General features: G+C 38.1%; 93 protein-coding genes, 1 tRNA gene and 3 pseudogenes (1 of these 97 running past the window's edge). 70 read left to right on the top strand and 27 right to left on the bottom strand.

From position 1 onward, the window contains the following. Positions 1-240 precede the first annotated feature (240 nt). The 4 genes from ACSU6B_RS15240 (at position 241) to ACSU6B_RS15225 (ending at position 2,573) form a co-directional block, all read left to right on the top strand. Positions 241-720, top strand: coding sequence for a PaaI family thioesterase (locus ACSU6B_RS15240; protein WP_215004433.1), 480 nt, complete (start codon positions 241-243; stop codon positions 718-720). Between the two features lie 253 nt (positions 721-973). After that, positions 974-1,354, top strand: a complete 381-nt coding sequence (locus ACSU6B_RS15235; RefSeq protein ID WP_410886418.1) for a CidA/LrgA family protein — start codon at positions 974-976, stop codon at positions 1,352-1,354. Next, positions 1,335-2,030: an LrgB family protein gene (locus tag ACSU6B_RS15230; protein WP_410886416.1), complete on the top strand. Its 696-nt coding sequence runs from the start codon at positions 1,335-1,337 to the stop codon at positions 2,028-2,030. The genes ACSU6B_RS15235 and ACSU6B_RS15230 overlap by 20 nt, the downstream gene beginning before the upstream one ends. A gap of 141 nt (positions 2,031-2,171) precedes the next feature. Then, a complete protein-coding gene (locus ACSU6B_RS15225) occupies positions 2,172-2,573 on the top strand; it encodes a hypothetical protein (protein ID WP_410886414.1) in 402 nt (133 codons plus the stop codon). Between the two features lie 25 nt (positions 2,574-2,598). Here the strand turns inward: ACSU6B_RS15225 and ACSU6B_RS15220 are convergent, their stop codons facing one another. Continuing rightward, a complete protein-coding gene (locus ACSU6B_RS15220; protein WP_410886412.1) occupies positions 2,599-3,519 on the bottom strand; it encodes a TetR/AcrR family transcriptional regulator in 921 nt (306 codons plus the stop codon). 183 nt (positions 3,520-3,702) lie between these two features. Between ACSU6B_RS15220 and ACSU6B_RS15215 the strand changes: the two genes are divergently transcribed. The 3 genes from ACSU6B_RS15215 (at position 3,703) to ACSU6B_RS15205 (ending at position 6,827) form a co-directional block, all read left to right on the top strand. After that, a complete protein-coding gene (locus ACSU6B_RS15215) occupies positions 3,703-5,241 on the top strand; it encodes a DHA2 family efflux MFS transporter permease subunit (RefSeq protein ID WP_410886410.1) in 1,539 nt (512 codons plus the stop codon). A 130-nt stretch (positions 5,242-5,371) separates the two neighbouring features. Then, a complete protein-coding gene (locus ACSU6B_RS15210; RefSeq protein WP_410886408.1) occupies positions 5,372-5,974 on the top strand; it encodes a branched-chain amino acid aminotransferase in 603 nt (200 codons plus the stop codon). Between the two features lie 88 nt (positions 5,975-6,062). Continuing rightward, positions 6,063-6,827: a cobalamin-binding protein gene (locus tag ACSU6B_RS15205; protein WP_410886406.1), complete on the top strand. Its 765-nt coding sequence runs from the start codon at positions 6,063-6,065 to the stop codon at positions 6,825-6,827. A gap of 127 nt (positions 6,828-6,954) precedes the next feature. On the opposite strand, the gene ACSU6B_RS15200 is transcribed toward ACSU6B_RS15205, so the two are convergent. Continuing rightward, entirely contained in the window at positions 6,955-7,254 is a 300-nt protein-coding gene (locus ACSU6B_RS15200) for a hypothetical protein (protein WP_215004417.1), read from the bottom strand. 267 nt (positions 7,255-7,521) lie between these two features. Here ACSU6B_RS15200 and ACSU6B_RS15195 point away from each other — a divergent pair, with 267 nt between their 5' ends. The 10 genes from ACSU6B_RS15195 to ACSU6B_RS15150 all read left to right on the top strand — a co-directional run bounded on the left by ACSU6B_RS15195 (position 7,522) and on the right by ACSU6B_RS15150 (position 20,715). After that, positions 7,522-8,199: an NAD-dependent epimerase/dehydratase family protein gene (locus tag ACSU6B_RS15195; RefSeq protein ID WP_410886404.1), complete on the top strand. Its 678-nt coding sequence runs from the start codon at positions 7,522-7,524 to the stop codon at positions 8,197-8,199. A gap of 22 nt (positions 8,200-8,221) precedes the next feature. Next, positions 8,222-9,028 carry a uroporphyrinogen-III synthase gene (locus ACSU6B_RS15190; RefSeq protein WP_410886402.1) on the top strand — a complete coding sequence of 269 codons (807 nt, stop codon included), beginning with the start codon at positions 8,222-8,224 and terminating at the stop codon, positions 9,026-9,028. Between the two features lie 652 nt (positions 9,029-9,680). Then, positions 9,681-11,036 carry an NAD(P)-dependent oxidoreductase gene (locus ACSU6B_RS15185; protein WP_410886432.1) on the top strand — a complete coding sequence of 452 codons (1,356 nt, stop codon included), beginning with the start codon at positions 9,681-9,683 and terminating at the stop codon, positions 11,034-11,036. A 32-nt stretch (positions 11,037-11,068) separates the two neighbouring features. Then, positions 11,069-12,355: an NAD-dependent dihydropyrimidine dehydrogenase subunit PreA gene (gene preA, locus ACSU6B_RS15180; protein ID WP_410886400.1), complete on the top strand. Its 1,287-nt coding sequence runs from the start codon at positions 11,069-11,071 to the stop codon at positions 12,353-12,355. 21 nt (positions 12,356-12,376) lie between these two features. Then, positions 12,377-13,795, top strand: a complete 1,419-nt coding sequence (hydA, locus tag ACSU6B_RS15175; protein WP_410886398.1) for a dihydropyrimidinase — start codon at positions 12,377-12,379, stop codon at positions 13,793-13,795. A gap of 154 nt (positions 13,796-13,949) precedes the next feature. Further along, complete coding sequence (locus tag ACSU6B_RS15170; protein WP_410886396.1) at positions 13,950-15,422, top strand: NCS1 family transporter; 1,473 nt, start codon at positions 13,950-13,952, stop codon at positions 15,420-15,422. Positions 15,423-15,472: 50 nt separating this feature from the next. Continuing rightward, positions 15,473-15,691, top strand: coding sequence for a hypothetical protein (locus tag ACSU6B_RS15165; protein WP_410886394.1), 219 nt, complete (start codon positions 15,473-15,475; stop codon positions 15,689-15,691). 355 nt (positions 15,692-16,046) lie between these two features. Further along, entirely contained in the window at positions 16,047-17,675 is a 1,629-nt protein-coding gene (locus tag ACSU6B_RS15160; RefSeq protein WP_410886430.1) for a PucR family transcriptional regulator, read from the top strand. A gap of 157 nt (positions 17,676-17,832) precedes the next feature. Further along, positions 17,833-19,299, top strand: a complete 1,467-nt coding sequence (locus ACSU6B_RS15155; RefSeq protein ID WP_410886392.1) for a CoA-acylating methylmalonate-semialdehyde dehydrogenase — start codon at positions 17,833-17,835, stop codon at positions 19,297-19,299. Between the two features lie 60 nt (positions 19,300-19,359). Continuing rightward, positions 19,360-20,715, top strand: a complete 1,356-nt coding sequence (locus tag ACSU6B_RS15150) for an aspartate aminotransferase family protein (RefSeq protein ID WP_410886390.1) — start codon at positions 19,360-19,362, stop codon at positions 20,713-20,715. Positions 20,716-20,775: 60 nt separating this feature from the next. Here the strand turns inward: ACSU6B_RS15150 and ACSU6B_RS15145 are convergent, their stop codons facing one another. Further along, positions 20,776-21,702 (bottom strand): hypothetical protein, encoded by a 927-nt coding sequence (locus tag ACSU6B_RS15145; RefSeq protein ID WP_410886388.1) that lies wholly within the window; start codon positions 21,700-21,702, stop codon positions 20,776-20,778. 108 nt (positions 21,703-21,810) lie between these two features. Here ACSU6B_RS15145 and ACSU6B_RS15140 point away from each other — a divergent pair, with 108 nt between their 5' ends. From ACSU6B_RS15140 to ACSU6B_RS15095, 10 genes are all read left to right on the top strand, one after another. Further along, positions 21,811-24,054 carry an AAA domain-containing protein gene (locus ACSU6B_RS15140; protein WP_410886386.1) on the top strand — a complete coding sequence of 748 codons (2,244 nt, stop codon included), beginning with the start codon at positions 21,811-21,813 and terminating at the stop codon, positions 24,052-24,054. 160 nt (positions 24,055-24,214) lie between these two features. Next, the gene (locus tag ACSU6B_RS15135) at positions 24,215-25,012 is read left to right on the top strand and encodes a hypothetical protein (protein WP_215004396.1); all 798 of its coding nucleotides are present in this window, start codon (positions 24,215-24,217) and stop codon (positions 25,010-25,012) included. Between the two features lie 26 nt (positions 25,013-25,038). Continuing rightward, positions 25,039-25,887 carry a DUF3307 domain-containing protein gene (locus ACSU6B_RS15130; protein ID WP_410886384.1) on the top strand — a complete coding sequence of 283 codons (849 nt, stop codon included), beginning with the start codon at positions 25,039-25,041 and terminating at the stop codon, positions 25,885-25,887. A 191-nt stretch (positions 25,888-26,078) separates the two neighbouring features. After that, positions 26,079-26,693 (top strand): alpha/beta hydrolase, encoded by a 615-nt coding sequence (locus ACSU6B_RS15125; RefSeq protein ID WP_410886382.1) that lies wholly within the window; start codon positions 26,079-26,081, stop codon positions 26,691-26,693. 341 nt (positions 26,694-27,034) lie between these two features. After that, positions 27,035-28,147 (top strand): glutamate 5-kinase, encoded by a 1,113-nt coding sequence (gene proB, locus ACSU6B_RS15120; RefSeq protein ID WP_410886380.1) that lies wholly within the window; start codon positions 27,035-27,037, stop codon positions 28,145-28,147. 6 nt (positions 28,148-28,153) lie between these two features. Further along, on the top strand, positions 28,154-29,395 hold the full coding sequence (locus ACSU6B_RS15115) for a glutamate-5-semialdehyde dehydrogenase (RefSeq protein WP_410886378.1): 1,242 nt from the start codon (positions 28,154-28,156) through the stop codon (positions 29,393-29,395). 162 nt (positions 29,396-29,557) lie between these two features. Further along, the gene (locus tag ACSU6B_RS15110) at positions 29,558-31,864 is read left to right on the top strand and encodes an ATP-dependent DNA helicase (protein ID WP_410886376.1); all 2,307 of its coding nucleotides are present in this window, start codon (positions 29,558-29,560) and stop codon (positions 31,862-31,864) included. A gap of 173 nt (positions 31,865-32,037) precedes the next feature. Next, positions 32,038-32,289: a FeoA family protein gene (locus tag ACSU6B_RS15105; RefSeq protein WP_215004383.1), complete on the top strand. Its 252-nt coding sequence runs from the start codon at positions 32,038-32,040 to the stop codon at positions 32,287-32,289. Then, complete coding sequence (locus ACSU6B_RS15100; protein WP_410886374.1) at positions 32,282-33,001, top strand: FeoB small GTPase domain-containing protein; 720 nt, start codon at positions 32,282-32,284, stop codon at positions 32,999-33,001. The genes ACSU6B_RS15105 and ACSU6B_RS15100 overlap by 8 nt, the downstream gene beginning before the upstream one ends. Next, a complete protein-coding gene (locus tag ACSU6B_RS15095) occupies positions 32,976-34,349 on the top strand; it encodes a nucleoside recognition domain-containing protein (RefSeq protein ID WP_410886372.1) in 1,374 nt (457 codons plus the stop codon). Before ACSU6B_RS15100 ends, ACSU6B_RS15095 begins: the two co-directional genes overlap by 26 nt. A gap of 71 nt (positions 34,350-34,420) precedes the next feature. On the opposite strand, the gene ACSU6B_RS15090 is transcribed toward ACSU6B_RS15095, so the two are convergent. The 4 genes from ACSU6B_RS15090 to ACSU6B_RS15075 form a co-directional block, all read right to left on the bottom strand. Continuing rightward, positions 34,421-34,506, bottom strand: a tRNA-OTHER gene (locus tag ACSU6B_RS15090). Positions 34,507-34,558: 52 nt separating this feature from the next. Continuing rightward, entirely contained in the window at positions 34,559-35,644 is a 1,086-nt protein-coding gene (locus ACSU6B_RS15085; protein WP_410886370.1) for a Ger(x)C family spore germination protein, read from the bottom strand. Beyond that, positions 35,637-36,722, bottom strand: a complete 1,086-nt coding sequence (locus tag ACSU6B_RS15080) for a GerAB/ArcD/ProY family transporter (protein WP_410886368.1) — start codon at positions 36,720-36,722, stop codon at positions 35,637-35,639. The genes ACSU6B_RS15085 and ACSU6B_RS15080 overlap by 8 nt, the downstream gene beginning before the upstream one ends. A gap of 19 nt (positions 36,723-36,741) precedes the next feature. Continuing rightward, positions 36,742-38,238 (bottom strand): spore germination protein, encoded by a 1,497-nt coding sequence (locus ACSU6B_RS15075; RefSeq protein WP_410886366.1) that lies wholly within the window; start codon positions 38,236-38,238, stop codon positions 36,742-36,744. A gap of 203 nt (positions 38,239-38,441) precedes the next feature. On the opposite strand from ACSU6B_RS15075, the gene ACSU6B_RS15070 reads away from it, so the two are divergent. Beyond that, positions 38,442-39,353: an LCP family protein gene (locus tag ACSU6B_RS15070; protein ID WP_410886364.1), complete on the top strand. Its 912-nt coding sequence runs from the start codon at positions 38,442-38,444 to the stop codon at positions 39,351-39,353. Positions 39,354-39,444: 91 nt separating this feature from the next. Here ACSU6B_RS15070 and ACSU6B_RS15065 read toward each other — a convergent pair whose 3' ends face one another. After that, positions 39,445-39,744, bottom strand: coding sequence for a hypothetical protein (locus ACSU6B_RS15065; RefSeq protein ID WP_410886362.1), 300 nt, complete (start codon positions 39,742-39,744; stop codon positions 39,445-39,447). Positions 39,745-39,892: 148 nt separating this feature from the next. Here ACSU6B_RS15065 and ACSU6B_RS15060 point away from each other — a divergent pair, with 148 nt between their 5' ends. The 6 genes from ACSU6B_RS15060 to ACSU6B_RS15035 all read left to right on the top strand — a co-directional run bounded on the left by ACSU6B_RS15060 (position 39,893) and on the right by ACSU6B_RS15035 (position 43,458). Next, the gene (locus tag ACSU6B_RS15060) at positions 39,893-40,174 is read left to right on the top strand and encodes a DUF1292 domain-containing protein (protein WP_410886360.1); all 282 of its coding nucleotides are present in this window, start codon (positions 39,893-39,895) and stop codon (positions 40,172-40,174) included. A gap of 135 nt (positions 40,175-40,309) precedes the next feature. Further along, positions 40,310-40,558, top strand: a complete 249-nt coding sequence (locus tag ACSU6B_RS15055; RefSeq protein ID WP_214732686.1) for a hypothetical protein — start codon at positions 40,310-40,312, stop codon at positions 40,556-40,558. Positions 40,559-40,580: 22 nt separating this feature from the next. Then, the gene (locus ACSU6B_RS15050; RefSeq protein ID WP_410886358.1) at positions 40,581-41,366 is read left to right on the top strand and encodes an alpha/beta fold hydrolase; all 786 of its coding nucleotides are present in this window, start codon (positions 40,581-40,583) and stop codon (positions 41,364-41,366) included. 181 nt (positions 41,367-41,547) lie between these two features. After that, positions 41,548-42,201, top strand: a complete 654-nt coding sequence (locus ACSU6B_RS15045; RefSeq protein WP_410886356.1) for an alpha/beta hydrolase — start codon at positions 41,548-41,550, stop codon at positions 42,199-42,201. Positions 42,202-42,225: 24 nt separating this feature from the next. Then, the gene (locus ACSU6B_RS15040) at positions 42,226-42,666 is read left to right on the top strand and encodes a DoxX family protein (protein WP_410886354.1); all 441 of its coding nucleotides are present in this window, start codon (positions 42,226-42,228) and stop codon (positions 42,664-42,666) included. Positions 42,667-42,681: 15 nt separating this feature from the next. Next, positions 42,682-43,458, top strand: a complete 777-nt coding sequence (locus ACSU6B_RS15035; RefSeq protein WP_410886352.1) for a dioxygenase family protein — start codon at positions 42,682-42,684, stop codon at positions 43,456-43,458. Between the two features lie 254 nt (positions 43,459-43,712). Here ACSU6B_RS15035 and ACSU6B_RS15030 read toward each other — a convergent pair whose 3' ends face one another. Continuing rightward, complete coding sequence (locus ACSU6B_RS15030; protein ID WP_410886350.1) at positions 43,713-43,910, bottom strand: hypothetical protein; 198 nt, start codon at positions 43,908-43,910, stop codon at positions 43,713-43,715. A gap of 274 nt (positions 43,911-44,184) precedes the next feature. Beyond that, complete coding sequence (locus ACSU6B_RS15025; RefSeq protein ID WP_410886348.1) at positions 44,185-45,357, bottom strand: glycoside hydrolase family 18 protein; 1,173 nt, start codon at positions 45,355-45,357, stop codon at positions 44,185-44,187. 205 nt (positions 45,358-45,562) lie between these two features. On the opposite strand from ACSU6B_RS15025, the gene trhO reads away from it, so the two are divergent. Together trhO and pepF are read left to right on the top strand one after the other, a co-directional pair. Then, a complete protein-coding gene (trhO, locus tag ACSU6B_RS15020; protein ID WP_410886346.1) occupies positions 45,563-46,522 on the top strand; it encodes an oxygen-dependent tRNA uridine(34) hydroxylase TrhO in 960 nt (319 codons plus the stop codon). A 151-nt stretch (positions 46,523-46,673) separates the two neighbouring features. Continuing rightward, positions 46,674-48,461, top strand: coding sequence for an oligoendopeptidase F (gene pepF, locus ACSU6B_RS15015; protein WP_410886344.1), 1,788 nt, complete (start codon positions 46,674-46,676; stop codon positions 48,459-48,461). Positions 48,462-48,564: 103 nt separating this feature from the next. Here the strand turns inward: pepF and ACSU6B_RS15010 are convergent, their stop codons facing one another. Then, complete coding sequence (locus ACSU6B_RS15010; RefSeq protein ID WP_410886342.1) at positions 48,565-50,109, bottom strand: glycosyltransferase family 2 protein; 1,545 nt, start codon at positions 50,107-50,109, stop codon at positions 48,565-48,567. 236 nt (positions 50,110-50,345) lie between these two features. On the opposite strand from ACSU6B_RS15010, the gene ACSU6B_RS15005 reads away from it, so the two are divergent. The 5 genes from ACSU6B_RS15005 to ACSU6B_RS14985 are packed head-to-tail and all read left to right on the top strand — an operon-like array spanning position 50,346 to position 55,281. Next, positions 50,346-51,263, top strand: coding sequence for a hypothetical protein (locus ACSU6B_RS15005; protein ID WP_410886340.1), 918 nt, complete (start codon positions 50,346-50,348; stop codon positions 51,261-51,263). Positions 51,264-51,289: 26 nt separating this feature from the next. Beyond that, positions 51,290-51,928 carry a DUF4129 domain-containing protein gene (locus ACSU6B_RS15000; protein ID WP_410886338.1) on the top strand — a complete coding sequence of 213 codons (639 nt, stop codon included), beginning with the start codon at positions 51,290-51,292 and terminating at the stop codon, positions 51,926-51,928. Further along, entirely contained in the window at positions 51,925-53,046 is a 1,122-nt protein-coding gene (locus ACSU6B_RS14995; RefSeq protein WP_410886336.1) for a DUF4350 domain-containing protein, read from the top strand. Before ACSU6B_RS15000 ends, ACSU6B_RS14995 begins: the two co-directional genes overlap by 4 nt. Further along, positions 53,043-53,972 (top strand): AAA family ATPase, encoded by a 930-nt coding sequence (locus tag ACSU6B_RS14990; protein ID WP_410886334.1) that lies wholly within the window; start codon positions 53,043-53,045, stop codon positions 53,970-53,972. Before ACSU6B_RS14995 ends, ACSU6B_RS14990 begins: the two co-directional genes overlap by 4 nt. Continuing rightward, complete coding sequence (locus tag ACSU6B_RS14985) at positions 53,923-55,281, top strand: DUF58 domain-containing protein (protein ID WP_410886332.1); 1,359 nt, start codon at positions 53,923-53,925, stop codon at positions 55,279-55,281. Before ACSU6B_RS14990 ends, ACSU6B_RS14985 begins: the two co-directional genes overlap by 50 nt. Here the strand turns inward: ACSU6B_RS14985 and ACSU6B_RS14980 are convergent. Continuing rightward, positions 55,262-56,233, bottom strand: a complete 972-nt coding sequence (locus tag ACSU6B_RS14980) for a stage II sporulation protein M (protein ID WP_410886330.1) — start codon at positions 56,231-56,233, stop codon at positions 55,262-55,264. The two genes, ACSU6B_RS14985 and ACSU6B_RS14980, sit on opposite strands and share 20 nt — an antisense overlap. Before the next feature lie 115 nt (positions 56,234-56,348). On the opposite strand from ACSU6B_RS14980, the gene ACSU6B_RS14975 reads away from it, so the two are divergent. The 3 genes from ACSU6B_RS14975 (at position 56,349) to ACSU6B_RS14965 (ending at position 58,218) form a co-directional block, all read left to right on the top strand. Then, positions 56,349-57,152 (top strand): RDD family protein, encoded by an 804-nt coding sequence (locus tag ACSU6B_RS14975; RefSeq protein ID WP_410886328.1) that lies wholly within the window; start codon positions 56,349-56,351, stop codon positions 57,150-57,152. A gap of 201 nt (positions 57,153-57,353) precedes the next feature. Then, the gene (locus tag ACSU6B_RS14970) at positions 57,354-57,737 is read left to right on the top strand and encodes a hypothetical protein (RefSeq protein WP_410886326.1); all 384 of its coding nucleotides are present in this window, start codon (positions 57,354-57,356) and stop codon (positions 57,735-57,737) included. Beyond that, positions 57,727-58,218 (top strand): aminodeoxychorismate lyase, encoded by a 492-nt coding sequence (locus ACSU6B_RS14965; protein ID WP_410886324.1) that lies wholly within the window; start codon positions 57,727-57,729, stop codon positions 58,216-58,218. The genes ACSU6B_RS14970 and ACSU6B_RS14965 overlap by 11 nt, the downstream gene beginning before the upstream one ends. Positions 58,219-58,276: 58 nt before the next feature. Here the strand turns inward: ACSU6B_RS14965 and ACSU6B_RS14960 are convergent, their stop codons facing one another. Continuing rightward, entirely contained in the window at positions 58,277-58,528 is a 252-nt protein-coding gene (locus ACSU6B_RS14960; RefSeq protein ID WP_410886322.1) for a DUF2533 family protein, read from the bottom strand. A 265-nt stretch (positions 58,529-58,793) separates the two neighbouring features. On the opposite strand from ACSU6B_RS14960, the gene ACSU6B_RS14955 reads away from it, so the two are divergent. The 13 genes and pseudogenes from ACSU6B_RS14955 to ACSU6B_RS14895 all read left to right on the top strand — a co-directional run bounded on the left by ACSU6B_RS14955 (position 58,794) and on the right by ACSU6B_RS14895 (position 69,259). Continuing rightward, complete coding sequence (locus ACSU6B_RS14955) at positions 58,794-60,227, top strand: MDR family MFS transporter (protein WP_215004333.1); 1,434 nt, start codon at positions 58,794-58,796, stop codon at positions 60,225-60,227. A 186-nt stretch (positions 60,228-60,413) separates the two neighbouring features. Then, entirely contained in the window at positions 60,414-61,232 is an 819-nt protein-coding gene (locus ACSU6B_RS14950; protein ID WP_410886320.1) for a DUF4405 domain-containing protein, read from the top strand. A gap of 415 nt (positions 61,233-61,647) precedes the next feature. Continuing rightward, positions 61,648-61,791, top strand: a complete 144-nt coding sequence (locus tag ACSU6B_RS14945) for a BA3454 family stress response protein (RefSeq protein WP_410886318.1) — start codon at positions 61,648-61,650, stop codon at positions 61,789-61,791. A gap of 41 nt (positions 61,792-61,832) precedes the next feature. Continuing rightward, on the top strand, positions 61,833-62,501 hold the full coding sequence (gene rpiA / locus ACSU6B_RS14940) for a ribose-5-phosphate isomerase RpiA (RefSeq protein ID WP_410886316.1): 669 nt from the start codon (positions 61,833-61,835) through the stop codon (positions 62,499-62,501). A gap of 180 nt (positions 62,502-62,681) precedes the next feature. Next, positions 62,682-63,137, top strand: a pseudogene (locus ACSU6B_RS14935) (transketolase-like TK C-terminal-containing protein); the annotation flags it as partial. 55 nt (positions 63,138-63,192) lie between these two features. Then, positions 63,193-64,086: a phosphogluconate dehydrogenase (NAD(+)-dependent, decarboxylating) gene (gene gnd, locus ACSU6B_RS14930; RefSeq protein ID WP_410886314.1), complete on the top strand. Its 894-nt coding sequence runs from the start codon at positions 63,193-63,195 to the stop codon at positions 64,084-64,086. Positions 64,087-64,119: 33 nt separating this feature from the next. Beyond that, entirely contained in the window at positions 64,120-64,779 is a 660-nt protein-coding gene (fsa, locus tag ACSU6B_RS14925) for a fructose-6-phosphate aldolase (RefSeq protein WP_410886312.1), read from the top strand. Positions 64,780-64,976: 197 nt separating this feature from the next. Beyond that, positions 64,977-65,237, top strand: a pseudogene (locus ACSU6B_RS14920) (glucose-6-phosphate isomerase); the annotation flags it as partial. Positions 65,238-65,406: 169 nt separating this feature from the next. Then, positions 65,407-65,529, top strand: coding sequence for a hypothetical protein (locus ACSU6B_RS14915; RefSeq protein WP_410886310.1), 123 nt, complete (start codon positions 65,407-65,409; stop codon positions 65,527-65,529). A gap of 64 nt (positions 65,530-65,593) precedes the next feature. Continuing rightward, complete coding sequence (locus ACSU6B_RS14910) at positions 65,594-65,992, top strand: DoxX family protein (protein ID WP_410886308.1); 399 nt, start codon at positions 65,594-65,596, stop codon at positions 65,990-65,992. Positions 65,993-66,088: 96 nt separating this feature from the next. Continuing rightward, positions 66,089-67,057, top strand: coding sequence for a ring-cleaving dioxygenase (locus ACSU6B_RS14905; protein WP_410886306.1), 969 nt, complete (start codon positions 66,089-66,091; stop codon positions 67,055-67,057). Between the two features lie 18 nt (positions 67,058-67,075). Then, positions 67,076-68,053 (top strand): ring-cleaving dioxygenase, encoded by a 978-nt coding sequence (locus tag ACSU6B_RS14900; RefSeq protein WP_410886304.1) that lies wholly within the window; start codon positions 67,076-67,078, stop codon positions 68,051-68,053. 192 nt (positions 68,054-68,245) lie between these two features. Beyond that, positions 68,246-69,259, top strand: a complete 1,014-nt coding sequence (locus ACSU6B_RS14895; RefSeq protein ID WP_410886302.1) for a pirin family protein — start codon at positions 68,246-68,248, stop codon at positions 69,257-69,259. 472 nt (positions 69,260-69,731) lie between these two features. On the opposite strand, the gene ACSU6B_RS14890 is transcribed toward ACSU6B_RS14895, so the two are convergent. Together ACSU6B_RS14890 and ACSU6B_RS14885 are read right to left on the bottom strand one after the other, a co-directional pair. Further along, positions 69,732-70,226 (bottom strand): hypothetical protein, encoded by a 495-nt coding sequence (locus ACSU6B_RS14890; RefSeq protein WP_215004307.1) that lies wholly within the window; start codon positions 70,224-70,226, stop codon positions 69,732-69,734. 364 nt (positions 70,227-70,590) lie between these two features. Next, the gene (locus ACSU6B_RS14885) at positions 70,591-72,777 is read right to left on the bottom strand and encodes a glycoside hydrolase family 3 protein (protein WP_410886300.1); all 2,187 of its coding nucleotides are present in this window, start codon (positions 72,775-72,777) and stop codon (positions 70,591-70,593) included. 275 nt (positions 72,778-73,052) lie between these two features. On the opposite strand from ACSU6B_RS14885, the gene ACSU6B_RS14880 reads away from it, so the two are divergent. The 7 genes and pseudogenes from ACSU6B_RS14880 (at position 73,053) to ACSU6B_RS14850 (ending at position 77,461) form a co-directional block, all read left to right on the top strand. Beyond that, complete coding sequence (locus ACSU6B_RS14880) at positions 73,053-73,685, top strand: FMN-dependent NADH-azoreductase (protein ID WP_410886298.1); 633 nt, start codon at positions 73,053-73,055, stop codon at positions 73,683-73,685. Between the two features lie 358 nt (positions 73,686-74,043). Further along, a complete protein-coding gene (locus ACSU6B_RS14875) occupies positions 74,044-74,316 on the top strand; it encodes a hypothetical protein (RefSeq protein WP_439277180.1) in 273 nt (90 codons plus the stop codon). Then, positions 74,313-74,444, top strand: coding sequence for a Gfo/Idh/MocA family oxidoreductase (locus ACSU6B_RS14870; RefSeq protein WP_410886294.1), 132 nt, complete (start codon positions 74,313-74,315; stop codon positions 74,442-74,444). The genes ACSU6B_RS14875 and ACSU6B_RS14870 overlap by 4 nt, the downstream gene beginning before the upstream one ends. Before the next feature lie 613 nt (positions 74,445-75,057). Next, positions 75,058-75,635 (top strand): annotated as a pseudogene (locus ACSU6B_RS14865) (Gfo/Idh/MocA family protein). A gap of 188 nt (positions 75,636-75,823) precedes the next feature. Continuing rightward, positions 75,824-76,312, top strand: a complete 489-nt coding sequence (locus tag ACSU6B_RS14860) for a hypothetical protein (protein WP_410886292.1) — start codon at positions 75,824-75,826, stop codon at positions 76,310-76,312. 181 nt (positions 76,313-76,493) lie between these two features. Continuing rightward, positions 76,494-76,817 carry a 2Fe-2S iron-sulfur cluster-binding protein gene (locus ACSU6B_RS14855; RefSeq protein WP_410886290.1) on the top strand — a complete coding sequence of 108 codons (324 nt, stop codon included), beginning with the start codon at positions 76,494-76,496 and terminating at the stop codon, positions 76,815-76,817. 365 nt (positions 76,818-77,182) lie between these two features. Continuing rightward, positions 77,183-77,461, top strand: a complete 279-nt coding sequence (locus ACSU6B_RS14850; protein ID WP_410886288.1) for a carboxymuconolactone decarboxylase family protein — start codon at positions 77,183-77,185, stop codon at positions 77,459-77,461. A gap of 58 nt (positions 77,462-77,519) precedes the next feature. Here the strand turns inward: ACSU6B_RS14850 and ACSU6B_RS14845 are convergent, their stop codons facing one another. Next, positions 77,520-77,831, bottom strand: coding sequence for a winged helix-turn-helix transcriptional regulator (locus ACSU6B_RS14845; RefSeq protein ID WP_410886286.1), 312 nt, complete (start codon positions 77,829-77,831; stop codon positions 77,520-77,522). Between the two features lie 254 nt (positions 77,832-78,085). On the opposite strand from ACSU6B_RS14845, the gene ACSU6B_RS14840 reads away from it, so the two are divergent. Both ACSU6B_RS14840 and xerS read left to right on the top strand, forming a co-directional pair. Then, positions 78,086-78,334: a hypothetical protein gene (locus ACSU6B_RS14840; protein WP_410886284.1), complete on the top strand. Its 249-nt coding sequence runs from the start codon at positions 78,086-78,088 to the stop codon at positions 78,332-78,334. A 438-nt stretch (positions 78,335-78,772) separates the two neighbouring features. Continuing rightward, positions 78,773-79,861: a tyrosine recombinase XerS gene (gene xerS, locus ACSU6B_RS14835; RefSeq protein WP_410886282.1), complete on the top strand. Its 1,089-nt coding sequence runs from the start codon at positions 78,773-78,775 to the stop codon at positions 79,859-79,861. A 199-nt stretch (positions 79,862-80,060) separates the two neighbouring features. Here the strand turns inward: xerS and ACSU6B_RS14830 are convergent, their stop codons facing one another. The 6 genes from ACSU6B_RS14830 to ACSU6B_RS14805 form a co-directional block, all read right to left on the bottom strand. Continuing rightward, entirely contained in the window at positions 80,061-81,950 is a 1,890-nt protein-coding gene (locus ACSU6B_RS14830) for an ABC transporter ATP-binding protein (protein ID WP_410886280.1), read from the bottom strand. Then, positions 81,947-83,674 (bottom strand): ABC transporter ATP-binding protein, encoded by a 1,728-nt coding sequence (locus tag ACSU6B_RS14825; RefSeq protein ID WP_410886428.1) that lies wholly within the window; start codon positions 83,672-83,674, stop codon positions 81,947-81,949. Before ACSU6B_RS14825 ends, ACSU6B_RS14830 begins: the two co-directional genes overlap by 4 nt. 195 nt (positions 83,675-83,869) lie before the next feature. Further along, entirely contained in the window at positions 83,870-84,628 is a 759-nt protein-coding gene (locus ACSU6B_RS14820; protein ID WP_410886278.1) for a hypothetical protein, read from the bottom strand. A 96-nt stretch (positions 84,629-84,724) separates the two neighbouring features. After that, the gene (gene parC / locus ACSU6B_RS14815) at positions 84,725-87,163 is read right to left on the bottom strand and encodes a DNA topoisomerase IV subunit A (protein WP_410886276.1); all 2,439 of its coding nucleotides are present in this window, start codon (positions 87,161-87,163) and stop codon (positions 84,725-84,727) included. Further along, the gene (parE, locus tag ACSU6B_RS14810; RefSeq protein WP_215004289.1) at positions 87,160-89,139 is read right to left on the bottom strand and encodes a DNA topoisomerase IV subunit B; all 1,980 of its coding nucleotides are present in this window, start codon (positions 89,137-89,139) and stop codon (positions 87,160-87,162) included. Before parE ends, parC begins: the two co-directional genes overlap by 4 nt. A 288-nt stretch (positions 89,140-89,427) precedes the next feature. Beyond that, positions 89,428-89,844, bottom strand: a complete 417-nt coding sequence (locus tag ACSU6B_RS14805; protein WP_410886274.1) for a CoA-binding protein — start codon at positions 89,842-89,844, stop codon at positions 89,428-89,430. A gap of 365 nt (positions 89,845-90,209) precedes the next feature. Here ACSU6B_RS14805 and plsY point away from each other — a divergent pair, with 365 nt between their 5' ends. The 4 genes from plsY (at position 90,210) to ACSU6B_RS14785 (ending at position 92,927) form a co-directional block, all read left to right on the top strand. Then, positions 90,210-90,809, top strand: coding sequence for a glycerol-3-phosphate 1-O-acyltransferase PlsY (gene plsY / locus ACSU6B_RS14800; RefSeq protein WP_215004285.1), 600 nt, complete (start codon positions 90,210-90,212; stop codon positions 90,807-90,809). Positions 90,810-90,940: 131 nt separating this feature from the next. Further along, positions 90,941-92,092 carry a CapA family protein gene (locus tag ACSU6B_RS14795; RefSeq protein WP_410886272.1) on the top strand — a complete coding sequence of 384 codons (1,152 nt, stop codon included), beginning with the start codon at positions 90,941-90,943 and terminating at the stop codon, positions 92,090-92,092. A gap of 47 nt (positions 92,093-92,139) precedes the next feature. Further along, complete coding sequence (locus ACSU6B_RS14790) at positions 92,140-92,409, top strand: hypothetical protein (RefSeq protein WP_410886270.1); 270 nt, start codon at positions 92,140-92,142, stop codon at positions 92,407-92,409. A gap of 176 nt (positions 92,410-92,585) precedes the next feature. Then, the gene (locus ACSU6B_RS14785; protein WP_410886268.1) at positions 92,586-92,927 is read left to right on the top strand and encodes a CPBP family intramembrane glutamic endopeptidase; all 342 of its coding nucleotides are present in this window, start codon (positions 92,586-92,588) and stop codon (positions 92,925-92,927) included. 48 nt (positions 92,928-92,975) lie between these two features. Here the strand turns inward: ACSU6B_RS14785 and ACSU6B_RS14780 are convergent, their stop codons facing one another. The 5 genes from ACSU6B_RS14780 to ACSU6B_RS14760 form a co-directional block, all read right to left on the bottom strand. Continuing rightward, positions 92,976-93,293 (bottom strand): hypothetical protein, encoded by a 318-nt coding sequence (locus tag ACSU6B_RS14780; protein WP_410886266.1) that lies wholly within the window; start codon positions 93,291-93,293, stop codon positions 92,976-92,978. 48 nt (positions 93,294-93,341) lie between these two features. Then, positions 93,342-93,773 carry an acyl-CoA thioesterase gene (locus ACSU6B_RS14775; RefSeq protein WP_215013420.1) on the bottom strand — a complete coding sequence of 144 codons (432 nt, stop codon included), beginning with the start codon at positions 93,771-93,773 and terminating at the stop codon, positions 93,342-93,344. Positions 93,774-93,800: 27 nt separating this feature from the next. After that, complete coding sequence (locus ACSU6B_RS14770; protein WP_410886264.1) at positions 93,801-96,122, bottom strand: AAA family ATPase; 2,322 nt, start codon at positions 96,120-96,122, stop codon at positions 93,801-93,803. Positions 96,123-96,224: 102 nt separating this feature from the next. Further along, entirely contained in the window at positions 96,225-96,458 is a 234-nt protein-coding gene (gene tlp, locus ACSU6B_RS14765; RefSeq protein WP_373408494.1) for a small acid-soluble spore protein Tlp, read from the bottom strand. A 125-nt stretch (positions 96,459-96,583) separates the two neighbouring features. Beyond that, on the bottom strand, positions 96,584-96,613 hold the 3' portion of the coding sequence (locus tag ACSU6B_RS14760) for an acid-soluble spore protein N (protein WP_098260605.1). 114 nt of this gene lie beyond the right edge of the window; 30 of the gene's 144 nt are visible here — the last part of the coding sequence; its start codon lies beyond the right edge, outside the window; it ends in the stop codon at positions 96,584-96,586.

Genomic DNA, 96,613 nt, shown 5'->3' with positions numbered 1-96,613 from the left:
CAAATCCTATATATTAATAATATTATAATAAATTAACGCGGTGAATGGTTAAAGTTATTGTAGAAAATAAGAGGCTGTCGAAAGTTTCTCGACAGCCTGACCCTTGTAGCACAAGGGTTTTTCTTTTCTAACTTATGTGAAATGTTTGGATTTTCTAATATTTTGTCAATTGATTGACCAGGGAATTTTAACAATGTTATCATGTCTATGAAAGCGTTTTCGGTGAAGGGGGAGAAATTAATGGAAGATAAAGTTTTAAAAGCAATTCAGGATGATTATCCGGATGATTTCGCCTGGTGTTATGGCTGTGGTCGATTGAACGAAGGGGGACATCATTTTCGAACTGGCTGGCAGGGTGAACAAACAGTAACTAAATTCACACCAGAAGCAGAGCATCTAGCACTTCCAGGTTTTGTTTATGGCGGCATTGTTGCCTCGTTAATAGATTGTCATGGAACAGGGTCTGCTGCATTGGCGCTTCATCGAAAAAATGGACATGAAGCTGGTGATGGAGAGGAGACCCCAAGATTCGTAACGGCTTCCTTAAATGTGAACTTTCTCAAGCCCACTCCACATGGTATACCATTAAAAGCAATCGGAACTGTACATGAAATACACCCTAAAAAGTTTAAGGTTGAGACAGAAGTTTATGCGAATGATATTCTCTGTGCTCGTGGAGAGGTCGTCGCTGTTGTCATGCCTAAATCCTTTCTTAAATAGGTATTAAATATTCAGTTTTAGCCGGTCCTACTAATAGGAAACGGCTTTTTTTGCTTTATGAAGGTAACTCGAAATAAAAGTAAGGAATTCTACCATGTATTAAATCAAATTTAAAAAATCTATGTTAGATACCATTCCACATTTACAGAAAAACACAAAAAGGTATGCAATACTGACTTTAGAGTAATAAATTGTGACCCCATTTGTTAAAAAATAATGGGGCATTAATCTTAAAGAAGGGGGTTGGAGCCGAATGGTTCGTTCTATTGCTCAGTTTCTCACAATCTTAGTTATATATTTGATTGGAACAAGACTCGTTACTTGGCTTGATCTTCCTGTCCCTGGAAGTATTATTGGTATGGCGCTCTTATTCATTGCATTAATGTCAGGTGCTTGTAAGCTCAAATGGGTCGAAGCAGCCGCCCAGCTGCATATCAAACATATAACTCTTCTTTTTATTCCATTTATCGTTGGTGTTTGGCATTTTGCAGGGATTTTTAGAGTAGAAGGAATAAAATTAGCAATCATCCTAGCAGCAAGCAGCCTGGTTGTCCTACTTGTTACAGCTTTTATTGCTGAGTATTTAGAAACTAAAAGAAAAAGGAGTAAACAAAATGGGAACAATGATTTCTAATATATTGTTATGTACCAGCATTACTGTTATGAGTTATGCAGTAGGAAATAAGGTGTTTAAAACTTATAACAAGTCATGGTTAAATCCGTTATATACTGTAACAGTGTTCATCATTGGTTTATTGACGCTTTCTCATATACAAGTGGCCCAATATTCTTCAGGAACAGGTATATTTTCACTTTTATTAGGAACTGCAACTGTGTCCCTCGCTGTTCCCTTATATAGACATGTAAGAATTATTAGAAAAAATTTCGTAATTATTTTCTGGGCGGTTATGCCAGGCACATTAACTGGTGTAATTTCAATTGTCTTGTTGACGAAGTATTTGCACATGAATAAGGAAATTATGTTGTCGCTTATTCCAAAATCGGTCACTGCTCCCATTGCCTTATCAGTATCCCAGTCATTAGGGGGGATACCGTCACTAACGATTTTGTTTGTTTGTATTTCTGCAGTTTTTTCTTTAATGGTTGGGCCATTTCTTTTAAATATTACGCGGATTAGAAGCAGAATTGCTAAGGGATTAGCGTTAGGAACCTCAGCCCAGGCAATTGGTGCCAACCGTGCATTTGAATGGGGAGAAATAGAAGGGGTCATGGGGAGCATAGCGATGATTACCTCCGCATTGATCATGTCTATTGTGATACCCCTATTATTGCAGCTTTCCCTTTCTTAAACTAACTCAAAATACAAATTAATAAGTTCATTACCGACATCTTAAAAAAATTTTAATGAAAATGAAATATTTCTATCTGAAACCAAAAATACCCATCCGTCGTCAAATTAAATAGTAGCAGATAAATAAGGAGGCGAACGGGTGGAGGGGATTAGAAAAATGGCTGTTACCCTAGTGATTGTTTTGGTCATAGGATTTGGTCTAGTTGTCAGCAGATTTGGTTCTGCTCTTTTTCAGGAGGGAAATCCAATACCATTAATTATTTCTGCAATGAAGCTTCACTTTTCCGATTCAGAATTTGAGCTGTTCTCAAAAACAGAAAAACGAAGCAAATACTTGTCCGAAAGTAGTGGTAATAGCAGTTATAATGTTGTAAAAAAATATATGAAATTAAAAGGGTGGAAGTTTCAAGAACAAATGGGTAGAGGGTTAATATTTACAAAAAATGGCGAAGATGCAATCGTGGTGGTAAAACAATTTTCAAGCAATTATTTTATTTGGGAAATTCAGCAACACTTTTCAAATAATAAAAGCCTTACATAGTCAAAACAAACCCCTAATCCTTGGATTAGGGGTTTGTTTCTTCCGACTCTGTCACACTATAAAAAGCCTCGATCAATTCATTAAGCTGCCCTAGTTCTTTTTTCCAAAGTGATTCGGGGTTTTGCTTTAAGGATAATAGGGCACTTTGAATAAGAAACTTTCTTGGTGATTTTGTATGGATGATTTCTTCTTGAATAAAATCCAGAAGTTCATTGTATTTGTTTTGTTCTTCTACATCCTGAATGCTTTTCGTTATCGATGCCTTTAACGTTACCGCTATTTTCATCAACTGGGTGATTATCTCGTGATTGTTTGTTTGGCAGCCAGGGACCCATTTTTCTAAAGTATTTGGTTCTATTAATTGATCCCCTGATTCAGAAACCTCATCAACTATTTTAACTAATCGCGCGACGCTGTAGCGGACAACACTGCTTACTTTTTCTCCAGATTCATGGGCCATTCTATTGTATTGAACATTATATTGTAATATCCCTTGAAACATAATTGCACAATCTAATAGGAATGGTTTTTTCTCTTCGCCGAAGATGTCGATAAACCGATTGTAATACCAACGAAGTGAATTTAAACGAAGTCGTTGGATATATTGTTTGAGGTCGGCATCATTAGAGGACAATACTTCCTCGTAAAGGGCAATTAATTTATTTTTCCTATTAGAAATCATTTGCATTTCCACTTGCTTAATGAAAATTTCTATACTAGAAGGGTTTTGACCAATTAATAAATCGTTTCGATCCTTTTCCAGCTTCTTATAAATTGTTTTATAAATCGCGATTAATAATTCGCTTTTAGATGAAAAATAATTATAAAATGTTCCTTTAGAAATCCCGCTATAGTCTAAAATATCCTGAATAGACGTTGCTTGGAATCCTTTTTCGATGAATAATTGATGAGCCATATTTACTACATGCTGCTTTCGGTCATTCATAAAATCACCTTTATTTCCATTTGTACTATCAGTATAAAAATATAGTACATTATTTAAAGTATTATTACAAACCCATAATTTTGCAGGTTTTTTTAATTGCAAAAATTGAACTCTGCGTATATTATTATGTAAGTGTGAAACAGGTGTATAAAAAAATGAACATATATTATAGGGGGAAAATCAATGGATCAAACGATAAAAAAGACTGCTGGCCCACCGTATGGCGTTCTTGCCGTACTGATAGTCGGAGCTTTTATTGCATTCTTAAATAATACATTACTAAATATAGCACTACCTTCAATCATGACTGACTTAAAAATTGACCCATCAACTGGTCAATGGTTGATAACCGGTTTTATGTTAGTAAATGGGATTCTGATTCCATTATCAGCATTTTTAATTCAAAAATTTTCTGTAAGACAATTATTCCTAGCAGCCATGCTTTTATTTACGTTAGGAACTGTATTAGCTGGCTTTGCTCATTCCTTTCCACTATTATTATCTGGTCGGATGATTCAGGCTTCTGGGTCAGCGATTATGATGCCCTTGTTAATGAATGTAATGTTAACCAGTTTTCCAGTTGAAAAACGTGGATTAGCAATGGGGGTTTTCGGGTTAGTATTAATGTTTGCTCCGGCAATTGGACCGACTTTATCGGGTTGGATTATTGAACACTATGACTGGAGAATGCTCTTCCATTTTGTCACACCAATCGCGATTCTCGTCGTATTGCTTGGCTTTTTCTTACTTAAAGATAAAAAAGGTAAGGTTGATATTCGTCTTGATTTCTTATCTGTGGTGTTGTCAAGCGTAGGTTTCGGCGGAATACTTTATGGATTCAGTTCCGCTGGTAAAGAAGGATGGGATAGTCCGCAAGTTTATGGGACGCTTGCAGTTGGGCTCATTTCATTGGTAACATTTATTTTGCGTCAATTAAGACAAGAACGGCCACTTCTTAACTTCCGTATTTATAAATATCCAATGTTTGCATTATCTTCTTCTATATCCATGGTAGTTACAATGGCGATGTTTTCAGGGATGCTTCTTCTACCAATTTATGTCCAAAATGTCCGCGGGATTTCCCCGATAGATGCGGGTTTATTGTTGTTGCCAGGGGCAATTCTAATGGCCATTATGATGCCGATTACAGGTAAACTTTTTGATAAGTTCGGTGGTCGTGCTTTAGCTATTATTGGTTTATCTATTACAGTGATAACAAGTTATTTATTTAGTAAATTAACACTTGAAACCACCTATACACATTTAATTATTTTATACACGATCCGTATGTTTGGTTTTTCGATGGTAAATATGCCAATTACGACAAATGGCTTAAACCAGTTACCAGCACGGTTTTATCCTCATGGCACGGCGATGAACAATACGATGTCGCAGGTATCCGGTGCGATTGGTACAGCATTGTTGGTAACGGTGATGACAACCCGTGCAAAAACACATGCTACGGAACTAATTGAAGCAGCGAAAAAAGTTGTACCTAATCCGTCAGTAAAAATAACGGAAGCGATGCAATTAAAAATGCAGCATGATATTCAAATGAAAGCCATGTTAGAAGGAATTAATGACGCATTCTTTGTTACCGTCTTTATCGCTGGTCTCGCTTTGGTTCTTGCCTTATTTATTAAACGGGCAAAACAAGCAGAAGATCCAGGTGAGGTAAAACAGACCTCTCATAAGGTAAAAACGAAATTAGCGGAAAATTAAATAGCAATTAGAGGGGTGACTTTTATATAGTCACCTCTTTTTTTGGCAAAATAACATTATCACATTTGCTTTTTTACACATAAACACTCAATATTAAAATAGAAAAGTGAATCATAGGAGGACATTCCTGATGTTAAAAGACCAAATCAAACAGTACATATCTGAACAGCAAAATAACCCAAACGGCAATAGTATTACCATTTTTAAAGAAGAAAAAGAGTATCTCGAAAAAAATCAGCTGGGCGATAATATCCAATTTTCGGAGAAGGATGTTAGTGTGCGCTTTGCAGACGCCTACATTGAACGTTGTGATAAAGAAACAGAAAATATGCTAAAGAATGAATCGTCTTCATTCTTGACTCAGCCTCTCGATTACTTAAAAATGCATAAAAATGAATTTATTTACTTAGAGTCCAATTGGTTTGATTTAATTGGTGTTGAGGCTGTTTCATTAGAAGCGGATGATGTATTTGGGACATACGATGTAATGTTGGGATTAAAACTGCAAAAGAAATTTGAAAAAGCGTTAAAGGAAAATTTAAATAACCAATTACATGGGGATGAAGCAAAATTCGACTTAATGTTCAGCTTAGAAGATGGATTATGGAATTTGAATTTTGCCCTAAACTATATGGAAGGTTTTAACGAAGAAATATCCATAGGTGAGGCGTTCCAGCTCATTTATCGCTTTTTATTTCAGTTGGTTGAGGCCGTAGAAGGGGAAAGGAAATAGAAATACCCAAAAACGCATGGATGATTTTCCATCCATGCGTTTTATGATTCCTTTGCTTTAACTATATCGAGAGGAGAGATGGTAGAACATGCGAGTCATTTCCTTGTGCCCTAGTAATACTGAAGTCATGGAATATCTGGGTTTAACACACTTATTAGTAGGAGTTGATGACTTTTCCGATTGGCCAGCCTCAATCAAAAATCTACCAAAGTTAGGTCCTGATTTATCGATTAACATGGATCTAGTTGAACAATTGCAGCCTGATATGGTCCTTGCTTCTTTAAGTGTTCCAGGGATGGAAAAAAATATTGAGGCTCTAAAGAAACGAGATATCCCCCATCTTGTTTTAAATCCACAATCATTAACCGATATTGAAAACGATTTAATCACAACCGCTGGAGTTCTTGGCGAACAAGAACGGGGAGTGGAGGCGGCTCGGCAATTTCGTTCCCGGCTTGAAAAAGTAAAACAGCAGAGTGTTAATCAAATTTACCGACCACGTTTGTACTGGGAATGGTGGCCAAAGCCGATTTTCACACCAGGAAAAATAAATTGGCTCACGGAGATATCCGAAGCTGCTGGTGCAATGAACATCTTTCACGATATTGAATTGGCCAGTGTCCAAACGGAGTGGGAAGATGTAATAAGTCGCAAGCCCGATTTTATTTGTCTTGCTTGGGTAGGAGTGAGGAAAGATAAGATTCAAAAAAGCCTTGTTAAAAAGAGAACTGGATTTGAAGAACTAGGATTTAAAAGTGATGACCAGATTCTCATTCTTGAGGAAGAACTGTACTGCCGCCCCTCACCAAGACTACTCGATGGATTAGAAAGATTAGTAGATTTGATTCACTAGATTTAAATGACCACAGAAGCACTTTTTTTATTTTTGGATAAATGAAACAGACTTCCATTTTACAAAGGGATCGTAAATTTTCTCTGTACGTAAATGAAAAGGGAGGGTTTTACTCCCTCCCTAAGAATCAACTAAAATCCTGCTCTGTAATCGAAATTGCTGAACCCGTTGATGTGTGCTGGTTTACCCAGCCTAGCGAGGTTTCCGAGACATTAGTCCAATTGGGTATTTCTTCCTTATGCTGTTCAACCCAACTCATGCAGTACTGTGGGTCAATATTATAATCGAGGCACTGGGCTAGGAAAGATTGAATCGTTTCTTGGTTACAATTCTCCCATGAACCACAAGTATTACTCCACACATTCTCCATTTTCGTTTGCAGCGAAACATCATTAATAAAATTACTAAATTGGAAATCGTTAGGCATCCTTGTTCCTCCTTAAAAAAATTTTCACTTCCTCAGTATGTCCAAGGAAAAAATAATTGAACAAAAATAATTTATAATATTGACAACTTTATCGTGATCTTCCTTATTTACCTTATTGAATTTTGTATCTTCCTTTTTAGGGTAGGATACAAAGTCAAAAGTATACAACTAAGGATTAATATTCTTCATTATTCACGAGGATTGTGTAATAATCTTAATGATACCGATTTAATGAGATAAAAGGTTGGATCGTAAAGGGGATTAAATATGAAAAACAGCAAAAAAACGGCACTTGTTCTAGGTGCTAGCGGACTAGTAGGAAATGAATTAGTAAAAATCCTCATTCAACAAAAAAATTATGAAAAGATCCATATGTTAGTCCGAAGACCTATTGAAAGCAATCATCCCTCCTGTGAAGTGCATGTCGTTGATTTTGACAAGCTAGATACATACTCGAAATTATTTCAGGTAACAGATGTTTTTTGTTGTTTAGGGACTACTATTAAAAAGGCAAAAAGCAAGGAAGCTTTTCGAAAAGTAGACTATGAATATACGGTCGAGGCAGCAAAAATATCATCAAAAAGTGGTGTAGAGAAATTTCTCATAATAACAGCGATGGGGTCAAATTCTAAATCATTGATTTTCTACAATCAAGTGAAGGGACAAGTGGAGGAAGCTCTACGTAAGTTAATTATACCATCTGTTCATATTTTCAGGCCATCACTATTGTTAGGAGAGCGGACAGAGTTTCGTTTTGGGGAAAGAATTGCGGAAAAAGCAAGTGCCTTTTTAAATTTACTCATGGTTGGCGCATTACGGCCTTATAAAGCGATTGAAGCAAGGAACGTCGCAGCAGCAATGGCAGCCGTCGCCCAGACAGATAAAAGTGGTGTGAAAATTTATCCTTCACATGAGATTGAAAGAATTGCAAGAGAAAAAAATTAATACGATTTGAGAGGTTAGTGCAATGGAAAAGGGTTTAACTGGAAAGCGAGTCGTCATTTGCGGTTCGCGAAAAATAGAAGAAATAAGTACGATAATTGGAAAACAAGGAGGTGTTCCTCTAATCCGAACCCTTCAAGGGACTGTATTTCTAGCAGAAAAGGAAGTGGAACCTGATTTACGCGAATTTGTACAGAAAGGTGCCGATTGGGTGATCTTCACAACGGGGATTGGTTTTGAGACACTCGTGGAATTAGCAAAAAAGCTTGGATTAAAAGAGTCCTTTTTAAAGAACCTTCGTGAAGCACAGATAGGATCTAGAGGCTATAAAACCCTATCTGCATTAAAGAAATATGAGATTAAACCAATCGTGGTCGATGAGGATGGAACAACAAAGGGATTAGCTCAATCACTCGAAACCGTAGATCTCTCTGGAAAAAGAGTTATGTTGCAACTTCACGGGGAAACAGCACCAGTATTAACAAAATTTCTCGAAGATCGCGGTGCTATTGTCCAGAAGTTACTTCCATACCAGCACATAGCACCTGAAAAAGAGATGGTGGCAAGGTTATGTAATGAACTTCAGTCCGGTGAATGTGACGCGGTATGCTTTACTACAGCAACCCAGGTTCACTCGCTTTTTGACTATGCAAGAGAACATGAAATCTTGACAGACATCATTGATTCCTTCAAACAAAAAACAGTAGCTGCAGCCGTGGGAAAAGTAACCGCAGCAGCATTAAAAGAGCAAGGGGTAGAACGGATCCTTGTTCCTGAAAATGAGAGAATGGGAGCAATGGTTATCGAGTTGTCTAAATATTTTCAAAGTTAAACATAGCAGGGTGTACCTTCTAAAAAAGGTACACCTTTTTATTAAAGAGGTTCATTTCCTCCACATTCGTAGAAAATGTCGAGAAGTTTTTTACGATTATTTTATAATAAGTCAGTTTTACTTTGAAGGAAGATGCATTGTTAGGTAAGTAATACTTTACTGATTAGACATTTGAAAATGAACAAATAAAGCTTGTAAGATTAATTGACAATTCGATTTCTTTTTACAATATTTTTGGTATTATTGTGTTAAATTGAAAAAGTATTCAGAAAAGTGTACAAGAAATCTGCCCTCTGATATAACTATATCCAAAATTCCTTATCATTTCCAATTTTCATCCAACAACAATACTCCCCTAGGGTTTCATTCATAGTAAATTACTTTCTTTTTACATAATGATTAATTAAATGCTTGCATCAATTTACAGATTGTTAGGTGAAATGTCTAAAATCAGTCTGTAAAATTATAATAAGATGCAGAATTTTCTGCGAAGTAGATAATTGACTAAAGGAGTTGATCTCTTTTTGGTAATATCAGTTTATTAAAGCGCTTACATTTTTAAGATCAGCACTTAATTGATTTATTTATTCCATATGTATTGGCCATAAACCATTCATATAAGAAGGAGGGCTTCTCTTTGGCGAATGAAAAAATGCAGCGTATATCCTTATCTAATCTTGAAAAAAACTTTCTAGAGGTGGAGCAGGGACTGACAAACCAAGAAGCTGTTGAAGAATCCAATCGATGCCTCTATTGCTATGATGCTCCATGTATAAAGGCCTGCCCGACAGGTATTGATATTCCAACCTTTATTAAAAAAATTGCCTCAGGAAACTTACTAGGTTCTGCTAAAACAATCATGTCCTCAAATCCAGTTGGTGCAAGCTGTTCTAGGGTTTGTCCAACGGATGAACTATGTGAAGGAGCTTGCGTCCTAAATCATTCAACCAAGCCAATTATGATAGGCAATCTACAAAGATATGCTACGGATTGGGCAATGACAAATGAACAAGTACTTTTTCGACCAGGTCAATCGAATGGACGAACAGTTGCTGTCATCGGCGGTGGTCCGGCTGGACTATCGGCGGCAAGGGAACTGGCAAGATTAGGTTACGAGGTTACTATATTTGAGGGGACCGAGAAAGCAGGCGGCTTAAATACGTATGGAATTGTCTCTTTCCGTTTACCTCAAAGAATATCCTTCTGGGAAGTAGAGCAGGTTGAGAAATTGAATGTAACCATTAAAACGAACACAATGGTCGGCAAGGATATTTCAGCGGAAGAAATTACTGAAAATTTTGATTATGTAGTCTTGGCAGTAGGTATGGCACATGTTCCAAACCTGGGTGTTGAAGGCGAAAACTTAGCGGGTGTATTTGATGCGATTGAATTTGTCAAGGCAACAAAAAGTGGCCAGTTATCCGAAGAGTTTGTTGGAAAAAAGGTTGTCGTAATTGGTGCTGGGAATACCGCGATTGATGGTGCGACTTGTTCCGTTCGGTTAGGAGCTGAAAACGTCAAAATCTTATACCGAAGGACGGAAGAAGAAATGACGGCCTATGAATTTGAATATGATTTTGCCAAACAAGACGGTGTGGAATTCCGCTGGTTAACAGCACCAAAAAGGATTATCGGTGATGAAACCGGGAAGGTAACCGGAATAGAGTGTATCAAAATGAAACTTGGGGACCCAGAAAAAGATGGACGGCGCAGACCTGTAGCAATCGAGGGTTCCGAATATGTGCTTCCTGTCGATGCTGTGGTAAAAGCAATCGGGCAAACCAGACACCTGAAGTTAATTGAAGGGTTCAAACTTAGCCATGATGGCGGGGTTGTCAAGGTAGATAAAGAAACCCTCCAAACCTCCAATCCCAAAGTGTTTGCATGCGGAGATGTTGTGTTTGGTAAAGGGAATGGGGACGCCATGGTCGTAACCGCTGCGCAACAGGGAAAAGATGTGGCCTATTCCATTCATAAACAATATTCTTTTGTCGGAACGGCAAAATAACTTCTTATTTGATAAAAAGGGGAGAAAAATAGATGGCTGATTTACGTATTAATCTTGCAGGGATTAAATCTCCTAACCCGTTCTGGCTGGCTTCAGCACCGCCTACCAACTCTGGCTATCAGGTACAGAGAGCCTTTGAAGCTGGTTGGGGTGGGGCAGTCTGGAAAACATTGGGCGATCCTATTTTGAATGTATCATCAAGGTTTGCTGCAATTAGTTTTAACGGACAAAGGGTGGCCGGTTTCAATAATATTGAACTAATCACCGACCGACCTTTAGATGTCAATTTAAAAGAAATCTATGAAACCAAAAAGCGATTTCCTAAGCATGCGATCATTGCTTCGTTAATGGTGGAACCAAAGCAGGAAAAGTGGCATGAAATCGTTAAACGTGTGGAGGATGTCGGTGTTGATGGACTTGAGTTGAATTTTGGCTGTCCCCACGGGATGGCAGAGCGCGGCATGGGTTCGGCTTCTGGCCAGGTCCCTGCACTTGTTGAGCGTCAGACTTTTTGGGTGAAAGAAGTTGCTAAGACACCTGTTATTGTAAAATTAACGCCAAATATCACTGATATTACTGCAACAGCTGAAGCTGCTTGCAACGGTGGTGCGAATGCGATCAGTATGATTAATACGATTAATAGTCTCATGGGCGTCGACCTAGATTCTTGGAATACCATTCCACATGTGGCCGGGAAGGGAGCACATGGCGGCTATTGCGGACCTGCAGTTAAGCCGATTGCCTTAAATATGGTCGCTGAATGTGCTAGACATCCGCATATTAACGTGCCAATTTCGGGGATTGGCGGCATTTCCAATTGGAGGGATGCCGTTGAATTTATGTTGATGGGAGCGACAGGCGTTCAAATTTGTACAGCCGCAATGCACCATGGGTTCCGAATCGTTGAAGATATGATTGAAGGACTCAGCAATTATCTAGATAGTAAAGGAATTGCCTCTGTGACTGAAGTCATCGGAAAATCCGTGCCTAGATACTCGGATTGGGGCAACTTGGATTTAAATTACAATATCGTCGCAAAAATCAATTCCGATGTCTGTATCAATTGCAATAAGTGCCATATTGCCTGCGAAGATACCTCGCATCAATGTATCGATATGTTGAAGGACGCAAATGGAAAGAGCTTCCTCAAAGTGAGGGAAGAGGATTGTGTCGGTTGTAATTTATGTTCGATCGTATGTCCTGTAGATGGGGCGATTGATATGGTCGAAGCAGCAAGAGAATTGCCGCCGATGACTTGGAATGAACGACAGGCTGCCTTAAGTGGAGTTGTAGAATGTAAAGCAGATCTAACCAAGTAGAAGATTTGGAGGGAACAATTGATGAAAAAAATTATCAAAAACGGGACCATTGTCACGGCTGCAGACACATACCAAGCAGAAATTTTAATCGAAGATGGTAAAATAATACAAATCGGTACGAATCTATCAGCGATTGGCGCGGAAATAATCGATGCGAAAGGCTGTTTTGTTTTTCCAGGAGGGATCGATCCACACACCCATCTCGATATGCCATTTGGTGGAACGGTGACAAAGGATGATTTCGAATCAGGGACCATAGCTGCTGCCTTTGGCGGAACGACAACGGTTATTGATTTTTGCTTAACCAATAAGGGGGAGCCGCTGAAAAATGCGATTCAGACATGGCATGATAAATCACGAGAAAAAGCAGTTATTGATTATGGTTTCCACTTAATGATCTCAGAAATCAACGAGAATGTTCTCAGTGAGCTCCCTCAAGTTATTACTGAAGAAGGAATTACCTCTTTTAAGGTATTTATGGCTTACAAAAATGTATTTCAAGCGGATGATGAAACATTGTTCAAGACACTTATCTCTGCAAAAGAACACGGAGCCTTGGTCATGGTCCATGCAGAAAATGGGGATGTCATTGATTACTTAACGAAAAAAGCCCTTGATGAAGGGAAAACGGCACCGATTTATCACGCACTAACGAGACCACAGGAATTAGAGGGCGAAGCTACAGGCCGTGCAGCAAAATTCACGGGACTTGCCAATTCACAGTTATATGTAGTCCATGTCTCCTGTGCAGATGCAGTAGAACAAATAGCGATAGCCCGAAGCAAGGGCTTTGATGTCTGGGGAGAAACCTGTCCTCAATATTTAGTCCTTGATCAAAGCTATTTAGAAAAGCCTAATTTTGAAGGTGCTAAATATGTTTGGTCACCGCCATTAAGAGAGAAGTGGAATCAGGATGTTCTTTGGAATGCTTTGAAGAGTGGTCAATTGCAAACGATTGGTTCTGACCAATGTTCCTTTGATTTTAAAGGGCAAAAGGATTTAGGAAGAGATGATTTTACTAAAATACCGAACGGCGGTCCAATAATTGAAGATCGTTTGTCGGTTTTATTCTCAGAGGGGGTGAAGAAGGGACGGATTAGTCTGAATCAATTTGTTGATATTACCTCAACCCGCAGCGCAAAGCTTTTTGGCTTATTCCCAAAAAAAGGGACAATCACCATCGGTGCAGATGCAGACCTTGTTATCTTTGATCCGAATATCGAACGTGTGATTTCGGCCGAAACACATCATATGGCTGTTGACTACAATGCGTTTGAAGGTATGAAGGTAACCGGCGAGCCTGTTTCGGTGTTGTCTCGTGGGGAATTTGTTATTCGCGACAAGCAATTTGTTGGAAAACCAGGTTCTGGCCAATATTTGAAAAGGGAGAAATATAATAAAAATACACTAGTAAACCAAAATGAAACATTATCTATCTAGCTAATTATCTTAGCTTCACTTAAACACTAATCGAACTACTCCTATTTGCAATTGCTCAGATTTGCTGGGCAATTGCCTTATTAATTGTATGTTGACCGTTTGTTGAAATTGTCTAGTATTCTAGAAAATCAAACCGAAAACAAGGAGTGTTCACATGAAAAAAAGCCACTTAAAATCACCAGATTTATTACCGATACACCATAAGGACAGGACAATCACCAAATTAGGTTACTCGTTTATGTGGGTGGGAATGGTGGTCGTTCTTGCCACCTTTGCGATTGGTGGAGCAGGGGTTAAGAGTTTATCTTTACCATGGGTCATTCTAGCAACGGTCATTGGAGGTCTTGCGATTGGATTTTTCATTTCATTGATCTCAGATATCGGAATTGAACATGGCTTGTCCTTCCCAGTTTATATGAGAGCACCGTTTGGAATAATCGGAACCCATATCCCTTCTATTACCCGAGGAATAACGGCATCGATGTGGTTCGGCGTAAATACTTACTTTGGCTCGACGGCGATGAATGGTATCTTAAATATTTTATTTGGCTTTGATAATTGGTTTGTTTGCTTCCTAATCTTTGCGGCGGTTCAACTGATTAATACTGCACTTGGTATAAAATCGATTGAGCGATTTGCCGATTTAGCCGCACCTATTATTCTGATCATTTCACTATGGATGTATGTGTCATTATCAGATCAGGCAACAGCTGCAGGCAGAGAGGTCTGGAGTTGGGTCGAGTCCCCTGTAACCGGCGGAGCTGCTTTTTCAGCCTTTTTAGTTGTTATTTTTAGTAATATGGGTTTTTGGGCGACATTAAGTGCAGATATTCCCACTATTTCACGCTTCATCAAGGCACCAAAAAATGAAAAGAACTGGTTTAAGCGAAATAGAGCTTCTTTAATGGGGAACCTTGTCGCAATGCCACTTACACAAACATTTATGATTGTCATTGGTGCGGTTTCCTATATTGCCGTATTAAACGCTGATCCAGTGGTCGCACTCCAAAAGGCAGCAAGCGGCTTTATCCTTGCTATATTACTGTTAATGATTGTCCTAGCCCAGTGGTCGACCAATACAGCAGCAAATGTTGTGCCAGCAGCAACCATTTTTTCAAACGTGGGCGGTCCGAAGTTCCCATTTTGGGCAGGTGTCATCACTGCTGGAATTGTCGGGACTATTGTTCAGCCATGGCAGTTGTTTGATGTTATTATTCAAGTTCTTCTCTTTGTCGGAGGTATTCTAGCAGCAATAGTCGGTATATTGTTTGCTGATTATTATCTGCTTCGGAAAAGACGTGTAAATGTAACAGAATTATACGAGAACCATGGCCAATTTAAATATATGGGCGGAGTAAATTTAGCTGGATTTATTGCCTGGATTATTGGGGCAGTAGCATCTTACTTTGTTCCGAATTATGGGTTTTTAGTTGGTTTTATCATTGGTGCTGGGGTGTATTATGTCCTCGCCAAATACTGGTGGTTCCAAAAGTATCCTCAGGCAGAAATCGTGGATCCGAGCGACGAGAAATATTTAGGTATTTCCGTAGGCCGGGATTGGGTAATTGAAGAAAACACATATGAAACAGTTATGGAAGAAATTCCAAATAATGTAGATTTATATTAAGCTAAACAGGATATAACAAATAGTTTATGAAATTAAAAGGGGGAGATTGGATGTCAGATTATCAGCAATTTCTAGATGAAAGAGACAAAATTGATTACTTTATTCAGAAAGGCTATCGAATTAATGGGGTTAAAGAACATTTAAATGGGGCAACTGTTGAATTTTTACATCCCCAAGGAAATGTATTTGAAACACTTTTGATTGGAACAGCAAATGCACGAAAATATTTTACTAGTCTTTTATTGAAGCAGAATCACACAAGTTCGTGAGTGCTAAGTGTTACAAGATAATATTAGGGGGTGGGAAGTTTGGAATTCTATTTAAGATCAAAGGATAATGCGTACCCTTGTGTAGTCACAATAGATGAAGACAATGGACGTTATACGATACGAAAATCTGATTCTAGCGGTGAGTACTTCAACTCTCCTAAAGAATTAGTGGCCTGGATCATGGAAAATTGGCAGTCTGAAGACTTTCTAGATCGTAATGAATTTGAGTCAATGCTTAGTAAAATAAAAGTATACTTCCCGATAATACTCTAGATATATAGTGAAAGGATTGGTTGCAGGACCAATCCTTTTTCACCTATTATTCTGTTTTCACTTTTGCGAGGAGAGCCAAATGATGAAAGAACATTTTCAATTAACGGTGGCAGATATTTTAAATCGAAAGCATTTTGAAAATGCACGTGTTATCGCTGGGGAAGACGGTATTCATCGATTCGTCAAATGGGTTCATATCGTCGAGGTCACCAGTATTCGAAATCTTCTTAATGGAGATGAACTTATTCTAGCAACAGGTGTTGCCTGGAAAGATAATACCGATTTATTTGTTTCGATGGTAATGGAATTTTTTGAAAACAATGCAGCTGGTTTATGTATTGAAATGGGGACATACATGACAGCCATCCCAGAGGAAGTGATAAATATTGCTAATGAACATCAATTTCCAATTATTATTTTTACACAGGAAGTTCCGTTTGTGAAAATTACTCAAGACATCCACTCAATCATTATTAACCAGCAATACCAGAAGATTTCAGATTTAGAGCATTACTCGCAAAGCTTAAATAAACGACTTCTAACGATGGAGAGTTATGGTGATATTCTTCAATGCATTTTTTCTGCATTGGATTTACAAATTATTTTCCGCTTAAAGAATCTGGACTATGAATTTGTCCCGGAAATTAGTCAAGCAGAACAAAAAAAACTAATGACTCAGCTTGAAGAGACCGAATTACACCCATGTGATCATATAGCGTCTGCCCCTATATTCTTATTTGGTCAAGAATATGCAGAGTTATTTATTTATTCAGAGGATATCCCTATAAGTGAATACGATTTTTTGATTTTGGATCGTACCGCAACAGCACTGGCCCAGCATTTATTAAGGGAAATGTATGTCGAAGAAAAAAAGCGCGTCGAGGAGTTTGAGTGGCTTTACGGCTGGCTTGAGGGTGAACATTCACTCGAAAGCATTAGTGAATATTTTACACAGAACGGGATTAAAACAAAAACGAATGAAGCAGTGGTCTTAATCACAAAGCTTATTCCTCTAAAAGAAAAAATAACCCAAGATGTTACCTATTTAAAGTTATTATTTCGCTCGGTATTTGAACAGAATGGCTTCACTGTGTTTCCTGTTGAAAAAAGGAATGAGCTTATATTCATTCTTGTAAATAATCGGACGAAAAAGAATGCAAAGGAACGGATTAAGAAGGCAATTGAATCCATTACAGAATCAGAGTTCATTAGAAAACAGTGCTCAGCAAAAATCTTGATTGCGGTAGGAAATTTTATTGGAAATTTAAATGAAGTACATAGAAGTTATCTCACAGCAAAGGAAACTCAGCGAATACAGCAAAAGATGACCAATAAAGCGACTTATTATTTTTATGAGGATCTGCATTTATATCGTCTTATTTCACAAATGAGTAAACACGTTAACCTAAAAGAGATTGCAGCAGAGTATTTACAGCCTGTTATTCAATATGATCAAAAATATAATGGCAAGCTGCTAGAGACATTAAAGGTCTATTTAGAATGTAATGGATCAAAACAAGAAGCCGCAAGTAAGCTATTTATTGTCAGGCAAACACTGTACCATCGCCTGCAAAAGCTTGAAAACATTCTGGGAGAAGACTTTATGGATCATGAAAAACGAGTAGCTATCGAATTCATGCTTCTTGTCCAAGATTACTTATCAGCTTCCCAACAAAATACAAGCAATACCAGTTTCAGAAAAACAGAATAAATGTCCAATTACTATTCAAATCGTCAAAGAATTGGTTCGCCTCAATTAACATTTTGTCTAATGAAAGCATGGTTTAGATACGAGATAATGAGATTATAAGGCTATCAAGGTAGAAAATTCAAAACACTATTTATAAAAAAATTAGGAGGTTATATATATGAGTGTAACAAAAAAAGATACGGCCATTTTAAAGAATTTCATTAACGGTGAATGGGTGAACTCGAACAGCGTCCAAACACTAGATGTACCCAATCCTGCTACGAATGAGCTGTTAACAAAGGTACCTGTGTCAACGAAAGAGGATGTAAATCTAGCGGTGGCAGCGGCTAAGGCTGCTTTTAAGGAGTGGAAAAATGTCCCGGTTCCAAAAAGAGCCAGAATTCTTTTTAAATACCACCATCTGTTAACTGAAAACCATAAAGAATTAGCAAGATTAATTGTGCTAGAAAATGGAAAGGCATACAAAGAAGCTTACGGTGAGGTCCAGCGCGGGATTGAGTGTGTTGAATTTGCATCAGGTGCTCCAACGTTAATGATGGGAGAAACGTTATCAGGTATTGCTGAAGATATTGATTCCGAAATGTTCCGATACCCTGTAGGGATTATCGGCGGGATTACACCCTTTAACTTCCCGATGATGGTCCCGCTATGGATGTTCCCGCTAGCGATCGCTTGTGGTAATACGTTTGTGCTAAAGCCATCAGAACGCACACCAATATTAGCTAATAGATTAGCAGAGTTGTTCATGGAAGCTGGTGCACCAAAAGGCGTGTTAAATGTGGTCCACGGTGCTCATGATGTTGTCAATGGCTTACTCGAGCATAAGGACATCGCGGCCATTTCATTTGTTGGCTCACAACCTGTTGCAAAGTATGTTTATCAGCGAGCTGCTGCAGAAGGAAAGAGAGTTCAAGCCCTATCTGGAGCTAAAAATCATCATATTGTCATGCCTGATGCAGATATGGATAAGGCTGTCCAACATGTGATAACTTCTACGTTTGGAAGTGCGGGACAACGTTGTATGGCCTGCAGTGCAGTTGTTGTTGTCGGTGATAATGAGCCGTTTGTAGCCGCATTAAAGAAAAAGGCAGATGAACTAATCATTGGTAACGGAATGGATGATGAAGTGTTATTAACACCGATTATCCGAAGGGAACACCGTGAAAAAGTACTTGGCTATATTGAAAAAGGGCTTGCGGAAGGCGCTGATTTAATTAGGGATGGACGCAGAGAAATGGATGAGCTCCCAGAAGGAAATTTCTTGGGACCTACTATTTTTGATCACGTCACACCTGAAATGACAATTGCCAGGGAGGAACTCTTTGCCCCGGTATTAAGTCTCCTACGTGCCAATGATTTAGACGAAGGGTTGGAATATATTCGAAAGTCCAGGTATGGCAACGGCGCAACCATCTATACGAACAATGCGAAAGCGATCCGTCAATTCCGTGAAGAAGCAGAAGCAGGTATGCTTGGCATTAATGTTGGCGTACCGGCAACAATGGCATTCTTCCCATTTTCGGGCTGGAAGGATTCCTTCTATGGTGACATGCATGTAAACGGGAAAGACGGTTTAAATTTCTATACTCGCAAAAAAATGATTACCTCTCGTTTTGACGGTTAAGTTAGTGGCAAGATTACTTTTGGTGTCAGGCACCAATATTTTGAAATGGAGGGAAGCGCGATGGTTCAAACAAGTCGTCCTCAGGAAACTTTATTGGAACAGGATGATAAATATGTATGGCACTCAATGAAGCCTTATAACCCTAAAGCCACAATCGTTGCAGCCAAGGCGGAAGGGTCATGGGTGACTGATTCAGACGGGAAACGTTACTTAGATGCGATGGCGGGCCTTTGGTGTGTGAACGTCGGTTATGGCAGGACCGAGCTTGCCGAAGCGGCCTATGAACAACTGAAGGAAATGGCCTATTTTCCACTTTCACAAAGCCATGTTCCAGCAATTAAACTAGCAGAAAAGCTGAATCAGATGTTAGGTGATGAATATGTCATCTTTTTCTCAAACAGCGGCTCTGAGGCAAACGAAACCGCCTTTAAAATAGTAAGACAGTACCATCAGCAAAGGGGTGAACATAATCGTTACAAAATTGTCTCCCGCTATCGAGCGTATCACGGGAATTCTATGGGGGCCTTGGCTGCCACCGGGCAAGCGCAAAGAAAATACAAGTACGAACCGCTTGCACCAGGTTTTATTCATGTTTCACCACCGGATTCCTACAGGGATGATACGAATGTAGGAGATCCGAAGGAATTGTCTTCCGTCAAAGAAGTAGACCGGACCATGACATGGGAGTTGAGTGAAACAATCGCAGCAATGATTATGGAACCGATTATTACCGGAGGTGGTGTCCTCATTCCGCCCGATGGCTATATGAAAGCGGCAAAAGAGGTATGTGAAAAACACGGGGCACTGCTCATTGTCGATGAGGTTATTTGTGGCTTCGGCCGTACAGGAAAGCCATTCGGGTATATGAACTATGGCGTGAAGCCAGACATTATAACGATGGCAAAAGGGATTACCAGTGCGTACCTGCCCCTTTCCGCTACAGCTGTCCGTAGAGACATTTACGAAGCATTTAAAGGCACTGAGGAGTATGATTACTTCCGCCATGTCAATACGTTTGGAGGAAATCCAGCTGCTTGTGCACTCGCCTTAAAAAACCTTGAAATTATGGAAAATGAAAAATTATTTGATCGTTCCCGTGATTTAGGGGAGCAACTCTTAAATGATTTGAAGAATCTTTTAAAAGATCATCCCCATGTTGGCGATGTCCGTGGAAAAGGGTTATTGATCGGAATTGAATTAGTAAAGGATAAGCGGACCAAGGAACCATTGGAGAATGACCTTGTCAATCAGGTTATCGCCAGTTGTAAGCAGGAAGGAATTATCATCGGAAAAAATGGCGCAACAGTAGCGGGATATAACAATGTATTAACATTGGCACCGCCATTAACGATTAAGCAGGTAGATTTAACCTTCCTGATCAAAACACTTACGGAGTCACTTCAGAAAATTAGATAAAAATAAAAAAGAACCCATGTATTTACAAATGTAAATTTCATGGGTTCTTTTTTTCAGAGGTTATCTATTTTTTCTCCTTCTAGGTCGAAACCGGAAATCGTCACTACTTTCATAATCGGTAAAGGTATTAACAACTGGGGCAGCATCCACAAAATTATTTTTCACTTTTTTAGGCATCACAGGCGCCACTTTAACCTCCTTAACTACATCAGCTACTACCACTTCAATCTCCTGTTGCGGCTTTTTGTTCTTAGCATTTCCAGTTTTATCTTGGACACCTTCAACGTTAGTACTCAAATTTTCTAGAGCAGTACTAAAAGTTTTAACCTCAGTACTTAGTGTTTCAACCCCAGTACTTAGTGTTTCAACCTCAGGACTTAGAGTTTCATCATCAGTACTAAAACTTTTTAATTCAGTATTAAAAGTTTTTAATTCAGTATTAAAAGTTTTTAATTCAGAACTAATAGTTCTAACTTCAGGTATTTCCTCTTTAATTTCATCAATTACTTCGATCACCTCAACCACCACTTCTTCATCAGCAACATTGTCCTCATTATCATTACTTAATTCCGCTTCATCCTCAGTTACTTCATCCATTTCGTCATCTTCGACTAAAGATTGTTGTTTTACTTTTATAATTTTTCCAAGTGCATTTGTCCTCATAACAGCAATTCCAATTATTTCATCAATTAGAGCAGTGAATTGATCAAAGTCCACATTATTTTCACCGCTAGTTTGGATGACTTTTAGAAAATCCTGATGAAATAGATTAAATTCTTGTTCGAACTGTTCGCTGTCCATTTCTCTAAAAGATGTCCCTTTAATACGAATAAATCCATAAATTAATTTACTCACTACCTTAGAAACGGCTTGCAATTCCTCTTCGCTTAAATCAGAATCATTAGTTAGATAATAATGGACATCCCGTAGGGTTTGATAATAACTCTTAAAATTCCGGCTTATTTCTAGGAAATCAAAATTATTCATTAGAAATATCCCTCCATATATATTTGATGTATAATATTCGGTTATCAGCACAATGCTCTTTTTTATTAAAGATATGTAGGGAATATGCATATAGAAGGGATTATTTTTATGAAAGTGATAAATTTTATTAAAGAGTGGCAGCAGGCACTTCAAAATGAAATATTCCATTTAAAAAAATTTGGCAGTAATAAATTTCAAGTTTCAAATGGCAGGTTGCTTTCAACGGAAGGTTCCTATACATACTACTTTGATACCGCTATTTCTATCCGTATACCGATTGGGTCTCAGGTTCGACTTGAATGGGGAAGCATGAAACTGAGTGGACGAGTCCTTTCTTCAGAAGGTAAAGGCGTGATGCTCTCCTTGGAGCAATCTTTCGGAGATTTAATCCATGAAGCGCAGCTTTTTCACGATCCTTGGGAGCTCCTAGAACAGCTCATTGAACGTCTCGATGAGATGAAAAAAAATAAGCAAAAACGAATCAGAGTGAAACGGTTGATGGACCCTTCGATGCCTGCTAAGCATCCGATGGAAAAAAGTAAAAGCAATGTTCATGAGTTAGTTTTACGTTCCAAATACAACCCCGTTACCTTCGTTTGGGGCCCACCTGGAACAGGTAAAACCTACACCTTGGCTCGTGTAGCTGCTAATAAATATTTTCAGGGAAAAAAAGTGTTGATTTTATCACACAGTAACCAAGCAGTTGATGTTCTAATTAGTGAGATTTCGAACTTTATTAATAAGAAGGGACGTTTCCAAGAAGGGGATGTGCTCCGCTATGGTTTCAATACAGGAGAGCAACTCGCCAATCATGAAGCAGTTACAACAAGTCAACTCCTTTTGAAAGAGGATCCTCAGCTTGCGGAAGATAAAGAAACTTTAATAGAGGAAAGACGGAAATTAAAACAGGATATCGCCCGTTCTTTTAGCAAAAGAGACACAAATCAATTGCTAGAGCTTGAGACCAAGATTGCCAGGGTCCTCGAAAAGATTCGCCATAAGGAACTTGAATTTATCAAGGATGCGTTTATTGTCGGGACAACATTGGCTAAGGCAGCGGGTGATGCAGCCATCTATGAAAAAGAATTTGAGATTGTAATCCTTGATGAGGCAAGCATGGCTTATGTTCCTCAGGCGGCATTCGCTGCTTCACTCGGAAAGCGTGTCATTATTTGTGGCGATTTTAAACAATTACCACCAATTGCCTCTTCTCGAGATCCGTTAGTCACGATGTGGCTAAAAGAGGACATCTTCCATCGGGCAGGTGTTGTCGATTGGGTAAAGGATGGGATGCTTCATCCGCACTTATTTTTATTAAAAGAGCAACGGAGAATGCACCCGGATATTTCTGCGTTTACGAATCAGACCATTTATCATTCGCTTGTGGGGGATCATGAAAGTGTTCTAAAAAGTAGAAAAAGAATCGTCGACCTTGCGCCTTTTCCAGGAATGGCAGCGGTACTTCTTGATACAAGTCATCTTGGGGCACATTGCATGACAGAAAAGGGGTCAAATTCACGGTTGAATTTGTGGCAGGTATTATTGTCTTTTCAATTAATCCATGAATCCTACCAGGCTGGGTCAAGATCGATTGGATATGTCACACCATACCGCGCTCAAGCCAATTTAATGGAGCTGATTCTAACAGATTTATATGAACAAGAACTCTTAGCAGCCGATATTATTGCTGCGACCGTACACAGATTCCAAGGCAGTGAGCGTGATGTCATGGTTTTTGACACCGTTGACAGTGAGCCACAAACACGGGCTGGGATGCTTCTAACTGGCAAGGATAGTGAAAGGTTGATCAATGTTGCGATCACACGAACGAAGGGAAAGTTCATTCATGTCAGCAATCAATCCTTTATCCGGAAGCATGTCTATAATCGTAAAACAATACGTCAGCTTGTAGAACATCAAGAAAAAAATCAGCAAACTATCGGGACAAAAGATATTGGAAAATGGATAAAGGATCAGCACCCCAGATTGCAATGGATCCATGCACTTAAGTTAGAGAAAGTATTCAGAGACATTGATTCTGCTAGATCATCGATCATTATTTCTTTACCAGAACAAACATTTCTTTCCGCACAATGGAAGGATAAGCTGAAAAATAGGAGCGATTCTGTAAAATTAACTGTCTATTCAGGAGAGCCTTGGACGGAGTTGCAACCAAATCAATTGCTGAACGAAAGCCAGTCGTTTCCATTTATCATGATTGATGAGCAGCTTTTGTGGTTAGGTTTACCGGTGGAGGCGGCAAAAGGAGTACAACCGCCTTATATTGCAGCCAGACTCAATTCAGAGAAGGTATGTGAGTATTTTATGGGACAGTTTCAGGCTCGGGAGTAGTTGTATTATAAGTTTGAGTGGAGGGGAGTCCCTCCACTTTTAAATAACCAGAATGATAATTTCACTAAATGAACTAATTTGTCTATAGTTTGACATAATAACCTAATTTAATTAAAATTAGGTTATATAATCTAATTAATTTGGTTAAAGGGGATAAAAAATGAATTATCCTATATCTATTTTTATTCTGGATGTTAGTAATTCCTCATCAGAAAAAATGGGGGAGGAACTCACTGTATATTTGGATGAGTTAGTCGACAGGATCACTTGTTGGACAAAGAATATTGGTCCTACCAAAATAAAGCATCGTGCTGGAGATGAAATTATTTTTGTTGGACCTGGTTATTCAACCGCTTATACGATTGCATTTTTTGTAAGCAGGGTATGGAGATACAAGGATCATATGCCTTATTTTGGCTTGGCTTTTGGTGATATTGAAAAAGAGTTAAAGGAAGTGGATCTTGAAAAATGGATCCATCCATTAGTCAAACAGGCAAGATATGCAAATGATTTAATAAAACAAGAAAAGCACAGAACGCTATTTAAGTTTGAACTGGACCAGTTTTACCCAAGTGATATGAATTACTCGTTACCCTATCACCAGTTCAGAAATGAATTTGAGAAACTGATGAATACGTTATTAAATTTGCAGCTCAAATTTATTAGGAGTCAAACGGAAATTCAGGAGCTCGTATGTTCGCTCTACCTTATTTTAAATCAGCAAAAGGCGATTGGTAAGCTTCTAGGGAGAACGGCTCCTACAATATCGAGCCATTTTAAAAAGGGAAATAGTGAAGAAATCCTAGATACTTTTTCAAAAATTATTAGTATACTGCATTCATTACAGGAAAAGGCCTACCCTGAATGTACAAACAATCCACAACAGATAAATGAAAAATTAACCAAAAGCATCCGGAATGATTTGAAGGGAAGAATAAATACACTCATTGATTCTTAGATTCCAGCATAGAGAGAGGAGAAACCATGTTATTTTTCTGTCTAGTTATTGCACACTTAATTGCTGATTTTTATTTACAAACAGATGACATGGTCATTGAAAAACGAAAGAATTTACGAAAGCATATCGTTCACCATTTTTTCATGACTGCACTTGTCCTTATCAGTTTCTGGATTTTCCAGTTCAATGTTGAGAATGTCCTTAAAAACTTATTAATCCCCTTGATTGTTATCGTGCTGACGCATCTTTTGGTGGATTTATTAAAGATTAAACTGCTTGAAAATATAAAAATAAATAACGAAGAAAACATGAAGCGGTTAGGTTTCTTCGTTCTAGATCAGTTACTGCATCTAGGAGTAATTATTTTAGCATGTGAGTTGTGTTTTGATTTTAAAATTGAACGTTTTTTTCAGAAGCAATCTAACCTGAATTTTATTGATTCTGTGCTATTTACAGTCATCATTGTTATCTTAGCAACAAGTGTAAGCGGGCATATGATCAAAATTCTCCTAGGAAACTTACCCAGCCAGCTTTTAACCTTTGAGGGGAAATATACATTTAAAAATGAACGAAATGAAGCAGAGATTTTACATAAGGGTAAAAACGGATTAACTGAGGTATACAATTATACTATTTTTAGTAAGCATGAACTTTCGCGTGGCAAATTAATCGGCTATATTGAGAGATTACTAGTTTTATTGCTAACGTTTTATAGTGCCTATCCAGCAATAGGATTTATTGTCACTGCCAAATCGATTGCCCGGTTTAAACAAATGGATGACAGGGAATGGGCAGAATATTTTCTGCTGGGAACACTTTCCTCGATGTTTCTAGGAATCACACTTGGCATTTTGTTAAAAGTAGTACTTACGTAAGCATCGAGTGGGTGCTTTTTTATAATTTATAGGGATTCAAAAAGTTGACGGAAAAATCATTTAGCATTACTATTATCTCGTATTCGAGATATTTAAAAAAGTGATGAACATTTTAGGACGATTAGGAAATGACCAAGTTTCTAACAATAACTGTAAGGAAACTTTTTAATTGAGGAAGGGGACGGACGACGATGAAACATATTTTTCAAAAAGGGAAAGACGCAAGCAAACCAACTTTTTTATTGCTGCATGGGACAGGCGGAACAGAATTAGATTTGATTCCTTTAGCAGGGAAAATCGATGAGGAGGCATCTTTTCTAAGTGTGCGTGGAAATGTCCTTGAAAATGGGATGCCGCGTTTTTTCCGAAGATTAGCGGAGGGTATTTTTGATGAAGAGGATCTTATTTTTCGCACAAAAGAATTATATGAATTTCTAGAAGATGCAGCTAAAAAATATGAATTTGATCGAAACAATGTCATTGCGATTGGATATTCAAATGGTGCAAATATTGCTGCCAGTTTGTTGTTCCAGTATCAAGATGCCTTAAAAGGAGCAATTCTCCATCATCCAATGGTTCCTTTAAGAGGGATTTCTTTGCCTGATTTATCAGGAACATCCGTATTTATTGGTGCTGGAACAAATGATCCTATTTGTTCACCATTGGAATCAGGTGAACTCGAAAAGATGTTGGAGCAGGCTCAGGCTAAGGTCCACCTTCATTGGGAGCATAATGGACATCAATTAACCTTTGATGAAGTTGAGGCAGCAGCGCAATGGTATAAAAAACTCATTAAAAAGAGCTAATCTATTTAGCTTTTTTTTTTCAATAATTTAAAATATTCTATTGACTTTTATCCAATTTCTAAGGATAATCAAAGAAATATAAATCGAAAACAGTTTGGGATTAGTAAATCTTTGGAACGTGATAGAGAGTGAAACCCGTTGGCTGAAAGGTTTCTCACGGAAAAAAGTCTGAACCTGCCCTCACACGCTGCTTATGCAAACATAAGCCGTCACCCTCGTTACGGGATTAAGTGGGTGCATGGCATCAATAAAGGTGGTACCGCGGAAACGACTTTCCGTCCTTTTTTTTAGGACAGAAGAGTCGTTTTTTTTATTTTATAAAAAGAAAGGTTCGGAATGCTATGAAAAAACAGCTGGTGGTTGTAAAGATTGGGAGCAGCTCACTCACAAATGCCTCAGGAACAATTTCTGAAGAAAAAATAAGAGACCATGTAGAGGCACTTGCCTTTTTGAAAGAGCAAGGCCATGAAGTTCTCCTTATTTCATCCGGAGCAGTTGCAGCAGGATTTGGCTCACTTGGATATCCATCTCGTCCAAAGACAGTTGCTGGGAAACAAGCGGCCGCAGCTGTGGGACAAGGGTTGTTGATGCAGAATTATATACAATTATTTAAAGAGTTTGCGATAGTTCCAGCCCAAATCCTATTAACTCGTGAAGATTTTTACAGCCAGGTTCGGTTTCATAACCTCTTTAATACCATTCATGAGTTACTTCAAAAAGGTGTATTACCGATCATTAATGAAAATGATTCGGTTGCGATTGAGGAATTGACTTTCGGTGACAATGATATGCTCTCAGCGCTCGTTAGTGGGTTTTTACATGCGAATGCATTGATTATTTTAACAGATGTGAATGGTTTATATGATGGCAATCCAAAATCATCGAAAGAGGCAAAAAAATATCATTTTATCCCTGAAATATCTGAAAAACTCCTCGGTGTTGCCGGAGAAAGCGGTTCTTCTGTTGGAACTGGTGGAATGAAATCAAAATTACTAGCTTCAAAAAAAGCTCTTTCCCTTGGTGTCAGTGTTTTCGTCGGCACTGGTGCTGGAAAGGAAAAACTGGTTGATATTTTAACTGGTAAGGGAGATGGGACGTATATAGGCGGACCATTCCAAACGCAAATGCAAATGAGAAAGCAATGGATTGCTTACCACTCTCAGGTCGGTGGTGTGATCGAAATTGATGATGGCGCGGAAAAGGCCGTTGTGTTCCAGGGCAAAAGTTTACTTCCTGTGGGTGTCACGAATGTCATTGGTGAGTTTAACGCCTTAGATGTGGTCGTTGTCCAGAATCAAAAAGGCAAAATTGTCGGGAAAGGCCAAATTTATTATTCTTCTAAGAATTTACTAAAAGTAAAAGGCTTGCCCAGTGAACAATCGAAGGATTATTCCATTAATAAAAAAGCAGAAGTCATTCATCGTGACAATTGGGTCACAATACCAAAGGAGTGAAACGGAATGAGTGAGTTGTTAGAAAAAGCCAGTAAATTAAAGAAAGCTGCTAAACAATTGGGAATGCTGTCAGCGGAAGAAAAAAACAATGCGTTATTGAAGATGGCTGACCATTTATTAACTGAAAAAGAATGGTTAATTACTGAAAATGCCAAGGATATTGAAGCGGGAAAAGAAAATGGATTTTCCGCTTCGCTGTTGGATCGACTGATGTTAACAGAAGAAAGAATCGAGCAGATCGTGGATGGGGTTCGCCAGTTAATTGATTTGAAGGATCCAATTGGTGAAATAATCGAAGCATGGGACCGTCCGAATGGTTTACAAATAGAGATGATCCGTGTCCCGCTCGGGGTGGTTGGAATGGTGTATGAAGCACGACCCAATGTTACCGTTGATGCGGGAAGTCTTTGCTTAAAAGCTGGAAATGCAGTTCTTTTAAGAGGGAGCTCTTCCGCCATTCATTCCAATAAGGCACTTGTCCATCTAATGCGCAAGGCACTTGCAGAAACGGCTATACCTGTCGATGCCGTTCAACTATTGGAGGACACGAGCCGTGAAACAGCTTCAGAAATGTTTAAACTGAATCAATACCTAGATGTTCTCATACCACGCGGCGGAGCTGGGTTAATTCAATCAGTGATCCAAAATGCTACGGTTCCAGTTTTGGAGACGGGTGTAGGCAACTGTCATGTTTTCATTGATGAAACAGCAAATGAAACGATGGCAATAGATATCGCAATTAATGCAAAATTGCACCGTCCATCTGTTTGTAATGCAGCCGAAACTGTAATCATTCACAAAAATTGGCCTTTTGCATCTGAATTATTAAGTTCGCTTCATGACCATGGGGTGGACCTGCGTGGAGATGAAGAATTAGCTTCTGCCTATTCATTTGTAAAACAAGCAACAGAAGAAGATTGGTACTCAGAATTTTCAGCACCAATTTTGGCGGTAAAACTGGTAAGTGATGTGAAGGAAGCAATTGACCATATTGATCAATATGGAACAAAACATTCTGAGGCAATTATTAGTGAAAATTCTGAAAATGTTGGTTTGTTTTTTCAGGCAGTGGATGCAGCGGTGTTATACCATAATGCATCGACTCGGTTCACCGATGGTGAGCAGTTTGGCTATGGGGCAGAAATAGGAATCAGCACACAAAAGCTTCATGCTCGTGGACCAATGGGGCTACGCGCACTCACAACGACAAAAGCGATTGTCCGTGGTACTGGACAAATTCGGTCATAATCATTTCAAGAAAAAAACAAGTAAGAAGGCTGGTTAGTCCTTACTTGTTTTTTATTTTACTTGTCTTTCGTTCGATGCTGTCAGATGGTTATGAAAATAAGGTATACTTTAAGTAGCAAACATATATTCTCATGATTGATTTTCTAGTGAGTTGGTGGGCCAATGTCAGAGGCTATTCATATATCGGTAAGAACGCTCGTTGAACATGTTTTCAAGAGCGGCAGTATTGATTCACGTTTCCGCACTCAATCGACGCTTCTGGATGGGACAAGGATTCATCAAAAGATTCAAAAAACGTATCAAGAAGATGATCAAAAAGAAGTGTATCTCCGTGCGGAAGTCCCATTTGAAGCGCTTTCCTTCATTATTGATGGCAGGTGTGATGGGTTATTGTTTCGTGAGGATGGAGTGATCATCGACGAAATCAAATCATTCTCACAGATGTCAGAGCAGATACAACAAGGCGGATACCCTGTTCACTGGGCACAAGCAAAGCTCTATGCCTATATGCATGCCAAGGATAATGATTTACAGGAAATCTTTGTCCAACTTACCTATGTCCAGGTTGAAACAGAAGTGAAAACATATTTTAAAAAGAAGTGTCAGATTTCAGAACTAGAAGCATTTGTTGGTCAGGTAATAGAAGACTATGCACCATTCGCTAAGCTGCTGCATGAGCATCGGGAAAAACGAAATGGAAGCTGTAAAGAGCTAGCCTTCCCATTTGATTCCTATCGCGAGGGACAGCGGAAATTAGCTGGAGTGGTTTATAAGACGATTTTAGATGAAAAAAATCTGTTCGCTAAAGCGCCAACAGGAATCGGCAAGACGATATCGGCACTCTTTCCTTCAGTAAAGGCAATCGGGGAGGGGCTTCTGAATCGAATTTTCTACCTTACGGCTAAAACGATTACCCGTACAACTGCCGAAGAGGCGTTTAAAAAAATGCGCTCTTCAGGTCTTTGTATGAACACGCTGACCATTACGGCTAAAGACAAGGTTTGTTTTAAAGAGGAAACTGTTTGCCAAAAGGATTATTGTGAATTTGCAAATGGCTATTATGATCGGATCAATGACGCGATTCATGATATCCTAACAAATGAAACCGGCATGACCCGTGAAATAATTGAAATATATGCAAGGAAACATACGGTCTGTCCATTTGAATTTTCGATTGACCTTGCCTATACAGTGGACTGTATCATCTGTGACTACAATTATATTTTCGACCCGCGGGTATCGCTAAAGCGTCTGTTTGAAGAGCAAAAAAAACATACCGTACTCCTAGTCGATGAGGCACATAATCTAGTGGACCGGGGGCGTGAGATGTTTTCAGCAACCTTAAACAAAGAATTATTTCTCCAATTGAAAAAGGATTTTAAGGGTGTCAATAAAGCAATATATGAGTCTGCAACCAAGCTAAATGCTTGGTTTATTTCCCTCAAAAAAGAAAATCTAGATAAATTTGAATTCACCATTGATCATTTGGATGAAGAATTAATTGAACAACTGATTCATTTTGTAGAAAGCGCAGAACAGGTTCTTCAAACAGAAACGTCTCAAACTCTTTTGGAAGCATACTTTGTTGTAAATAATTTTTTAAAAATTACCGAGTTGCTCGATGAACATTATGTCGTTTATGCCGAAAAAATTAAAAACGATTTACTCGTGAAGCTTTTTTGCATTGATCCTTCAAAGCTTCTTAAACAAATGGGGAAGGGCTATCGGTCAAAACTATTCTTTTCGGCCACATTGTCTCCTTTATCCTATTATCAAGATATCCTTGGTGGGAAGGAAGATGATTATGCAATATCTATCCCTTCACCATTTTCAAGCAATCAAGTCGACGTCTTTATCAATCCATTATCTACTCGTTACCGAGACCGGGAACAGACAAAGCGTTCAATTGTATCTGCAATCCAAGCCTTGATTAAAAACCGGCCAGGGAATTACTTTATCTTTTTCCCATCCTATCAGTATTTACTTACTGTTTATGACCAGTTCAAGCAACAAGACCTAGTAACCAATACGATCATCCAAGCATCAGGGATGACCGAAACTGAAAGGGAAGCTTTCTTGGCGGCATTTAAACCCAATCAAACAGAAACATTACTGGGCTTCGCTGTACTCGGCGGTATTTTTTCTGAGGGTGTCGATTTAATTGGAGATCGTTTAAATGGGGTTGTCGTTGTAGGTATAGGATTGCCTCAACTTTGTTTTGAGCGGAACCTCATTAAGGAACATTTTTATCAAAAAGACAAAAACGGTTATGACTATGCCTACGTATATCCTGGCATGAATAAAGTGCTGCAAGCAGGGGGGAGGTTGATTCGCTCGGAGGAGGACCACGGAACCATCGTATTGATCGATGACCGATTCCTCCAGCGACAGTATCAAATGCTCATGCCGCTGGAATGGCAGCAGTATACAGTTGGTTCTCCACAAACACCTCTATTAAAAGGCAAATAAACCCTTATGGAAGATATCCATAAGGGCTTTTTTAGTTAAATTTTTGATAAAATCCTAGTTTCCAACACGCAGATAATATTTATTTTTACAAATAAGGTGACAATTTTGGAAATTAAACATATAATTAATAAAAAGTTGCACAAGGTAAAAACTTTGAAGGCGGGGAAAGAGAGATGGATAACCCTAAAATTATCAAACTTGTAAATGGTCAAAAAGGAAATTTAATAAAAATAACTGATATACATCTAGAGGGTGTCATGAGAAGAAGATTATTAGATTTAGGATTTGTGAATGGAGCGATCGTAGAGGTTATCCGGAAAAGTCCGTTGGGAGATCCAATTGCTTTTCGTGTCAGTCAAACAACCATCGCACTACGAAGAGAGGAAAGCTCAAAAATAGAGGGGGAGTTGGTATCTAATGGGTAAAGAATATCGAATTGCCTTAGCTGGAAATCCGAATACGGGGAAAAGTACCTTGTTCAATGCCTTAACCGGCCTCAGACAACATACAGGGAATTGGGCAGGAAAAACCGTTTCACTTGCACACGGGACTGTTCAGCATAAAGATAAAACGTTTAATCTTATTGACCTTCCTGGCACCTACTCACTTTTCTCGAATTCAACGGATGAAGAAGAAGCTCGAAATTATATCGTTTTTGAAAAACCAGATGTGACGGTTGTGGTATTAGATGCGACTTCATTAGAGCGGAATTTTAATCTTGCTTTACAGGTATTAGAGATGACTACAAATGTTGTCATTTGTATCAATTTAATTGATGTTGCGGAAGAACAAGGAATTCAAATTAATGAACGATTGTTGACCAATCGGTTGGGAGTTCCTGTTATCAAGATTTCTGCCAGGAACAAAAAGGGATTCCCTATGCTCTTAGATACCATTGATCGAATTGTGACAGGGGCGATTGAATGCAACCCAGTTCAAGTGTCTTATCCTGCTGAGATCGAAGCCAAGATTAAAAAAATTGAACCTAAAGTACGTGAATTTGTTGGCGATCAATTATCCGCTCGTTGGGTTTCTTTGAGATTGCTAGATGGAGACGAAACATTACTGAATGAAATTAGCAACCGATTGGTTGCAGGAGGTGGTTTAGAGAATGAGTATTCAAAAGCTTTATGCTGAAGCTCAGGAGCTGTCGACACCAAAGCTAAGAGATGACATTGTTCAAAACCTCTACGATCGCAGTCATAAATTATGTCATGAAGGAATTACCTATACACAATCAAAAAGGGATACTCGAACCGAAAAGCTGGACGCGATTTTTACTTCACCTATTTTTGGTTTTCCCATCATGATTACTATGTTAGGAGTTCTCTTTTATTTAACCATCGCTGGAGCAAATATCCCATCCTCCATGTTAGCTGAGCTTTTTGGATTCTTAGAGGGGTATATTACATCATTTTTTACCTTCCTGCATGCTCCAGATTGGTTGCACGGTGTCCTTGTTCTCGGTTTATATCGAGGAACAACATGGGTGATTAGCGTTATGCTCCCGCCGATGGCGATCTTTTTTCCAACATTTGCATTATTGGAAAATTATGGTTATCTTCCTAGGGTAGCCTTTAACATGGATCGGCTGTTTAAAAGGGTAGGTGCCCATGGGAAGCAATCGTTAACAATGGCAATGGGCTTTGGTTGTAATGCAGCTGCGGTGATTTCCACGAGGATTATTGAATCACCAAGAGAGCGGATGCTGGCCATCCTAACAAACAACTTTGTTCCATGTAATGGTCGATGGGGAACTTTAATTGTTTTAGCTTCGTTATTCATGGCGGCTAATTTTACAGGTGGGGTTGCATCACTAGTTACCACTGGCGTCGTTGTTGGTATTGTTTTATTTGGTATAGTGGTTACCTTTTTTGTTTCTTGGGTTCTTTCGAAAACGGCCCTTAAAGGAGTACCAACTCACTACACGTTAGAACTACCGCCTTACCGTAAACCGAAGATATTAGATACCGTGATACGGTCGTCTCTAACAAAATCTTGGTCTGTATTGATGCGTGCTGTTAAAGTGGCAGCACCTGCCGCAATTCTTACCTGGGTGTTCGCGAATATTTACATTGGTGATACCAGTATTTTGATGTATGCTGTTGAGTTTTTGGACCCATTTGGAAAAATGCTTGGTCTTGACGGTTATATCATGATGGCGTTTATTTTGGGGTTACCGGCAAACGAAATTGTCCTTCCAATCCTATTGATGGGTTATTTATCAACAGGATCTTTAACCGAAGTTGATAGCATGGTAGATTTGAAGAAAATCTTTCTTGATCACGGTTGGACGTGGCTCACTGCACTAAATATGATGTTATTTTCGTTGCTTCATTATCCGTGCGGCACGACTTTGCTTAATATTTATAAAGAAACAAAGAGTAAGAAATGGACATTTCTTGCCTTCTTGATTCCAACTGTTATTGCGATTCTTGTTCCACTTATTATCACACAAACAGTTAGATATTTTGGCTTACTTTAAAAATCGCTATAATAAATGTTTAAAAGGGACTGACACTTTTGTCAGTCCCTTTACTATTGCTGGAAGATATTTGGGCTTGGTGGGATTTGAACCCACAAGACACACTGCAGTCAACAAAAGGGACTACACGTTGCTCTACCACTTGAGCTACAAGCCCTGATTTTATTTTGACCATGTTCCTCGAAAATATCCTTTTCAAATTTAAAGAATTAATCTACCGTCCCAGTTTGTTTGATATTCACCTTTACATGTACATGAACTTTTGCTGTTGGATAGAATCTCTTCCATTTTTTTTCATTAAAATCGCGATCTTGTTCTCTATATGTTGCACCTAGACCTAAAGGGTCCACGCCATTTTTTTGAAACTTTTTGATGAGTTTTAATGAGTTTTTTTCTAATTGCTCGGCAATTTCCTTTTGGATATGTTTTTTATCCAATGCTACCCTCTTTTTCTTTGGAGATGTGAATTCTTGAAGCCTTGTTTTCATCTTAAGATTAATCGTAAATTCCGGTCGGCCTTTTTTTATTTTTACTTGATAGTGTGCTTTTGAATGAAGATTATCTAGAACGACCCTTTCACCATTTTTTAAAGTGAAACGCTGTAAGCCTTGTTTATATTTATTAACTAAACATTTAAAAGTGAATGCATCCTCCATAAAAATAGGGAAGACATATCGATCATCTTTTAATATCGCAATGCCAATAATTTTAATATTATCTTCTACCTGTTTGATTAATGGTAAGTAGGGATCCTGTCCATTTTGGTTAAATTGAAATAAATATGTTTGTAAATTTGATTCAGGAAGATTATCTGATTTCATGGATTGATCCAGCATTTCTTGTACAAACAACGAAACATTTTCTTTTTTGAATTTCTCTATTTTAAGTAGTTCACTGGCATCCCCATCGACGACAGCCATTTGAATAATACTGCCTATGGAAGGGTCACGGTTTAGGGTGTCAACAACATCAGTAATCCCTTTTTTTGCTAGTGATTTTCCAAAAAGTGCAACCCGTAATTGACCGCTGACTAATGGATACCGTGACTCATTATTTATATTGCTCCGAATTTCTTTACTCGTTTCACCTAAGCTTATTTTGACTTCAGTGGTAGAGGGCTGATCCTTCTTATAAATTGGATAGGTAATGGTTCCTTTTATCATTTTCTTTCCGGCCCAATCATATCCTACCCCTTGGGCCATATTTATTTGATTGACGATATTGGGTGGTATCAGAGAACAACCGGATAATAAGAAAATAGTAACCCATATTCCTATTAAGGTTCGATTAGCCATTTTGTTTTCTCCTTCTTAGTATTGTGAAAATTATTAGGAGGATTGGGATGTAGCCATAAAAGATCCATAAATTCATTTGGGTTACGTATTTATCCAGTGTTTCTTTCAATTGTTCGTTTATTAATTGAGATATAACCACACTAAGAAGACTTAGAATAATTAAATAGTTCTTTTGCTTCCTTTTAAAAATTCTCTTTAGACCTCTGGTAGAACACCATAATAGAAGGGCAAGTAATGCTGAAACAATGATGAGATACATTGATATATATAAGTACTCAAAGCGCTCCAAATAAGAAAGTCGAATAATTTTTATTAAAGATAATTCTGGCCAAATTGTTTCTTTTAACTGTTTTTCACTATAAAACGTAAATGATACTATCGCAGAAAGCGTATATAGTAAGGTAGTAAACAATACAGCTAAATGAGCGTACTTTTTTGACGATTTAGGATCTCTTATAAATGGATAGAACATGAGTAACGATTCTGTTCCAGCTAATGTATACATAGAGCTTTTTATTGCATCCAACATGTCCCTAAAGGAATGATTCATGATTGGCAGTAAATTGGTAAAATGTGCTTCCTTAAATGGAAAAATATAAAGGACGATTAGGATGATTTGTGGAAAAATAAATGACAAAAAAGAAATACCAACAACAACCCGAAATCCTCCAGACACACAATAATAAACGGATACAAGTATTAATGAACTTAGAATCCATGAAGGTAAAGTGGGGAACATCCATACTTGAATAATCTCTATAAATCCAAGTAAGACTGAAACACTTGCCAGCCAATAATAAAACATGATGATAAAACTAAAAAAACTACCTATAATTTTCCCAAAAACTTTTGAATGGACATCAACAATGTCACCTTCTGCACTTCCCAGCAGCTTATAAACTAACCAAATAAATACTTGTACAAAAACCCCTGCCAATAATACGCCAATCCATGCATCATAGCCGGCTTTCGCAGCAATGGTTCTTTGGAATCCTAAAATACCAACCCCAACCTGAGAACTATAAACAATAAAGAACACTAAATAGGGAGATACCTGATGTCTTTTATTTACCTGCAATGGAATACCCCTTTACCATTTATTCATAAAAATCGTTGGCTGGCTCTGGGTTTTCACGATTCCCAGTTGCTTTACTTATCCTTTGAGGTCTAAGGGTGGTAGGGTTTTCTTTCTGTTGGGAAAAAGGTAATCTGAACCAAAGGTCTTGAAATGATGTTTTTCGCATGGGGAACATGCTTAAGTAAGGACGTCCGAGAGACGTTAAACGTAATAAATGAACGATTGTAAATTGGTATCCTAAATACACCCCAAACAATCCAAACCATTGGGAAAGAAAAATTACTGGAAACTTAATAAACCGAACAGTGTTGCTAAATTTATAAACCGGCGCCGTATAGGAAGCTAAGGTACCGAGCCCTACTAAAATAAGCAATACATTACTAGTTAATCCCGCTTCAACCACTGCTTGTCCGATAACAATACCACCCACAACCCCAAGAGATTGCCCGATTTTATATGGTAACCGAATACCTGCCTCTTTTACCATTTCAATCATGATTTCTAACATTAAAGCCTCTAAAAAAGGAGGAAAGGGAACATTTACTCTTGAACCAACTAGAGTTTCGAGTAATGGGGCAGGAATCAATTCATAATGATACGTCATGATCGCTACATACAATGGACTAGCAAAACAAGAAATGTACAAAGCAACAATGCGTAAGAGTCGAAAGAAATTTCCAATAATCCAGGAATAACTATAATCTTCCATCGCAATCAACGATTCAATTATGGTAACTGGAACAAGGACTAGATTTGGTGAACCATCCACTGCAATGATTATTTTGCCTTCCGTTAACCCTGCAGCCACACGATCAACTCGCTCAGTTGAAATGGATTGAGGGAACAAGGAATTCGTATTGTCCTCTATCATTGAAGAAAGATAAGAACTGTCCTGGATATGGTCATACTGAACATCGTTTATTCTTTGAACAACCGTGTTCACATTTTCCGGATCAGCAATCCCATCCATATAGATAACGGCAACATTTGTTTTTGAAAGTTCGCCGACTTTCATTTCGATTACAAGCAGTTCAGGGACAGGTAATCGTTTTCGAATAAGATTAATATTGGTGTCTAATTCTTCAATAAAACCTACTTGTGGTCCAACAGTCGAGGATTCCATCATTGCTACGCTAACATCACGGAATTTACTGTTAGCAATATTAATTAATAGACATTCTTCATCTTTGTCATGCTTTTGTATCACCAAGAATCCACGCATCAGGTTTTGGATGATTTCTTTTGGGACTTTGGTAAAAATGATTTCTTGAACAGGAATGATACTTTTTAATTCCTGTAAGGATAGATGCTCCCCCAAAAACGGCAAAACATCCTGATGAAGGATGTCAGATGAAATCAGTGTGCGATAGTACGAAAGCCAAAAAGGATTCTCCTCTTTAATGGAAGTATGCTCATGAACAAAGTCATTGGATTTTGATAAACGTTGGAGCCAATCTTGATCGTCATCGTTTTGTGGGTTTGCTTCCTTGTAAGGAAGATCTGCATTTGGTTTCATGATACACCCTCAAAATAATTTTTTTCTCATTATGTGTAGAAAAGGGAATTTTATGCAAATCATCCTGTGATTATAAGGTTTATGGAAGGAAAGATAATGGGAAGGAAGAATAATCAAAAGCAAAAGATGAGAAATTAACAGGGTAGCAACTTTTATTTTGAATCGAATATTAGTGAAAGTTGGTGAAAAGCTTGAGAATATTCATGATAATTTTACTTTCTATTTTTTTAGGAGGCTGTTCAGCTGGAAATTTAAGTGACCAAAATCAAGTTCAACCCTCTTCACCATCCCAAAATGAAGACAGTACTAATCATAAAGATAAAAAAGGAATGATGAATTTTCTTTTAATAGGGAGTGACTCAAGAGGGGAACCTCAATCTTTCTCTGATGCCATCATAATAGCCCAATATGTTCCTAAAGAAGGTAATATCAAGTTAATTAGTTTGATGAGAGACAGTTATGTCAAAATTCCTGGGCATCAAAAAGGTTATGATAAGCTCAACATGGCCTATTTTATTGGTGGAAATGAATTATTAAAAAGGACTATTTATCAAAATTTCGGAATTAAAGTGGACCACTCCGTTTCCATTGATTTTGAAGGGTTTGCGAACTTCATTGACCTGATTGCTCCAGAAGGTATAACTGTGAATGTTAGTCAGAAGATGATTGACGATTTCAAAATGGACGTAAAGCCTGGAGAAAATGCGCTGAAAGGAAGAGAATTGTTAAAATATGTCCGGTTTAGACATGATGACGAGAGTGATTTTGGCCGAGTGAAACGACAACAGGAAGTCATTGTCAAGGTAAAGGAACAATTAAAAAATAAGTTTAGTCATATTGAGTCGTTAGCAGCTCTTCCGGATTTTGTGGAGGAGAGTTTAAATCATGTAGAGTCAGATATGGACAAAGGAGAGATATTATCAGTACTATCTAAACTGGTCTTTTATCCAATCAAGAATATCGATAGGTTACGGATCCCAATCCAAAATAGCTATGTAAATAAAACGTATCCGCATTCTGGTGCAGTCCTTGAAATAAATTTGGAGGCCAATAGAGAAGCATTAAAGGATTTCTTACTTAAGCCTTCACCCGTTAATAGAGAGTATCATTATTAATGACAAAAAGCAGACATAAGCTCGGGAGTATGTCTGCTTTTGTTATATCAGTCGTGAAATTCTGCACAAAACCACCCAAAAATCACAAAACTTATTTTTTTAGTTTGTTTAACTCCTCCGTAACAACAAAAGCCAGATCATCGTTGCCAAACAACTCTAATACACCGAGCAACGTCTGGTCACCTACTTCTCCCGCTTCTTCTTTCGAAACGGTTAGCTCAATGGCTTCTTTTAAGGCAGGATTGGAGGACTGATTCGGATAGGCTTTCAAATATAACTCTTCCGGATCCAGATCATGATTCACGCACCATTGAGCAAATACAAGAATCATCATTTTCTCTTCACCGCGATAGTTTTCGATAATCTTTTCTTCTAACTGTTTTTGATTCATATAAAAACTCCTTAAAATGCTTTATGAACTAATTATATAAGATTTTTGTCGAATAAACAGTGGTAATACATTTTTTCGAATTAAACCTCTTCTTTTTAGGGGATACTATGATAAGAATATACTTTTTATATGAAAGGGGAACGTATAGATGAGTAAAGTTGAAGTAGGCGAAATTTTTACTATCAGTGATGAGAACGATGAGGAACAAGAAGTTGAAGTGCTAGGGATAATGAATATAGAAGGAAATGACTATGTTGCAGTTGGATTTGCCGAAGATGTTAGACAAGAATCTGATGAAGATATTGATATTTTTTTTCTAAAGGTAGATGCAGATGGTGATTTTTCCGCCATTGAAAGTGATGAAGAGTTCGACAAAGTTTCTATTGCGTTTGATGAAATGATGGACGAGGAAGAAGGAATGGAAGAGTAATATACTTGGGGTCAAGCGGAGGGATTAATGAATCTCTCTTTTTATTTTCCATGACTTGAAATTGGGAAAATTATGTATGTATAGGAACTTCCATGGCATACTATTTATGATGAATACCTAAAAAGGAGCAATGTAATGTTAATAGAAGAAGGCATGAAATATCAAATTTCTCAAGGTATTAAAGGTTTTTTCAATTCTGCTGAATCATTGACGGTCAAAAGTTATAACGGAGTCACTGTCCAGTTCACTCTGGCTGATAGCAAAGGTCATGGATCCATGCCAATAGAACACTTAAGTTATTTATTGAAAAAATCAAACTTAACGCAAATTCCAAATAAAAGAATCTTATTACATTCGGATAATTCTGAAGAGCAAATTAGCTAAAAAACTCTGGAGTGGAAACAATATGGAACTTAAGAAACTTACTTTTAATGATTCATCGATCGCATACATAGATAAAGGTGAAGGGAAACCAATTGTTCTTTTGCATGGTTTTTGTGGAGGCTCCGGTTATTGGGAACATGTCATCCCTGCGCTGTCAACAGACTATCGGGTGATTGCCCCTGATCTCCCTGGACATGGACAGTCTAGTCCTCTAAAAGGTAAGAGCACGATTGAAAATATTGCGGATCACATGAAAAACCTTTTGGATCAATTAAACCTATCGGAAGTAACCATGTTTGGTCACTCATTAGGCGGCTATATCACTCTTGCCTTCGCAGAAAAGTATGGCGGTCTATTAAACGGGTATTCACTTATTCATTCAACGGCCTTTCCAGATTCGGAAGAGGCGAAAAAAGGCAGACAAGCCAATATTGAAAAAGTCAATCAGTCGGGAATCTATACGCTAATCGACGGTTTAGTACCAAAACTATTTTCGCCTGAAAATCAAGATGAGAATTATGTCGGAACAGCAATGGAGATAGGCTATTCTACTTCAGCAGATGGCGCCATAGATGCACTAAATGCGATGAAGGACCGGCCAGACCGCAATCGTGTTTTAGAAACTTCTGAAGTGCCGATCCTTTTAATCGCGGGAGAACAAGATCAAATTATCCCTTCAGAAAAGACATTTTCGGTTAGCAAAGCCAATATTAAACATTCATTAATAAAAGATTCGGGACATATGAGTATGTATGAAAATCCTTTGGATCTTATTTCAGAGATTCAGGGATATTTATCGACTATCTAAGTCTTATTAGAGGAACCAATCCGGTTCCTTATTTTATTTATGTTTATCAATAAAAAACATAATTCTGTATTAGAGAAAAAACAATTGACAATCTGGTTAATTACTTGTTATCCTATAAATAACAAAAGTTCATATTTGAAAACAATAAATGTTTTAATAAACATACTCGTGATAAGAAGGGATGAGGAAATTGAATTCACCGATGATTTATGAACTTCGTCGACCAACACAAACGGAACCAGGTAAAACATATCCTGCATTATTTCTAATGCACGGAATCGGCAGTAATGAGCAGAATATGCTGTCTTTAGTTAAGGGACTAGAAGATCGCTTTTACATTTTCAGTGTTCGCGGGCATCTTCCACAACCACCAGGATTTGCGTATTTTACGATTCAAGGATATGGAAAACCACATCGAGAAGTGTTCGATGACGGAATCAGTAAACTTACTACCTTTATTGATTATGCATGCAGCGAATACCCTATCGATGAGAGTAAATTGTTCTTACTTGGTTTCAGCCAGGGAGCGATCCTATCGATGACCCTTGGATTAACACTGGGAAATCGAATTAAGGGCATTATTGCTTTAAGTGGCTACATTCCTGCTTTTGTAAAAGAAGAATACAACATAAAGCCAGTCGATAAACTATCGTTATTTATTTCCCATGGCGAGATGGATCAGGTCCTTCCCTTCGAATGGGGTTTGGCAAATAATGAGTATTTTCATGAGTTGGGGGCAGATGTCACCTTTAAAACTTATCAAGAAGGACATACCGTTTCATTGGAAAACCACAAGGATTTTATGAACTGGTTATTGGAAAAAGTAGAATCTTAAAAAACAACTAAGGGGAAATGAAAAATGTTAAATAAATTCGAAGCTAGTACATTAATTTTAAGAGTTATGTTAGGAATTACGTTCTTTGTTCATGGGTTAGTTAAATTCCAAGGTGGAATTGAAAATATCGTTGGCTGGTTTGACAGTATCGGGTTACCAGGAGCCTTAGCATATGTTGTTGCTTCAGTAGAAATGATCGGTGGGACTGCGTTAGTTCTTGGTTTAGGCAGTAGAATCGTTTCAGCTTTATTGGCTTTGTTAATGATTGGTGCAACAATCAAAGTGAAACTAGCTATAGGCTTTTTAGGGAATGGACAAATGGCTGGTTATGAATTAGATTTAGCTTTAATGGCAATGGCTGTGTTTATTGCGATTAATGGAAGTAAAATGTTTGCATTGGATCAGCTTATTTTCAAAGGTCAAAAAGAAGAAACAACATCTATTTCGAAAAGTTATAATAACTAAATAGGGGGAAGCAATATGTTGCCATCTTTTTTTATTGCTCATGGAGCACCGCTATTAGCGATTGAGAATAATGAATATACGCAGTTTTTAAGTCAGCTTGGGCAAACGCTACCCAACCCAAAGGCGATCATCTTGTTTTCGGCCCATTGGGAATCATCTATGCAAAAAGTAAGTCAAGTCGACAACTATGACACCATTTATGATTTCGGTGGATTTGACCCGGAATTATACCGTATTAAATATCCAGCTCAGGGGAATCAGCAGATTTCTCAAGAAATTAAAGATTTGTTTACAGAAAACGGCATACCATTCGAAGTTGAAACGAAACGTGGCTTGGATCATGGAGCATGGGTTGTCCTTCGACTTCTTTATCCTAATGCGGATATTCCGGTCATTTCGATGTCTGTTAATCCGAAACTTAAACCAGAAGAACAATATAAAATCGGGAAGAGTTTATCTGCATTAAGAGCCAATGATATTTTAATTATTGCGAGTGGAGGAACCGTGCATAATCTCAGAGCAGTGAAATGGGCAGATAACGAAGTCGATCAATGGGCACTTGAGTTTGATGATTGGTTGGCAACCCATCTGAATAATTGGGATTTGGATTCCTTATTTAAGTATGATTCACTTGCTCCAAATGCTGAATATGCTGTACCTCGCTATGGCAATGAACACTTCATTCCGATTTTCTATGCGATGGGAGCAGCCGACGATAGTCAAAAAGCTACTTTGCTGCATCGCAGTTTTCGATATGGAAACCTCAGTCATAGTGTTTGGCAGTTTGGGTGATTTGAGTTTGGTGTATTAAATAAAAAATCCTTCCGAGATTGGAAGGATTTTTTTATTAAAAATATTAATTTCCAAGAAGGTTTGGATCCATATAAATTCCTTTTAAAAAAACAGCCATCTCTATAGTTCCATCCTCATTATTAAAAGGTACTCCGACCATTTTCATATCTCCCATCGTATGATTGATAAATACCTCGATGTTTTTTACTCCTCTCCATTTATATCCGTCGCTTTTAAACGTGTGTTTTACATTCTTAAACTCTTTGACTACTTATTAAATCAGCAACAATTTTATTTTTTTCAGCTCCAAAAACTTGTGAAACAACGCAACCACATTCATGGGATTCTTCTGGTGCTTGCACTAACTCTTCTGCTTTTGCCGTATTCCCAGTAGTCACAAACAACGATAATGCAATAATGATTCCACATAAAACCGTTAGCAATTTCTTCATGTCTATTTCCTCCTTTATTTAACCTCCCTACCTTGATTCTCTCTTTTTCGACAATCTCCTTCAAAAAGTTTGGAAAAATCTTCGACAAATACCAATATTTATTACAATTTCGTGTCAAAATGGGTGTCAGGCACCTAGTTGTTGATTATCCTAAACATGAATGTAGATTATGTGGACCGGCTCCACACTTATAAACGATTGCAAATGAAGCTCACCTTTCATTTTAAAAGGCTGTTCCCTCCAAAAATCGAGAGAACAGCCTTTTATTATTATATTAGTAACCTTTTGCTGTATAGTATTTTACTGGTTCTTTACTTGATTTCTTTAATTCTGTAAAAATTATCCCTGTCAGACTGTGTGACCCTTGTGCATCATGACCAATTTCCCACATCATCATGCCGCCAAAGCCGTGATCGAGGGCCAGACGTGTTTTTTTTATCATCGTAACACCGCCATTATAATGGTAGGTCGTACCATTCATCTGAACAGTGTCCTTCCCAGCATTGGCAGGATCATTGTTAATTATTGCCGCAAAGGATACCTGTTTGATTTTAGGATCTTCCGGTGTGGCGTAAGACGGGACGCCCAATACTAATTTTTCCTTTGAAAGTTTCTGAGTTTCAAATAGGTTCGTCCAATAGTTTACGATTTTCTCTGTATATGGATAGGGCGATAAATTTGCGGCATTGTAACTGCCGTCATACTGACCATCATACGCCATAATATTAACATGATCTACCGCTTTGAACATAGATGGATCATACTGAATAGCAGCTACTTCCGTTAACGTCTCCGCATGAATCTTTGGATAAACAGCAATAGATAGCTCTTTCTTTTTTGGATGAAGCTGGGCACTTAACTCTTTCGCAAATGCAGAGAGATTTTGTGCATCCTCTGTTGAACGAGGGTGTTCAAAATCGATATCAATCCCATCCAGCTTTTCACGGACTGCGATATTAGTAAGCTCTTTAACTAGCTTTGCTCTAGATTTAGGATCAGAGATCGCCGGTTTAAAATAATTATAGGATTCTCCGCCCTTGATGTGGTACCATCCACCAATCGCCAGCATCACTTTCGTGTCATGCTTTTTTGCATTTTTAACAACAGCTCTAAGGTTTTTTAAAGCTGAATCACCATTATATAAAATTCCTCCATCCTTAGTAGGATGAAAAAAGGAGAAAATGACATGTGTGAATTTGGAATAATCAACCATGTTTGGATCACGAAAATCCTGAACATAGCCGATCAGCACCTTTGATGATGCCTTCTTCAATTTAGGGAGTTCTTTTGAATTCGGCTTAATGGCGGATTTAGGTGCATCTTCTAATATTAGCGTATTTGGACGATCTTGCTTTTCACTATTTTTAGTGTAAATGACTCCAGTTAGTATTCCTCCAATGAAGGTCACCGCAATTACCAGACCAAGGAGGAGATGACGTTTATTCATAGATGGTGTTCCTCCTTATTATTTCTTACATAAAAAATTGTAACAGAAAAAGCGAGGAAGAAAGGTTGGTAATATCAACCTATGTAGGTACAGCAGCCTTCGGAAAGTGAAATAATTTGAATTTATTTGTTGTTTTTTGCTATAATTATAAGGTTAATGTTAAAAACTAAGTATTTTATATATATAAAATTGTAAGGTGGTAAGTATGAATCAAGACTATAGAGTGTTATTGTATTATAAATATGTCTCAATAGAGAATCCTGAAGAAGTGACCCAGGAACATCTTAACTACTGTAATGAACTAGGACTCAAAGGTCGAATTATCATTGCGGCGGAAGGGATTAATGGAACGGTGTCAGGCACTATTGAACAAACTGACGCTTACATGAAATATATGGATGAGCATCCACTTTTTGCAGGGACTATTTTTAAAATTGATGAAGTGTCTGAGCATGCTTTCAAAAAAATGAAGGTACGGTTTAGACCAGAGCTTGTTACTTTGCGTTTGGAAGATGACGTGAACCCCAATTTGCAAACCGGTAAGCATTTGAAACCAAAAGAATTTTTTGCGGAAATGCAAAAGGAAGATACGGTTGTCATCGATGCCAGAAATGATTATGAATATGATTTAGGTCACTTTAGAGGGGCTATAAGACCGGATATTCTTAACTTCCGTGACCTCCCCCAATGGATAAGAGAAAATAAGCAGGAGTTTGAAGGCAAAAAGATTCTAACCTATTGTACGGGTGGCATTCGTTGTGAAAAATTCTCAGGCTGGTTATTGAAAGAAGGCTTTGAGGATGTATCGCAACTAGAGGGCGGAATTGTTACCTACGGAAAAGACCCAGAAGTTAAAGGGGATTTATGGGATGGTCAGCTCTATGTTTTCGATGAGAGAATAAGTGTTCCTGTTAACCAAAAAGAGCATGTAGTTGTCGGAAAGGATTATTACACTGGTGAGCCTTGCGAGCGCTACGTGAATTGTGCCAACCCAGCATGTAATCGAAAAATCCTTTGCTCTGAAAAAAACGAACATAAACACTTACGAAGCTGTTCGCATGAGTGCCGGGTTCATCCACGCAACCGTTATGTTGCACAGCACGGTTTAAGCGAAGATGAGGTAAAAGAAAGATTAGCGGTGATTGAGAAAGAATTAACCCTATAAGTATTATTTAAGAAGTAGGTCAAAATTAATGGCCTGCTTTTTTTGTTCTTCTTTTTTAAGGTTTCCGAATAGGAATTTAAGAATAGATTTATTATGATAGAGAGTATAAGCTGATTGTAATTTTTTACATTGAGAGGAGCGGATTGGACAAATGGTAACCTATACAAACCGAAAAGAAGTCCCAGCGCATGAAAAGTGGAACTTAACTGATATCTATTCGGATATCAAGAAATGGGAAGAAGATTATCTGCTAATTGAAAAGATGGCAGCTAACCTAAAACATTATGATGGAACGATTCAAGACGGACACTCACTTTACCAATTTCTTAAGCAAAGAGAAGAGTTATCTTTTCTATTCAACAAAGTTTATGCCTATGCCATGTTGAGTGTAGATGAAAATACAAGGGATACCCAGGCACAGTCCCACTTGGACAGAGCAAAACAACTGAGTGTTAAGGTTAGTGCTGCTACCTCTTTCTTTATGCCTTATTTATTAAGCATGGATGAAGAAACATTAAAAGCATACATATCAGCAGAAAAGGAGCTAGAATACTTTGCAGAGGATTTATGGGAGTCGTTTCGATACAAGCAGCATGTATTAACCAAGGAACAGGAAGCAGTTCTCTCACAATTAGGTGAAGCACTCTCGGCCCCAGGAAATATCTTTGGAATGATGAATAACGCTGATATTAAGTTTGGGGAAGTAACCAGTGATAACGGGGAACGGGTGGAATTAACAAGGGGCATGTATTCAAAATTAATCGAAGAAAAAGATCGTGAAAAGCGAAGAGAGGCCTATAAGGCGTATTATCAACCATATTTGCAATTGAAAAATTCGATTGCCGCCACCCTATCCGCCGCCATTAAAAATAATGTGACAACTGCTAAAATCCGTCAATATCCTTCTGCATTAGAAAAGGCACTATTTGGGGATAAGGTACCCAAAGAGGTCTATGAGAATCTAATCAAAACAACCAAACAAAATATCGGTCCGCTCCATCAATATTCACGCATCCGCAAGGAAAAGTTGGAGCTAGATGAACTACGTCAATATGATATGAGTGTCCCGCTTATAAGTGGAGTCAAACAGGTGATTTCATATGATGAAGCCTATGACACGATGTGTAAGGCTTTAGCTCCACTCGGAGAGGATTACATCAATATCCTGAAGGAGTTTAAAAACGCTCGTTATCTAGATGTCAGAGAAACACCCGGGAAGCGGTCAGGTGCCTACAATCTTGGTGTCTATGGGGTCCATCCCTTTATCCTTTTAAATCATCAGGATGATTTGGACAGTTTATTCACATTGGTACATGAATGCGGGCATGGTGTCCACAGCCGGCTGAGTTCGCAGTACCAGCCACAGATTACGGCTCGTTACAGCATCTTTGTGGCCGAAGTGGCATCAACCGTCAATGAAGTTCTGCTAATTAACTATTTACTTAACAATGAGAAAGATCCTGATGTTCGAAAACATTTAGTTAATCACTTTATCGATCAATTTAAGGGGACATTTTTCACACAAGTCATGTTTGCCGAGTTTGAGATGAAGACCCATGAAATGGCTGAAAAGGGGTTGCCTTTAAATGTGGAAGTATTTAATCAAACCTATGAGACACTATTCCGGGAATACAACGGGGATGAGGTTGTCTTTGATGAGGAAGTAAAATTTGGATGGTCAAGAATCCCTCATTTCTACCGCCCATTTTATGTTTACAAGTATGCCACAGGATTTGCATCTGCGATTCATTTGGCGACTAAGATTCTTGAAGTCGACCAAGAAACACTAACTTCCTATTTGGAATTCTTAAAGAGCGGTAGTTCGGATTATCCGCTTGAACTGTTAAAAAAGACCGGCGTCGACCTAACTACTCCATATCCAATTGAAAATTCAATGAAACGGTTCGGTGAATTAGTAGAAGAATTCTCGCGATTGTAAAAATAACTACTCCAAAAAAACCCATGTTCTTCCTAATGGAGACAACATGGGTCTTTTTCTAGTGCTTAATAATAAAGTTTAAAGGGACAGTAACCACTGTCCTTTATTTTATGGAAGATATTTTTAAGCCAACGTTCGAGTAGGTGGTATTGTAAAAAGTAAAATCACGATTCTTATATTGATATTGGTTCTTACTTTGGATCTGTTTTCTGATGTTAATTTTTAAATAATCCTTGAAACGTAGAAAGATAGCATAATTTGATGACGGATAATGGTTTAGTAGCTCTAAATCCAATTCTAATATCCCATTCCCACTCTTATCAACGTTCACAGGCAGGGAAGATTCAAGCAGACCATTGTTTGTATCACGAATCAGTCCATGTGTGAGTGAATCCAGATGATCACCAAATATCTTAAATTTGAGATAATATTTATTCTTATCAACATATTCTTCTTCAAATGTCGAATGCATTGGAATTCTTATATATTTGTATGGTTCTTCTAGAAAGGGGACAACAACATAGGGAAGATTATCTTTAATGATAACATCCTTTATTTTTTCATTCTTATCCCACGCAAAAAGGTTCTCAAGTTGCTTATATTTTCGATCAGTGTACAAGTTATATACGACTTTGTTCATTGGTTGAAAGAATTCCCCTGAAAACTCATAATTTAACTTTTTCGTTGTTTTTAACACTTGATTAAACTTATAGTAATAGACGCGCTTAAGCCTTGTTTTTTGAAAATGAGGTGTAGTGAAAAATCTCGTAATTGAATCAAATTCATATAATCGATTTAAAACCATCTTCTTTTTTTCTATTTCTAAATTCTTGTTGATAATATGGTTAATCACTTTAAGATTACAATTTGTCTTTTGGATAATGTTGGTCTGATTTGACAAACGAGTGTTTTGATTATCGATTCGATTCAAAAAATAAATTGGATGTTGCGTCGTGGAAATTGACTGACAATGCGTTAAAACGTCAATGAAAAATTGTTTATCTTCAGCAAATTTCATTTCAGGAAAAAAAATCTGATTGTCTTTTATTACACTCGTTTTTATCATTCGTGCCCTGGGTCCTAAATGATGAAAGATATGTGGAATCGAAAATGGTGATTCACTTCTTCTTTCTTTACATGATTCATGCTCTCCGATAATAACTGTCTTACCTTTTGCTTGAATCTGAATGGTTTTCCCAACTGCATAATCATCACTTGTTTCCTCTAAAATGGTCGATAATACTTCGAGTCCATTGGGTTCAAGCCAATCATCGGCATCCAAAAAAGTCATATATTTGGAGCTAGCCAATTGAATACCGATATTACGCGGACGGCCAGGTGTACCAGTATTTCTTTTAAGAAAAACGACAATGATGTTATCAAATTTTGAAGAGTATTCTAATAAAATATCTCTTGAGGAATCGGTAGAACCATCATCAATTAATATATATTCGAAATTTTCCATGCGAAGGGATTGATTTAGGACAGAGTTAATCGTTTTTCTCAGATATTTTTCAGCATTATAAACGGGGGTAATGACAGAAACTAATGTAGAATTCCGCTGGGTGTTTAATTTTTGATCAACGATATAATATCCTTCAGCGTTATAATTCATTACTTGCTGCTTTTGTTTCCATTTCCATAGCATGTTTTATACCTCGGCTTTCTGTCCCTCTTTTTCTTACATTTACTAATATGTAAAATGCAAAACCATTATTTATTCTTTGACAAAAATTACAATATTATTCGAAAAACAGATCGCCCACGTAAAATTACTTTGAAAGCAGTCCATAATTTACGTTCTTTGACAACTTTTTACACTAAATATATCTGAATAATGTTAAAATAATTCTTATTGATAATTATTCTAGGAGGATATTACCAGTGGATAAAAAGTTTTCTAGCCCAAAAGGTTTTGGAGAAATACTCGATCATACTTTTCATTTAACTAAAAATCGCTTTAAGGACTTGTTTATGATTTTATTGATTTTCATGGGACCGGTTTACTTGCTTCAAGCGATACTCCAGCTCATGGCTGGAACCAGCTTTTTTCGAGAGGTTGGCAGCGATGGTGCTTGGTTTGAGCAAATATTTACGAGCTTTGAAGAATCAGGGACCTTCGATTCCAGCAGTTTGAGCGCAGACATCGGATTAATCGTAGTTGGCTTGATTAGTGCCATTTTGGCACCTGTTGCGGAGGCAGCGATCCTTTTTACTATCAATCATGTTCGAAAAAATGAAGCATATACCGTCGGTTCCGTAATCAAACAAGCCTTTACACGATTTTGGCCGATGATTGGCAGCAGTATCTTATTCTTTCTTATTACTATGGGGATTATCATTATTCCACTCGCGATCGTCGGAGTCACCGGTGGTGTGGTTGCGACGACAGTGAATCCGGTTTTAGGGATCCTTCTAGGAGTTGTCCTATTTCTGGGGTTTGCCCTTGGAATTGGACTATTATTAACCCGCTGGAGCTTTTATTTTGGCTCTGTCGTACTGGATAAGGATTCACCTGGTTTTGGAAGAAGCTGGAGATTGTCAAGGAAGCGTACATGGGTGTTGATGGGTCTCTATATCGTGTTTTATTTTATTATTTCAAGTATCAGCTTTGGTGTCCAAGTAACGTTTGGAATGGTTTTAGGTAATAGCGTGTTGTTAACCTTAATTTCAAACCTTGTCACTTTAGTTACGACAATGATTTTCTCCGTGGGCTATGGGGTTATGTATCTTGATTTAAAAACAAGACACGATGCGGATGATATCAAAGAGATGCTAGAAGACTATAAGACTGTTCAATAAAAAACCTATTATGCTAGGTGATGATTATGTTAGATGCAAACAAGGCACGCGATGACCTTGAAGAAATATTAAAAACAAAAGAATATACAGTTTATTACGAATCAAAGGGTTTCATTGCAACATGGTGGGATCATGTCAAAGAATGGATCGCAGCACAGCTAGAAAAATTGTTTCCTGCCATCGATTTAGCAAGCGGAGCTTCCGGTCCGATTCTTATTTCAATCATTGTGGTTATCATCATCCTGTTAGCTTTATCTACTTTTTTTCTCATCCGTCGTACTCGCCGAACTCGGCTCCTTCGCAAACAAAAGCCGCTTCAATCGATGAAGGAAATGAATTGGACGTATCAAAAACATCTGGAAGAGGTAGAAAAACAAGAGGCGTTAGGAGCATATACACTTTCCACCCGCCATTTGTTTTTAGCACTGCTTCTTTACTTTCATGAAAAGGGATTGCTGGAGGCTAGAATTTGGAAAACGAATTGGGAATATTGCGATGAACTAAGGAAAGTAGATTCAGAAAAGGCAGAACTCTTTTTTAAGCTTGCACACTTCTTTGAGGAAGTGACCTATGGGGAACGCAACGTACAGAAAGAAGAATACTCCCAGTTTCATTATGAAGCAAGAAAAGTACTTGGCGATACAGGGGAGGAGAATATTTTATGAAATCTCTTTCCAAAATACGCACATGGATCGGGCTGGTGATCCTGCTCAGTTTATTTCTAGTCTTCAGCTATTTTAGTTATTCGCCTAAACCGCAAGTTTTCCCAGCATATGTTACTGATTCACCTTCGCCGACTGGTGTGAAGGCATTTTATACATATGTAAAAAAAGATAATGCAGGGGAAATCTGGAGTCATTCACCAGATTTACTAAAAGCAACTGCTGACCACCAATTACTAGTTATGGCTGAACCAGCTTTTATTCCCGAAAAGGAAGAAATGAACGCTTATATCAATTTTATGAAGGCTGGAAACACCATCTTGTTATTACAAAACGATCCACAAGGGATGTTTGACGTAAAAACAGTATCAGTTGACACACAAGAAACAATGAAGGTTTACACTCAAGGTCATACTTCTTATCGTGCTCAAATCGATTCAGTCATCCGATTGCAGACCAAGAAGGACGAGGAAGTATTACTAAATGATGAGGCTGGTCCCATTGCAGTTAAACAATCATATGGAAATGGTCATTTAATTGTGGCGATAACCCCTGGGTGGATGACAAATGGGGATCTATTAAAAAAAGACCATTTACGACTTCTTCTCTATCTGATCAATGAAGGGTCCACGGACACGATTCTGTTTGATGAATACATTCATGGTGGAGAAAATGCGTCTACTTTTTTGAATGTGTACCCGATGTGGTTTTTACTCCTTGTTTTGCAAGGGGGACTATTGATGATTCTCTGTTTATGGTCAAAGGGAAAGCGTTTCGGACCTATTTTCGTCCCAAGGGAAGAGTCGGTTCGTTTTAGTGATGAGGGAATCCAAGCAGTTGCTGCCTGGTTTCTCCGCGGCAAACGCTATCGTGATTCAATAATCATCCAAGCAGACTATGTCAAACTGCTTCTCCAGGAACGATGGCAAATTCCATATAATCGGGAATGGAAGGATTTATCGAGTTATTTTGAAAGAAAATGGACTAAAGTGCCTGCAAATGAGATTAGACCTTTTCTTTTAGGGTTAGTAAACATACTCGAAAAAGAAAAAATCACAAAACAGGAATACTTATTATGGTCGAAAAAGCTTGAGCTATTAAGGAGAGAGGTTGAAGAATGAAAACAGAATTAACATCCTTTTTGGAAAAATATGAGGAGAGGATTTTAGGTCAGAGTCTAAATTTAAGACTCCTTTTATCCGCTATTTTAGCAGGGGGGCATGTCCTTCTAGAAGGAGTGCCTGGCACCGGAAAAACTCAAATGGTACGTACTCTAGCGAATCTTTTAGGAGGTACCTTTAACCGGATCCAGTTTACACCTGACTTATTGCCAAGTGATATTACCGGAAGCACGATTTACAATATGAAGGAAAACACTTTTCAAACGTTAAAGGGACCAATTTTTACAAATATCCTTTTAGCTGATGAAATAAATCGGACACCTGCAAAGACCCAGGCTGCCCTTTTAGAAGCAATGGAAGAAAAACAGGTGACGATTCAAGGTGAAACGTATCCGTTACCCGAGGTGTTTTTTGTGGTCGCCACTCAAAATCCAATTGAATTTGAAGGTACCTACCCGCTCCCAGAAGCACAGCAGGATCGATTCCTTTTTAAACTGAGAATTGAATTTCCAAGCTATGAGGACGAGAAAAATGTCTTAAAACAAGTAATTGAAAACAGCTTTGACGAAAAGGTTGTTTCACCCATCTTAGAAATGGAAGATTTTTTAAGGATTAGAAAAGAAATCGAAAAAGTTACTGTTAGTGAGAATGTATTAGATTACATGATGAAAGTTGTCAGAAAAACGCGTGATGCAGATGCCATCCGATTTGGTGCCAGTACCCGAGCCGGAATATCGATAGGAAAAGCAGCACAAGCATGGGCCTACCTTTCAGGACGGGATTATGTGACGCCAGACGATATCAAATTAGTCGCCAAACCGGCCCTGCGCCATCGCATTCAGTTATCCCCGCATGTAGAATTGGAGGGAGCAACCGTTGACCAAATCATTGAAGAGCTGGTGGGCTCGGTTCCTGTTCCAAGATAGAGGGATTTTACCAACTAAACGATTACTGCTTGTTTTCCTAATCCTATCTTTAGGTTTAGGTCTCGGTACGATTTGGGAAATTTCTTGGGGTTTTGTTATTACTACTAATATCATTGTGCTTTTCATCAGTCTAGTAGACTTGTTTTTTTCGCCAAAAAAGAAGCAACTCTTCTTTCAACGATTGATGGCGGAAGAGTTTGAAAGAGGAATTTCATATACAGTAAAGATTGAGGTTCAGAATGACTCTCCTTATCCGTTTTCATACTGCATGGTCGATGGTTTGCCGCAGACCTTTGAAAGGCCGTTTCCTATCATTGGATCAATATCTAAGGAATCAACGGTCGAGATTTCGTATAGTACGAGTGCGTTGATGCGGGGGAAATACGAAATCAAGAAGCTTTATTTTCGATATGCGAGTTTGCTGGGTTTGTGGGAAAAGCAAGTGACCGTGGAATTAGCGGATTCTGTGAAAGTCATTCCTGATTTAACCGAGACCAAACAGTATTTAGAAAATGCACAGAAGTATTTGGTTTACGAAGGGTTAAAGATTCGGAGACAGCGAAGTGGAGTTGGCGAATTTTCCAAGATTAGAAATTATGTCGTCGGGGATGATCCCCGTAAAATCAACTGGCGCCAAACAGCGAAGCTTCGTGAAGTGATGACGAATGAATATGAACCGGAGCATGGAAAGTATATTACGATCTTAATGGATTGCGGAAGAATGATGGGGGCAGAATTATCGAAGGAAAATCGCTTAGAAAAAGCATTAGAAGCTGCATTAACCGTTACAGCGGCAGCACTCCAAAAGGGAGATTATGTGTCGGTACTTGCCTTTTCAAAGGACATAAAAGTCTTTGTGCCCCCTGCCAAAGGGATAGCCCATCTACAGACCATCCTTCAAGCAATCTATTCATTAAAAGTGGATGCAGCTGAGTCTAATTATGCAGCCATCCTGCAATATTTAGAAATGGTTCAAAAGAAACGAAGTCTGCTCCTATTATTTAGTGATGTCCGCACCTTTCTTCATGAGGAAAGTGATCTTATTCTATTAAGACGTCTAAGACAACGGCATTTATTTTTAATGATTGGAATTGAGGATCAGACACTTTTAAGAAGAGTCAAAGAGGAGCCGAATACGGTCCAAGCAGCGATGCGAAAAAGTATTGCACAGCAGCAAATTCTTGTTAAGAAAAGAGAAAAAATCAAATGGGAAAAACAAGGCCTCCAAATGATTGAGGCCCGTGAGGAAAAGTTGGCGATTACAGCTGTTTCGCATTATATTGACATTATCAATCAGAATCTTTTATAACCTTTGTAAGTTTTAGCTTTCCAATCACAATATAAAGGAGCAACCCGATTACCGTTAAGAAAGCAACACTATACTTTGCTTCTAATGAAATATCTGCTGGTGTGATAAACCCTTCAATGATGCCAGCAATAACAAACAAAGGAATCGTTCCAAGCAGAAGTTGAACGGAGCGCATCGCTTGCTGTTTTAATTGAAAACTCCTTGAATAATGCCCTGGGACAAACAGCTTATAGCCCATTAAAAGACCAGCTCCTCCGGCAATAAATATGGCTGTAAGCTCAATCATCCCATGGGGAACAATAAATGCCCAAAAGTCATACGATTTACTGTGATGCCAAAATAGGGCAGCGAGCGCACCAATGATGATGCCATTGTAGACCATCAAATAAACGGTCACAAGCCCAAATGTAATACCACCGGCAAAAGCAAAGATCGCGACCTTGATATTATTTGTCATAATGCTTGCCGACATGAGGGATGAGTCCACCGCATCATGGCCCTTCCCAAGTTGTTCCGGGTCCACACCTTTAGCGATTTCCGCTGGGAGTATGGAATAGATATGCAGAGGGTCATTCATGACTGAAAGAAAGCTCCCCAAAGCACCAATCATAAATAAGATCATTGCAAACATGACAAATTTCCATTGCTCTAATAAGAGCCCAATAAATTTTTCACTAAAAAAATGACGGATTTGTTTGAAGCTTGATACCTGGTCTTTATACAATAGATTATGTGATTTAGCTACAAGTCCGTTCAAATATTGGGTGACTTCATCATTAGGAAAATAAGTTTGACTGTAGGAAAGATGTTGGGCCGCCTTTTGATAGAGACGATGGTATTGAGTGATTCGGTCACCTGTTATATTATTTCTGTGCTTGCTTATCGTTGTGATTAACTGTTCGAGCTGTTTCCATTCTTCACGATGTATTTTTACAAATTGTTTTACATTCATCCTGACACCTACTTTAATGGGGCTATGTATTAATTTTGTCTTTATTCTCCTTATTATAGTAATATTGTAGAAAAATAGAAATAGAAATAATCAACCATGTGACAGGGGGAAGCTTATGAATGAAGATCATGTAGATATAAAAACACCCGAATTCGTGTCGATTCAGTTTCAAATCGCTGGTTTAGGCAGCAGGTCTGCAGCCTTTATCATTGACCAGTTATTATTAATGGCTTTTAACATTTTGTCCTTGATTGTCCTTTTTTTCATACTGGACGGGATGTCAAAAATGGAATTTGTTTTGATCGGGAATTCACTGCCTATTGCAATAATGATTATCATGTTGCTTCTCGTTAATTGGGGCTACTTTTTTGCGTTTGAGTTTTTCTCGGGGGGGAGAACGCTTGGGAAGAAGTTAATGGGAATCCGGGTCATTCAGGAAAACGGTCATAGCATCACGTTGCTTTCCAGCTTTATCCGGAATCTGATCCGAATCATTGATTCCTTGCCGACAGCTTATTTTCTAGGTATTATTATGATCTTTTTCCATTCTAAACATAAACGGCTCGGCGATCTTGTCGCTGGGACGATTGTCGTTCATGAGCGCAAGGTAAAACGGAATAAGAAACAATCACCTCTCGAAGAAGAAATCAACAACAGAGGGCTTACCAAGGAAGATCTCACTATTGATGAATGGACGCTGAAATCATTGGGAATAAAGGATTGGAAGCTCGTCAGTACATATGCCAGCCGTTTTCAGCAAATCCCATTAGTTGAAAGAAAACAACTAACGGAACAAATCGCCTTACTGTTATTTCCGAAAATCGGACTGGATCCGGCAGGGGGAAAAGCTTCTGATCTCGAAAACACCCTTCTTGTCCTTTATTTAATTCTAAAGGATGAATGGGAGTTTGAACTGTGAGAATGAATATAAAACCACGGAAAAAGTAATGCATTCGTACCTGCATTGCTTTTTTCGTGTAGTAATTTTATAGAAAAGGAGGTTCAATTTGTCAAATCCATCCGACTTGTGTCTTATTTAGTCGCTTTTAATCGAAATATTTATATTTAGGATGTATAATAGGGAATTGTGGATTGCTATGTAAAAAAGGAGGAAACTAATATGATGGAATGGACTATAATTCTGTTGATTGCGATATCAGCTGTGTTGCTAATCGTTTCAATTATATCGAATCGCAACTTAGAAAAACAAAAACATAAGGAAATTGATATGGTTCATGTGGCTGTAATGAAGGATATCAATAACGTGCACGAGCAAATTCGCAATTTGGAACTTGATATAGAAGTGGTCACAAAGGAAGCAGGCGTTCAACTGACTCCAGAAGAAATGATATTTAAGCGTGAAGTACTAGATTTATATAAACGCAAATATTCGATTGAAACCATTGCTCAGAAAAAACAAGTTTCAGAGAGTGAAATTAACCAATTCCTTGCACCTTATCTAGCAGCAAAGGATGAAAGGAGCAAATTAGCAAATGAAATTTAATGTAGTGAGCAGCTTTGCGGCCGGAATTCTTCTAGCTTCGACCATTTGTGGTGCTGTTTACTTCACTGAAGATCCTGAAGTCACAAAAGCAGCTCCCAAACCGACCAAAAGCGAGCAGAAAACAGTCGTTCAACCAACTGAAGCAGAGATGAAAGATAAGCTTTTAACAGCTGGGTATATTGTTCAACCGAAGGCAGACTATGATAAGACAATAGAAGCAACTAAAAAAGCGGCTTCAGCTGCTTCAGCCAATAATAATTCTAAAAAGATCGTCTATCGAGCAGTTATTTCAGTGACACAAGGGATGACCAGCATCGATGTCGGTAGAATGCTTGAAAAAGCAAAAATCGTACCTGATGATTTTAAATTCTCAAGAGATGTAGAGAGAAAAGGTGTCGAGAAAAATTTGCGTCCGGGTACATTCACAGTTGATACAGAAATGACCTATGATCAAGTCATCTCCACTATTTTTAAAAAGTAACCATCTATAAAACAAAGACGGACAGGATCTAACGATTCTGTCCGTTCTTTATTTATTATTAGTTTTTTTTCACGAATTCCTGGACCATTTCACCCGTAACGGTTTGCCTCGTTGGAATAAAGCGCAGGTTGATTTTATTAATACTATTGGTGACTGCATTGATTTTATCGGTTGAAAAAGGTTTACCTTGCTTACATAACTCAATCGCTTCTTCGATATATTGTTCGCGTTGTTGATCGAGCGCTAAGAATTTTTGATAGGTTTCATGTTGATTTGCCGCGTGTTTAATTAAATCTTTATGTACACTCATGATTTCACTCCTTAAATAATTAACTTATACAATCATACCATAATTGATAATTTTTATCTGTTCAATAAGATTTTATGTTGAAGCTCCAGGAGAGAAGTATGGTAAAATATTAGACTCACATCGAAAGTCAGCATCGATACGTGGGAGTGAACAAACCCGAAGACGGAGGGAGATAAATCAGTTTTATTAAGGATATGTTAAAATCGAAAATAATCTTTATAAAGAATTAGGTGTACATTTTTAGTAGAGGGAAGTGGAGTCGATAATGAAACAATACAATACGCGAGCTATTATGGCGTCGCTGCTTATCTGCGGTTTCGTTGGCATGTTCAGCGAGACGGCGCTCAACATAGCGATTAGTAATTTAATGGATGTGTTCCAAATTTCAGCTGCAACCGCACAGTGGTTGACAACAGGGTTCTTACTTACACTCGGCATTCTGATGCCGATGACTGGGTTACTGCTACAATGGTTTACGACAAGGCAATTGTTTATTGGTTCTCTTACGAGCTTGATTGTTGGCACTTTAATTGCGGCGCTCGCATTCAATTTCGAAATCCTTATGGTCGCTCGTGTTTTACAGGCGGTCGGAATGGGCCTGTTGATTCCGCTCATGTTCAATACGATCCTCGTCGTGTATCCACCTGAGAAACGTGGGGCAGCGATGGGGTTTGTCGGACTTGTCATCATGTTCGCACCGGCGACCGGCCCGACTGTAGCTGGTCTCCTAATTGAATACTTATCATGGCATTATATATTTTGGGTATCACTGCCATTTTTGGTGATAGGGCTTTTGGTAGGGTTGAAGTATTTGGAAAACGTCACAGAGGTGACGAAACCTCGCATTGATCTATTATCAGTTGCATTATCAACGCTCGGCTTCGGTGGCGTCGTCTTCGGCTTCAGCAAGGCAGGAGAAGGCACCGAAGGTTGGACCAGCCCGGTCGTGGTCACTTCAATTATCATCGGGCTAGTCGCACTCGTGTTGTTCACGCGGCGGCAGACAGTTATGCGCGAACCTATGATGGACTTGCGCGTCTTCAAGTACCCGATGTACAACGTGGGGCTGCTTTTGGTACTGTCATCGATGATGATTATCTTGTCTAGCATGATTATTCTGCCAATGTTTCTTCAGAATGGTATGAGCCTGTCACCGTTTGCCGCTGGACTTATGCTGTTGCCGGGCAGCGCGTTGAACGGTATCCTATCGCCGCGCATGGGGAGTTTGTTCGATAAATATGGGCCAAAGTGGCTGGTTATTCCAGGTCTCATCGTCGTCGCGATATCGATATGGTTTCTTTCCGACATATCGTCTGCATCTTCGATTGCTTTTATCGTCTCGTTGCATATCGGATTAATGGTCGGTATCTCAATGGTTTGGATGCCGGCGCAGACTAACGGGCTGAACGAGCTGCCACCGGAGCTTTACCCACATGGTACGGCAGTCATGAACACGCTTCAGCAGGTCGCAGGAGCAATTGGAACAGCGATTGCCATTATCATCCTTACAAGCGGTATGGATAAGTATTTGCACAACTCCCCAACGCCAACGAAACAGTCTGAGATGGCTAACGCGATGACGTTCGGCTCACAGAACGTGTTCTTGTTCACGTTGACCGTTACGCTAATCGGTCTTGCTATGGCGTTCTTCATCCGCCGCGTTGTCGTCAAACATGCGTCGATGAATTCGATCCATTAATGTTCGAAAAGGGAGCCTAGGGGCTCCCTTTTCAGTTAACGGGGACTTTCACTAATTACAGTTTTACTAGAAAGGTCCGTTGTTGTTTCTTTGTTTTCTACCTTAAGAACTTAAGGTTTTCTTAAGGTTATCCAAATAAAATGGGAACCAGTTAAGGTTAATGTTGAATTTGGAGGTATTTATTATATGAAAAAGAATTATACAAAAATTATACTGGATTTGATGATGGCTATTACGTTTGTGCTGCTAATGAATCCAAGAGTATTAAACGGTTTACCGTTTCATGAAATCGCTGGTCTGATAATAGGAGTAGCTATTCTTATACACATTGGATTGAACTATCGCTGGGTCGTAAATACAACCAAAAAGATATTGGACCCCAAACTCCCTAAAAAAACTCGATTTAGTTATCTGATCAATATACTGCTATTAATTTCAATGGCTACTGTCATTATAACTGGTATATTAATTTCGAGAGTAGTTCTTCCAAGTTTCGCAGTTCAAGAGGGTCACTCGATTCGAGGTATCCACGGTTTCTCTGCTGATGCAACACTTGCTTTCGTTGGTCTTCACATTGGGGTACATTGGCAATGGGTATTGGGTATTTGCAAAAAGGCGTTTAAGTCGAAAGAAGGAAAATTTAGGAAGGGTGTTCTTGTATCAGTGATACTATCAATGGCCATTTTGGCCGGTGGAATTCAATGGTTTATCTCAACAGCTTCTTCAAATTCTGGTGAATTTAAGCAGGAACAAATGCAACAAAGTGGGCAGTCAACTAATACGAACATAGGTGATACAACGAAAACACCTCAAGGATCGCCTGGCGGAGATTTTCGTGAAGGGAAATTTCATGGTAAGGATGGACATGGAGAGAGCAGCAACCCGTTTCTCGTTGTTCTTAATTATTTTGTGATTTGGGCAGCAATCATAATTCCTACTTATTATCTGGAAAAGAGAATCTTAAGGAATAAGCGGAGATCAAGAGATTTTAAACCACAAGTATAATTTGCGTCTGACTGGAACGCCTAAAAACATTCATAAAAGATAGAGAGAAAATGTCTGAAAAAGGACTGTATTAAAAGCCAGTAGACGACTGCGGTATTGTACCGGAGTCGTTTTATTTAGGTTGTAGTTTTTTAAACCTTTCCTTCCAGCCTTTAACCATCTCTAATACACTCCGATTTACTCTGCTGTGTTAAAGAATATTATCGAGATTTGCTATTTTAATTGGAGCGGAATCAACAGGCAGTTTAACATTGCCTATTTAATAAGGAATTGGCAGAGTGGTATTAAAAAGTATCTTTAATTTGAGATACTTTACTTGACGACATTCGACATTAAGATATATTTTGGTTACATAAAGTTACCTAGATTAATAAAGATAACCTTAATAATTCACAAATAATAAAATGATTAGGAAGTGAAGACTATAATCGAAGTAACTGTAAAACTTAATTTTAAGGGAAGGAATTACCAAACGAATATCATTGCAAGAAAGGACACTCCTGAAACACAAATCTTGCAGATGGCATGGGAACAAGTTGTAAAACAATGGACAAATTAATAGTGGAGAAATCCCAACTTTAGTTGAAGGGAGATAAAGCCTTGAATGAAAAGAAAGAAGTAGGAGAAAAAGCTGTAGAATATGTGAAAGACGGCATGGTGGTTGGACTCGGTACAGGTTCTACTGTATTTTATACCATCACTAAGCTCGGTCAGTTAGTCCAGCAGGGACTTTCCATTAAAGGAGTTCCGACTTCGGAACATACGAAACAATTAGCGTTAGAACTTGGTATTCCACTTGTTTCGTTAGATGAGATTGAGCAAATTGATGTCGCAATTGATGGAGCAGATCAGGTAGATCCTGAGTTAAATCTCATTAAAGGCGGCGGCGGTGCTCTTTTAAGAGAGAAAATCATCGCTACAGCAGCTGAAACTTTCATTGTCGTTGCCGACTCTGATAAAAATGTAGATACATTAGGAACTTTTCCATTACCAATAGAAGTGGTCCCATTTGGATTCGAAATGACAGTAAAACATATCAGGGAACTTGGAGGCAGTCCGAAGCTGAGACAAAAGGATGGGACCCCTTATCTAACAGATAACGGTAATTTTATTATAGACAGCAGTTTTCAAGAAATTACCCATCCAAGAGAGTTAGAGAAAAACCTGAACCTCATACCAGGTGTAGTTGATAACGGATTATTTGTAGGAATGGCAGATATTGTTATTACTATTAAAGATAAAAAGCTTGCAACGAAAGTCCGAAGCTAGAAAATGGGAGAAATCAGAATACGAACTTGGGGGATTAATAATGGAATCAAAGACCATATTGCAAATGTCCAAATAACTGCGAGTGAAACCATTGGGGTTGAGTGCTGTTAACGGGGATTCTACCTTCTTTGCTCATTGGAAAGAAGTTGAATTGTCATGGGAATGGGTACAGCCAATTCTTTGATCTTAAGCCGCCAAAACTTACCGGTCTTTAAGGAGACAAAAGCTAATGTGGAGAATCTTTCTAGGGGAGCATATGTACTAGAAGAAACAAATTCAACACCAGACGTCATTTAAATTGCTACTGGTTCTGAAGTATCGTTGGCAGTTAACGCAAAAACCGAACTCGAAAAAGAAAATATATCGGTGCGTGTTGTGGCTATGCCAAGCTGGGAATTGTTTAGTCAGCAATCAAAGGAATATAAAGAAGAGGTACTGCCATCTTCAAATTCAAAACGAGTAGCCATAGAAATGGGCATTTCGCTTGGTTGGGAGAGGTTTGTGGGCTATGAAGGGAAAACCCTTTCCATAGAGACATTTGGTGCCTCAGGTGATGGAGAAGCAGTCATGAAGCAGTTCGGATATACGGCTGAAAATGTTGTACGTATGGCGAAAAGTGTCTTACAACATTCTTAGGTAGATCAGTAAAGAAACAGATTAAAATTATTATACAACATTGGAGGAGAACATAATGAAGGTAGGACTTATTGGTTTAGGAAAAATGGGATTAAACTTAGGGCAAAATTTATTGGATCACCAGCATGAAGTGGTTGCATTTGATGTTAATCCAAGTGCAGTAGAAAGTATGAAGGAATTTGGAGCAACTGGTGTATCCAGTTATAAAGAACTCATTCAGTCCTTGGAACATCCAAGAATTGTCTGGATTATGGTCCCTCATGCAGTGGTTGATTCAGTTATTGGTGAGATCTTACCCTATTTGGAAAAAGGTGATATTGTCGTTGAAGCAGGTAATTCTCACTATAAAGAATCGATTCAACGCTACAACGAATTAAAGGAAATAGGCGTGAGATTTATGGATGCGGGTACTTCAGGCGGTATGGAAGGTGCTCGAAATGGAGCTTGTTATATGATTGGCGGTGATCCAGAAGCCTGGGAAGTGGTTGAACCCCTTTTTAAGGATACAGCAGTGGAAAATGGCTTCTTATATGCTGGCAAGGCTGGAAGCGGGCACTTCTTAAAAATGGTTCATAATGGAATCGAGTATGCCATGATGGCAGCCATTGGCGAAGGTTTTGAAGTGCTTGAGAAAAGCGAATTTGATTTTGATTACGAAAAGGTCGCACGTGTTTGGAATAATGGATCCGTTATTCGTTCATGGCTGATGGAATTAACAGAAAATGCATTTTCAAAATATCCAAATTTGGAAGAAATTAAAGGAATTATGCATTCTTCAGGTAAAGGAAAATGGACTGTAGAGGCAGCCTTAGACCTCAAAACAGCAACACCAGTCATTGCCATGTCATTATTAATGCGTTATCGCTCTCTAGAAGATGATACCTTTACAGGAAAAGTTGTAGCAGCACTAAGAAATGAATTTGGCGGACATACTGTCGAAAAAAATTAAAATATTATTTAATAAAAATTGGAGGAATACATTATGAAATTTTTTATCGATACGGCAAACCTAAATGAAATCAAAAAGGCCTATAAAATTGGGGTGTTATCTGGTGTCACGACCAACCCATCCTTAGTGGCTAAAGAAGGCGTGAAATTCGAAGATCGTATCGCAGAAATCTTAAATGCTGTTTCAGAAGTGGAGTCAGTTTCTGCCGAAGTAACACCTAATGCTTTAACTGCTGACCAAATGATTGCAGAAGCAGATGAGCTTATTAAAATTAACGGCGGAGATAAGAATATTACCATCAAAGTTCCAATGACACTTGATGGACTAGAGACTTGTCGGTATTTAACTAAAAAAGGTGTTAAAACCAATGTTACCTTAATTTTTAGTGTGAACCAGGCATTGTTGGCGGCACGTGCAGGAGCTACTTATGTTTCACCATTCTTAGGACGTTTAGATGACATTAATGAAGATGGTGTAGAACTGGTAGCGAAAATTGCCCAGATGTTCCGTGTTCAAAATCTAGATTCACAAATAATTGCAGCATCTGTTCGTCATCCTGATCATGTAACCCGCGTAGCGTTGGCTGGAGCTCATATAGCTACCATTCCATTTAAGGTCATTGAGCAATTATCTAAACATCCTTTAACAGACCAAGGAATTGAAAAATTTGCTGCTGACTGGAAAACTGTCTAAAAATTGCTGAAAACTAAAAGGGCGTTTTCTCTTATCCTGGCTGGGTAAGGAAATAACGCCCTTACACATTAATTTAATGAAAGAAAGAGGAGAACAATAATGGCTATAACTTTTGATTATTCTAATGCATTATCTTTCATGCAGCATCGGATAAGTATAATAATCCGAACTTGGCAGAAAACAAAAGTTATCAGTATGCTGCACAGGGTACGGTTCTAGCTCATGTGGATGGAGGAGTTCCAAACTTATCCGTGGAGTTGGATCAATTAAATGAATATACCTTCGGTGAAATGGTGTATTTCTTTGAGAAAGCATGTGGAATCAGCGGCTTGCTAATGGGAGTAAATCCCTTTGACCAGTCAGGTGTAGAGGCATATAAGAAGAACATGTTTGCACTCCTAGGAAAACCAGGATATGAAGCAGAAAAAGAAGAATTACAAAATCGCATATCAAAATAGTAGTAAATGGAAGCACTATTGTATTAGAATAACGGGTTCTATTATCGATTACAAAAATAAAATAAAAGGTTATTGACAAAAAAGTTTACAAGTATTATTATTATCTCATATTCAAGATAATTTAATACGAGATAATATAATTCGAGACTTTTTTAGGGAGGTGAAAATAATGGAGAGGAAATGCAATAATCTGCCCTTTCTAATATTAATGCAAACATCTAAAGCAATTCATGATCGAATAAAGGAAGAAAGGGCAATGAACAAGCTTGGTATTATGGAATTATCATTTTAGACTTTTATTTTTTTTAATAAATTATCTCGAATTCGAGATAAATAACATTTAGGAGGATTTTAAGATGATAAACATTGGTTTATTAATCATTCGTTTGGTAATTGGTTTACTATTTGTGGGTCACGGTGCTCAAAAATTGTTTGGCTGGTTTGGTGGCTATGGATTGAAAGGAACCGGTGGCTGGTTTGAATCCATTGGCATGAAACCAGGAGTGACCATGGCTATTTTCGCAGGGTTAGCAGAACTTATTGGGGGACTTTTGTTTGCTTTAGGACTATTAACACCACTTGCAGGAATAATAATTGCAGGAACTATGTTAATGGCTATCGTAAAAGTGCATGCTCCAAATGGATTATGGGCAACAGCTAATGGTTATGAATACAACTTAACTTTGCTTTCAGTTGCTATTGGTATAGCTCTGATTGGTCCCGGTCAATATGCTTTAGATTCATTTTTATTCTAAAATATCTGGTCTTTTATGACACTTTTTACTATTACAGGCGATCTTTCCTTTCGAACAAAAGAATTAAATTAATATTGTGACAGGAGTGATTAGTAGATGGAACTCTTAGGACTACATCATGTATCAATTTTAACAGGGAAAGCGGAAAAAAATTATGAATTTTATACAAAAATTTTAGGAATGAGATTGGTAAAGAAAACTGTTAACCAAGATAATACAGAATCCTATCATCTTTTCTATGCTGACGCGGAAGGAACTCCAGGAACGGAAGTGACGTTCTTTGACATTCCTCATCTTGGGCAAACATATAGGGGAACTTCAGATATTTCTACTGTATCACTAAGGGTTAGAAGTTCAGATTCATTGTTATTTTGGAAAGAACGTTTTAAACAATTTGGGATTGAACATGATGATATTCAAAAAAGAGCAAGTCGTGATACATTGGCTTTCAGAGATTTCGAGGGGACTCGCATAATACTGGTAGCCGATAACGGTGAAAAAGGTGTGAGAGCTGGAATTCCTTGGAAAAGGGATGACATTTTACTGGAACATGCCATTATTGGTTTAGGACCTGTAACTCTCACAGTCGCAATTGCAGAACCAACTATCGGTGTTTTAACAGAAGTTATGGGTTTTCGCTTTGTCGGTTCCTATCCGTCACTTGAAGGGGATTATCCTGATATATCGGTTTATGCAACTGGCAAAGGCGGCGGAGGTGCGGAGGTTCATATTGAAACAAGACCCGAATTGCCAAGAGTCCGCTTAGGTCGTGGAGGTGTTCACCATGTTGCCTTCCGTGTTCCAAATGAGGAAGAATATGATCAATGGGCCAAGCGTTTGAAAGAATACAGGTTACCTAATTCAGGGAAAGTGGAACGGTATTACTTCAAGGCATTATATTTCAGGGAACCCAATGGTATATTATTTGAATTATCAACGGATACACCAGGATTTGCGACAGATGAACCAATGGAAACAATGGGGGAAAAACTATCACTTCCATCATTTTTGGAACCAAATCGAAAAGAGATCGAAGAAAAATTACGACCATTAATCTTAAATTAAATCTTGGAGGAATATATAATGAACCATCTAAAAGGAATACACCATGTAACAGCTATTACAAGCAGTGCAGAAAAGAACTATGAATTTTTCACATATGTTTTAGGGATGCGTTTAGTTAAGAAAACGGTAAATCAAGATGATATTCAAACCTATCATTTATTCTTTGCAGATGATAAAGGCAGCGCAGGCACAGACATGACTTTCTTTGATTTCCCCGGCATTCCTAAAGGCGTTCATGGTACAAACGAGATTTCAAAGACATCGTTCCGTGTACCGAGTGATGAAGCATTAGACTATTGGGTAAAACGTTTTGATCGTTTAGATGTGAAACATACTGGAATCAACGAGCAATTTGGCAAGAAAACCCTCTCTTTCATTGATTTTGATGATCAGCAATATCAATTGATTTCAGATGAATTCAATAAAGGGGTGGAATCTGGAACACCATGGGAAAAAGGTCCCGTTCCACTGGAATATGCCATTACTGGTTTAGGACCTGTTTTTATCCGTACTGCGAAATTTGATTACTTTAAAGAAATGATGGAAAAAATCCTATTATTTAAAGAGACAGATAAAGAAGGGTCATTCCATTTATTTGAAGTGGGGGAAGGCGGGAATGGTGCCTCGGTCATTGTAGAATATAATGCCATTCTTCCTGAAGCCCATCAAGGTTTTGGGACGGTTCATCATGCGGCATTCCGTGTAGAGGATCGCGCTGTTTTAGAAGAATGGATTGAACGGATGAGTAGCTTTGGATTCCATACATCCGGTTATGTAAATCGTCACTTTTTTGAGTCATTATACGCAAGAGTGGCACCGCAAATTTTATTTGAGTTCGCTACAGATGGTCCTGGTTTTATGGGAGATGAACCTTACGAAACGCTTGGGGAAAAATTATCTTTACCTCCATTCTTAGAATCTAAACGAGCAGAAATAGAAAAATTAGTTCGCCCAATTGATACAGTGAGAAGTACAAAGGAATTCATAAAAGAATAAAAGGAAAATTAATAAACCAAACAGCTATTTACCAAGAAAAGTGGAAAAAATATGCTAAGTAACTTCGACATGAAGAAAGACGATGTTTTCTTATATTTTTTTAATTAGGCCCGACTAAATAGGCTGTTGTTTGATTATCACGTTACTTCAGATTATCCACAACAGGGTGACTTTTAAAGGAGAGAAATAGAAGTGAATAGCAAAATCATGAAAATACAAAAATTAGGATTTCCATGGGAGACAGAAGACCCGTTCCTTATGACAGTACATCATAAAGATGCGTATCCATCAGGGAATGACCAGCAGGGTCCAAACGTTTCATTGGAAGGCAGAAATCTTGGAGAGGATTTTACGTTGCGTGATGGTTTTAGAATGTATCATGGCACAACGGTTCCGGGATTTCCTGTACATCCCCACAGAGGTTTTGAAACGGTAACAGTCGTTCTTGAAGGTTTTGTTGATCATTTTGATTCATATGGGTCCGTAGGACGATTTGGAAATGGGGATGTTCAATGGATGACAGCAGGAAAGGGCTGCCAGCATACTGAAATGTTTCCTCTCGTCCATCAGGACAAAGGCAATCCACTTGAATTTTTTCAGATATGGCTGAATCTACCTGCAAAAGATAAATTCGCTGATCCTGAATATAAAATGTTATGGGCTGAGGATATACCGGAAGTACAATCGGCGGCTGCTAGTGGACAGACTACGACCGTAAGACTGATTGCCGGGAGTGTGATGGGCAAGTCTAGTTTAGAATCAAACTCTGCTTCTTGGGCAAACGATAAAAATCATCATGTAGGGATCTACCTTATTCATATGGAGCCGGAAGCAGTCTTCACCCTGCCGTCAGTTTCAGCGACAATGACGAGAAATATATACTATTATCAGGGAGATAAACTAAATATAGACGAAACAGCGATTGAAACTTACCATCGTGTAAAGCTTGCTGGTGATCAGGAAATCACGATTACAAATGGATCATCTGAGAGTTATATGCTGCTCCTAGAGGGTGAGCCGATACAAGAACCTGTCGTATCCCATGGACCGTTTGTGATGAATACTGAGCAGGAAATTCGCGATGCATTCAGGGAATATCAAAATACACAATTTGGAGGCTGGCCGTGGGACCGTCCAGATCCTGTAAATAAGCGTGAGTCAGGAAGATTCGCACGCCATGCGGATGGAAGAGTTGAAAATAGGTAACCACTATTCATTAAATATAAGGTTAGTAGGAAAATAGGCTATTTTGCCTTTTTAATGAGAGATAAGTTAGAATAGAAGCCAAAGATTGTAAAATATTGTACTTAAACTAAAGGGTACTTTCGTATTATAAGGTTAACCAGTTTATTATACTGGTTGACCTTTTTTTAATAGACTCTATTATATCAGTAGCTAGGGTAGGACTTACAGGTGCGAGGGGCATTGATCCCGTCAACTAAACTGTCCGCCCCCTACTCGTAGAAACATGTTTGAGCCTGGTTGGAACGTAGTATCGAATAACAAGCGAAGCTATGATACTTCAAGATGGAATAGGGGTTACTGGTAAGTAAATTAAGAAAGGAAGAGATAAATAATGAATCCAGTAGTGTTGGTCCTTTTTATACAGTAAGAACTATTTCAATTAAAAAAGGAGAAAAGCCAGTTAAACGGGGCTTTTCTCCTTTTTATTATAAAACTAAGCTATATTTTCCATTCTAATCATGAATTTTATATCCTCATTACTAACGTTTAATAATCTTTCTAGCACAGCCAGTTTAGCGTTTGCTTCCTTGACTTCAAATACATTAACAACATTCTCTCTCTTTAGGGTACCTATCATTTCTGAGAGAACTTGTTTAAAAGTTTGTGAATCAACCAATAAATAATGAATTAATTCTATTACTGCTTCTTTTTCTTGTTTGTTTTTGATGGCAAAAAGGCTTTGAACATCAGCCTCTATTACAAAAAGAGATTGTAAATCTTCTGAAATTTTTATATTAACGTAACTTTTTTTATTTCCATAATACTCATTATCCCTAATTCGAATTAAATCAAGTCCTACCATAAATTCATAAAAAGGAGTGTTCTTATCAAGAGTACGAAACTCGTTAATTTCAATGTTTGATTTTTCTTCTATAAAGATTTCTTTTTCAAATCTAGTTTGAATTACTTTTGATTCTAACATATTCATTTTCCTTACCTCGCTTCTAATATTAATGTATATAAAAAGTAACATGTATACTTTAAGTAACTTAAATATATTATAGTAAATTTAGGCGAATAAATCAATCAAAGTTGCATGAAAATTTTCAGTAAATGTCCATCTATAATTATTAAACAACAAACTATTACTATTAGCCAAAAAATATTTGGAGGAATTTCTGCATGGAGAGTAATTGTGATTTTTCACCATTGAAGCAAAATCCGACTCAATGATGAATCTATTAAGTTGAATGAATATAAAAAGTCTGATGGGATAATCATTCCATCAGACTTTTTTATATGGGTCAAACTATTTAGCTTTTGCAATTAATTGTAATATAATTTTCCCTTTTTTATTCTTTTGAGGATTTTTCGGCATGAGCAGGTTTTCCTATCGCTTTACCTTGATTGTAGGAAAGACCAAACCCATACCTATATGCGTTACCAGATTTATTCACATAAGCATATGCAGGATCTTCTTCTGGTGCAAAACTAGGAACATCTCCGACTTCGTTGTCAACTGCTGTCATACTAGCAGGAAGCGCGAATGGAAGTTTTCCAATAGGATTAAATTCACCGCGAATAACATCAACAATAGCCTCAGCTTTTGTACCAAAAGTACCGATTAATGCTGCTGCATTTGGTTCAATTTCATCAAGTACCCATGGATTGGTCATATTTACAGCAGTGATAGTCGGAACCGTTTTTTGAATATCGATAATTCTATCGACATTATTGATTCCTGTTTCAGGGCCTACAGTGATTCTTGGATTATTATCCCAGTTTGACTGAACTGGTTTAACATAAACATAAGCATGTGTAGCCTCTTCAAGATTATTCGTAATTGTAATAGAAGGATCGTGCTTTTTAATCGTCTCGATTAATCCCTTAGTGCTTGCTCCATCGGTTCCACCAGGGAACATCTCGACGTAAAGTTTTACGTCTTTAAGCTTTGCATCTTTTAAAGGCAATAGATTTTTATCATTACGTAAAAGAACAATTGACTTACGATGTGCTTTTTCTGCTAGTTGCTGTACTTCTGGATTATCTACCACATCAATAGCATTTTGTGGATCTACATATGGGTCTTCAAATAGGCCTAAATTCATCATTTCTGTTAGCAATAGAGTAACGGATTTGTTAACTTCATCCTCAGTAAGAATGCCTTGTTCAACGGCTTTGGTTATAAGAGTCGGATCAGATGATCCAGAAATAATATCTGTCCCTGCATTTATTGCTTTCGCCACTTTTTCTACAGCTGTTAAAGCTTCGGCACCCCAAGCATTATTTCCAACAGCACCCGTATCGGAGTTAACATATCCTTTGAAACCAAGTCTGTCACGTAAGAAATCTGTTAAGATTGCTTTGTTTAATGCAAAGCCAACTTCTTCAAATTGCTGATCTTCACTGTACCATGGTAATCCTTGATCTGCACTATCATTGCTTGGATAGGCGTAATAAGGCATAATAGACGATACATCCGCTGCGATAGCTGACTCGAAAGGAGGAATGTGATACTTAAGCAGACTTCCTTCAGTCGGATATGGATTGAATTTACCTTCCACAAAATGAGGGTCCAAACCATTATCACGTGCTCCGCCACCAGGGAAATGCTTTACGGTTATTGCAACACTGTCTTTACCAAGTTTCTCACCCTGGAATCCTTTGATAACGTTATATATCATCTCTGAAGCAACTTTAGGATCCTCACCGAATGTATCTTCAATTCTTGCCCATAGTGGGTCTGTAGCGATATCTGCCGTATACCCATAGACTTTGCGAATTCCGGCAGCTCTCCATTCCTTCGCAGCGATTTCAGAGAATTCATTTACAGCTTCCGTGTCACCAGCTGCTGCAAAACCTAATGGTCCCGGCCAAAAAGAATGTTGTCCCTCACTCGCAGCAATATTAGTGTAATCTGTGGAGGCATGGTTCCGTGGGTTCGAAGTAACAACAACCGGGATCCCTAATCTTGATGCCTCACCAAGTTCTTGCAGTTGATTCGTATATTTTGCTATCACATCTACAGTTGGTGTTTGACGGAAGATAACGTAGCGCATGTTTTTGCCGACAATCATCGAATCATCAGCTTTTACATATCTGCCATCTGCTGGATTTGTAATTGGAGTGTGTGTGTTAATCAACATTAATCCTGCTTTTTCGGCAAGTGTCATCTTTGATACTAGATCGGCTACCCGCTTATCAACAGGTAATCTCCAGTCCTCGTATGTATCTAAGCCCTTGTCCCCATCCAAATCTCTAAACTGCTTGCCATCGACTTTAAGGACACCTTTCTTTGCTGCTTCGATTTCCGGTTGCCCAGTAGCCGGGTCAGCTTGTACACGATAAGTCACTGTGTCTGCCCCTGAGTTTCCAGGATTAGTCGCAGTTGGGTCTACATACCCTAAGTCTTCATTTCCATTTGCGTTTACCTGTGGAACCATGACTGGAGCCAACAGCGATAAAGAAAGAGCACTTGTCAAGACTGTTTTTCTTAGTTTTGAAGATTTTTTTCTGATTTTTGAAGATATTGAAGCCATTTTTTTCTTCCCCCTTTTCAATTAAAGTGCTGCAAAAAAACGCATAAGAGAACGCTTTCATATAGTAATTGTACAATTCTTAATATTCTAGCGAATAGGGGAATTTTTCAGGTTTATTTGTGTTTTTTTTATACTTTTATAAAAAATACGAGAAATCAACTCAAATTTAAAGTTATGAGTGTTTTATTGACAATAATACTAGATTAATATATTATTAATTCGAGATATATGATTTAAAAATAATAAAATCAAGGATAAAAAGGAGAATTATATATATGAATGTTTTAGTAGTTAAAGCAAACAATCGTCCAGCTTCAGAGGCTGTATCAAGTAAAATGTATGAAACTTTTATGGAGAACTTAGAAGGTGTGAATGTCACAACTTTCGATGTTTTCGCTGAAGATATGCCTTATTTTGGCCAAGATTTATTTAACGCTTTCGGCAAAGTTGAATCAGGCGAAGAAATGACAGACATAGAAAAACGTCTTCTTGCTGCAAAACAAAAAGCAATGGACGCTCTTACGGCTGCTGACTTAGTTGTATTTGCATTCCCATTATGGAACTTAACAATCCCAGCACCATTACAAACGTTCATTGATTATGTATATCAAGCTGGTTTCACTTTCAAGTACGATGAAAATGGTCAAGCTGTACAATTAATGACACACAAAAAAGCGATTATTCTAAGTGCACGCGGCGGCGTTTACTCAACACCGGAAGCAGCACCAATGGAAATGTCTGCTACTTATATTAAAAACGTGGTTGGCGGCGTATTCGGTATGGAAATCGTAGACGAAGTTATTATTGAAGGTCATGCTGCAATGCCAGCTCAAGCTGAAACGATTATTGCTGTAGGATTAGAGAAAGTAAAAGAAGCTGCAAAGAAGTTATCACCTGTAGCAGTATAATAGTGAAGTAAACAAAAAGAAAGGCGCTTGGATATCCCAGGCGCCTTTCTTTTTATTTTCACTCAAAGTGTCGATTAATACTTTGACATGTTTTGAGGAAGGCAGTAACTACCTTTTCCTCATTCCCATAAAGACGTGTAGATGGGAGCGGAATGGAGATTGCACCCCGATTTCCCAATCGATCTCTACTACAACAGCCCCTGCAGTACATATCCTTCAATATGCTCTAATCTTGAAAAAGCAAAGCCATCTTACGGACCGTTACTAACTCCTTTAACAGTTCATCCCGATTCGTAATGGTTTTATCCGTGTAATATTTATATACATATATTTATAGAAGGATGTGGCTGTTGCCACGGTGAAATTTAAAAATGGGGGGATAGGAACCATTGTTGGAACTACAGCAGCTTATCTAGGTCTGTCAGCCCGCTTGGAGATTATCGGAACAAATGGTACATCTGTGATTGAGAATGATCAATTAAAGAAGCATTATCTACGAAATCCAAATAATGAAACGGAAGCCATTAACTTAGCTGGTATTGAAAATCAAAATGGGGGGATCATGATCATGCATCTGTTGACCCTGCAGCACTTGATGGTGCCTCCCATCGTTTACAATTTATCGATATGATAAATGCCATACAGGAAGATAGAGAACCGCTTGTGAATGGTGAAGAAGGATTAAAACAATTAAAAATTATTTTAGCTATTTATGAATCTGCACGGACAGGACACCCTGTACAAATAGAAGGTCTCTAACAATCCGGGCACCATACTCAAACAACGATGGTGATTGTATTAAAATACGGTGAAATAGTAACAAGTTCATCGGCTATATGAAGGACATTTCTCTTGATTTTCTAAGGGGTTTTGTCCTTCATCAGCTATATGAAGGACATTTCTCTTGACTTTCTAAAGGGTTTTGTCCTTCATCGGCTATATGAAGGACATTTCTCCTGATTTCCTAAGGGGTTTTGTCCTTCATCAGCTTTATAATTGATATGATAACAAAAAAACACACTGCGATTTCTTATTTGAAATACAGTGTGTTTTGTCTTAAGAATTGTTTGTTTCTGCCTCTGAAGTATACTTGTTGATTATTTAGAGTGGTTAAGATATGAAGTACAGGTAGGCCAATATGTTTGGGTTAATAATAATTTTGAAAACCAATATATTGAGATGGCAATTAAACATTTTTATACTAAAAGTAATCACACTGTGATACAAGTGTATCGCAATGTGCATAATTGTATAATAGAAGAGTATTTACTTAAAATGAAAATATTGATAATGGCTCGAGTTTATGGAAATGAATCCTGAATCCCCACATATGAAAAGTTAAGTGAGATGAAAAAAGAAGGAGATTATTCTTATGAAATTTAACAAAGTTCGTTGGGGCATTATTGGATGTGGTGATGTAACGGAAGTGAAAAGTGGACCCGCTTTCCAAAGGATAGAAAATTCAGAGTTGGTTGCCGTTATGCGAAGAACCGGGGAACTTGCTAAAGACTATGCAAAACGACATAATGTACCGAAATGGTACGATGATGCCGACGCACTTATTAACGATCCAGATGTTGATGCTGTCTATATTGCGACACCACCGGTTTCACATAAAGAATATACAATTAAAGTTGCAAAGGCATGAAAACATTTGAATCCGGAATTCATGGCGTAGGAAATTGGTGTTTTTCTGCATATGATGATGTAGATGTGAATGAAATCGTTGGCAGTAAAGGGAAAATTACTTTTTCCACTTTTGGTAATGAGCCAATTGTTTTGACAACCGCAAGTGGAACAGAGCAATGGAACTTTGAAGCGCCGCAGCACGTCCATCCACCCCTTGTAAAAACTATTGTGGCTGACTTAACCGGAGGCAGTGACCAGTGCTCAAGCACTGGCGTGACCGGTGCGAGAACCAACTGGGTTATGGAGGAATTAGATAATTGACACAAAAAACCCTAATAATGGAAAAAGTCCGTTATTAGGGTTTTTTGTGTCTAATGAACTGAAGTTGCATTGTTTCTAAAAATTGGAGGCATTGTCATTAACACTTTCATTGAATAAGGATTAAAAATTCTGGGTTTACTACATATATACTTACCAAGGTTTTAAATAAAAAATGTGAGGTAATTAAAGTGAACTTGTTAGAATCCAAAGTTATCCAAACAAAGTTAGAAAAAGAAATATTTATTGATCAAAGTTCAAGCATTGAAATAAAGATATTTCAGTTTCTTGAAAAGGACTTACCCTACTATGAATTTATGGTTGGCTTAGAGTTTCTTCGTATAAGGGAAAATGAGTATTATGGAGCTGAAAAAAAGTACTTTGGTATACGTTTAACAGAAAATATGCAATCTTTAATCGTTTTTGAACCGGATAAACATAGTATTTTTTCCACAAAGAACGAACAAGAAAAACAAGCTGTTACAGAATTAATTATGTATGTATTAACTAAATCCTCTATTTTTAAAGAATTGGTATCGACCGAATTTAATAATCTTCAACATGAAAATATAGTTTGTAAAAAGGAAGAGAATGAAGTTGATGCAAAACAGGTACAGTTAGAAAAACTGCTAAATGTAAACATTGAAAATGTTAAATTTCATATTGAAATGAAAGCTTAAGTAATGGGGGGAAGTTTTGGGATTCCTGATTAGGAGAAGCTGCTCTTTAACCTATTTATGCTAACAAAGCTCCACATTGGAATGCAAAAATCTGCATTAACTTAGTTATACATCAAAAAAAAAATACCGTGCTTGCTGTAAAAGAGTAAAATTCAAACTTTATTTTGTGGGGGGAATAGAAATGCCCAAAATCACAGTTCTTGGATATGGAACTTTTGAAGTTGAAAAAGGGAGAAAGCTGGTACTAGCATTAGAAGACAACGGTGTAAATATCCTCCACCGATGTGGAGGAAAAGCAAAATGTACAACCTGTAGAGTAGAAATAATGAGTGGTGAATTTTGCGTCGAAACAACTACTGAAAAAAAAGCTTTTAATAAGAAGGGAATTATTGATGATAATTTACGACTATCTTGTCAAGTTCGAGTAGATGGAGATACAGAAATTATCCCAATTATGACGATGGAAAATTCAGGAATGGAACCAGGGCCAAGACCAGAAGAATGAAATGATTAATTGTAGATATGTTTGGTGAGTTACCTATGATAAATTCCATTCAGGAGATAGAGACCGCTTGTGAATAGGGACAAAAACCACTAAAAATCATATTAGCTATTTATCAATCCGTACGGACAGGTCTACCTGTAGAAATAGTGGATTTTTAACTAAGAATCGGAATGCCCTTATTGAATTGATTCTCATACACGTCGTGCAAAAGCTGAAGGTGCATCACTAGAAGAATTAGTAGAAGCGATCTTTGTAGTAGCAGCAGGTGGGGTTGTCACTCATAGTACTCATATACATAATGCGATGGATTCAGAAGCAGATGATTCACTTTATAGACGCTCATCAAATCTAAAAAGCTTAGTCAATTGAATAAATTTGCACCTGAAGGCTTTAAAGGTTATTTTACTTTTAGTAGAACAGCGATGAAGGACGGCAAGTTGAGTGGGAAGTTTAAAGAGATTATTGCTGTGGCAGTTGCTCATGCTACAAAATGCCCATATTGTATAGATGTCCATACGATAAATGCCATGAAGCTTGGATGTACAAATGAAGAGCTTGCAGAAGCTGTAATGGTTACTTCAGCATTACTTGCAGGAGGAGCTTATGCACATATCACGAATTTGATTCAAAGCTATGGTGAATAACGAAAAGGTATTAAAATGCAATGAAAGACCTCTCTGAAAATTAGAGAGGTCTTTTAATTTATAACCATTTATCTGCCCATTCCTCTAAAGCTTTAAGCGATCGTCCGAGTTCTGTTCCTTTTTTGGTTAAAGAATATTCGGTCCGTACCGGTCGGTCAGCAATAACATTTCTTAACACAATTCCATTTTCCTCGAGTTCTTTCATCCTTTCATTTAATACTCTTTTACTTAAGTCGGGAATGAAGGCATGAATTTCACTGAATCTTTTTGGCTCTTTCATTAATGTATGAATAATGAGACCCATCCATTTCTTCCCCATAATATGGTAGCACTCTTCAACTTTATTGCATAATTTATTTTCTGCATCCATCTATTAACACCTCATAATAGTATCTTGGTTATTATTAATAACTATATATTAATAATAACAAAATCAGTTGTTAAAATAAAGTATTTACTGGAACAAAATTACCAAAGAATAAAATCTGTTCTTTTTCGTTCACGAATTTGGACACTTATAAATTGACAGCTAAATTAAAAAAGTTATTACGGTTACATAAAGTTATCTAGTTATTAATTGAATAATCTGATGGAACTAGAATAGAAGAGAAGAGAAATATTTTTTTGAAAAAATCTCGAAATGCAATTGCTGGTGGAATCGGGGGCTTTGCGATTACAGCCATAGGGTATGATTCAGCTCGTGAAGTACAAACTGTGGGTACCCTGGAAGGGATTTATGGACTGGCTACGATCGTACCTGGTGCCATCTATCTATTGATTTTCTTAATATTAGTCTTTCTATATCCATTAACGAAGCAACGGATGAAACAGCTTACCATTGATTTAACAGAACAAAGAAAGAATAGAAGATAAGGATTGGTAGATATTAATTTCGTATATGTAAATTTTGAGAGTGGTAGTGGTCCAAAAGTGACCCATGCAGGACGCTTTTGTAATGTATTTTAAAAAGGGATTTCAAGATACAGCGACTTTTCATTTATCTTGACCCAGACTATGAAAATTAGAGATTATTTTACTATAGTACCACCGGAACAAACTATCAAGCAGCTCAGTGGGATGTTGATGCAGAGAAACAAGCAGATGCAGAGGACAGAGCTGGAGATCCATGAGATCGCCAGCTTTTTTTGTTAGGAGGAGGGACATTTATCGTATCGAAAGGTAGGTTCTTATGGCTAGAAAACAATAGAATGAAACAATTGAAGTGTCTGAACATCATTTTACATTATTACGTAAAATATAAATTTGACGTAATTAACTCGATTATGTAAAATATAGAAGTGAGGTGATTTTATGGTAAATCAGGATAAACTAATAAATTATAAAAAATTGCAAATCATACTTAACGAATTACCGTGGTATGTTGATGAATACATAAACCACAAACTCAGAAAACTTTCGACGGCTTCCTTATATAATTACTGCCATGATTATAAAATCTTCTTCAACTGGATGATCAACGAGCAATTAGTGTTTGGCAATGTCAAAGATATTCCTTTGGAACGTCTGGAGCAAATGACAGTTTTAGAGGTTGAAAGTTTTTTAAACTATCTCCATTATCAATTAAATAACAAAGAACTCACCGTAAATCGGAAATTATCTGCATTAAAATCACTATTTAATTACATGCAAAACATTGCTGAAACACCCGATTTAAAGTCATACATTAATCGAAATGTCATGGCCAAAATTGAATTTAATGAAGTAAAAGACAGCATGGAAACAAAAGCAAATAAAATGGAAGGTAAAATCCTTCTTGGCGATGAATATGAGAAGTTTCGCCTCTTTGTTGCTAATGATTATGGCGAAATGAACAAAGATAACAAAAAAATCTCTAACTTTTATCAATTAAATAAGGAGCGTGATACAGCGATTGTGTCATTAATCTTAGGATCCGGTCTTCGCCTTTCGGAGTTAGTTGGAATTGAATTAGACGATATCGATTTTAGTAAATATTGTGTACGAGTTATTCGAAAAGGTAATAAAGAACAATTTGTCTTCTTTAGTCAGGTTGCAATGGCTGACTTGAAAGAATATCTGTCGATTCGAACTGCTAAGTACCAGGTTGATAAAGCCAATAAGGCGTTGTTTATTTCTGCACCCATTGGACCAAAAGGAAAATCACGAAGATTAACGGGAAGATCTGTTGAAAAATTAATTGAAAAATATGCCACCGCATTTGGTAAACCATCATTATCCGTACATAAGCTGCGGCATTCGTTTGCGACCAGATACCATGCTGAAATCAATGATGTACCAAAATTAAGACGTCAATTAGGTCATTCATCAATCCAAACCACAATGATTTACACACATATTAAGAATGATGATCTTAAAATTGCTGTTGATAAAATGGATATGCCAAAAGAACAACTGGATTAATAATGACTGTCTGTAAAAAAGGCAGTTGATTTTTTTATTTTATCAGTTTACATAATATTATTATGTAATAAAAAAATGTAATAATCTCAATTACAAAGTATACTTAAGAAAATGAGACAGAATAAAATTTTTAATATTTTTCACTTTGCAAATTTAAAAATGCGTTCAGAAAGCTCATATGCTCTCCAAACGCATTTTTTTATCCTACATTTTTCATCGAATTGCTTCCAGTAAACTGACTATTATACAAATCTGCATAAAAGCCGCCTTTTTCAAGCAATTCGACGTGATTTCCTTTTTCAATCACACTGCCATTATTCATCACAAGGATTAAATCTGCATCACGAATCGTCGACAATCTGTGTGCTATAACAAAGCTTGTGCGCCCTTTCATTAAATGGTTCATCGCTTTTTGAATTTGTACCTCTGTCCGGGTATCTACACTACTTGTTGCTTCATCAAGTATTAGAATCGCTGGATTCGCGAGTATCGCTCTGGCAATGGTTAACAGCTGCTTTTGGCCCTGAGAAATATTGGATGCCTCCTCGTTCAATATCGTATCATAACCGTCTGGAAGAGTTCGGATAAAATGGTCCGCATTGGCTGCTCGCGCCGATGCCACCACTTCCTCTTTTGTTGCCCCTTCCCTTCCGTATGCAATATTATCAAAAATCGTACTGTTAAACAGCCAGGTATCCTGTAACACCATACCGAATAAACTCCTTAGGTGCTCCCTTTTTAAATCTCTCGTGTCAATGCCATCAATTAAAATTCGACCGGAATTAATCTCGTAGAAACGCATTAACAAATTAATAAGTGTTGTCTTCCCTGCCCCTGTTGGTCCGACGATCGCAACCGTCTGGCCAGATTTCACATCAATTTGCATATCTTCGATTAAGATTTTATTTTCCTCGTAGCCAAAAGTAACATGTTCAAATGTTACTTCACCCCTCGGAGTAGAAATCACTTTTTCAGCAACCGCTTCTGGGACCTCTTCAGTTTCATCTAATATTTCAAACACACGTTCGGCAGATGCGATAGTTGATTGAATCACGTTGGCAATCGATGCTGTTTGTGCGATTGGTTGAGAAAATTGCCGCGCATATTGGATAAAGGCCTGAATATCACCAATTTCAATCGCTTTTTTAGTGACTAGGATTCCACCAACGACGGATACAAGGACATAGCCAATATTATTGATAAAAGACATAAGCGGCATAATCATTCCAGAAACAAACTGTGCCTTCCAGGCTGATTGGTAGAGGGTTTCATTAATTCCTTCAAATTTGTCAATCGATTTCTGCTCATGGCCAAATACTTTGACTACCTTATGTCCTGTATACATTTCTTCTACATGACCATTTAGCTCGCCTAGTGATTTTTGCTGTCCTTTAAAATATTGTTGTGACTTTTTAGCGATTTTTGCAATCGCTACACCACTAATTGGCAGTGTCACAATCACGATCAATGTCATCAAAGGACTGATTGATAGCATCATGATGATTACTCCAATAATTGTAACTACTGAGGTAATCAACTGGGTTAAGCTTTGCTGTAAGGTTGTGCTGATATTATCGACATCATTGACTGCACGGCTGAGAATTTCCCCATGGGTACGTGAATCAAAGTATTTTAACGGCAGCCTGTTAAGCTTTTCTTCAACTTCTTTACGGAGATTATAAACTGTCTTTTGTGCGACGCCAGCCATGATATATTGTTGTAAATAGGCAAAAATCGCACTCAATATATAAAGAACTATTAGTAAAATAATAATTTGACCGATATACTCAAAATCTATTTTAGCCCCAGGAACCCCTCTGAGCTTCATCATTAAGCCTTCAAATAATTTTGTGGTTGCCTTCCCCATGATTTTAGGACTGACAATTGCAAAAATCGTACTGATAATGGCAGTAATTAATACGGAAAGAAGCTGTAATTTATAGGGCTTCAAATAGCTGATTAATCTGTTAAGTGTTCCTTTAAAATTCTTTGCTTTTTGGACAGGCATACCCATTCCCATCGGTCCAAATCCACCACCAGGGCCAAGTTTGCGCGCCCCAGATTCTTGATTTTTGGGTTCCTTACTCATGCGATTTCCTCCTCTGACAGCTGTGACATCACAATCTCACGATAAATCGCACTCGATTCCATCAATTCTTTATGTTTACCGATACCAGTAACCTCGCCATTATCTAGCACAATAATCTGATCGGCGTCGATAATTGTGCTTACTCGTTGTGCCACGATTAATACCGTTGAATTGCCAGTTTCCCCTTTTAGTGCAGCGCGCAGCTTGGCATCTGTTTTAAAGTCCAATGCGGAAAAGCTGTCATCAAATATATAAATCTCAGGCTTCCGAACGAGGGCTCTGGCGATGGATAACCGCTGTTTCTGCCCGCCAGAAACATTTGTTCCCCCTTGGGCAATTACCGCATCAAAACCTTCTGGCATGTTTGAAATGAATTCTTTCGCCTGGGCAATTTCGGCAGCATGTTCGACTTCTTCTGTTGATGCATTCTCTTTCCCATAACGAATGTTCTCTGTGATTGTGCCTGTAAATAGCACTGATTGCTGTGGGACAAACCCGATCTTTTCTCTAAGCTGTTCTTGGGTCATATCTCTTACATCCATTCCATCGACAAGAACTTTACCACTTTCAACATCATAAAAGCGCGGAATCAAGTTAATCAGTGTCGACTTTCCGGAGCCTGTTCCCCCAATAATAGCTGTTACTTCACCAGGTTTCATAGAAAAAGAAATATTTAAAATTGCAGGCATTTCTGCTCCAGGATAACTGAAGGTAACATCCTGAAATTCTACGTGCCCTTTTGTGCCTTCCCCTGATAACGACGAAGATGGATCCTTAATATCGGCTACCGTCTCAAGCACTTCGTTAATTCGGACAGCAGATACCGATGCCCTTGGTATCATCACAAACATCATGGATAGCATGATGAATGAGAACATAATTTGCATAGCATATTGGATAAATGCCATCATATCACCGACCTGCATATGCCCATTGCTAATCCGAAGCCCGCCAAACCAGACAATCGCTACAGTTGAGAGGTTAAGAACAATCATCATAATTGGCATCATTGCAGCCATGATTTTATTTACCTTAATAGATGTTTGTGTTAAATCCCAGTTGGCTTCATCAAAACGTTTCTTCTCATGCTCCACTCGATTAAATGAGCGAATAACACGAATACCAGTTAAGTTTTCTCGTAAAACGCGATTGAGATTATCCAATTTTACCTGCATTGCTTTAAATAGTGGAATTCCTTTTCTTGCGATTATGACGATCGCAAGTACGAGAATTGGCAAAGCGACAGCAAGAACTAACGTTAGCTTGGCATCCTTTGAATAGGCCATAATGATACCGCCAATACACATCATCGGTGCCATCGCCATCATTCGTAACATCATTACTAATACTTGCTGGATTTGAGTAATATCGTTGGTAGTTCTTGTAATCAATGAAGCAGTTCCAAGTTTATCAAACTCGTGCAGTGAAAAGTTTCCTACATGGGAGAAAATTTTGCTCCGCAATTGCTTTCCAAACCCTGATGCTGCTTTTGCTGAGTAGAAACTCGCAGCAATGGAACAAATCATCCCTCCTGCCGCGACGAGCAGCATGAAACCACCGATTTTCCAAATGTAGTTGGTATCACCAGTCACTACACCCTTGTCAACAATGTCAGCCATTAACGTTGGCAAATAAAGTTCTGACAATGACTGTAAAAGCACTAGGCCTAAAACCAAATAGATGGGTAATTGAAATGGTTTTAGAAATCTGGTTAATTTGATCAACATCTCTCAACTCCGTTTTCAATAATTCATACGAGTAACTTTATCCTATTTTTATGAACTAAATATGAACAAATATATTTATTAAGTTTATAAAAAAGATCATTTGGCTTGTTAAGCAAACATAAGTATATTCCCGACTGGAAATTCCGTCAAATTTTTACAAAAAAAAAACACAGGGAATCCTGTGTTTAACGATCATTTATTGATTTCTTTATTAACCACCGTGCCGATGAGCTTCCAATGACCTTTTTCTAACAACCAAGTAGATTTAACCAATGCAATAAGGTCCGCATTTGCGATTCCAGTAACCCTTTGCTCCCCCAGTAATCCCACTTTATTGCCCTCTAATTGTATCGGTTGGAGACTGCTAAAAGTGTTTACGGTTAGCTCCGTGGGCTCATTTATCTTTCCTTTATAATAAAGGCCGAGCTTTTTATAATACTTTTGACGGTCCTTTAGATCAAACCGATAGAATTTTCCTGTTTTAGCAAGTTTGATTTCAGCTTTATACCCATTTAAAAAATGGCTATCCATTTCAAGCGGCTCAGGCAGGGCTAAATTCGTATGGACAAAATCCTTCATAGAAAAAGAGTAGTTATGAACAATTCGCTCATTTCCTCCGGTTAACACATTTGCAAATAAATCCTTCACCCCATCATGGTTTAAGTCCACTAGCAGGAGTGACGCCTTTGCACCACTTTCCAAAGGGAAGGAAAAGGTCTTTCCATTGGAGGCGGCAATTTCAATATAGATTTTCTCTAAAAATGTATCTTCTTTCTGATAAGGAACACCCTTTAAAAGGATTTCTTCCTCCTTTTCGTCTCCTGTAATATCTTCTTGCTCTTTTGTTATGGTGACCGTTTTTGTAGTTTCTTCAATTGCATAAACCCCAGTAATCGCAGTAAGTGACATGAGAAAAAACGAAGCAATCACCAGAAGCATCTCTTTTTTCATCCATGAACCCTCCCAACTCTGTTATTAGTTAGTATGTCCAGTTTTGGAAAAAAGATGAAAAAGGGACTCTCTTATTTTTAGAGAGTCCACAAAAAATTATTCATTTGGTTTTTCAGGTGCTGCTACTTTCCAAACAGTGGTTACCTTGCCGTTATCATCCTCATCAAGTATAAACGATCCATTCGAATAACGGTCACTGAAGTGAATATCTACTGTATGAAGTGTTTCGATATGTCCTTTTTCCGTTTGGAGATAAATAATATCCTGCTCATTAGCAATAACAAATCCGGTGATTCGGTGTGGATTTGACTTAAGCTCTCTTAAAATGACAACCCCGCGCTTGGCTCGAGTTGCTTTTTCAAACTCTTTCATTTTCATCCTCTTCACAGCTCCACGCTGCGTCGCAATAACGATCGTTTCATTACTATCTGGATGAATGATTTTTCCGCCAATGACAAAATCGTTATCCTTTAAATTCATCCCTTTAACTCCGGCAGCACGTGCACCGACAATACTGATTTCTTCTTCATGAAACCATAAGGAGTAACCTAAGTGGGTGATTAAGAATAATTCTTCCGTTCCATCTGTTATATGAACATCAGTTACTTGATCATCATCCTTGAGGTTGATGCCAACAAGCGGTTTGGAATATCGTTGTGCTTTATATTGTTTAAGCTCTGTTTTCTTGACCATGCCATTTTTCGTGACAAAGACAAGGAATAGATTTGCCTCAAAGTCTTTAACCGGAATCGCTTGGATAATCTCTTCCTCACGTTCAATTGGAATAATATTCGCGACATGCTGTCCAAGGTCTTTCCAACGGATATCCGGAAGCTCATGAACAGGGCAGAATAAATAATTTCCTTTATTCGTGAAGAGGAGAAGGACATCCTTTGTATTCATTTCAAGCTGAGCTAACAAACGGTCTGAATCTTTCATCGCTAAATCCTGGCCATTGGAAGCTGCATATGAACGTGGGCTCGTCCGTTTTACATACCCTTGTTTTGTGATCGTTACAATCACGTCTTCGCTAGGAACGGTAACTTCAAGATTGATTTTCAATTCTTCGATTTCAGCTACAATCTTAGAACGACGCGCATCTGCAAAACGTTTCTTCACATCTTTTAATTCTTTTTTAATGACAGAGAAAAGAGTTTTCTCACTTGCTAAAATACTAGTAAGCTCGTCAATTTTCTTCGCTAATTCTTCCGCTTCCTGCCTCAGTGCAGTGATATCGGTGTTTGTTAAGCGATAAAGCTGTAAGGAAACGATCGCTTCGGCTTGCAGCTCTGTGAAACCATACTTTGCCATCAAATTATCTTTCGCATCGCGTTTATCCTTGGATGCGCGGATGGTGGCAATTACTTCATCAAGGATGGATAAAGCTTTCATTAATCCTTCAACGATATGCTGACGCTCTTTCGCTTTATTAAGGTCATATTGCGACCTTCTTGTCACAACTTCTTTTTGGTGTTCGATATAAGCGTCCAGCATTTCTCTTAGTCCCATTAATTTTGGACGTTTTTTATAGATGGCAACCATATTAAAATTGTAGGTTACTTGAAGATCACTATTTTTGTATAAATAGTTCAAGACACCTTCTGCATCGGCATCTTTCTTTAAATCAATGACTATTCTTAAGCCTGTTCGGTCCGTTTCATCGCGGATCTCTGAAATTCCTTCTACTTTTCGATCGAGACGGAATTCATCCATTTTTTTAACAAGATTGGCTTTATTGACTTCATATGGTATTTCGGTAATGACTATTTGCTGCTTACCGCCACGAACCTCTTCTATTTCTGCTTTGCTCCGGACGATAATTTTCCCTTTACCAGTTTCATAGGCTTTTCTAATCCCATCAATCCCTTGAATGATACCGCCTGTAGGGAAATCTGGCCCTTTAATGATGGTCATCAGTTCGTCTACAGATACATCCGGTTGATCCATTCTCTTGATTACTCCGTCAATGATTTCTCCAAGGTGATGCGGGGGAATATCCGTTGCGTAACCTGCTGAAATTCCTGTCGAACCATTGACAAGAAGGTTCGGGAACATCGCTGGCAAGACCGTTGGTTCTTTCGATGTATCATCAAAGTTTGGAATAAATTCAACGGTATTTTTTTCGATGTCACGCATTAATTCGGCAGCAATCGCTGAAAGCCTTGCTTCAGTATAACGCATAGCTGCCGGCGGATCACCATCAACGCTACCGTTGTTTCCGTGCATTTGAACGAGGACGTTTCTAACCTTCCAGTCCTGACTCATCCGCACCATTGCCTCATAAACAGAGGTATCACCGTGTGGGTGGTAGTTACCGATGACATTACCAACGGTTTTTGCTGATTTTCGAAATCCTTTATCGTACGTATTTCCTTCCACATGCATCGCATAAAGAATTCTTCGCTGTACAGGCTTTAGGCCGTCACGTGCATCCGGAAGGGCACGTTCTTGAATGATGTACTTACTATATCTGCCAAAACGATCACCAATTACATCTTCTAGAGGCAAGTCACGGAATTTTTCATTTGTACTCATCCTTCAGAATCCTCCTCGGAGACCGTAATATTTTCATTTTCTAAAATGGTGTCATCTTCTTCTAAACCAAATGCTACATTACTTTCGATCCACTTGCGGCGCGGTTCAACCTTGTCGCCCATAAGGGTTGTAACGCGGCGTTCTGCTCGTGCAACATCATCGATTTTTACACGAATCAATGTCCGTGTTTCTGGATCCATTGTTGTATCCCATAGCTGGTCGGCATTCATTTCGCCAAGTCCTTTATAACGCTGAATAATATAGCCTCTGCCCACTTTTTTCAGGGCACCCTGGAGCTCATCATCACTCCAAGCATATTCGATAATTTCCTTTTTGCCTGTACCTTTACTCACTTTATAAAGCGGCGGGAGGGCAATAAACACTTTGCCTGCTTCTAGCAGCGGCTTCATATATCGATAAAAGAATGTAAGTAATAAGACCTGAATATGTGCTCCATCGGTATCAGCATCCGTCATAATGACAATTTTATCATAGTTGATATCTTCTACATTAAAATCCGTACCGACCCCACCGCCAATTGCATGGATGATCGTATTGATTTCTTCATTTTTAAAAATGTCAGAGAGTTTTGCTTTTTCCGTATTGATTACTTTACCTCTAAGTGGAAGTACGGCTTGAAAGCGGCGGTCACGCCCTTGTTTTGCGGAACCTCCCGCGGAATCACCCTCCACCAGGTATAGTTCATTTCTTTGAGGATTACGTGATTGGGCAGGTGTTAGTTTACCAGACAAAACGGCATCCGAACGTTTCCGTTTTTTACCGCTTCTAGCATCCTCACGCGCTTTTCTAGCAGCTTCTCGAGCTTGATAGGCTTTAATCGATTTTTTGATAAGAAGGGAGCTAATATCAGGGTTCTCTTCAAGAAAGTAGGAGAGATGTTCAGAAACAACAGCATCGACTGCTGACCTAGCCTCACTAGTTCCTAATTTCCCCTTTGTTTGTCCTTCGAACTGAAGTAGTTCTTCCGGGATTCGAACGGAGATTATTGCCGATAAACCTTCGCGGATATCTGCACCATCAAGGTTTTTGTCTTTATCTTTTAAGAATGAAACCTTGCGGGCATAATCGTTAAATACCCTGGTCATTGCTGTTTTTGCCCCTGCTTCATGGGTACCGCCATCTCTTGTGCGGACATTATTAACAAAGGAGAGGACATTTTCGGAATAGCCATCATTAAATTGAAACGCAAAATCCACTTCTATTCCATGCTGAGAGCCTTCTAAGCTGATAACCGGATGAAGGACATCCTTTTCTTCATTTAAATAAGCAACGAAGGCTTCAATCCCATTCTCATAATGAAAGACTTCATGGAAATCATTACGATCATCGATAATATCGATTTTCAATCCTTTTAGCAAGAAGGCTGACTCTCGTAACCTCTCACATAATGTTTCGAAATTGTAAGTAGTCGTCGAAAAAATGGTCGGATCTGGCTTAAAATGAATCGTTGTTCCTGTTTGATTGGTTTTGCCGATTTTTTCGAGAGTGGTTGCTGGCTTTCCCCCATTTTCAAAGCGCTGTTCATATACGAAACCGTCCCTTTTAATCGTGACAGTTAACCATTCAGATAATGCATTAACTACCGATGCACCAACACCATGCAAACCGCCGCTTGTTTTATATCCACCTTGGCCGAACTTTCCGCCGGCATGAAGCACTGTTAAAATAACCTCTGGTGTCGGTTTCCCCATTTTGTGCATACCTGTAGGCATGCCGCGTCCTCGGTCATTAACACTAATTGAATTATCTTTGTGTATTTTTACAATGATTTGATCACCAAATCCTCCAAGTGCTTCATCGACAGAATTGTCGACAATCTCATAAACGAGGTGATGAAGACCGCGTGAATCGGTGCTGCCAATGTACATTCCTGGACGCTTTCGAACCGCCTCTAGACCTTCTAGTACCTGTATGGCATCATCATTATAATCAAAAACTTGCTGATTCCTTGCCACTAAAATACCCCTTTCATTCCCTACAAAAAGAAGTATCCTTCTAATTGCTTCATGAACTAATTGATTAGTCATCTTTTTATTATCTTTTTATATTTTAAAATAGAACCAATGTTTGCCGCTTCTTATTTTATCATAAATCTTGCGGCTTCTATGCTATATTGTAGCGATTTATTTTAATTTGGCAAATACGTAATTTGAAACAACATACTTTTGTAATAATATTTTCTAGCGTTTTTTGGGGGATTGAAAGAAAAAAACTGCTAATAATTAGCAGTTTTATGGTAAACATTATGCTTTTGTTAACGCATGTTCGACTTTAATGCAGCGGTTCATAATAACCGTATAGCCATTGTTTTTTAAAAACTCATACGCCTCATCATTTTCTAGTCCAAGCTGCGCCCAATATACATCGGCATCAATCTCATCAAATTCTTTGGCTACATCGAACAATTGTTCCGACCTGCGAAAAACATTAACAATGTCTACATGTCCTTCAATATCTTTCAGAGAGGCAACTGCCTTGACACCAAGAACCTGATCGACAGTAGGATTCACTGGAATAATGTCATAACCCGCTTTTTGCATAGCAGCTGAAACTTGATAGGATGTTCGTTCAGGATTATCACTCAAACCAACAACTGCGATTCTTTTTGCCTTTTTTAAAATTGTCCCAATTTCATTACGACTTGGATTTTCAATGCTCATATGTCTCACTCCCTTTTCTCTTTATTTTACCTATATTTTCAAAAAATACATAATAAAAAGTTCTTAACAGAAAAACCCCTGGTAGAAGAGGCTGCATAAAATATTATTTAACTGGTTAAAAGTTTCGGTTTAACTTGTATCGTCGCCCGGTTTTTATATGTTTTATATGATTTTATCTAAATTATATTGTCTCTATACTTTGCTTTCAATGAATTAACAAAGGGTTTGAAAATTCTCCTTTTTTTCGTAATAAAATTGACTCTATTTGTACTTACTTGGGACAGAAAAGGAAAAGCGTGGTGTTTTTTCTATATTACATGGTAAAATAGAAGGACTGGATCTTTTTGTTGAAGGAGAATTTGTTAATGGTTCAAATTATTTTAGTTTTGGTTCTTGCGTATTTACTAGGTTCAATCCCTTCTGGTTTAATTATCGGAAAAGTATTTTATAAAACAGATATTCGCCAGCATGGGAGCGGAAATTTAGGCGGAACAAATACGTTTCGGACACTCGGTGTTAAAGCGGGCATGGCGGTGACACTTGCTGATATACTGAAAGGGACACTAGCAGCATCTCTGCCCTATCTTTTTCATGTCGATGTGAATCCATTAATGGCTGGAGTATTGGCTGTTATCGGTCATACCTATCCGATTTTTGCCGGGTTTCGTGGCGGAAAAGCCGTTGCTACTTCAGGTGGTGTCGTATTGTTCTACGCACCGTATATGTTTATCACAGTCCTTGTTATCTTTTTTATCAGCTTATACCTATCAAAATATGTTTCCTTATCCTCGATGATCGCAGGAATTACAGCTGTTCTGTTTGCTATAGTTACTGGTATTATTCGTGAATGGGACATCCCATTGCTCATCGTAGTATTTCTACTAGCATCGTTTGTGATATACCGGCACCGAGCCAATATTAAAAGAATTATTAATAAAACGGAACCGAAAATTAAATGGTTATAATGAAAAGGAACCTATAGCGGTTCCTTTTTAATTTATTAAATAGTTTTAAAATTATAGAAGTATATAATATAGTATAACTAACAGTCTAAAAATGGATTACATAAAAAACAAGCGCCTATTAAGGAGTAATTATGAAACGGAATGCTATTATACCTTCAGTTTTAATTATTGTTGCATGTGTCGGATTAGCTTCTTATCTCTTAATTCAACAAAGTCAACATTCAGATGAAGACGAAAAAGTTTATCCTTTAAAAGAGCATAAGCCTCGTTCTTTACTACTGATCAATCACGAGATAACAGAAAAAGTAACACTTGGTGCCATAGGGGATATTTTGATTCACGACAAAGTTTATAAAGATGCCTTTAATGGAGCTGCCTATCATTTTGAACCTATGTTTGAAAATGTGAAACCTCTATTAGAAAAGCCAGACGTTTTAACGGCCAATCAAGAAAGTATGTTAGGGGGACAAGCACTGGGTCTTTCCGGTTATCCAAGGTTCAATAGCCCATACGAGCTAGCAGATGCACTCGTCCATACAGGGGTCGATATAGTATCAACAGCGAATAATCACACGTTAGATAAAGGCGAAAAAGGGATTAAGTCGGAAGCCGCTTATTTAGAAAGTATTGGACTGCCACATGTGGGAAGCTTCCTTGATGAAAAGGACCGCCAAAATTTGAGGATACTAAATAAAAATGGGATTAAGCTTGCCTTTCTCTCCTATACCTACGGAACGAACGGAATCCCAGTACCAGACGGAAAAGATTTTCTCGTCAACCTGATTAATCGCGAATCGATGAAAGAAGAAATTCATCGCGCCAAAAAGCAATCAGATGTAGTGGTCATGAGCATTCATTGGGGTAATGAGTACAAGCGAATGCCGACAAAAGAACAAAAAGACCTTGCAAAATTTCTTGCTAATGAAGGAGTCGACATCATCTTTGGCTCTCATCCCCATGTCTTGCAGCCAATGGAATGGATAAAAACAGCGGAAGGGAAACAAACATTCGTCGTTTATTCATTAGGGAATTTTATTTCCGCCCAACATGGCGACTATAAAGATATTGGCGGTTTAACCACCATTGATATAACAAAACATGTATCAGAAAAAGGAACCACCATTGATTTGTCTAACCCGGCTTTTTATCCAACCTATGTCGCAAGTAAAAAGAATCATAATTTCCGTGTGGTTCCATTAGAGAAAGCAGGATCATTTGGTCTGCGAAATGCTAATGCGAAATTTAAAGAAATTCAAACACATATGCAACAATGGCTTCGGTAAAGCGGGGCCTTTTTACTCATAAAAGAAAGGTAGGAGGAACAAAGCGGATGGAAGGTATTAATCGACAAGGTATCTTGTTTAGGTTGTTATTTTTAACCATGACCTATTTTTTTGCAAGAGGTTACTACACTCCTTTTTTTGTTTTTCTGATTGCTTTATTATTATTAGTTGCTTTTTTTAAGGAAGACAAACGCTTATTTGCCTGGATGGTCATATCATTTTTTTTAGGTAATCTATTGCTAGTGAATATGGATAACTTAGAAAGTTTTCGTTTAACACCTTATTCGCTTGTCATGTCTAGTCAATTGTTTTATTAATCCCAATCATTATTATTAGTTATGTTATTAAGAAATTTAAACTAGAAATTAGTCCATTTTTAAAAAACCCTATGCTATCAGGAGAAATTCAACTCCCTTTTAACTTCGCTTTTTCGTTAAGAAAATTTTTTCTTATCCTTTGCCTTCTTTCAATACTAGCTATTATTGGGATACTTTTGATAAAAAAAGATGAAGTGCAATGGCATCCTTTGCTATTCATTTTATTGTTTTCGATCATCAATGCATTGCTAGAAGAGGTTTTGTGGCGCGGAATACTTCTTTATAAACTGATTACGATCACCAATCAAGGATTAGGTTTGATCGTCACCAGCATTGCTTTTGGCTTACATACGACCATGTTTGGATTTTCAATCTTAATATCAATTCTTTATATTTTTCTAGGATTAATATTTGGATTATTTACGTTATCATCTAAAAGTATCATTCCAGCTTTCATTGTTCATACCTTGATCACGATCCTAATAATAGTATCCGGATGGGGTAGGATTCCCGTTTAAATTTGCCGAAATTCCTAATCTAAAAAAAAATCCGCACTTTTAGAGTGGTTACTCTTCAAGTGGACGGATTTCTTTTTGCCATATATGTTCAAACAAACCTTCTTTATGTAAAATTTCTCTTTGTCGCTCACCTATTAAATCAAAATGCGAATAACCATCCTTCCGATGATGGATCCATTCTTTCCTTAACCCATATTTTTGGCCCCAAACTGCTAATTTTACAAGGTCATTGCAGCCCACCTTAGTGACTGTATTTGAACCTGGAAAGCGATCATCAAGCCAATAATGGGTTAAAAACGCAATTTCTCCGTTGTCAATTTTTCTTTTCCATTCGCTTATTTGCTGTTTTTTAATTCCAAAGGCCAATCAAGACACCTCAATGAATAAATTATTTCGTCGATAAAAGTAAGAATTTTAGTCCTTTTTCTTAATTTCCTCATATTTTAAATACCATTCAGGAAATGCCTTTTTGAATGAAGACGGTCTAAAATTATCCTTTTTAACAATAATATGGGTTGTTTTTCCTTCTGCACATATTTCATCATCGCCATTTACAATCGTATATCCATAAACAGTTTTGATGCCATTATTTAATTCTACCCATGTTTTTACAAACCCTTTATCACCATAGCGTAACGGTTTTTTGTAGGTCACTTGAACGTCATAAACAGGAGCAAAATAGCCTGACTCCTCCATGGCAAGATAATTGTATCCAATATCTTCAATTAATCCTGTTCTGCCAAGTTCAAAAAACTTTAGATAATTAGCATGGTAAATAACACCCATCATATCTGTATCAGCATAATAGAGCTGAATTTCTCTAGTCGAAATAAATAAATTTTCCACGGGTCACGACCCTTTCGTGATCATATTTTACATTTTATTGATTGCCTTTATTACATCTGCTCCCTCAAGCAGCAGGGACTTTTCAAAAAGATCTTCATCTTCTGCAACATCCATTAATCTTGAGGCCTGTGCTTGAATCATTTCATCCACCATGTTTGTTGCAAAACGGCCATTCCCTTTGAAGGATTCTTCATCCATCTTTTGAAGTAACAGCACTTTTGCTTCCCCTGTTAGGTGGTATTGAAAACTATTAGCATAGACCGCCATGATTTCAAGCAGTTCCTCTGTTGAATAATCAGGAAATAAAAAGAACTTTTTAAAGCGGGAGCGAAGACCAGGATTGCTTTCTAGGAGCAAGTCCATTTCATGTGGGTAACCTGCCAAGACAACGACTAGGTTTTCATTATGCTTGGTCATTTCATCAACAAGTGTATCTATGACCTCTTTACCAAAATCACCTGTTGTCGAACTGAAAAGGGAATAGGCCTCGTCAATAAATAAGACACCACCGAGAGCTTCCCTAATTTTTTTCTTTGTTTTCCCTGCCGTTTGACCTACATATCCGGCTACAAAATCTGCCCTGCTTGCTACGATAAGATGACCTCGTTTTAAAATGCCACATTCCTTTAAAAGCTCCGCATAAATCTTAGCTACGGTTGTTTTTCCTGTACCAGGATTTCCGGTGAAAACAGCATGAAGCTGAATAGGTACGGGCGGCAGCCCTTTTTTCATCCGGTACTGCTGCATTTTTACAAACTTGAAAAGGGACCGTATCTCAACCTTTGAGGCGTCTAACCCAATTAGTCGATCCAATTTTTCATAAGGAGACTCTACACTTTCCTCTTTTTCTAAAAGAAAGTCCTCTTTATTCAGTAACATAAAATCTAAGATGTTATCATCCTTTACTTCCTTGTCAGAGCCCTTTTTAAAAATCGCATCTAAGACAATATTGCGGACTGTTCTAGCATTTCCAAAGGAATCATCCACCCGTTCACGATCGAGACGATGATTGATTTCGATTTTTGCCTCTTCGCTAAGGAAGTAATCATTATCTGATGCCACATGTTCTGCAATGTTTATTAATTCTTCATTCGAATAATTTGGCAAATGAATGAGATTGGACTGAGGAAAACGACTGCGTAAACCTGGGTTTGCGTCTAAAAAGGAGCGCATTTCCTCGGGATAGCCTGCCATAATGACCGCGAATTTCCCGCCATATTCATTTCCTGTCATAAGCGAAACCAGTGTATCAATCGCCGCTTGACCATAATCGTTGCCTGTTTGCCCCTCACGTTTTAGACTATAGGCCTCATCAATAAATAACACCCCGCCAATAGAGCGCTCGACAACCGTTCGGACGTTTTCTTCTGTTTGGCCGACAAATGAACCGACAAGCTGCGAACGATCCGTCTCAATTACTTCCTCACGAGGCAAGACACCTAATTCGTGATAAATTTTCGCAAGTAACCTGGCAAGTGTTGTTTTTCCTGTACCCGGATTACCGGTTAAGATCATGTTCAAGCTCAATTCGTCCTTTATTTGAAAACCGAGCTCCTTCCTCTGCTTTTGGTACTTTAAAAATCGGTAAAAATCATTGATCCGATTTTTAACAAACTCCATCCCAATCATTTCATTCAGTTGATCCAAGGCATTGATTCGATCAGGAAGACTCTCAGTTTCTTCTTCAATAAATTCCCTTTGCCAAGTAGCTTTAATTTCCTCTAAATTAGATAAGTGCAATTTCAAGTCATCATAATAGGTGGAAGTATGGAAAACACCTGTAATCGATTGATCGTACTCCTCAGCTGCCTTTAATAAATTTCCTGTTTCGTCTATAGCAGAAGACAACAACCCGGAAAGAAGCTGATGTTTTTGGAATAAATCCTTATTATCTAATGTTGAGGAAAGCTCTCTTTTCGTTTCTAAAACCTGGTGAATCTCATCGGCATCCGTTAAAAAGTTCTGACACACTTCTATGTATTGTTCCGCTGTTTTCTTTTTGGCAGTTCGATTATCTGTTTCTCTCATTGCAGGAAAGGTAAGCTGCGAAAGTAACCCCTCCATCTTTTTCCAATCCGATTGCATCATATATTCTTTTGCGGCTTGATTATCAGGGTTTAGTTTAAGCGCTCTTTCAAGCCATACCACTGCCATTTTATCCTTTTTATTTCGACCAATCCGTGACAAAGCGGCAAGTGTTAATATCTTTGATAGGATAACGGAATTGGATTCGTACGTAAGAGCGGAAATTAATGCACTTTCATTTGAAATAGACCCGTTTTCGTTTAATTCAATTTCCCATTGCTTTAATTTATCATGTATTGTAAGTTGATTTACTAGTTGTCTCAAGGTTATCACTTCTTTTTCAAAATTTCCTTTCTATCTTACCATAACAGTCGCTCCATACCTAAACAAAAAGACCCGTCCATTATGAACAGGTCTCCCACTTTTTTAGCTTTCTTGATTATGCGCCTCATCCTTAATTTCTGAACGGAATGAGTCGATGCTCTCACGTCGGCGTTCATTCTTTGCTTCAATTTCCTGACGTTGTGTCTCACTGTCTGTTAATGCTAACGATTCTTCAGCTGCTTCGATATTATTTTCTGTATTTTGAATCATGGCTTGAAGCTTTTCGACGTTATCGCTGCGATCATCCGGATTCGGTTTGTTATTATAGGCCATCATAATTCCTCCCATGGTGTAATTGGTACAAATATAGTTTGTTACTGACTCCAAAAATTAAACTAAAAAAATTTTTTAATGACAAAAAAGACCCATAGGCTTTCGCCATTGAGTCTTATAATCTATACCTATTCACCTTTTGTTTGAATTACTTGGGC

It is taken from the genome of Neobacillus sp. C211 (assembly GCF_051842875.1).
Lineage (GTDB): Bacteria > Bacillota > Bacilli > Bacillales > Cytobacillaceae > Neobacillus.
This window is presented reverse-complemented; position numbering and strand designations above follow the sequence as displayed.

Excerpts from the sequence above, each read along its gene's own strand:
- ACSU6B_RS15240 (WP_215004433.1), top strand. The coding sequence starts at position 241 with ATGGAAGATAAAGTTTTAAAAGCAATTCAGGATGATTATCCGGATGAT.
- ACSU6B_RS15235 (WP_410886418.1), top strand. The coding sequence starts at position 974 with ATGGTTCGTTCTATTGCTCAGTTTCTCACAATCTTAGTTATATATTTG.
- ACSU6B_RS15230 (WP_410886416.1), top strand. The coding sequence starts at position 1,335 with ATGGGAACAATGATTTCTAATATATTGTTATGTACCAGCATTACTGTT.
- ACSU6B_RS15220 (WP_410886412.1), bottom strand. The coding sequence starts at position 3,519 with ATGAATGACCGAAAGCAGCATGTAGTAAATATGGCTCATCAATTATTC.
- ACSU6B_RS15215 (WP_410886410.1), top strand. The coding sequence starts at position 3,703 with ATGGATCAAACGATAAAAAAGACTGCTGGCCCACCGTATGGCGTTCTT.
- ACSU6B_RS15210 (WP_410886408.1), top strand. The coding sequence starts at position 5,372 with ATGTTAAAAGACCAAATCAAACAGTACATATCTGAACAGCAAAATAAC.
- ACSU6B_RS15205 (WP_410886406.1), top strand. The coding sequence starts at position 6,063 with ATGCGAGTCATTTCCTTGTGCCCTAGTAATACTGAAGTCATGGAATAT.
- ACSU6B_RS15200 (WP_215004417.1), bottom strand. The coding sequence starts at position 7,254 with ATGCCTAACGATTTCCAATTTAGTAATTTTATTAATGATGTTTCGCTG.
- ACSU6B_RS15195 (WP_410886404.1), top strand. The coding sequence starts at position 7,522 with ATGAAAAACAGCAAAAAAACGGCACTTGTTCTAGGTGCTAGCGGACTA.
- ACSU6B_RS15190 (WP_410886402.1), top strand. The coding sequence starts at position 8,222 with ATGGAAAAGGGTTTAACTGGAAAGCGAGTCGTCATTTGCGGTTCGCGA.
- ACSU6B_RS15185 (WP_410886432.1), top strand. The coding sequence starts at position 9,681 with ATGCAGCGTATATCCTTATCTAATCTTGAAAAAAACTTTCTAGAGGTG.
- preA (WP_410886400.1), top strand. The coding sequence starts at position 11,069 with ATGGCTGATTTACGTATTAATCTTGCAGGGATTAAATCTCCTAACCCG.
- hydA (WP_410886398.1), top strand. The coding sequence starts at position 12,377 with ATGAAAAAAATTATCAAAAACGGGACCATTGTCACGGCTGCAGACACA.
- ACSU6B_RS15170 (WP_410886396.1), top strand. The coding sequence starts at position 13,950 with ATGAAAAAAAGCCACTTAAAATCACCAGATTTATTACCGATACACCAT.
- ACSU6B_RS15165 (WP_410886394.1), top strand. The coding sequence starts at position 15,473 with ATGTCAGATTATCAGCAATTTCTAGATGAAAGAGACAAAATTGATTAC.
- ACSU6B_RS15160 (WP_410886430.1), top strand. The coding sequence starts at position 16,047 with ATGAAAGAACATTTTCAATTAACGGTGGCAGATATTTTAAATCGAAAG.
- ACSU6B_RS15155 (WP_410886392.1), top strand. The coding sequence starts at position 17,833 with ATGAGTGTAACAAAAAAAGATACGGCCATTTTAAAGAATTTCATTAAC.
- ACSU6B_RS15150 (WP_410886390.1), top strand. The coding sequence starts at position 19,360 with ATGGTTCAAACAAGTCGTCCTCAGGAAACTTTATTGGAACAGGATGAT.
- ACSU6B_RS15145 (WP_410886388.1), bottom strand. The coding sequence starts at position 21,702 with ATGAATAATTTTGATTTCCTAGAAATAAGCCGGAATTTTAAGAGTTAT.
- ACSU6B_RS15140 (WP_410886386.1), top strand. The coding sequence starts at position 21,811 with ATGAAAGTGATAAATTTTATTAAAGAGTGGCAGCAGGCACTTCAAAAT.
- ACSU6B_RS15135 (WP_215004396.1), top strand. The coding sequence starts at position 24,215 with ATGAATTATCCTATATCTATTTTTATTCTGGATGTTAGTAATTCCTCA.
- ACSU6B_RS15130 (WP_410886384.1), top strand. The coding sequence starts at position 25,039 with ATGTTATTTTTCTGTCTAGTTATTGCACACTTAATTGCTGATTTTTAT.
- ACSU6B_RS15125 (WP_410886382.1), top strand. The coding sequence starts at position 26,079 with ATGAAACATATTTTTCAAAAAGGGAAAGACGCAAGCAAACCAACTTTT.
- proB (WP_410886380.1), top strand. The coding sequence starts at position 27,035 with ATGAAAAAACAGCTGGTGGTTGTAAAGATTGGGAGCAGCTCACTCACA.
- ACSU6B_RS15115 (WP_410886378.1), top strand. The coding sequence starts at position 28,154 with ATGAGTGAGTTGTTAGAAAAAGCCAGTAAATTAAAGAAAGCTGCTAAA.
- ACSU6B_RS15110 (WP_410886376.1), top strand. The coding sequence starts at position 29,558 with ATGTCAGAGGCTATTCATATATCGGTAAGAACGCTCGTTGAACATGTT.
- ACSU6B_RS15105 (WP_215004383.1), top strand. The coding sequence starts at position 32,038 with ATGGATAACCCTAAAATTATCAAACTTGTAAATGGTCAAAAAGGAAAT.
- ACSU6B_RS15100 (WP_410886374.1), top strand. The coding sequence starts at position 32,282 with ATGGGTAAAGAATATCGAATTGCCTTAGCTGGAAATCCGAATACGGGG.
- ACSU6B_RS15095 (WP_410886372.1), top strand. The coding sequence starts at position 32,976 with ATGAGTATTCAAAAGCTTTATGCTGAAGCTCAGGAGCTGTCGACACCA.
- ACSU6B_RS15085 (WP_410886370.1), bottom strand. The coding sequence starts at position 35,644 with ATGGCTAATCGAACCTTAATAGGAATATGGGTTACTATTTTCTTATTA.
- ACSU6B_RS15075 (WP_410886366.1), bottom strand. The coding sequence starts at position 38,238 with ATGAAACCAAATGCAGATCTTCCTTACAAGGAAGCAAACCCACAAAAC.
- ACSU6B_RS15070 (WP_410886364.1), top strand. The coding sequence starts at position 38,442 with ATGATAATTTTACTTTCTATTTTTTTAGGAGGCTGTTCAGCTGGAAAT.
- ACSU6B_RS15065 (WP_410886362.1), bottom strand. The coding sequence starts at position 39,744 with ATGAATCAAAAACAGTTAGAAGAAAAGATTATCGAAAACTATCGCGGT.
- ACSU6B_RS15060 (WP_410886360.1), top strand. The coding sequence starts at position 39,893 with ATGAGTAAAGTTGAAGTAGGCGAAATTTTTACTATCAGTGATGAGAAC.
- ACSU6B_RS15055 (WP_214732686.1), top strand. The coding sequence starts at position 40,310 with ATGTTAATAGAAGAAGGCATGAAATATCAAATTTCTCAAGGTATTAAA.
- ACSU6B_RS15050 (WP_410886358.1), top strand. The coding sequence starts at position 40,581 with ATGGAACTTAAGAAACTTACTTTTAATGATTCATCGATCGCATACATA.
- ACSU6B_RS15045 (WP_410886356.1), top strand. The coding sequence starts at position 41,548 with ATGAGGAAATTGAATTCACCGATGATTTATGAACTTCGTCGACCAACA.
- ACSU6B_RS15040 (WP_410886354.1), top strand. The coding sequence starts at position 42,226 with ATGTTAAATAAATTCGAAGCTAGTACATTAATTTTAAGAGTTATGTTA.
- ACSU6B_RS15035 (WP_410886352.1), top strand. The coding sequence starts at position 42,682 with ATGTTGCCATCTTTTTTTATTGCTCATGGAGCACCGCTATTAGCGATT.
- ACSU6B_RS15030 (WP_410886350.1), bottom strand. The coding sequence starts at position 43,910 with ATGAAGAAATTGCTAACGGTTTTATGTGGAATCATTATTGCATTATCG.
- ACSU6B_RS15025 (WP_410886348.1), bottom strand. The coding sequence starts at position 45,357 with ATGAATAAACGTCATCTCCTCCTTGGTCTGGTAATTGCGGTGACCTTC.
- trhO (WP_410886346.1), top strand. The coding sequence starts at position 45,563 with ATGAATCAAGACTATAGAGTGTTATTGTATTATAAATATGTCTCAATA.
- pepF (WP_410886344.1), top strand. The coding sequence starts at position 46,674 with ATGGTAACCTATACAAACCGAAAAGAAGTCCCAGCGCATGAAAAGTGG.
- ACSU6B_RS15010 (WP_410886342.1), bottom strand. The coding sequence starts at position 50,109 with ATGCTATGGAAATGGAAACAAAAGCAGCAAGTAATGAATTATAACGCT.
- ACSU6B_RS15000 (WP_410886338.1), top strand. The coding sequence starts at position 51,290 with ATGTTAGATGCAAACAAGGCACGCGATGACCTTGAAGAAATATTAAAA.
- ACSU6B_RS14995 (WP_410886336.1), top strand. The coding sequence starts at position 51,925 with ATGAAATCTCTTTCCAAAATACGCACATGGATCGGGCTGGTGATCCTG.
- ACSU6B_RS14990 (WP_410886334.1), top strand. The coding sequence starts at position 53,043 with ATGAAAACAGAATTAACATCCTTTTTGGAAAAATATGAGGAGAGGATT.
- ACSU6B_RS14980 (WP_410886330.1), bottom strand. The coding sequence starts at position 56,233 with ATGAATGTAAAACAATTTGTAAAAATACATCGTGAAGAATGGAAACAG.
- ACSU6B_RS14975 (WP_410886328.1), top strand. The coding sequence starts at position 56,349 with ATGAATGAAGATCATGTAGATATAAAAACACCCGAATTCGTGTCGATT.
- ACSU6B_RS14970 (WP_410886326.1), top strand. The coding sequence starts at position 57,354 with ATGATGGAATGGACTATAATTCTGTTGATTGCGATATCAGCTGTGTTG.
- ACSU6B_RS14965 (WP_410886324.1), top strand. The coding sequence starts at position 57,727 with ATGAAATTTAATGTAGTGAGCAGCTTTGCGGCCGGAATTCTTCTAGCT.
- ACSU6B_RS14960 (WP_410886322.1), bottom strand. The coding sequence starts at position 58,528 with ATGAGTGTACATAAAGATTTAATTAAACACGCGGCAAATCAACATGAA.
- ACSU6B_RS14955 (WP_215004333.1), top strand. The coding sequence starts at position 58,794 with ATGAAACAATACAATACGCGAGCTATTATGGCGTCGCTGCTTATCTGC.
- ACSU6B_RS14950 (WP_410886320.1), top strand. The coding sequence starts at position 60,414 with ATGAAAAAGAATTATACAAAAATTATACTGGATTTGATGATGGCTATT.
- gnd (WP_410886314.1), top strand. The coding sequence starts at position 63,193 with ATGAAGGTAGGACTTATTGGTTTAGGAAAAATGGGATTAAACTTAGGG.
- fsa (WP_410886312.1), top strand. The coding sequence starts at position 64,120 with ATGAAATTTTTTATCGATACGGCAAACCTAAATGAAATCAAAAAGGCC.
- ACSU6B_RS14915 (WP_410886310.1), top strand. The coding sequence starts at position 65,407 with ATGGAGAGGAAATGCAATAATCTGCCCTTTCTAATATTAATGCAAACA.
- ACSU6B_RS14910 (WP_410886308.1), top strand. The coding sequence starts at position 65,594 with ATGATAAACATTGGTTTATTAATCATTCGTTTGGTAATTGGTTTACTA.
- ACSU6B_RS14905 (WP_410886306.1), top strand. The coding sequence starts at position 66,089 with ATGGAACTCTTAGGACTACATCATGTATCAATTTTAACAGGGAAAGCG.
- ACSU6B_RS14900 (WP_410886304.1), top strand. The coding sequence starts at position 67,076 with ATGAACCATCTAAAAGGAATACACCATGTAACAGCTATTACAAGCAGT.
- ACSU6B_RS14890 (WP_215004307.1), bottom strand. The coding sequence starts at position 70,226 with ATGAATATGTTAGAATCAAAAGTAATTCAAACTAGATTTGAAAAAGAA.
- ACSU6B_RS14885 (WP_410886300.1), bottom strand. The coding sequence starts at position 72,777 with ATGGCTTCAATATCTTCAAAAATCAGAAAAAAATCTTCAAAACTAAGA.
- ACSU6B_RS14880 (WP_410886298.1), top strand. The coding sequence starts at position 73,053 with ATGAATGTTTTAGTAGTTAAAGCAAACAATCGTCCAGCTTCAGAGGCT.
- ACSU6B_RS14870 (WP_410886294.1), top strand. The coding sequence starts at position 74,313 with ATGATAAATGCCATACAGGAAGATAGAGAACCGCTTGTGAATGGTGAA.
- ACSU6B_RS14855 (WP_410886290.1), top strand. The coding sequence starts at position 76,494 with ATGCCCAAAATCACAGTTCTTGGATATGGAACTTTTGAAGTTGAAAAA.
- ACSU6B_RS14845 (WP_410886286.1), bottom strand. The coding sequence starts at position 77,831 with ATGGATGCAGAAAATAAATTATGCAATAAAGTTGAAGAGTGCTACCAT.
- xerS (WP_410886282.1), top strand. The coding sequence starts at position 78,773 with ATGGTAAATCAGGATAAACTAATAAATTATAAAAAATTGCAAATCATA.
- ACSU6B_RS14830 (WP_410886280.1), bottom strand. The coding sequence starts at position 81,950 with ATGAGTAAGGAACCCAAAAATCAAGAATCTGGGGCGCGCAAACTTGGC.
- ACSU6B_RS14820 (WP_410886278.1), bottom strand. The coding sequence starts at position 84,628 with ATGAAAAAAGAGATGCTTCTGGTGATTGCTTCGTTTTTTCTCATGTCA.
- parC (WP_410886276.1), bottom strand. The coding sequence starts at position 87,163 with ATGAGTACAAATGAAAAATTCCGTGACTTGCCTCTAGAAGATGTAATT.
- ACSU6B_RS14805 (WP_410886274.1), bottom strand. The coding sequence starts at position 89,844 with ATGAGCATTGAAAATCCAAGTCGTAATGAAATTGGGACAATTTTAAAA.
- plsY (WP_215004285.1), top strand. The coding sequence starts at position 90,210 with ATGGTTCAAATTATTTTAGTTTTGGTTCTTGCGTATTTACTAGGTTCA.
- ACSU6B_RS14795 (WP_410886272.1), top strand. The coding sequence starts at position 90,941 with ATGAAACGGAATGCTATTATACCTTCAGTTTTAATTATTGTTGCATGT.
- ACSU6B_RS14790 (WP_410886270.1), top strand. The coding sequence starts at position 92,140 with ATGGAAGGTATTAATCGACAAGGTATCTTGTTTAGGTTGTTATTTTTA.
- tlp (WP_373408494.1), bottom strand. The coding sequence starts at position 96,458 with ATGATGGCCTATAATAACAAACCGAATCCGGATGATCGCAGCGATAAC.